Consider the following 81,861-nt stretch of genomic DNA (forward strand, 5'->3'; position numbering starts at 1 on the left):
CGGACTGGCCGAAGCGGACGACCGGGATCAGGTGGTCGGCGGAGTAGAGCACCGGGTTGAAGGTCGAGGTGTTGTCGGGGCTGACCCGCTGCGGGTGCACCCGGCTGAAGTACCCGCTGCTCACCACCAGCAGGGCGATCGCCCAGCCGAACGCGCGCAGCGGTCGGTAGCCGTAGCCGACCAGCAGGTCGAGCAGGTGGCCGGGGACGCGGCGCAGCCGGGGGAGTTCGGCACGCAGGGCGCGCTGCCTGGCCAGCAGGACGGTCCTGGCCTCGCCGTCGTTGCCGAGCGAGCGGTAGTAGGCGGCCAGCTGCTCGTACGGCTGGGCGCGGAAGCCGCCGGTCCGGCTCTGGTCGGACCGGCGGACCTGGCGCCGGATCATGTCCAGACGGACGGTGGCGTCGGCGTACTCGCTGAACGGGCCGTAGCTGAAGCCGTCCAGGTTCAACCGGCCGGGCCAGGCTTCGGGCCGGTCGTTGACGCCACCGGCGGCCGTCGCCGCGTAGAGGGCGAGCAGGGCACCGGGGCTCGCCATCCCGACCAGGTCGAGGTGGCCGCTGATGCGGGCGCCCGTCAACCGGATCTCGCCGTCGGTGTGGAAGCCCTTGCCCAGGTGGAGGCTGCCCGCGACCTGCAACCACTTGGCCTGCAGGGCCGGTTCGCCGGCGGTCGCGGTGAGCCTGGCGCCGTTGAAGGTCAGTCCGCTGCCGAACTTCGCGCCCGGCAGGCGCACCGTGCCGGCGGCCGTGAAGGGCTGGTCACCCTGTTCGGTCCGGTGCGGCCCGAAGAAGGAGTAGCTGGCCACGGTGAGCGAGTCGCCGTGCAGTGCGGAGCGGCCGCAGCCGTCCAGCCGGGCGCCGGTCAGGTACAGCGAACTGCCGATCTGCGCACCGGGCAGCCGCAGCGACCCCTGTGTCCTCAGCCGCTGGGCGAGCAGACTGCGCCCGATCCGCATACCGCCGGCGTTGAGTGACTCGGCTCCGCCCCCCGGGTTGAGCAGTTGCGCGTCGATGAGGTTCACCCGGCCCTCGATCTGGGCGTTGATCAGGCTGAACGAGCCCTTCACCTCGGCCCTCTCGGCGAGCAGGCTGCCTTCGATGCGGATGCCGTCGGCGAGGACGGTGCGCTCGTCCTCCCCGTCCGCCTGCCCGGTGCCGCCCGCCTCCCCGTCCTCGCCCGCGCCGCTGCTGCCGACCGGGCCGGTGATGACGGTGTTGCTGAGATCCAGGGTCCCGCGCACTTGTGCGCCGCGCGCACTGAGCGTGGTGAGCCGGGAGCCGCTCAGGTCGATCGACTCGGTGACCGCACCGTCGAGGACCACCGGCCCGTCGAACCGGCAGCCCCGGAGCAGGAGCAGCGGAGCGACCTGCCCGTGGTCGAAGAACAGCCCGCCGGTGATCCGTGCCCCCACGAGCCGCACCGCCGCCACCGCGCCGGCCGCCGACGGGCAGGCGCCCAGCAGCAGCGCGGCGATCACCGCACCGCGGACCGCCCGGTCGGCCGGCCAGTGCTCCGCGCCCGCCGGGAGGTCGGCGTCGGCGTCGCCGCTGCGCAGATCGACCAGCTCGCCGTGCGGGAAGGCCTGCCAGAGCCGGCGTTCGGTCGCGGTGAGCCTGCCGAGCCGGCCGGGTATCGGGGAACTTTCGAGAACAGGCGTACGGCGCATGGCGGTCATCCTGCCGCACGCCGGGTGCCGGTGGGGCGCCTTCGCCTGATGGCGGGCGGCCGGGTCAGTGCGGGGCGGTGAGCCGGAAGGCCGTCAGCTCGGTGCCGTACCAGCGGTCGGTGCGGCCCAGCGCGGTCATGCCGAGGCGGCGGCAGACCGCCTGGGAGGGACGGTTGTCCGGATGGGTCACCGCGTGGACCTCGGACAGCCCGTCGGCGAAGCCCTTCGCCACCGCCGCGCCGGCCGCCTCGGTGGCGAAGCCGTGGCCCCAGGAGTCCGGGTGGAAGTGCCAGCCGACCTCCACCTCGCCGGCCCCGTCCGGGATCGGTACGAGCAGGACCGAACCCGCCACCACGCCGGTGTCCCGCCGCTCGACCGCCCAGACCCCGTACCGGGGACCGGCCGAGCGGCTCCGGAACCGCTCGATCAGGGCGTCCGCCTCCGCGAGCTGCTCCAGCGTGCGGCTGCGGCCGAGCCAACGGGTCACCTCGGTACGGGAGTACAGGTCGAAGGCGCGTTCCCGGTCCCCGGCCCGCCACCGGCGTACGACCAGGCGGTCGGTGGTGAGCACGGTGGTGAGGTCGGTGGACATCGGCGGAGCCTCCCGGGCTTCCCGGAGCGGAAGTGACGGATCCTCAGCCTAGCCAGCCGCGCCCGCCGGCCGCCCGCCGGCCTGCGGCTCCCCGGTCGACAGGTCGAGCACCACGCGGGTGCCCAGCGGGCGGCCGAGGCGGAACGTCTCGGTGCCGGCCGTCGCCGACGCCGGGCACACGGCGGCGGGTTCCGCACCGCTGTCACGGCGGGCGATCAGTACGACGGCCCGGTCGGTCTCGTACACCTCGCCCGGGAGCGGCCGGTCGCAGCCCCCGAGGGTCACGGTGCCGGTCAGCGTCAGCCCGTCCGGCGAGGTGCCGCTCCAGCTCGCGGACTGCTCCGCGAACGGCCGCGGCCGCGGTTCGCCCCAGGCGGTGAGCGGCGGCCGGGGGAGCACCGCCGGATAGCTGAACGGGTCGGTGTAGCCGGCCACGCCGAACTCCCAGACGGGGATGGTCGCCGGGCCCCGGCTGGTGTCCACCTGCCGGGTACCCGCCCTGACGGCCGTCACCGACAGCGGGGTGCAGTGGTCCTGGCACGGCGGCCTGCCCTCGGTCAGACCGGCCAGGACCCGGCCGGCGGGCAGCAGCGGCAGGGTCAGGCGCGCGCCGTCCCGCCACACCACCTCGGCGTCCGGGCCGGAGGCCGGCAACGGCGTCCGGAGCTCCAGCCGGCCGCTCCAGTAGGCGAACTTGTCGTCGCCGCTGTGGAAGGCGTCCTCCGGCAGCCACTCCGGCGGGACGGCCAGCGGGTAGTACCCGTCGCGCCAGGCCCGTTCGAGGGCCGATCCCGGCCAGGCGCGGGCCACCTCGGCGGCCCGCAGCCGCGCCGGGCCGAGCGCCGCCGGGGCCGGGACCGGCGCGGTGGCGCCGCAGCCGGCCGGCAGGACGAGGGCGGCGAGCAGCAGGACGGTGCGGATGGATCTCCTGGACACGGGTGTGCTCCCGGGCGTGGACGGCAGGTCGGCGGCCCTGGGACGCCCCGGGCGGCCGGCCGGTTCCGCCGACGGCGCCCGGACCCACCGTCACGTGGGTCCGGACGCCGCCGACGGGCCCGGGAAGGTGCGACCTCAGAACAGCGGGACGCCCGCGCGCACCAGACGCCAGTCCACCGCCGCGAACTCCGCCGGGTCGATCACACCCTTCGCCTTCACCCACGAGATCATCGTGTTGCGGATCTCGTCCGAGCTCGTCCAGACCTGCTTGGCCGCGGCGACGTGCGGGAAGTTGCCGCCGCCGTTCGCCCGGTAGTTGTTCACCGCCAGCACGAACTGCGCCGCCGGGTCGACCGGCTTGCCGCCGTACGAGAGGTTCACGATCCGCGAGCCGACCGGCTTGCTGATGTCGATGTCGTACGAGACGCCGTACACCGAGTCGTAGTTGTAGTCCGGCGTGTTCTGCTGGTTGGTGAGGGTGTCCAGGTTGACCGGGTCACCGGGGGCCAGCTGGGCGAAGTACCGCGCCGAGAACTCCAGGTAGTCCTTGATCTGGGCACCCGTCAGGATCCGGGCCTCCAGGGTGTTCTCGTAGATGTACAGACCCGCCGCGTCGCGCAGCTTGACCGTGCCCGCCGGGATGTGCGCGGTCCGGTTGAACGGCGCGGCCTGGGCCAGCACCGGCAGGGCGGCGTACGAGGTCTTGGCCAGCGCCGCCTTCACGGTGTCCGCCTGCACCCGGCCGATCAGGTCGATGATCGGCACGTCCTTGAACCGGGCCTCGGCGATGGACAGGTCGGTCTTGCAGGTGCCGATCGTCTGGTTGACGTACGCCACCACCTTCTTGTGCTGGGTGTTGATCAGCTTGACGATCTTCGGGTCCTCCGGCACCGTGTTCGAGTTCAGCACCCGCGAGCTCACCGAAGTGACGTGCCACTGGCCGTTGCTGAACTCCACCTCGAAGTCGAAGCAGGACAGCCGCTGTGCCCAGCAGAGCGGCTCGGAGAGCACCACCGTCTTCCCGGTCTTCTTGTTGACGATCAGCCGCTGCGCCACCTCCTTGTGGGTGTGGCCCACCAGCACCGCGTCGATCCCCGGCACGGTCTCGGCCATCTCCCCGGAGGCGTCCTCCGGCCAGGGCAGCTGGTCGCCGTAGGTGGTCGGCTCGTCGATGCCGGAGTGCGCGGCGACGACCACCACGTCGGCGCCCGCCGCCTTCATCCGCGGCACGTACTTCTTCGCCATCTCCACGATCCCCGGGAAGACCATCTGCCCCGAGACGTTGGCCTTGTCCCAGATCGCGATGCCGGGGTTGGTCAGGCCCAGGATGCCGACCTTCAGCGGGCGGCCACGGCCCAGGTACAGCTCCCGGATGACGTACGGCGGGAAGGCGGGCTTCTCGTTCTTGGCGTGCAGGGCGTTCGCGCCGAGCAGCGGGAACTCCAGCTGCTCCTCGAAGGCCCGGACGGTGGGGATGCCGTAGTTGAACTCGTGGTTGCCGAGCGCGGCGGCGTCGTAGCCGATCGCGTTCATCGCCTCGGCCATCGGGTGCTTCGGCGGGTTCTTGCCGGTGATCGGCTCGACCCGGGCGTAGTAGTAGGAGAGCTGGGTGCCCTGGATGATGTCGCCCGCGTCGATCAGCAGGGTCCGGTGGTGGCCCTTCTGCTCCCGGATCTTCCGGACCAGGGTGGAGATCTTGGCCAGGCCGACGTCGTTGTGCGCCGCGTCGTCGTACTCGGCGTCGGTGAAGTAGTCCCAGTTGAGCACCCGGCCGTGCATGTCGCTGGTGCCCATCACGGTGAAGCTCTCCTTGACCGGAGACCGCTTGAGATCCGCCGCCTCCGACGTCTCGCTCGCCGCGGCCGGGGTGGCGGCGGCGACCGGGACTCCGCCGACGAGAGCTGCTCCGGCGGCGGTTGCGGCCGAGCGGGTGACGAAGTCACGACGATTCAGGGGCATGGACGACTCCAACGTGGGGCGGACGGACCGTCAACTACGGTGTGACGCGCGTAGTGGAACGCGCGTAGAGAAACGCGCGTAGAAGTCTGCCGGGTGGACACCCCCCTCGAACAGACCTCTGACATGTCCAGCACGTGAGAAATGGCACACTCCCAGGTGAAGCGGGGTGGACGCCACCCGGGCGGCCTGCCCTGCCCCCTGCCCCGGTGGCTGCTGTTCCTGCTCCCGCTCCCGGGCTGGTGCGGGGTCGGCAGCGCCTCCGCCCGTACCGCCCGGACGCCGTCGGCGGCCACCACGGCCCGGACGGATCCGCGAAGTGCAGTCCGAGCCCCACCGCCCCCGCCGCACCCGGGCGGTGGCGGTGTTCCCGGATCCCGTTCGGCCTCCAGTGCGTGCGGCTTCCCGTCGTCCCGCAGCAGCCGGGTGAGCCGGTCCCCGTCCGGGGGGCGGACCGACGGGCCGTCCGGTCACTCGAAACGGTGGTGTCCCGATGGGGCACCACCGGCTCCCCCGTCGTCCGTCGGCCGCCGCTCGGTGGTCGCAGGAGTCCAGCTCCTTCGAGCCGATCGGACCACCGACCGTCACCGTCCGCTCCGCACCGGGCTGTTCACGGAGCAGCGCGGAGGCCATCCCAGCCGGCAGCAGCGCCGTCGGCACGCCCCCGGCACGTCCCGTCGCCAACTCCTCCTCGGGTCCGGGCCGTTCCGGATCCCGGGGCCCCACGAGGGTGCCGCCGCGACCGGAGCACGGCCGGGCCGACCGGTGAACCGGGGGTGGACCGGCGTTCACGGAGCAGCACCGATGGGCGGCCCGAGCGGATTCCGGCGGTTTTCGCCGACTCCAACTTCCGCCTGACGGAGTCGAAGTCACGTTCCGTCAGATGGCTGCAAGAGTTAACCGAATCGTTCGCCAACGGCCATGGCCCAGTCCACCGGAACGTCGTTGTTACGCGCCGGTAATGCCTACGCTCTTAACTCATGCGCCGAGCAAAAATCGTCTGTACCCTCGGGCCCGCCGCCGACTCGTACGACCAGATCAAGGCCTTGGTCGAAGCCGGCATGGACATCGCCCGTCTCAATCTCAGCCACGGCACCCAGCTGGAGCACGAAGAGCGCTACCGCCGGGTCCGCAAAGCCTCCGACGAATCGGGACGCAGCATCGGCGTCCTGGTCGACCTCCAAGGCCCGAAGATTCGACTCGACACCTTCGCCGACGGACCCGTACTCCTCGAACGCGGCGACGAGTTCACCATCTCCGTCGAGGACGGGGTGATCGGTGACCGCGAGATCTGCGGCACCACCTACAAGGGCCTCGCCGCCGACGTCTCCCGCGGCGAACGCATCCTGGTCGACGACGGCCGGGTCTGCCTGGAGGTCACCCACGTGGACGGCCCGCGCGTCCACTGCATCGTCATCGAAGGCGGCCTGGTCTCCGACCACAAGGGCCTCAACCTGCCCGGAGTCGCCGTCTCCGTGCCCGCACTCAGCGACAAGGACGTCGCCGACCTGCGCTGGGCCCTGCGGACCGGCGCCGACCTGATCGCCCTCTCCTTCGTCCGCACCGGCCGCGACATCGAGGACGTGCACCGGGTGATGGCGGAGGAGGGCCGCTACCTCCCCGTCGTCGCCAAGATCGAGAAGCCGCAGGCCGTCGAGGACCTCGACGCCATCGTCGACGCCTTCGACGCCATCATGGTCGCCCGCGGCGACCTCGGCGTCGAAATGCCGCTGGAGCAGGTGCCGATCGTCCAGAAGCGCGCCATCAAGCTCGCCAAGCGCAACGCCAAGCCGGTCATCGTCGCCACCCAGATGCTCGACTCGATGATCCACGCCTCCCGGCCCACCCGCGCCGAAGCCTCCGACGTCGCCAACGCGGTCCTCGACGGCACGGACGCGGTGATGCTCTCCGGCGAGACCTCGGTCGGCAAGTACCCCGTCGAGACCGTCAAGACCATGGGCCGGATCATCGAAGCCGTCGAGGACGAGATCCTCGCCGCCGGGCTCCCGCCCCTCACCGAACGCAGCAAGCCCCGCACCCAGGGCGGCGCCGTCGCCCGCGCCGCCGCCGAGATCGGCGACTTCCTCGGCGCCAAGTACCTCATCGCCTTCACCCAGAGCGGCGACACCGCCCGGCGCCTCACCCGCTACCGCTCGCCCATCCCCGTCCTCGCCTTCACCTACGAACCGGCCGTCCGCAGCCAACTCGCCCTCACCTGGGGCGTGGAGACCTTCCTCGGCCCCTTCGTCCAGACCACCGACGAGATGGTCGCCCAGGTCGACGCCCAACTGCTCAGCCTCGGCCGCTGCCAGCGCGGCGACATCGTCGTCATCACCGCCGGCTCACCCCCCGGCCTCGCCGGCTCCACCAACCTCGTCCGCGTCCACCACGTCGGCGAACTCGACAACTGACACGGGCCGCCGCCACCACGGCGCAGCCGCCCCGGAAGGGGGCGGGCTGCGCCGTCGTCAGTACTTGGCGCCGATGTGGGCGTCCATGAGGGCGACGCAGGCGCGGCGGGCGACCGACACGTCGACGGCTCCGCTCGGGCGCCTGACCGCCTTCCACCGCACGTCGACGGCGTCGAGGGTGTCGGTGAAGATGCGGACGATGTCGCTGGAGGTGTTGGTGAAGAAGTACCTCGGGTACTCGTAGCGTCTGGTCCCGTCCCCGACCACCCTGGTGGTCCAGTTGGTGATCCGGCAGCCGTCGGAGTGGACCAGACCGCGCAGCAGTTCCCACGGATGCGTGTCCACGGTGCGCTGCTGCCACGGTGCCAGCGCGATGCGGCGCAGGTGTTTGGGTCCGGCACCGTGCTGCGGGAACAGGCAGGGCCAGTGCTTGCTGGTGCTGACGACGCTGGTGCAGCCCGGTGACCGGACCCGGTTCACGCTGTTGTGCGGCATGACCGCCGCCATGGCCCGTGCACACTCATCGATCAGGCCGGGCCAGGCGTCGCCGCAGGCTATGCGGAGTGCGTGGACGCCTCGACGGCCCGCACTGATGCACCCGTCTCCCAGATACAGGCCGAGCAGGTAGGCGTAGTCGGCCTGCGGGACGGCACTGCCGGTTCCGTCGTCGCCGAGCGGACACTCGGCGGACATCCCGGGGCTCGGGGTGATCCGGACGGTCCACTCGCGGATCGCGAAACGGGAGATACCCGTCGAGCGGCTGATCTCACTGAAGGTCAGACCGGATCGATGCAGTGCTACCGCGCGCTCGCGTGTCGCCTGGTCGTACATATCGGCGAGATTCGGCGCTCAAGCGGCCAGGTATGCCAAAAACGCCGGGATCTTCACCTGAAGTAATGAAGATCGCCAGCGTAGGTATCCTCGACCTGAACCTTCGATTCGAAGATAATGTGCCCTGGGTGGGATTCGAACCCACGCTGTCGGTGGTTTGAGCACCGTGCCTCTCCCGCTGGGCTACCAGGGCGCCCACTGAATCGAAGGTTGCCCCCGACCCTGCGAGACTCAAACATACCGTGTCTAGGTAGGCTCGTGCATGCAGTACCCCGCCCGAACGAGGAGCCACGTGAGCACCGCCGACGAGCAGCCCCAGGCGCTTGAGACCGACTCGCCCCAGATCACCCGGATTGTGATCGCCGAGGACGAGACGTTGATCCGTCTCGACCTCAAGGAGATGTTGGAGGAGGAGGGCTACACCGTCGTCGGCGAGGCCGGGGACGGGGAGACCGCGGTGCGGCTGGTCGAGGAGCTGAAGCCGGACCTGGCGATCCTCGACGTGAAGATGCCGATCCTGGACGGGCTTTCGGCGGCCGAGCGGATCCACGAGGCGCACCTGGCGCCGGTGCTGATGCTGACCGCGTTCTCGCAGCGCGAGCTGGTCGACCGGGCCCGGGACGCGGGTGCGATGGCGTACATCGTGAAGCCGTTCAGCAAGAGCGACCTGGTCCCCGCGATCGAGATGGCGGTGTCCCGGTACACCGAGATGCGGGCGCTGGAGGGGGAGATCGCGGATCTGACCCAGCGGCTGGAGACCCGCAAGCTGGTGGACCGGGCGAAGAGCGTGCTGCAGACGAAGTTCGGGCTGACCGAGCCGGCCGCGTTCCGGTGGATCCAGAAGACCTCGATGGACCGCCGGATGACGATGGCCGCGGTGGCCGAGGCCGTGATCGAGGAGGGCGAGGCCCAGGACCGCAAGAAGGCCGAGGAGGCCCGGTCCGAGGGCTGACGAACGCGTGCAGAAGGCCCGGCCTCCTGGAAACCGCCAGGGGGCCGGGCCTTCCGCGTACGGTCAGTCCTCGCCGAGGTACGCCTTGCGGACGGACTCGTCGTGGAGCAGGTCGGCGCCGGTTCCGGTGAGGACGATCCGGCCGGTCTCCATCACGTAGCCGTGGTCGGAGAGCGAGAGCGCGGCCTGGGCGTTCTGCTCGACCAGCAGGATGGTGGTCCCGGCGGCCTTGAGCTCGACGATGGTGGCCATGATCTTCTGCATCATCAGCGGGGACAGCCCCATCGAGGGCTCGTCCAGCATCAGCAGTTTGGGTCGGGACATCAGCGCGCGGCCCATCGCGAGCATCTGCTGCTCGCCGCCCGAGAGGGTCCCGGCGGCCTGGCGGCGCCGTTCCCCGAGGATCGGGAAGAGGGTGTAGGCGCGTTCGACGTCCTCGGTGATGCCGGCCGGGTCGCGGCGCAGGAAGGCGCCGAGGAGGAGGTTCTCCTCGATGGTCATCCGGGGGAAGATGTGGCGTCCCTCGGGGGAGTGGGCGAGGCCGAGCGAAACGATTCTGTGGGCGGGGACGGTGTGCAGGGCCTGGCCGTCGAAGGTGATCCTTCCGCCGGTCGGTCTGAGCAGGCCGGAGACGGTGCGCAGGGTGGTGGTCTTGCCGGCGCCGTTGGTGCCGATCAGGGTGGTGACCTCGCCCTGGTTGACGGTGAAGCTGATGCCCTTGACGGCCTCGATCTTCCCGTAGGCGACGCGGAGGTCCTCGACCTCCAGAAGGGCTGTCACTGTTCTGCCTCCGTGGTGGTACCGGTCTCCTCCAGCGGTGCGCCGAGGTAGGCGGTGATGACGCGCTCGTCGTTCTGGACCGTTTCGCGGTCGCCTTCGACGATCTTCTGGCCCTGGACCAGGACGGCGGTGCGGTCGCAGAGGTTGAAGATGAACCGCATGTCGTGCTCGATGACCAGGACGGCGACGCCCTTGTCCCGGATGGCGAAGACCAACTCCTCCGCGGCGCGGGTCTCCTGGGGGTTCATCCCGGCGGTGGGCTCGTCCAGCAGCAGCAGTCCGGGGTCGCTGGCCAGGGCCCGGGCGATCTCCAGTTTGCGCTGCTCGCCGTAGGGGAGGTTGCGGGAGAGGTGGTCGGCCTTGGCGGCGAGTCCGGTGAACTCCAGGAGTTCCATGGCCCGCTCCCGGCTCTCGGCCTCGGCGCGGCGGTAGCCGGGACCGCGCAGGACGGCGGAGAAGAGCCCCTCCCTGGTGCGGGTGTGCCGGCCGACCAGGACGTTCTCCAGCACTGTCATGTTGGCGAACAGCCGGATGTTCTGGAAGGTGCGGGCGATCCCGGCCTGGGTGACCAGGTGGGGCTTGGGCGGCAGGACGGTGCCCTTGAAGCTGACGGTCCCCTCGGTCGGGACGTACAGGCCGGTGAGGCAGTTGAAGAAGGTGGTCTTGCCGGCTCCGTTGGGGCCGATCAGGCCGATGATCTCGCCTTGGCCGACGGTGAGGTCGACGTTGTTGACGGCGGTGAGGCCGCCGAAGCGCATGGTCACGCCCCGGACGTCCAGCAGCGGGGTGTTCTGCGGCGGGGTGTCCTGCGGCGGCACGGCGGTGGTGCTGGTCATCTGGCGGTTCACGCCCCTGCCTTGGTGAGGAGGGCTCCGGGGGAGGTCTGGGCGGGGATGTCCGCTTCGTGGAATTCGAGCTGTCGGCGCCGGTTGGCGATCATGCCCTCGGGACGGACCCGCATCAGGACGATCAGCGCGATGCCGAAGGCAAGCAGCTGGTAGTCGGAGAGGAACTCCAGCTTCTTCGGGATGAGGAAGAGCAGGGTGGCGCCGAGCAGGGGCCCGCTGATGGTGCCCATGCCGCCGAGGATGACGGCGGCCAGCAGGAACGCGGAGTTGGGCGGCAGCGCCTCGGCGAAGGTGTACTGGTCGGGGGTGACGGTGTAGCTGACGTGGGCCTGGACGGTTCCGGCGAGTCCGGCGAGGCAGGCGCCGAGGGCGAAGGCGAGCAGCTTGAGCCGGAAGCCGTTGATGCCCATGGCTTCGGCGGCGGTCTCGTCCTCGCGGATGGCGACCCAGGCACGGCCGATCCGGGAGTTGCCGACCCGGGCGAAGACCAGCACGACGAAGGCGGTGACCAGCAGCATCAGCAGGTAGTAGTTGGAGAAGCGGCCGAGTTCGATCCCGCCGACGGAGTGCTTCTCGCCGAGGTTGAAGCCGAGGATCTCCAGGTCGGGGATGCGCGGGATGCCGTTGGAGCCGTTGGTGACCTTGGGACCGGTGGTGCCGTTGAGGTTGTTCATGGTGATGCGGAAGATCTCGCCGAAGCCCAGGGTGACGATGGCGAGGTAGTCGCCGCGCAGTCGCAGGGTGGGTGCGCCGATCAGTACGCCGAACACGATGGACACCGCCGCGCCGGTCAGCATCGCTGCCCAGAACGGGAACTGGACGTGGATCGGGGAGGCGGGCGAGCCGGAGACCAGGGCGGCGGCGTAGGCGCCGACGCCGAGGAAGGCGACGTAGCCGAGGTCGAGCAGTCCGGCGAGGCCGACCACGATGTTCAGGCCGAGGGCGACGGTGGCGAAGATCAGGATGTTGGTGGCGACCGAGGTGTACTGGTCGCTGGTCTGGGTGAACGGGAAGCCGGCGGCTGCGGCGAAGGCGGCGCCGGTGGTGACCGCGCGGTGTTTGACGGTCAGTGCGCGCAGCCGGGCGATCAGGCCGGACCTGGTGAGTGCGGCGACGGTGAAGCCGGCCAGCAGCAGGTAGCCGGTGAAGAGTTCGCCGTAGTCGGTGTCGATGCCGTAGGTGATCGCGTAGAGGCCGACGGCGAAGGCGGCGACGATGAGCAGGACCTCGACCCAGGAGGGGAGTTCGCGTACGGCCGGGAGCGGACGGTCGACCTTGGCGAGGCGCAGCCCGAGGTACCGGGTGGCGCCCTGGCCGGTGCCGCGCGGGTGGCGGTCCAGGGGGAGGCCGAGGGCGCCGGCCACGGCGAGCAGGCTGGTGGCTCCGGCGATCCAGCCGCCGGGTTCGAGGTTGGCGAGGCCGCCGAGTTCGGCGGAGATCGCGATCAGGGTGAACCAGGTGGTGACGGCGGTGCCGAGGGCGGCGTGCAGGACGCCGTTGTTGCTGCCGCTGGGGCTGGTCCAGCGCAGTCCGGGGACGCCGTGCGAGGCGAGCGCGAGGACGAGGGTGACCAGGGCGCCGGTGAGGGTGAGCCACTGGAGGCCGCCGGGGTAGCCGGTGACGGTGAGGTCACCGGGGAAGTCGGCGGTCCAGGTCCAGGAGAGGAAGCCGGAGGCGAAGGCGCCGACGGCGCCGGCCAGGACGAGGGCGCGGGCGGCGGTGAGCGGGACGGGGAGGACCGGGGTGGTCTCGGTGCCCCCGGTGGTGGTGCTGCTCATGGTGGTCACGCCCTGTCCGCGCCGCGCTCGCCGAGCAGCCCCTGGGGCCGGGCGAGCAGCACGACGATGAGGAGTACGAAGGCCCAGACGTCCTTCCAGGCACCGCCGCCGAACAGGTGCATGCCGGGCAGGTGCTGGATGTAGGCGGTGGCGAGTCCTTCGGCGAGGCCGAGGACGATGCCGCCGACCATGGCTCCGTAGATGTTGCCGATGCCGCCGAGGACTGCGGCGGTGAAGGCCTTGAGGCCGAGGATGAAGCCCATCCTGAAGTCGACCTGGCCGGTGCGCAGTCCGTAGGCGACGGCGGCGACGGCGGCGAAGGCGGCGCCGATGGCGAAGGCCATGACGATGATCCGGTCGGTGTCGATGCCCATCAGCTTCGCGGTGTCCGGGTCCTGGCTGGTGGCCTGCATGGCGCGGCCGGAGCGGGTGCGGGTGACGAACCAGCCGAGGATGAGCATGCAGACGGGTGCGGCGGCGATCAGGAAGAGGTCGCTGCGCTGGATGGTCATGCCGAGGACCTGGAAGGGGTCGCCGGGGATCCGGGGGAAGATCCGGGCCTTCTTGGCGTCGGGGTAGAAGGAGAAGACGAGTTGCTGGAGCACGATCGACAGGCCGATGGCGGTGATCAGCGGGGCGAGCCGCGGGGCGCCGCGCAGGGGCCGGTAGGCGAAGCGTTCGGCGCCGATGGCGACCAGGGTGGAGACGAGGATCCCGGCGAGGAGCATGAGCGGGACGGCGAGCCAGAGGGTGGTGCCGCCGGGCAGGGCGAGGTAGGCGGTGAGGGCGCCGAAACCGCCGACCATGAAGATCTCGCCGTGGGCGAAGTTGATGAGCTGGACGATGCCGTAGACCATCGTGTAGCCGATCGCGATGAGTCCGTAGAGGGCTCCGAGGATCAGGCCGTTGGCCAGCTGTTGCGGTAGTTCGTGCACCGCTCGGCCTCCGTTGTGCGTTGTGCGCGGGGTGGGTTTGGTTGCGCGGGGGCGGATCGCGCCCCCGCGCCGGCGGTCAGGGCCCGATCGGTGGTCAGCCGGTGAAGGTGCCGGAGGATTCCACCGCCCACTTGCCGTCCTGGACTTTGTAGACGGTGAGCTGCTTGTTGGTGGTGTCGCCGAACTCGTCGAAGGAGACCTTGCCGGTGACCCCGTCGAAGCTGACCTTCTGGACGGCGTCGACGACCTTGCTGCGGGCGTCGCCCGGGAGCTTGCCGTTGTTGGCGGCGACGACGGCCTTGACGCCCTGGATGATGGCCCAGGCACTGTCGTAGGAGTAGCCGCCGTAGGTCTCGTACGGGTCCTTGAAGCCGGCGGCGGCGTAGTCGGAGATGAACTTGGACGCGGAGGGCAGCTTCTCGACCGAGAGGCCGACGGCGGTGGCCAGGTCGCCCTGGCTCTTGGGGTTGAGCTTGATGAACTCGGCGCTCTGGACGCCGTCGCCGCCCATCAGGGGGATGTCGACGCCGGCGTTCTTGAGCTGGAGCGAGAGCGGGCCCGCGGCCGGGTACTCGCCGCCGTAGTAGACGGCGTCGGCGCCGGAGCTCTTGACCTTGGTGACGATGGCGCTGAAGTCGCGGTCGTCGGGGTTGACGTGCTCCTCGCCGACGATGTTGCCGCCGAGCTTGGTGTACTCGCCCTTGAAGGTGGCGGCGAGGCCGGCGCCGTAGGTCTTCTGGTCGTCGATCAGGAAGACCTTGGCCTTCTTGGCGTCGTTGTACAGGTAGCGGGCGGCGAACGGGCCCTGGACGGCGTCGGTGGTGGCGGTGCGGAAGTAGGTCTTGAACGGGCGGACCTTGGTGCCGCTCGCCCACTTCTCGCCCTGGCTGAGGGCGACGCCGGTGTTGGCGGGGGAGACCTCGACCAGGTTGGCGTCGTTGAAGATCTGCTGCATCGACTGGGCCACGCTGGAGTTGAGCGGTCCGACCACGCCCAGGACGTTCTTGTCGGCGACCAGCTGGGTGGCGTTCTGCTGGCCGGGGGCGGGTTTGGCGGTGTCGTCCAGGGCCTTGATCTCGAACTTGACGCCGGGCACCTCGTTGGCGGTGTTGGCGTTCCTGACCGCGAGGTCGACGGAGTTCTTGATGCCGAGGCCGAGGGCGGACAGGTCGCCGGTGAGCGGGGCGTCGACGCCGATGACGACGGTGGTGCCGCTGCCGGCGTTGTCGGAGCCGCCCTTCTTGTCGTCACGTGAGCCGCACGCCGAGACGGTGAGCGCTCCGATGACTGCGATGCTCACGACAAGCAATGAACGATGACGCACGAGGGTTCCCTTTCTGCGGAGGGCACCCGGCCGGGCGTGGCGGGGCGCCAGAACGCGCACTGAGGCCAGGGCCCGATCCGTCGGCGCGGTGACTGGGCGTGACTCTAGAGCGCCTTCGGCGGCTCGGGCAGGGGGCCGGACAGGCTGTGATTCTCTTGTTATCCGATTTTGTCCGCGCGGTATCGCATGTCGATCTCTCCGCCCGGCCGGATTTCGCCGGTCGGCGGGCGGCGTGCGGCCCTCACCGGGCCCGGAGCTCGAAACTTCGCCGACCGTAGGGGAGTTCGGAATCCGGACGCCGGCGTCCGGTCCGCTCTGGTCGGGCACCGGTGTCCGGATATCGGAGTACGGGCAGGCCGGACGGCGGAATCCGGGAGCATTTCCGATGGAGTCCTCTTCGGAAAGCCGACGGAAAGTCCGGATTTCACGACCATTACGCAGTGTTACATCGCTTCGGCGTCGGGCGGGATCGACAGGATCGGCCGACGGTGCGTCAAGTCGGTTGAACGACCAGGTGGAAGCCCCCCTCGCACCCCTCGGTTCCGGCGAGGCTGCCCACCTGGTGCGCGTCTCAAACAGAGAGACGGCCGGTGGCCCGCGGGGCTCGGGTGACTCACGAGGCGGGCGGGGCTGGGGAGTTGACTTCCGGCTGCGGGTCCTAGCCCCGGCGGCCGGTGGGGCGGGGCGGGCGGCCCGCACCGGGTCGACGGTCGAAAGTCCGGCGCGGCGCGGGAGTTGGGGCGGGCGGGGGCCGGTGGGCCGCGGCGAACCGGTCGGTGCGCCGACGCGGTGAGGGTGGCGGCCCCGTCCGTCCGGTGGGTGAGGGCGGCGGGGGGACTGTGCGGAGCGGCCGGCGGTCTCCGCAGGGCCGGGCCCGCAGGGCCGGGCGCACCGTCTCGCGAGCTCCCCCGCGCCCCGGGCCGGGGGCGCGGGGCGCGGGCTGCAGGTCCCGGGCTACAGGTCCCGGAGCATGCAGGTGAGCCGGCAGCTGGTGACCCGCTTGCCGGTGTCGTCGGTGATGGCGATCTCGTACGTCGCGGCGGTGCGGCCCTTGAAGACGGCCGTGGCCACGCCGGTCACCAGGCCCGAGGTGGCCGAGCGGTGGTGGGTGGCGTTGAGGTCCACGCCGACCGCGTAGCGGCCGGGGCCGGCGTGCAGCATGGCGCCGACCGAGCCGAGCGTCTCCGCCAGCGCCGCCGAGGCGCCGCCGTGGAGCAGTCCGTACGGCTGCTGGTTGCCCTCGACCGGCATCGTGCCGACCACCCGGTCCCCGGACGCCTCCACGATCCGGATGCCGAGCCGGTCGCCGAGGTGGCCGCCGGTGAAGGTGGACGCGTCGACGCCCAGTTTCGCGAAGTGGTCGAGAACGTCCTGCGGGACTTTCAGAACCGGTGCCGCGTCGGTCATGGTGCTCCTGCCGTTCGAGGGTCACGTCGTCGTGCGTCTTGAGCGTGCTGCCTGTGATCGTACGACCGGTCCGCCGCCCGGGGAGGGGCGCCCGTGCGCGTGCTCGCGGGCGTTGTCGGCGCCGGGCCATAGGATCGGTGGCGAGAAGTGGAATCGGCAGGAACGGACGTTGACGTGGCTACGCAGAGTGCAGGCAAGAGTGCGCCGGGTGGCGCTGCGGGGCAGCGGCCCCGGCTGATGCTGCTCGACGGGCATTCGATGGCGTACCGGGCGTGGTTCGCGCTGCCCGTGGAGAACTTCAGCACCTCCACCGGCCAGTCCACCAATGCGGTGTACGGCTTCGCCTCGATGCTCGCCAACACCGTGCGGGACGAGCAGCCGACCCACCTCGCGGTCGCCTTCGACCTCTCCCGGAAGACGTTCCGCTCCGAGGAGTTCCCCGACTACAAGGCCAACCGGGCCAAGACGCCGGACGAGTTCAAGAGCCAGATCGGCCTGATCCACGAGCTGCTCGACGCGATGAGGATCTCCCGGATGTCGGTGGAGAACTTCGAGGCGGACGACATCATCGCCACCCTCGCCACCGCCGCCGCGGCCGAGGGCTTCGAGGTGCTGATCGTCACCGGTGACCGCGACTCGCTGCAACTCGTCAGCGAGCACGTCACCGTGCTCTACCCGACCAAGGGCGTCTCCGAGCTCACCCGCTACACCCCGGAGAAGGTCGCCGAGAAGTACGGCGTCACGCCCAGCCAGTACCCCGACCTGGCCGCGCTGCGCGGCGACCCGTCCGACAACCTGCCCGGTATCCCCGGGGTCGGGGAGAAGACCGCCGCGAAGTGGGTCAACCAGTTCGGCTCCTTCGACGAGTTGGTCGCCCGCGCCGACGAGGTCAAGGGCAAGATCGGTGAGAAGCTGCGCGAGCACCTCGACTCGGTCAAGCGCAACCGGGTCCTCACCGAGCTGGTCCGGGACGTCGAACTCCCGCTCGGGGTCACCGACTTGGAGCGCACGCCGTTCGACAAGGGCGCCGTCGGCGAGATCCTGGAGGCGCTGGAGTTCCGCAACCCCAACTTCCGCGACCGCGTCTACGGCGTCGACCCGGGCGGCGCCGAGGAGGCCGCCGAGCTCGCGGCCGCCCCGGGTGTCGCGGTCGAGGGCGAACTGCTCACCGAGCCCGGCGCCCTCGCCGGCTGGCTGGCCACCCACGGCAAGGGCCTGATCGCCGTCGCCGCCGTCTACGAGTGGGCGCTGGGCACCGGCGCCGTCCAGGAGGTCGCCCTCGCCACCGGGGAGGAGGCCGCCTGGTTCGACCCGGCGCAGCTCACCGAGGCCGACGAGCGCGCCTTCGCCGGCTGGCTCGCCGACGCCGAGCGCCCCAAGGCCCTGCACATCGCCAAGCAGGTGATGCGCGCCTTCGCCGAACAGGGCTGGCAGATCGCCGGTGTCACCGCCGACACCGCGCTCGCCGCCTACCTCGACAAGCCGGGCCGCCGCACCTTCACCCTCGACGTGCTGGCCGAGGAGTACCTGGCCCGTTCGCTCGCGCCGGCCGCCGCCGTCGAGAGCGGCCAGCTCTCCTTCGACGCCCCCGAGCACGATCCGACCGCCGGCGCCCAGGCCCTGATGACCCAGGCCCGCGCCGTGCTCGACCTCGCGGCGTACTTCGAGGCCAGGCTCGCCCAGGTCGGCGCCGACAGGCTGATGCACGACATGGAGCTGCCGATCGCCGAGCTGCTGGCCCGGATCGAGCGCACCGGTATCGCCGCCGACCGCGAGTGGCTGACCACCATCGAGTCGCAGTTCGCAGCCGAGATCCAGCGCTGCGTGGAGGAGGCGCACGCCGCCGCCGGGCACCCGTTCAACCTCGGCTCGCCCAAGCAGCTCCAGGAGATCCTCTTCGGGGAGCTGGGCCTGCCCAAGACCAAGAAGATCAAGACCGGCTACACCACCGACGCCGACGCGCTGACCTGGCTCGCCACCCAGACCACCAACGAGCTGCCGGTCATCCTGCTGCGCCACCGCGACCAGGCCAAGCTGCGCACCACCGTGGAGGGCCTGCTCAAGACGGTCTCGCCGCAGGGCCGGATCCACACCACCTTCAACCAGATGGTCGCCGCCACCGGCCGGCTCTCCTCGCAGGACCCGAACCTGCAGAACATCCCCGTCCGCACCGAGGAGGGCCGGATGATCCGCCGCGCCTTCGTGGTCGGCGAGGGCTACGAGGCGCTGCTCACGGCCGACTACTCGCAGATCGAGCTGCGCATCATGGCGCACCTCTCCGAGGACGAGGCCCTGATCGAGGCCTTCGCCAGCGGCGAGGACCTGCACACCACGGTTGCCTCCCAGGTCTTCGAGGTCGCCCCCGAGGCGGTCGACGCCGAGATGCGCCGCAAGATCAAGGCGATGTCCTACGGCCTCGCGTACGGGCTCTCCGCGTACGGGCTGTCCCAGCAGCTCGGCATCAAGCCGGCCGAGGCCCAGGGCCTGATGGACACCTACTTCGAGCGCTTCGGCGGCGTCCGCGACTACCTGCGCCGGGTGGTGGAGGAGGCCCGCGCCACCGGTTACACCGAGACCCTGCTGGGCCGCCGCCGGTACCTGCCCGACCTCACCAGCGACAACCGCCAGCGGCGTGAGATGGCCGAGCGGATGGCGCTCAACGCCCCCATCCAGGGCTCGGCCGCCGACATCGTCAAGATCGCGATGCTCCGGGTCGACGAGCAGCTGCGCCGGGCCGGGCTCCGGACGCGGATGCTGCTCCAGGTGCACGACGAAATCGTCCTCGAGCTGGCGCCCGGCGAGCGCGAGCAGGTCGAGAAGATCGTCCGCGAGCAGATGGCCGGGGCGTACCCGCTGCGCGCGCCGCTCGACGTCTCGGTCGGCATCGGCGCCAACTGGGAGACGGCGGCGCACTGACGCGCGTCGGACGGCGGGTGGCCGGGGGTGGCCGCCCGCCGTCCGACGGCGTGTCAGCAATCCCCTTGCGGGCGGGTTCCGGGCCGGGGACGCTGGGGGCATGGGTGCTGACACCGTGGTGGAGCGCGGGCCGGACTCGACCGCCCTGGTCTTCCGCCGGGGCGGCGGCACGCGGGGTTTCGCGCGCCGCCAGGTACTGCGCAGCGGTGGGCCGGCGCTGCTGACCCTGTTGCTGCTGGTCCCGGCCGCCGTACCGGTGGTGGCGGCGCTCCTGGCGCTCGGGTCCGGTGCCGCCGTGGCGCTGTCGGTCGCCGCCGTCCTGGTGGTCGCCGGGGTGGCCGTCAGCTGGGTGCGGCAGGCCCGGGAGGCACTGGGGCAGATCCGCCGGGTGGAGTTCACCCCGGCTCAGGCCCCCACGGCACTGCGGTTCGTCCGGGCGGGCGAGCCCGGCGCCTGGCTGCCGATCACCGAGCTGGAGCGGATCGTCCTGGTCCAGTGGACCATCCGGCCCGCTCCGGGCGACCTGCGCTCCGCCGTCGGCTTCTTCACCGTCCGGCTGGTCATGCGGTACGGGGTGGAGAACCCGCGCCTGGTCCGGCACCGGTCGGATGCGCGCCGCCTGGCCAGGGCCCTGCAGGCGCTGCTCGCCGTGCGCGGTGTCCCCGTGGAGCTGGAGACCCGGCGGCTGGTGCGCCGACGGCCGCGGGCGGGCGGCTGGGCCGGTGGCGGTTCGGCGGTGGCCGGTCCTCGGTGACCCCGGAGCCGTGACGTTTCGCCAGGTGGCCAACATCCGGTGAATGTTCACCGCAGAAAATGGTCTTGATGGGTCATCAGCTATTCACTGCACGGGATCTACTCGCATAGATCCGGTTCTGCTGTCATGGATGGAGCTCTCGAACTCCGACGAGCCCACAACGCCGCCTCCCCCCACAGGAGCCCTCATGTCCAGCACCCGGAGACTCGCCGCGCTCGCCCTGGCCCTCACCACCACCGGCCTGGCGTTCGGCGCCGGTTCGGCGAACGCCGCGACCCGGCCCGTCACCCCCACGTGCAGCCAGGCCCAACTGCCGCTCCCGGACTCGAAGTGCCAGCCCGGAGCGCTCAACCCGGCCGTCACCCAGGCCACCGTCGACTCCACCATCTGCGTCCCCGGTTACACCGCCACGATCCGCCCCTCGACCTCCTACACCAACGCGCTGAAGGTCAAGCAGATCACCCAGTACGGCTTCCAGGACACCAGCACGGCGGACTACGAGGAGGACCACCTGATAGCGCTGGAGATCGGCGGCAACCCCACCAGCCCGCAGAACCTGTGGCCCGAGCCCCGGTACGCGGTCAACGGGAAGACGGCGGGCAACAAGGACACCGTGGAGAACAAGCTCCACACGGCGGTCTGCGCTCACAAGGTCGGCCTGGCGGCCGCCCAGAACGCGATCGCGACCGACTGGACCACCGCGCTGTCCGTTCTCGGCCTGGGCTGACCGGCCCGGTCCGGACCGCCGGAACGGGGCCAGGTCGCCGGGTACGGCCGGACCGGCCGGCCGGTCCGGCCGTACCCGGGTCAGCACGGGGTGCCTCGGGGCCAGGTGTAGCGCGCGTCGATCCGGTAGTTCCCCGGGGCGGGGGCGTCCAGCATGGTCCAGTCCCCGTCCCGGGCGAGGCAGGCGCCGCCCGGCCCGTGCACGGAGAGCCAGGGCGACCAGGCGATCCTGACCCGGACCGGGCCGGGGGCGGAGACCGCGAGCACGACCCGGGCGGCGTCGGCCCGCTCGACCGTCGCGTCCGGCGCGGCCAGCGGGACGGCGTCGGTGAAGCGGTACAGCCGCCAGTCCCGGTCGTGCCACACCTCCTCCAGCCAGGCCGGACCACTACGGATCAGGGCCGCCTCGGCCCTCCCGCCGTCGTCGGTCGCACCCTCGGGCAGGGCGACGTAGTGCACGGCCCAGCGCCGCAGCCACTCGTGGTAGCCCGCCGCGTCGAGGGTGCCGTCGTAGAAGAGCGGGTTGCGTTCGACGTCGACCTGGCGGTTCCAGCCCCGGGCCAGCAGGGCCGTGTCGACCAGTCCCCACGACTCCCAGTGGTTGAGCATCGGCACCGCTTCGAGGCGGCCCTGGCCGGCGGGCAGCCGGTGCAGTTCGGCCACCAGCCCGGTGGCCCGCCCGGACGGTGTCGGCGCGGGCAGGCCGACGATGTTCCCGCTGACCGTCCAGCACCCGGTCGCCGCGAACGCGGCCAGCAGGGCCGCGAGCCGCAGCCGGGACCGGGCCGGACCGGCGCACAGCGCGGCAAGGGCCACCACGCTGCCGAAGAGCAGTCCGAGCCGCTGGACGTTGGCGCCGATGGGCGTGTCGAACGCCCAGGTCAGGACGGTGCCCAGGGCATAGAGCACGGCGCCGGCCCGGATCCTGCGCCAGGACGTCGGGCTGACCACGAGCACGGCGGCCGAGCAGGCGACGCAGGCCGCGACGGTGGGCGCCGAGATCGGATCGATCCCGGTGAAGGGGAACAGCAGGGCCGTGGCCAGCACCACCAGCGGCGGCGGCACGGCCAGCGCCCATCCGGTCCGGCGCCGCCCGGTGAGCAGCAGCGCCGCCGCCGCGACCTCGACGAACAGCCCCGCCACCGGACTGCCCAGGGTGGCGAGCAGCGCGAACACGGCGGCCCCCGCCACCCGCCGCCACCCGGTGGCGCGGTCCCCGCCGGCCGCCACCAGCGCGGCCAGCGCGAACCCGGTGCCGAGGGCGAAGGTCACCCGGCCGGCGGCCACGTTGCAGGACAGCGCGAAGGCCCCCCACAGGACCACCGGGAGGGGTCGCCGGACGGGTGAGCGCAGCACGAGCACGGCGAGCAGGGCGGCCGAGGCGGTGGCGGAGGCCACCGCGACCGTGCGCACCCCGAGGAGCGCCATCAGGCCGGGTGCCAGCAGGCTGTACGAGGCGGGGTGCATCCCGCCGTACCACGCCAGGTCGTACGCCGATCCCGGGTGCCGCGCCGCGAAGTCCGCCCACGCCCACTGGGCGGCGAGGTCCCCGCTGACCGAGGCCAGACAACGGGCCCACAGCAGGTTCAGCAGCAGTGCGGTCGCTCCGGCGGCCCACACCGGCCGGTACGAGCGGGGCCTCCCGGTCGGCGCCGCTGTCCGTGGGGGGCGTACGGGCGCCGGGGGCGCGGGAGCGTACGCCGGTTGCAGAAGGGCCACTGTGCTCGGTTCTCTCGTGGTGGAAGGGGATGCCGGCGCCGCCCGGCTGCCCCTGACGGCGGGCGGCGTGCGAGGGGCGGCTTCGTCGGCCGTGCGGCCGCAGCGGTGGCGACTGGCGGTCAGAGGCCGGCGGAGTGGTGGCGGCTGGTGGTCAGGTGTCGGCGCAGCGGTGGTGACGGGTGACCAGGAGCTGGTGCAGCGGTGGTGACGGGTGGTCAGGCGTCGGCGGAGCCTGAGCGCCGGGACCCGCCCCCGGGCTCGCGGTGGTGCGGCGGTTCCTGCTCGGCGCGGGCAGGCGGCTGGTCGGGGGAGAGGAGTTCGGCCAGCCGGCGGGCGGAGGCGTCCCAGGACCAGGTGTCCCGGACCCAGCGGCGGCCTGCGGCGCCCATCGCGGCGCGCTCGGGGTCGAGGAGCAGCCCGGTCAGCGCGCTGGCGACGGCCGCCGGGTCACCGCCGTCCACCACCCGGCCGGTGCGGCCGTCGAGCACGGTGTCGGGGGCACCGCCGGAGTCGCCGACGAGGACCGGCAGTTCACTCGCCGCGGCCTCCAGGAAGACGATCCCCAGGCCCTCGGCCTCCAGCCCCCCTCTGCGGGTTCGGCAGGGCATCGCGAAGACATCCGCGGCGGCGTAGTAGCGCGGTGTCTCGGTGTGCGACCTGCCGCCCGCGAAGTGCACCGCGTCAGGGGCGTGGCGCCGGGCCAGCCTGCGCAGCCGGGCCTCGTCGGGGCCCTGGCCGACCACGAGCAGGACGGCGTCCGGAACGGCCTGCCGGACCATCGGCAGGGCCCGGATCAGCATGTCCTGGCCCTTGCGGGGCACCAGCCGGGCCACGCAGAGGATCACCTGCCTGCCGTGCAGGCCGAGTTCGGTGCGCAGCGCCAGGGCGGCGTCGGGGTCGGGCCGGTAGCTGTCGGCGTCGACGCCGGGGACCAGGCGGCTGAGGTGCGCGCGGGGACCGAGGGCGGGTTCGATGCGGCTTCGGGTGTACTGGCCGAGGTAGGTGACGACGTCGACGCCCTCGCCGATCCGCCGCATCAGCCGTCGGGCGCCGGGGGTTCTGGCCCACCAGATCTCGTGGCCGTGGGTGGTGGCCACGGTGCGGCGGATGCCGTTGCGGCGCAGTGTCGGGGCCATCAGCGCGAGCGGTGCGGCGGCGCCGAACCAGACCCGGTCGCAGCCGTGGGCCCTGGCGATCTCCACCGCCCGCCCGGTGGCCCGCGCGGTGGGCAGGAGCATCCGGGCGGTGTCGCGGACGACCGGGAACGGGAGGGTCGCGTCGAAGGCGGTGTCGCCCGGTTCGTGCGAGGTGTAGACGACGACCTCGTCGGCCGGCATGCGGGTGGCCATGGCGTGTACGAAGGTCTCGATCCCGCCCTGCCGGGGCGGGAAGTCGTTGGTGATGACGAGGGTGGAACCCATGGCGGTGCGTCAGTTCCTTCGGATCGGGGGACGTGGGATCGGGGGAGGCGGGATCGAGGGGAGGGGCCGGGCACTGAAGAGGTAGTTGCGGCGGTCCTCGGTGACCTCGGCCACCGGCTGCCAACTCCGCTGCGACCAGCGGTGCATGCCGTAGCCCAGCTCGGCGAGGTGGCGGACGATCGCGCCGGACTCGGTGCCGTACTTGGCGAGATGGCGGTCCTCGATCTCCAGCAGGAGCGGGGGCCGGTCGCGCAGCAGGGTTTCGCCGGCGCCGGAGAGCACCGCGGATTCGGCCCCCTCGACGTCGGCCTTGATGAAGTCGACCCGCGTCAGCCGCAGTTGCCGGCACAGGCCGTCCACGGTCTGCACCGGGGTGGGGACCGGCCTGGAGCTGCGGAACTCGGTGTTGGGGCCGGGGTCCGAGGCGCCTTCGGTGAGGTAGGCGCGTCCGTGGACGGGCAGCAGGCGGCGCCGGGGCAGGCTCATGACGCCGGTCCTGGGCTGCTCGCCGAGCGCCGTGCGGTGGACGGTGACGTTGTCGCAGCCGAGCAGGGTGGCCGCGGTGGTCAGCCACCGGGCCGGGCCCGGCAGCGGCTCGATGCCGTGCACCTGGCCGGTCGGCCCGGCGAGCGCGGACAGGCTCCAGGTGTAGAGCCCGTACTCGGCGCCGATGTCCAGGCAGACGGCCCCCGGGCGGACCAGCGGGCGCAGACCTGCCACCTCGTCCTCCACGAACGGCCAGCGTGCGGCCGCCCAGCGCAGTCCGCGTGCCACGGAGGTGACCCGGATCCCGGGGTACCGGCGGTGGTCCGGCGCGGGGCGGGCCTGCGGGCGGGTCGGTATCGAGCTGTCGTCCAACGGTGGCCTTCCGGGTGTGCGTCCTACGGGGATGGCCCTTGTCGGCACCGGGAGTTGACGCTATGCGGGGTGGAGTTCCGGGCGCGTCAGCCCCTGAAGTGACATCGGGTCAATCGCTGGAACGACCCGGCCGGCACGTCATCCCGGCGATGTACGCCCGGGAGGGCGCGCGCGTACGGCCGGAGGGCGGCGGGCCGGGCCCGCGGGGCATCGGGGCGGGAGGTGTCGGGGGTGGGAGCACTTTGGGTCCGCGGGCGGCGGCGATGGCGGTGCCGGGCTGCCGTGCCGGGCGCTCGACTCCGGCTGTCGGCGGGTGCGGAAAGGCCGATGGCCCGTGGGCTCACCCCGCGGGCCATCGGTGGATCATGGTCTGACGACCGGTCGTATCGGCTGCTGCGGCGTTGTGCCCTCGGGCCGCCGGCCCGCCGTCGCGGCTACTCGGCGCCGGGGTTCTCCGGCCAGGCGTGGCGCGGGTAGCGGCCGCGCAGTTCGGCGCGGACGGCGCGGTAGCCCTCGCGCCAGAACGAGGCCAGGTCGCCGGTGACGGCGGCCGGACGCCCGGCGGGCGAGAGCAGGTGGACCGTCAGCGGTACCCGGCCGTCCACCAGCGCGGGCGCGGCCTGCCAGCCGAACAGTTCCTGCAACTTCGCGGCCAGCACCGGGCGTTCGCCCGAGTAGTCCACCCTGATCCGGGCGCCGCTCGGCACGGCGATCCGCTCGGGCGCCAGCTCGTCCAGCCGTCCGGCCTCGCCGGTGGCCCAGGGCAGCAGCCGCTGGAGTGCGGCAGCGGTGTCGAGGCGCTCCAGATCGGACCGGCGGCGGGCGCGGGACAGCTCGGGCTCCAGCCAGTCCTCGGCGACCGCCGTCAGCGCCTCGTCGTCGACGTCCGGCCAGGGCGGGCCGAGTACCCGGTGCAGCAGGGCGAGCCGCTGCCGGAGCAGCACCGCCCTGGCCGACCAGTTCAGCAGCGGGCCGACCCCCTCGCGGGCCAGCCCCTCCAGCAGGGCCGCCCGCAGCAGCCCGGGGTCCGGGTCGGCCAGCGGTGCGGCGGTGAGCTCGATCGCTCCCAGCTCCTCGACCCGGCGCGCGGCGACGTCTCCGCGCCGTCCACCCGGCGGCACCACCCAGCGCACCTCCGTACGCTCCGTCAGCAGCGAGGCCCCGGCCAGCCGGGCGGTCTGCTCGTCCAGTGCCACCGCCCGCTGGATCCGTGCCGAGGGCGAGCCCGCCGGCCGGTCCGCGACCGCCACCGCCAGCCAGCCCGCCCCGGCGAGCGCCGAACCGCCGCCGGTCTCGGCGGCCGTCCCGGAGGCCATCAGGTACGGGCCGTCCGCCGTGCGTGCCCGCGCGATCCGCTCCGGGTACGCCAGCGCGACCACGAGCCCGGCGGCGACGGCATCGGACGGGGCGGCCGTCCCGGCCGTCGGGCCGCCGCCACCGCCCGGCCCGTCGGGCCGGGCCGTGGGCGAAGCGGCGTTCCGCAGGCGGCGGACCTCCTGCTGCCAGCGGGAGGCGTACGGGTCGCGGGCGCCGCGTACCGTGCGCCAGACGGTCAGCAGGTCGTCGCCCAGGGCCCGCGGTGGCTCCTCGGAGAGCAGCGCCACCAGTTCGGCCGCGCGGTGCGCGCCGACCGCACCGGTACCGTCCAGCAGCGCGCGCCCGAGGCGGGGGTGCAGGCCGGTACGGGCGATCCGGAGGCCGCGTTCGGTGGCGCGCCCGGCCGCGTCCACCGCGCCGAGCGCGGTCAGCGTCTGCCGGGCCGCGGCCATCGCGCCGCCCGGCGGCCGGTCGGGCAGGGCCAGGCCGCGGGCGTCCGGATCGCCCCAGCAGGCGGCCTGCAGGGCGAACCCGGTGAGGTCGGCCAGTGCGATCTCCGGGGTGGGGAAGCGCGCCGCCCGCGCGTCCTCGACCTCGGCCCAGCAGCGGTACACCGCCCCGGGCGCCTCGCGCCCGGCCCGCCCCGCGCGCTGGCGGCCGGCCGCCAGCGAGGCCCGTACGGTGACCAGCCCGGACAGTCCGCGGGCGTGGTCGGTGCGCGGTTCCCTGGCCAGCCCGCAGTCCACCACGGTCCGGACCCCGGGAACGGTCAGCGAGGACTCGGCGACCGAGGTGGCCAGGATGACCCGGCGCCGTTCGCCGACCGCCAGCGCCGCGTCCTGGACCGACTGCGGCGCCTGACCGTGCAGTTGCAGCACCTCGGCGTCGACCGTACCGGCCAGCAGCCCGGTGACCCGGGCGATCTCGCCGACGCCGGGCAGGAAGCAGAGCAGGTCGCCGCCGCGTTCGCCGAGTGCCCGGCGGACGGTCGCGGCGACGTGGTCGAGCAGGGCCGGGTCGATCCGGGTCCCGTGCGGGGGGCGCACGGCGCGCGGCGGGGGCGCCCAGACCACCTCGACGGGGTACGAGACCCCGTGCGCCTCGACCACCGGGGCCGGCCCGTCCTCGCCGCCGAGCAGCCCGGCCCAGGCGGCGGTGTCCGAGGTCGCCGAGGCGCACAGCAGCTGCAACTCGGGGCGCAGCGCCGCCCGCACGTCCAGCAGGAAGGCGAGGGCGGTGTCCGCGTCCAGGTGCCGTTCGTGGCACTCGTCCAGGACGACCGCGTCCACGCCGCCCAACTCGGCCTCGCGCTGGAGCCGTTGCAGCAGCACGCCGGTGGTGACCACCTCGACGACGGTGTCCGGGCCGACCTTCCGCTCACCCCGGACCGTGTACCCGACGCGACGTCCCACCGGCTCACCCAGCAGCCAGGCCATCCGGCGGGCCGCCGCCCGTACGGCCAGCCGGCGCGGCTCGGCCACCAGCACCCGCCGCACCGGCCCGGGGGCGTCGTCCACCAGCCCGGCCAGCGCGAGCGGTACCAGCGTGGTCTTCCCGGTGCCGGGCGGTGCGGCCAGTACGGCGACACCGCGCGCCTGAAGGGCCTGCCGCAGTGGGGCGACGGCGTCGCGGACGGGGAGTTCGAGCCAAGCGGGATTCACGACAAGCAGTATCCGTCCCCGCCGCACCCGGTCCGCCGGGCGGCCCCCGAACCGCACGGGAACGGCGCGGACCGGGCCCCGTGCAGGTTCAGGACCCGGTCCGCGCCGTTCCCGCGCCCCCGGCGGTCGGGAGTGCGGCTCCTCTTCTTCCCTAACGGGTGGGGTGGCAGCTGTAGAGCTGCTGGGGGGCGTCCGCGGCGCCGCCGTACTCGGTGGCGGGTACCTGGGTGCAGTCGGTGCGCACCCAGGACTGGATCCGGTCGGTCGTCGGGTTGCCCGAGCCGTTGCCGCCGATCAGGACGTACCGCAGTTCGCCGGTGCCGACCAGTTGCTGGAACTCCGCGGGGCCGGGCGACGGTGCCGAGCCGGTGAAGCCGCCCATGGGCAGCACCTCGGCGCCGGTGGCGAGGATGAAGGGCGAGGCACCGCTCCAGCTGGAGGTGGCGAACAGGTACCGGGCGCCGTTCTGATGGGCCTTGAGGTAGTCGAAGAGTGCCTGCTGCGAAGCCGACAGCTGCTGCGAGGAGTCACCGGACCGGCCGCCGCCGAAGCCACCGCCGAAGCCACCGCCGAAACCGCCGCTGAAACCACCGCCCTGGGCGCCGCCGGCCTCCATGAGGCGGGCGAACTGCGCTCCCGCTCCCGGGTGACGGCCGCCGCCGTGGCCGCCGCCGCTGCCGCCGCCGGCGGGGCCGACCGTGCCCATGCCCGAGTTGCCGTACTTCGAGTCCAGCACCGAGGACGCCCAGGCGCCGGGCGCGACCAGTACGGCCGCGATGCCCGTCAGCACACCGGCCAGCGCGAGCCGCCGTCCGGAGAACCGGGGAAGCCGCCCGGTCGCGGCCGCACCGTCCGTCCCGGCCGCACCGCCTGCCCCGGCCGCGCCTCCCCGCTTCGCCGCACCGAGCAGGAGCAGCGCCAGCAGGCCCAGGACGATCGCGGTCGGCGCCAGCCACGGCAGGAAGGTGGGGAACAGCCGGGCCAGGTAGGCGGACCAGGCGACCGTGCCGGCGATCGCCACCGGCAGCGCCCAGGCCCGTGCGCCGCCCTTGCGGAACGCCCGCCACATCAGCACCGTCCCGGTGCCGCTCAGCGCCGCCAGCGGGGTTGCGATCACACCCATGTAGTAGCTGTGGCCGCCCACGCTGCCCGCGCTGAAGACCAGGAAGAAGACGGCCAACCAGGTTCCCCAGAGGACGAATCCGGCCCGCCGCACATCGGTGCGCGGCGCCCGCCGCCGCCAGGCCAGCCCGCAGACCAGCGAGACCAGCGCCAGCGGGTAGAGCCAGCCGGTCTGCGGGGCGAACTGCGAGTTGAACATCTTGGTCCAACCACCGTCGCTCATACCGCCACCGCCACCGCCACCGCCACCGCCGGCCCCGGCTGTCGCCCAGGGGGCTCCCGGCGCCCCGGCCGTGCCGTCACCCTGGGCCTGCGTCCGCCAGCCGCCGTGGCCGGCCTGACCCGTCGCACCCGCAGCACCCGCAGCACCCGCAGCACCCGCAGCACCCGCAGTGCCCGCCGGGCCGGCAGTGCTTGCGGCACCCGAGTTGCCCCTTCCGGTGCCCGCACCGGACGGACCACCGGCATCGGCACCGCTCCGACCACCGCTGTGGCCCCCGAAACGACCGCCACCGCCGTTGCCACCGGTGCCGTGGCCACCTCCGCCGCCACCACCACGGACCGCCTGGACACTGCCGGTCTCCGCCGCGGTCAGGCCCAGCGACGAGAAGCGGTTCAGGAAGTTGTAACCGACCACCATGCTGAACGCGGAGTTGTCCGTGGTGCCGTCGACGTAGGGACGGTCCTGGGCCGGGGTGAGGGTGACGGCCAGCATCCAGGAGGCCGACACGGCGAGCGTCACCAGACCCGCCAGCGCCACGTGCCCGAACCGCCGCCGCAGGGTGATCGGCGCCGACAGCAGGTACACCGCCGCGAGCGCGGGCAGGACCGCCCAGGCCTCCAGCATCTTGGTCTGGAACGCGAGCCCGACCCAGACCCCGGCCAGCAGCAGCGGGCGCAGCCGCCCCGCCTGCGCGGCTCGCTGGGCCGCGTCCGCCGCCAGCAGGAGCAGCAGGGTGAACGCCGCGTCCTCGACCGCGGTACGGAACAGCCCGGCGGCCACCGGCGTCAGGGTGAACGCTGCCGCAGCGACCAGTGCGGCGTTGGCGCCGGCCCACCGCCGCACCACCCGGTACAGCACCAGGACCGCCAGGACGCCCTCGACCACCTGCGGCAGGGTGAGCGCCCAAGGGTGGAAGCCGAACACCCGTGCCGACAGCGCCTGCGGCCACAGGAAGCCGGGCAGCTTGTCGAGGGTGATGGTGTTCGCCGGGTCGAACGAGCCGAAGAAGAACGCCTTCCAGTTCTCGGTCATGCTGCGCACGGCGTCGGCGTAGAAGCTGTGGTACTGGCTGTGGTTGATGTTCCACGCGTACAGCACCGCGGCGACGGCCGCGATCCCCAGCAGCGCGGGTCGGGCGTAGCCGGGCTGGCCCTCGGGGGACTTCCAGGGGACCCTGCGGCCGCTGGGCGAGGCGGCCGCAGTCCGGGCGGGTGCGGTCAGCAGATCGGTAGCCATGTGCGGCACGATCTGCTGCTCTCATGAGAGTTCTCTTGGAGAGTTCCCCAGGTTTGGTCATCTTTGTCCCCAGAGAACCCCTCCGCCTCCGAAGCATCCCCCCGCCCCCGGAACGCCCCGGACGGCCCCGGAGCGGCCCCGGAACGCCCCTTCGTCCCCGGAGCGGCCCCGGAACGCCCCGGCCCTGGAACAACCCTGGAGCGTCCCGGAAGGCCCCGAGCGCCCGCCTGCCCCGGGGCCGTCCGCCGGGGGAGCGCTCAGTCCCGCTCGGCTACGAAGATCGCCGTCCCCGGGATCAGCCGGCCGCGCAGCGGGCTCCAGCCGCCCCACTCCTGCTCGTGCCCGTCCGGCCACTCCGGCTCGACCAGGTCGAGCAGCCGGAAGCCCGCGGCGGTCAGCTCGCGGACCCGGTCGCCGACCGTGCGGTGGTGCTCGACGTACGTGGCGCGGCCCTGCTCGTCCTGCTCGACGTACGGCGTGCGGTCGAAGTAGGAGGAGGTGGCGGTCAGGCCCTCCGCGCCGGGTTCGTCGGGGAAGGCCCAGCGGATCGGGTGGGTGACCGAGAAGACCCAGCGCGCGCCGGGGCGCAGGACCCGGCGCACCTCGCGCATCAGCGCGGCGGTGTCGGCGCTGAAGGGCACCGCCCCGTACGCCGAGCAGGCCAGGTCGAACGCGCCGTCGGCGAACGGGAGTACGGCCGCGTCGGCCTGCACCACGGCGACCGGTTCGGCGCCGCGCTCCAGGTCGATCCGGCGGGAGTGCTGGAGCTGCCGGTAGGAGATGTCGAGGGCCACCGGGGCCGCCCCCTGGGCGGCGAGCCAGCGCGAGCACTGGGCCGCGCCCGCGCCGATCTCCAGCACCTTCGCGCCCCTGAGCGAGTCGGGGGAGCCGAGCAGCCGGGCGTCGGCCTCGTCCAGTCCTTCGGGGCACCAGGTGAACCGGGCGTCGCCGAGGAAGGCGCCGTGCTCGTCCTGGTACTCGTCCGCGTTGCGGTCCCACCAGTGGCGGCTGGCCCGGCTGCTCTCGGCCGGTGCGGCCTGGCGGCGAACGGCCTCGCCGTCGTCGTCCTCGGACAGCTGGTCCCGCAGGGCTGCGAGGGCTGCGAGGTCGGTCGGGTCCGGAAGGGCGGGGGTGGTGGCCAAAGTGTGAAACCCGTCGCGTAGGGTGGTGGCTGCGGAAGCGCTGCTGCCAGGAACGGCCCGGTCGAACGGGGCGGATCGGGCGGTGGCATCCGGGGACCGGACGAGCCCCTGCGGCTGCGGTCCCGCGTTGATGATCACACCAAAGTACTACGGTTGATCATGGGCGCGGGGTGCGCAGACGGAGGATATGGCCTGATCCGTCCCGGCCTCTACCGTCTCGCCTCCTCTGGCGTTGACCGTGCTCGGCTGTCCCCGTATGCTACAAGTTGCGCTGCGGGCCTGCGCGCCTCGGACGGAGCAGGTCGCGCTCGCATCTGTCGAAGACCCCACGGTCGCAAGACGGACATCACCTGAAGAGTTATCGGGAGATGAGCCGTGTTCTTGGCTGTCCGGCTTTCGGTGGGAGCGATACGGGCCCTCCGCGTGGCATTACCTACGACTTCATGTCCGTACCGGAGCCCTTTTCCTAATGACGAGCCCCACCGACACTCTCAGCACCACCCCGCAGGTTGCGGTCAACGACATCGGCGACGCTGAGGCCTTCCTCGCGGCGATCGACGAGACCATCAAGTACTTCAACGATGGCGACATCGTCGAGGGCGTCATCGTGAAGGTCGACCGTGACGAGGTGCTCCTCGACATCGGTTACAAGACCGAGGGCGTCATCCCCTCCCGTGAGCTCTCGATCAAGCACGACGTTGACCCGCACGAGGTCGTCTCCGTCGGTGACAACATCGAGGCCCTGGTTCTCCAGAAGGAGGACAAGGAGGGTCGTCTCATCCTGTCCAAGAAGCGCGCTCAGTACGAGCGTGCCTGGGGCACGATCGAGAAGATCAAGGAAGAGGACGGCATCGTCACCGGTACCGTCATCGAGGTCGTCAAGGGTGGTCTCATCCTCGACATCGGCCTCCGTGGCTTCCTCCCGGCCTCGCTGGTCGAGATGCGCCGCGTCCGCGACCTCCAGCCCTACGTGGGCAAGGAGCTCGAGGCCAAGATCATCGAGCTGGACAAGAACCGCAACAACGTGGTCCTGTCCCGCCGTGCCTGGCTGGAGCAGACCCAGAGCGAGGTCCGCCAGACCTTCCTCACCACCCTGCAGAAGGGTCAGGTGCGCTCCGGCGTCGTCTCCTCGATCGTCAACTTCGGTGCCTTCGTGGACCTGGGTGGCGTCGACGGTCTCGTTCACGTCTCCGAGCTGTCCTGGAAGCACATCGACCACCCGTCCGAGGTTGTCGAGGTCGGCCAGGAGGTCACCGTCGAGGTTCTCGACGTCGACATGGACCGTGAGCGCGTCTCCCTGTCGCTGAAGGCGACCCAGGAGGACCCGTGGCAGCAGTTCGCCCGGACCCACCAGATCGGCCAGGTCGTCCCGGGTAAGGTCACCAAGCTGGTTCCGTTCGGTGCGTTCGTCCGCGTGGACGAGGGCATCGAGGGTCTGGTCCACATCTCCGAGCTGGCCGAGCGCCACGTGGAGATCCCGGAGCAGGTCGTCCAGGTCGGCGACGAGATCTTCGTCAAGGTCATCGACATCGACCTCGAGCGTCGTCGCATCAGCCTCTCGCTGAAGCAGGCCAACGAGTCCTTCGGTGCCGACCCGGCCTCGGTCGAGTTCGACCCGACCCTGTACGGCATGGCTGCCTCGTACGACGACCAGGGCAACTACATCTACCCGGAGGGCTTCGACCCCGAGGCGAACGACTGGCTGCCCGGCTACGAGAAGCAGCGTGAGGAGTGGGAGCGCCAGTACGCCGAGGCGCAGTCCCGCTTCGAGCAGCACCAGGCCCAGGTCATCAAGAGCCGTGAGGCGGACGCCGAGGCTGCTGCGGAGGCCGGCGAGGCCGTCGCCGCCGCGGCCGGTGGCTCGTACTCCTCCTCCAGCGACGAGGGCTCCGGCGCGCTCGCCTCGGACGAGGCGCTCGCCGCTCTGCGCGAGAAGCTGGCCGGCGGCCAGAGCTGAGCTCACGCTCGGCGCTGACCGGCGCTGGTAACTGACAGACCCCCCATTCGGCCCCCATACGGGGTGCCGGGTGGGGGGTCTGCCGTTGTCCGGCGGCTTCCGGGTGGGGCGGGGCTGCTCCGGGCGGGCCGGGGACTGCTTCGTACCCGTCTTTCGTGTGAGATGAAGCTCATCATCCGGCTATAGGCCGTTTGGCCCTTTCGGCTTAGTTTTGGGTGAACTGCCCGAAAGGCTCTCGCACATGCGCCATCCGATCGCTGTAGCCGATGAACCTGCGGCCGCCACTCCCGTCCAGGTCGACGGGCGGCTGGCCGCTCTCGGCCGGTTCTGCCACCGGCGGCGGCGCTGGGTGCTCGGCTTCTGGCTCCTGGTACTCGCCCTCGGCGTGCTGATCGGCGGGCGGGTCTTCGAAGGCTCGGTCACCGGCACCTCGGCAGGGGGATCGGAGTCCGCCAGGGGCGAGAGCGTGGCCGCCGCCTCGGACTCCGCCAGGGGCACCGTCGTCGCGGTGGTGGACGGCGCACCCGTGGGCGACCCCGCCGTACGCGCCGCGGTCACCGCCGCCACCGGACGGATCGGCAAGCTGCCCGGGGTCGCCTCCGTCACCGACACCTACGCTGCGGGTCCCGCGCTCACCGCCACCGACGGCCGGGCGAGCCTGGTCTCCGTCCGGATGGCCGACGGCTCCACCGACGCCCAGCTCAAGGCCGTGACCCGGGAGCTGGACTCGATCCGGGCGGGCGGCGTGCGCACCACGGTCGGCGGGGACCTGGTGCTGGAGCGGGAGGTCAAGGACCAGACCGCCGGCGACACCCGGTTCGGTGAACTCGTCACCCTGCCGTTGACGCTGATCGTGATGGTCCTGGTCTTCGGCGGACTGGCCGCGGCCGGGCTGCCGGTGATCGGCGCGGTGGCCTCGGTGGGCGGGGCACTGCTGGCCATGTTCGGCTTCAGCAAGGTCATGGACATCGACACCAGCGTGCTGCCGATCGCCACCGTGCTCGGCCTCGGGCTGTCGATCGACTACGCGCTGCTGATGGTCAACCGCTTCCGCGAGGAGCGTGGCCGGGGCGCGGGAACCGCACAGGCGGTCGAGCGCACCGCCGCCACCGCCGGCCGTACGGTCGGCTTCTCCGGGCTGACCGTGGCCGTGGCGCTGGCCGGGCTCTTCGTCTTCACCAGCCCGGTCTTCCGCGCCGTCGCGGCGGCCGGGGTGAGCGTGGTGGTGATCTCCGTGGCCGCCGCGCTCACCCTCGTGCCCGCGCTGCTCGGTTTCGTGGGCCACCGGGTCAAGGCGCCCACCGCGCCCGTCCCGGACGAGGGCTTCTTCACCCGGACGGTGCGCCGGGTGCAACGGCGGCCGGTGCCCGTGGTGCTCGGGTGCATCGCGCTGCTGCTGGCGGCCGGCGCTCCCTTCCTGGGGTCGCAGTGGCGCAACTCGGGTGCGGCCGTGCTGCCGACCTCCTCCGCCGGACGCCAGGTGACCGAGGCCGTCGGGCAGCGCTTCCCGCAGCAGGCACCCGCCCCGGTCACCGTCGTGGTCGGGGCGGACCGCAACACCGCGCAGGCGTACGCCGAGGACGTGGTGGCCAAGCTGCCCGGTGTCAGCGGGATCCGCTCGGTCACCCCGGTCACCGACCGGGTGAGCACCGTCGAGGTCCTGGTGCACGGCGACCCGCAGGGCGGACCGGCGAAGAGCGTGGTCGGCGAACTACGGGCCGACCGGGGTGGCCTCACCACCTACGTCACCGGCGACGCCGCCTCGGTGGTCGACTTCCAGCATGAGATCGCCACCCGGGGTCCCTGGGCGCTCGGGCTGGTCGCGGCCGGAACGCTGCTGCTGCTCTTCCTGATGACCGGCTCGGTGGTGGTGCCGGTCAAGGCACTGCTGATGAACGTGCTCTCGCTGGGTGCCTCGCTCGGCGCGCTGACCCTGGTCTTCCAGCACGGCTACCTCAGCGGGCTGCTGGGATTCAGCCCGACGGGTGGCCTGGAGACCTTCATACCGGTCCTGGTCTTCGCCTTCGCCTTCGGCCTCTCGATGGACTACGAGGTCTTCCTGCTGGCCCGGATCAAGGAACTCCGGGACCAGGGCCACACCTGCTCGCGTGCGGTGGAGCTCGGACTCCAGCGCAGCGGTCGGATCATCACCTCGGCGGCGCTGCTGATGGTGATCGTCTTCGCCGGGTTCGCAGCCGGGCAGATGCTCATGGTCAAGGAGATGGGCATCGCGCTGGCGGTGGCCGTCGCGGTGGACGCCACGCTGGTCCGGTGTCTGTTGGTGCCGGCCGCGATGACGCTGTTCGGCGAGTTCAACTGGTGGGCCCCGGCCCCGCTGCGGCGGCTGCACCAGAGGATCGGGCTCAAGGAGCACATGGTGCTGCCGCCGATCCCCGCCGCTCTTCCCGCGCATCTTCCCGCGCAGCGGACGGAGTGGGAGACCGAGTCGGAGGTGGGGCAGGGGGCGGAGCGGGCCGGGGCCGTCGGGTGAAGGTCAGCGGCTGACGCAGGAGTTGCCGAAGCCCGGGGCGAGTCCGCCGACGGCGTCCAACGCGCTGCACGCGGCGGCGCTGCCCGCGGAGGCGAACATCAGGCCGCACAGGGCGGCGGCGACGAGCAGGGCGTTCCGGGCGGTCAGGGTCTTGCGGGCGGCGCTCACGGCTGGGTTCCCTTCGGGGCGGTACGGATCGTCCTGCTCAACGCCGTGGAGCCCGGGAAGGCATGGCCACTCACCCGCGCGGTGGTAGCGCGGACCTCGGCCGGGGGCGCGCGGCTCGGCGTACGGCTCGGCGCGCGGCCCGGCATACGGTTCGGTTGCCGGTTCGGTTGCCGGGGCGCGGGGATCCGTCCGTGAACCAGGCTGCCACGATGGGGCCCTGGAGTTCCGTGCGTCTGCTCGGAGAGCCGATGGCGCACCTCGGCGGGCCCGTGGGCCCGGGGTTCAGGCCAGTCGGTGGAGCAGGGCGACGCTCTCGCGGAGGCGGCGCTGCTCGTCCGGGGTGAGGCGCTCGCTGATGGCTGCGGCGATCTGCCCCTCGCGGCGGGCGCGTTGGGCGTACAGTGCGGCCGTGCCCGCCTCGGTGGCGGCGATCAGGACCTTGCGGCCGTCGGTGGCGTGCGGCTGCTGCTCGACCAGCCCCGCCTCGGTGAGCAGCGCGACGGTACGGGCCATCGACTGGTGGCGGACCCGCTGGAGTCCGGCGAGCTGGCTGGTGGTGCGCGGCCCCTCGCGGACCAGCCAGCCGAGCACCGCCGCCTGGTTCTGCGGGAGTTCGTCGTCCACCCGGAGCCGACGGACCATGGCGCCGATGGCCAGACGCAGTTCGGCGGCGATCTCGAACGGATCCGTGAGGTCTGCGAGGGCTGCGGGATCCGCGGGGTCCAGGGGCTCCATGGGTTCAGCTTATCGGGTCACCCGGATTTATGCAGCACATCTGTACAGCCTTGCTGTATGGTTTCGAGGCATGCGACTCACCAAGTTCGGACATGCCTGCGTACGGATCGAGCACGCGGACGCCACTGTGGTCATCGACCCCGGGGTGTTCACCGCGCCGGAGGCCCTCGACGGCGCGGACGCCGTACTGATCACCCATGAGCACTTCGACCACTTCGTGGAGGACCGGCTGCGGGCCGCCGCCGAAGCCGACCCGGGCCTGCGGATCTGGACCAACCGCTCGGTCGCCGACCAGCTCTCGGGGCTGGGCACCCGGGTCACGGTGGTGGGCGAGGGCGACGCCTTCGACGTCAACGGTCTCGGGGTGAGCGTGCACGGCGAGTGGCACGCCGTGATCCACCCCGACATCCCGCGGGTGCACAACATCGGCTTCCTGCTGGACGGCCGGGTCTTCCATCCGGGAGACGCCCTCACCGTGCTCGACCGGTCGGTGGAGACGCTGCTGCTGCCGATCGCGGCCCCGTGGTCCAAGGCCGGGGAGCTGATCGACTACGTCCGCGAGTTCAAGCCCCGGCGCGCGCTGGCCGTGCACGAGGCCGTGCTCAGCGAGCCGGGCCAGATGGTGTACGGCCGGTTGCTGGGCGAGGGCGGTCCGGGTACCGGTGCGGAGCTGCGGCAGCTCGCGGCTGGCGAGCAGGTCGACCTCGGCTGAGCCGGAGTCGGAACCCCTTCAGGGCAGGAGCCGCTCCAGGCCCGATCCGCTCGGTAGCCGGTCTGCTCCGCGTCCGACCCCATCGGCAACCGAGCTGTTCCGCAGGCGAGCAGTGTGCGGCGCGAGCAGTGCGGCATCCGAGCCGTGCGGCCCCTGAGGTGTACCGAAAGAGATCTGCTCTGCACCGGACCGGGTCCGGTGCAGAGCAGGTCCGCCTGGTGCCGGTGCGGCCCGGCGTCAGCGTCGCGCGCCGCAGCTCGGACAGAAGGCGGCGCCGTCCGGGAGCGGGTTGTGGCAGGCGCCGCAGTCGGTCTGGAGGGCCAGCCGGTTGCCGCAGCCGGGGCAGAACGGAGTCCCGTGGGTCTCCGCCCGGCAGTGCGGGCAGACCAGCTGGCGCGGCGTGGTGACGTCGTAGGACTGGCCGGCCTGCTGGCCCTGGGCGTAAGCCTGCTGGGAGACCATGTCGTTGAGCCCGCGCTGCTGGGCGGCCACCGCCTCGGCGGCGGTGTCGGGGGCACAGTGCAGACAGAGGCCCTGGGCGGGGCTCCAGCATCGGCCGCAGACGTAACTGGTGCACCGGGCACAGCGGTTGAAGTGCTGCTGGGCGTTGCCTATCGCGCGTTCGAAGGCGCTGTCCCGCGAGCTGCCCCAGGTCGCCCCGGCCAGTCCGTCGGCGGCGTTGCTGATCCCGTTGGTGGCGTTCCCGCCGATCAGGTTGTAGACCGCGCCGATGCCCTTGTTGACCCAGCCGGCGACCTGGCCGCTCTTGAACGCCTCGAACGGCGAGCGCCAGGTGTCGTGGCAGCGCGAGCACGAGAACTCGAACTGGAAGCCCGCTCCGGTCCCGTGCTGCTCGCACAGATCACGGTAGTTGTTGCTGAAGTAGATCTCGTTGCTCACCCTGTTCCCACCCTTGTAGGTCCCTGCTCTCACGAAGTCGGAGCACAGCGTGGCACATGCGTGCCGGTCGGCGGCTAGTGCCCCCGGCCCTGCGGCTGCGCGGGGGCGTTCGGGTTCCCCGGAACGGTGGGGCTGTCGCCCGTACCGCCCGTACCGCCCGTACCGGTCGGGTCGGTCGGGTCGGTCGGGTCGGTGGGGCTGCCGGGGTCGTTGCCCGACGAGGGCAGCTGGACCGAGGTGAAGCTGCTGGGCGGGACGTCGGCGAGGGCGTCCTCCATCGCGGCGCGCCAGATCGGGCCCGCCACCGTGCCACCGAAGGCGTTCTCGATGGTGTCGCCGCCCATCCGCTGGCCCTCCAGCGGGCGCGGGGTGACGGTGTCGCCGACCACGGTGGCCCCGGCCAGCTCGGGGGTGTAGCCGACGAACCAGACCTGCTTGCTGTCGTTGGTGGTACCGGTCTTGCCCGCGTTGTCCCGGTCCTTGAGGCCCGCCTGGGTGCCGGTGCCGTCCTGGACGACGCCCGTGAGCATGGCGGTGATGGTGTCGGCGGTGGTCGCGGACATCGCCTGGCTGCAGGCGGCCTGCGGCACGCTCAGGCTCTTGCCGCCGGGCGCGGTGACCGAGGTGATCACGGTCGGCGTGCAGTAGGTGCCGTGCGCGGCGAAGGTGGCGTACACCTCGGCCATCTCCAGCGGGGTCAGGTCGTTGCTGCCGAGCGTCATCGAGGGCACCACGGCGAGCTTCTCGCCGCCGGCCTGCTGGGTGATGCCGAGCTTGTCGGCCATCCGGGCGACGTTGCACAGCCCGGCGTCGGCCTCCAGGCTGGCGAAGTAGGTGTTGACCGACTGGGCCATCGCCTGCGGCATCGCGAAGCTGCCGGTCAGGCTGGGGCTGTCGTTGTGCACGTCGCCGGTGTTCTTGTAGCGCTTGCCCTCGCAGTCCGTCATGGTCGGCCACGGCATGCTGTAGGGGGTGTTGTAGGACTGGCTGGGCTGGAGCCCGGCCTCCAGCGCGGCCGCCGCGACGATCGGCTTGAAGGTGGAGCCGGTCGGGTAACCGAGGCCGCCGCCCATCTTCTTGGGCACGTTCAGGTCGATCTGGGTCTGGTCGGTGTCGAGCCCGTACGGGCGGCTCTGTCCCATGGCGAGGATCTTGCCCGTGCCCGGCTGGACCAGGGTCATCACGGCGGCCGGCTTGTCGGAGGCGTCCGCGTGGCTGGTGACCGCGTCCTGCACGGCCTTCTGGTCCTTCGGGACGAGCGTGGTGTGGATCTGCAGGCCACCGCGGTTCCACAGGGCCTGGCGGTCGTCCGCGGTCCGCCCGAACGCGGGGTCGGAGAGCACCGTCCGGTGCACGTAGTCGCAGAAGAAGCCCTCGCCCGACTGCGCGGTTATACAGCCCTGGTGGGGGCGGGTGACGGTCAGGTCGAGCGGGGTGGCGATGGCGTCCTCGGCCTGCTTCTGGGTGATGTGCCCCAGCTCGGCCATCTTCCGCAGCACGGTGTCGCGGCGCTGCTTGGCCTGGGTCGGGTGGGCGATCGGGTCGTCCCCGGAGGGCGACTGGACCAGGCCGGCCAGCAGGGCGGCCTGCGGCAGGGTCAGGTCCTTGGCGTGGACGCTGAAGTAGCGCTCGGAGGCGGCCTCGATGCCGTAGGCCCGCTCGCCGAAGAAGGTGATGTTCAGGTAGTTGGTGAGGATCTGGTCCTTGGTGAGCGTCTCCTCGACCTTGATCGCGTACTTGAGCTCCTTGATCTTGCGGTCGAGGGTGGCCCGCTGCGCCTCCAGCACCTTCGCCTGGTCGTCCCCGGCCTCCTCGACGAAGACGTTCTTCACGTACTGCTGGGTGAGGGTGGAGCCGCCCTGCGCGGTGCCCCCGGCGTTGGCGTTGGTGTTGAGGGCGCGCAGTACGCCCTTCAGGTCGATCGCTCCGTGCTGGTAGAAGCGGTTGTCCTCGATGTCGACCAGGGCCGTCTTCACCAGTGGGGACATCTGGTCGCCCGGCACCACGGTGCGGTCGCGGTCGTAGACGGTGGCGATCACACCGCCGTCGGCGTCGTAGATGGTGGACGCCTGGGAGAGCGGTGGTGTCTTGAAGTCGTCCGGCAGGCTGTCGAAGTTCTGCACCGCCGACTGCGCGCCGAGACCGGCGGCGCCCACCGCAGGGAGAACGAGTCCTGCGGCGAGGACGCCGCCCACCACGCACGCGCCGATGAAACTGGCGCTGAGGCTGATGTTCTTGCGGAGCCCGTTCGGCTTTCTGCGTGGCATGGGCCGACCATACGTCTGCCCCGGTAAAGGCAGTACCCGATTTTCGGCACACCTTCGTCACAGGATTGTGACGAGGAGTCAGATGAGTGAAAGCTGGGTGTCAGCTGACCATAGCCGGTGTCCTGACCTGTGTGAAGGGGCGGCCGTCCAGGGTCCAGTGCGGGTCGGGGACGATCTCCAGCGCGGCGTAGACGTGGGCGGCGACATCGGTGTGGTGCAGGTCGGCGACCGGCGCGCCCGGGACGATGCCGGGGCCGCGGGCGGCGATCCACGCGGTGCGCTCCAGCTCGGTCCGGCCGCCGTGGCCGCCCTGGTCGACATGGCCGTGGTCGGTCACCACGATGACCGTCCACTCCTCCTCGGCACGGTCCTCGACCGCCGCCAGCAGCCGGCCGAGCCGGGCGTCGGCGGTCTCGACCGAGCGGCGGTACTCCTCGCCGCAGCCGAGGAAGTGCGCGGTCTCGTCCACCGCGCCGAGGTAGACGAAGGACGCCTGCGGCCGGTCCTCGCCGCTCAGCACGTGCACCGCCTCCGCGGTGACCCGCTCGTCGCACACCTCCCACGCCTCCGGCGTGTCCTCCAGCGGCGCTATGTACGACAGCCGGCTCGGCGCGGCGAACAGCGGGCCGCCGCTGCGGGACAGGAACAGCGGCTCCCAGCCGCCCGCGGCGAAGGTCCGGCGGCGGTGCACGGCGGCCAGCCGGGTGGTGAAGTCCGGGAAGACGTCCAGCCGGTTGCCGCCGAGGTGGTTGCCGAGCACGCCGTGCTTGGCGGCCCCGACCCCGGTGACGATGGTCGCCCAGCACGGCCCCGACATGGTCGGGGTGGCGTCGTCCACCAGTACGGGGGCGAGGAAACCGGCGGCGGCGACCGAGTCCAGGTGCGGGGTGTGCAGCTCCGGCAGCAGGTCGAGGCGGACGCCGTCGATACCGACGACCAGGACGCGGCGGGAGCCGGCGGGCCAGGGGCTGGACACGGGGAACTCCAGGGGACGGGGAGGTGCGGGGATCTGTCCGGCACCCTAGCCGGGCCGAACGGCCCTCGGCAGCAGCCGGGTTGCGCCCTTCCCGGGAATCCCGGGGCGGCGGTCCGCACTGTTCCCCGGCCGGGCGTGCGATGTTCATCTTCCGTTGGCCCGGGGGCGGGATCAGGTCCGGGACCGGGTCCGGGACCGGAGCGAAGTCGGGGTCAGATCCGGCCGGGAGGGGCGGGGAGGCGGGGGACGCGGGCGGGGCAGGGCGGGTGGCAGGGGTCTTCGGACGGTGTCCGGGCGGCGGCGGTAGCCTGGCGGCATGCTGAGGATCGGACTGACGGGCGGGATCGGCGCGGGCAAGAGCGAGGTCTCGCGGCAACTCGCCGCACTGGGCGCGGTGATCGTGGACTCGGACCTGATCGCCCGCGAGGTGGTGGCGCCCGGCACCGACGGGCTCGCGGCCGTGGCCGCCGAGTTCGGGCCCGAGGTCCTCCGCGCGGACGGTTCGCTCGACCGTCCCGCGCTCGGTGCGGTGGTCTTCGCCGACCCGGCGCGGCTGGCGGCGCTCAACGCGATCGTCCACCCGCTGGTCCGGGCCCGCTCCGCCGAACTGGAGGACGCCGCAGGGGCCGAGGACGTCGTCGTGCACGACGTACCGCTACTCGCCGAGAACGGGCTGGCGCCGCTGTACGACCTGGTGATCGTGATCGACGTCGACGACGAGGTCCGGCTCGACCGGCTGGTCCGGCTGCGCGGCATGACCGAGGCGGAGGCCAGGGCCCGGATGGCGGCCCAGGCCTCCCGCGAGGACCGGCTCGCCGTCGCCGATCTGGTGATCGACAACAGCGGACCGCTGGCGGAGCTGGCGCCCCGGGTGCACGAGGTCTGGGACCGGCTCAAGGCGCGCCAGGGGCGGTAGGGGAGCCGGGGCCGTCCGGGGAGCCCCAGGGCTCGACCGAGGGTGAGGACGGCTGCAGCGCCTCCTGGGTCCACCGGCTGCCGACCTGCAGTACTCCGGCGCACGGTACGGCACAGCACAGCACGGCCCAGCCTGCGGTGCGTCAACCGGCTTGCTGTGAAAGCCCGTTGCATCGCGCCCCCGTCCGGAACCCGGTTGTTGCACTCTGCGCCGGCGCCGGCGCCGTGTCAGGGGGTCTGCCCGGCCCGGGTCTCCCCGGCGGCGGGCCTGCGGCGGGGCGCCGCTCCCCCGCGGGTGCCGAACCGCGGGGCCGGCCGGCCCTGGTGGGCGCCGGGCGCGGCGGAGGGGTCCGGCACTTTGCGGTGCCCGGTTGCGCGCGGCTGTCTCCGGCGGGTCCGCCCGACCGGACGGGGGCTTTTGGGGCGGGGGCTTCCGGTCGGGCTGCCCCGGGAGCCGGAGGCGGCTACCTGGGCTGGAGGAGGTCCCAGCGGTTGCCGTACAGGTCCTCGAAGACGGCCACCGTGCCGTAGGGCTCGTGGCGGGGTTCCTGCAGGAAGGTGACCCCGGCGGCGGTCATCCGGCGGTGGTCGGCCGCGAAGTCCTCGGTGTACAGGAAGAGGCCGACCCGGCCGCCGGTCTGGTCGCCGATCCGGGCCTGCTGCTCGGGCTTGCCCGGGCGGGCGAGCAGCAGCCCGGTCTCGCGGGAGCCGCGCGGGGCGACCACCACCCAGCGCCCGCCGTCCGCCCGGGGCTCATCCTCCCGCAGTTCGAAGCCGAGGGCGTCCACGAAGAAGGCGATGGCCTCGTCGTAGTCGCGGACGAGCAGGGTGGTGAGTCCGAGGTGCGCCATGCGGCCATGCTGCCACGGCCCCGGCACCGTGGACTACGGCTTGCGGGCGACCCCGGCCCAGATCCCGGTGGTGGCGTCGGTGTTCCTGGGCTCCTGGTCCGGGCGCCAGAGCGGGGCGGTGACCAGGCCGGGCTCCAGCAGCTCCAGGCCGTCGAAGAAGCGCAGCACCTGCTCCCGGGTGCGGGTGGTCAGCTGGGCGGTGGCGCTGCGGTAGACGGCCGCGCCCTTGCCCTGGTCGGCGGGCGGGATGAAGTCCGAGGTGCCGTGCGAGAGGGCGAGGTAGCTGCCGGAGGGCAGCGCGTCGACCAGCCGCCGGACGATCGCGTACGGGTCGTCCGCCTCGTCGACGAAGTGCAGGATCGCGAAGAGCAGCAGGGCCACCGGCTGCCCGAGGTCGATGAGCCGGCGCACCTCGGGGTCGTCCAGGATGGCGGCGGGATCGCGCAGGTCGGCGTGGACGACGGTGGCGGTGCCGTGGCTGGCCGCGAGCAGGGCGCGGCTGTGCACCAGCACGATCGGGTCGTTGTCCAGGTAGGCGACCCGGGCGTCGGGGTGCACCTGCTGGGCGATCTCGTGGGTGTTGCCCGCCGTCGGGATGCCGGTGCCGATGTCCAGGAACTGCTTCACGCCCTGCTCGGCGAGGTGCCGGACGGCCCGCTGCAGGAAGGCCCGGTTGGCGAGTGCGCTGATCTTCACCATCGGGCCGAGTGCCATCACGCGCTCGGCGGCTTCCCGGTCGGCGGGGAAGTTGTCCTTCCCGCCCAGGTAGTAGTCGTACATCCTGGCCGGATGGGGTATCTCGGGGCGCAGGTCGGCCGGCGGGCGCAGGCCCGCTCCGTCGGGCGACATCCAGTCCAGTGAGATGTCCTGATGGTCGGTCATACCGGTGAACCCCGTTCCCCCGTGACGCCTAGGTGTCTTCGCACGCAGCATAGAGGGACGCGTCGGTGGGCGGGTGCGGTTCCGGCCCGGCGGACGGATCCCGGGTGAGCAGGTAGCGCGCTCCGGGTCCGGTGGCGGCGGCGCGGTCCTCGGCGTTGTAGAGGGCGCAGCGTGCGAGGGAGAGGCAGCCGCAGCCGATACAGCCGGTCAACTTGACCTTGAGCTTCTCCAGTTCGGCGATCTGCCGGTCGATCCGGGACTGCCAGGACTGGGCGACCCCGTTCCACTCGGAGGTGCTGGGCGCCCGGTCCTCGGGCAGCCGGTCGAGTGCGGTGCGGGCCTCCTCCAGGGAGAGGCCGACCCGTTGGGCGGCCCGTACGAAGGCGACCCGGCGCAGGGTGGAGCGGGCGTAGCGGCGCTGGTTGCCGGTGGTGCGTTCGGAGTTGATCAGACCGAGCTGCTCGTAGTAGCGCAGCGCGGAGGTGGCCAGCCCGCTGCGTTCGGCGAGCTGGCCGATGGTCAGCAGGTCGTGCCTGGAGAGTCCCATGACCGGGAGAATAGCGCGGTTGACTTGAAGCCGACTTCAACTTGCAAGCTCTATCCATGACCACCGCAGAGATCACTCCGCAGAGCTCCGGGCACCGGTACGGCTTCGGCGACCTCCCCGGCCTGATGGCCCGGATGACCGGCGACGAGAAGCACGGCCCGGCCGCCACCTCCACCCTCGACGCCCTCTGGGTGCTCTACGACCGGGTGCTCCGGGTCTCCCCGGCCACCGCGACCCGGATCGACCGCGACCGCTTCCTGCTCTCCAAGGGCCACGGACCGATGGCGTACTACGCGGTGCTGGCCGCGAAGGGATTCCTGGACCCGGGGATCCTCGCCAGCTTCGGCGCGTACGACTCCCCGCTCGGCCACCACCCGGACCGGCTGCTCGTCCCCGGCGCGGAGATCTCCTCCGGATCACTGGGCCACGGCCTGCCGCTGGCGGTCGGCACCGCGCTCGGCCTGCGCGCCCAGGGGCTGGCGGACCCGGCGGTGTGGGTGCTGATCGGGGACGCCGAGTTCGACGAGGGCAGCAACCACGAGGCACTCGCCTTCGCCGGCTCCGCCGGGTTGGAGCGGCTGCACGTGATCGCCGTCGACAACTCCTCGGCCACGCACGGCTGGCGCGGCGGAATCGCCTCCCGCTTCGAGGCCGAGGGCTGGTCCGCCGTCACGGTGGACGGGCGCGACCACCAGGCCCTGTACGAGGCGTACACCACGCCGCACCCGGGCCGCCCGCACGCCGTCGTCGCCCGGGTCGAGCCCAAGAACTCCTGAGCTCCGCCCTCCACGAGCCCCGAGCCCCGAGCTCCGCCCTCCCCGAGCCCCGAGCCCCGGGCTCCGCCCTCCCCGAGCCCCGAGCCCCGGGCTCCGCCCTCCCCGAGCCGAAAGAGACCACCGATGGAAACCATGCGCGAGCGCTTCTTCGACGTCACCGGCGACCTGCTCGACCACGACCCCCGGATCGCCCTGCTGCTCGCCGACATCAGCGCGGACCCCTTCGCCGAGGCCGCCCGCCGCCATCCCGACCGGGTGGTGAACGTGGGCATCCGGGAGCAGCTGCTGATCGGTGCCGCCGGCGGCATGGCGCTGACCGGGATGCGGCCGATCGCCCACACCTTCGCCAGCTTCCTGGTCGAGCGCCCCTTCGAGCAGGTGAAGCTGGACCTTGAGCACCAGGGCGTCGGCGCGGTCCTGGTCAGCGCTGCGGGTTCGTACGACTGGCCGGCCGGCGGCCGTACCCACATGGCACCCGGCGACATCGCACTGCTCGACACCCTGCCCGACTGGACGGTCCACGTGCCCGGTCACCCGGACGAGGCGGAGACCCTGCTGCGGCACGCGGCGGCGGACGGCGACCGGAAGGTGTACGTCCGGCTCTCCAACCACCGCAACGCCACCGCCCGTCCGGTCACGCCGGGCAGGTTCCTCACCGTGCGCGAGGGGAGGGGCGGCGTGGTGCTGGCGGTCGGGCCGATGCTGGACGCGGTGCTCGACGCCACCGAGGGGCTGGACGTCACCGTGCTCTACGCCGCCACGGTCCGCCCCTTCGACGCGGCCGGACTGCGCGCCGCCCTCGGGGAGCGGCCCGACGTGGTCCTGGTCGAGCCCTACCTGGCGGGTACCTCCGCCAACGAGGCGCACGAGGCGCTGGCCGACCGCGCGCACCGCGTCCTCGGCCTCGGCGTGCCGCGCGAGGAGCACCGCCACTACGGTTCCGTCCCCGAGCATCTGGCCGCCTACGGTCTGGACGCCGGCGGTCTGCGCGAGCGCATCACCGCCTACCTCCGGTGAGCGGGCCATCGCGCCGCTCCGCCGCCCGGCCGGCCACGTACGGCCGGTGGCGCGGGAGCCGGGGCGCACCCCTGCACCCCCGCGCCGCCGTGGCCGCTCGCCCGCGCAGTACCCGGCGCCCCCGAGGAGCGCGTGCCGAAGCGCGCGGAGCGCCCCCGGCGTCAGCCGACCCGGACCACTGCCACCGAGTCGGGCGCCAGGAAGAGCGAGTTCTCCGCATCGCCCGGCCAGCAGTCCCCGAACAGTGCGAGCGTCCCCGCGTACGGCAGGTCCAGCGGCACCGAACGCGGCGTCTCGCCACCGAGGTTGACCACCACCCGGTACGGACCCCGGTGCACCACCAGCCAGCCCTTCTCCTCGTCGTACCCGACCCTGACGGCCGACAGGTCGGGGTCGGTCAGCTCGGGACAGGTCCGCCGCAGCCGGATCAACCGCCGGTACCAGTCGAGCAGTTCCAGGTGCGGTTCGCACCGGAGCTCGGTCCAGTCCAGCGTCGAGGCGAGCACGGTGGCCGCCGCCTGCGGATCGGGTACGTCCTCCGCCGCCCAGCCGAACTCGGTGAACTCCCTCCGCCTGCCCGCCCGGACGGCCTCGGCGAGTGCCGGGTCGGTGTGGTCGGTGAAGTACTGCCAGGGGGTGGATGCTCCCCACTCCTCGCCCATGAAGAGCATCGGGGTGAACGGCGAGGTGAGCACCAGCGCCGCCCCGGCGGCGAGCCGTCCGGGGGAGAGGGAGGCGGAGAGCCGGTCGCCGGTGGCCCGGTTGCCGATCTGGTCGTGGGTCTGGAGGTAGCCGAGCAGCCGGTGCCCGTACGGCTTGGGGAAGGGGCGGCCGTGGCTGCGGCCCCGGAACGAGGACCAGCCGCCGTCGTGGAAGTAGCCGCCGGTCAGGGTCCTGGCGATGGCGGCGAGCGGGCGGCGGGCGAAGTCGCCGTAGTAGCCCTGGCCCTCGCCGGTCAGGGCGGCGTGCAGCGCGTGGTGGAAGTCGTCGCTCCACTGCGCGGTCAGGCCGAAACCGCCCGACTGGCGCGGATCGGTCACCCTGGGGTCGTTCTGGTCGGACTCGGCGACCAGGAACAGCGGCCGTCCGGTGGCCTCACCCAACTCGGTCACCGCTCGGGCGAGTTCCTCCAGGAAGTGCAGCGCCCGGCCGTCCACCAGTGCGTGCACCGCGTCCAGCCGCAGCCCGTCCACCCGGTAGTCCCGCAGCCAGGCCAGCGCACTGCCGATCAGGAAGTCCCGCACCTCGTCCGAACCCGGCGCGTCCAGGTTGACCGCCGCTCCCCACGGGGTGTGGTGCCGCTCGGTGAAGTACGGGCCGAAGGCGGGCAGGTGGTTCCCGGACGGGCCGAGGTGGTTGTGCACCACGTCCAGGACGACGCCGAGCCCCTTGCGGTGGGCCGTGTCCACGAAGCGCTTCAGGCCGTCCGGACCGCCGTAGGGTTCGTGCACCGCCCAGGGCGCGACCCCGTCGTACCCCCAGCCGTGCCGTCCGGGGAACGGGCAGACGGGCATCAACTCCACGAAGTCCACGCCGAGTTCGACCAGGTGGTCGAGCCGTTCGGCGGCCGCGTCGAACGTCCCGGCCGAGGTGAAGGTGCCGATGTGCAGCTCGTACACCACGCAGCCGGGCAGCGTCCGGCCGTGCCACGGGACGTCGGACCAGCGGAAGTCGCCGTGCGCCACCGGGCGGCTGGGCCCGTCCGGCCCGTACGGCTGGCGCGGCGAACGCGGATCCGGCAGCGGCGGGCCCCCGTCCAGCCGGAACCCGTAGTCGCCGGACGGCGCCTCGGCCCGCCACCAGCCCAGCCGCTCGGCGGCCCGCTCCATCGGATGCGGGACGCCGTCCACCTCGACCTCCACCAGGGTGGCCTCCGGCGCCCAGACCCGGTACGTCGTCACCGAACTCAGCTCCTCCCAGCGGCCGGTCGGGGCCGGCTCAGCAGCGCGACCGGATGCTGCTCGAACAGCGAAGCCACCGGCACCGCGCCGGAGTCGAACGGGCGCTGCGTCAGTTCGTCCACCCACGGGCCTGCGGGCAGGTCCAGCACGGTGTCCCGCCAGCCCCCCTGCCGGGCGAGCCCGTACGGCAGCCGGGTCACGGCGGTGATCACCCCCGACCCGCGCCCGAAGGCCAGCAGGTGGGCGGCGGCCTGCCCCTGCGCGGCCAGCGGGCGGTACGGCCCGAGCGGGTTGTCCCGGCGCAGGTGCAGGGCGGTGGTGGTCAGGTGCAGCTTCTCCCTGGCCAGGTCGCGGGGCCGGCCGGCGGCCGAGTCGGTGAGCCGCGCCGCCAGCCCGGAGAGGTCGACCGGGCCCCGGTTGTCCGGGTCCACCAGGGTGTACAGCGGCTCCTCGCTGCCCTGGTACAGGTCGGGCACGCCCGGCACGGTCAGGTGCAGCAGGGCCGCCGCCAGGGTGTTGCTGCGCGCGTACGGGGCGATCAGCTCGACGAACCCGGCGATCCGCGGGCAGAGACCGGGATGGGCGAGCACACCGTGCGCGTAGTCGGTCAGCGCCTGCTCGAAACGGGTGTCGGGCGCTGTCCAGGAGGTGTGCAGCTTCGCCTCCCGGGCCGACTTCAGCAGGACGGACACCAGCCGGTCGGCGGAGAGCGGCCAGGCGGCGACCAGGGTCTGCCAGAGCAGCCAGGCAGTGCTGCGGTCCGGGCAGTGGCCGGCCGTGTCCGTCCAGGCCAGGCACTCGTCGGCCCAGTGCCCGGGCAGCTCGGCCAGCACCGCGAGCCGCGCGCGGGCGTCGGCGCTGCGCTTGGTGTCATGGGTGGACAGCACCGTCATCGACTGCGGCCAGTGCTGCTCCTGCTCCGCGCACCAGCGGTGGAACTCGGCACTCGGCAGACCCGGACGCGCAGGCTCGCCGCCCACCTCGTTCAGGCTCAGCAGCGCGTTCCAGCGGTAGAAGGCGGTGTCCTCCACGCCCTTGGCGGCGACGGCCGAGGCGGTCTGTGCGAAGCGGGTGCAGAACTCGTCCTTCGCGGCGCTGCGCCCCAGCCGCCCGAGCACCAGGTCGCGGATCAGCCCGGTGGTCGCCCCGGCCCCCGGCAGGTCGGCCCGGCCGTCCGCGAGAGCCGCCTCGACCTGCGCCACCGAGGCCGCGGGTGCGCTCTCGCCCGGCCGTACGTAGGGGCGGTAGCCGGGGTAGGCGGTCAGCAGCCCGCGCAGTGTCTCGCGGACCGTCCAGGCCGCGTGGTCGGCGAGTGCGGGCTCGGCGGCGCAGATCCGCTGCACCAGCCGCACCAGGCGGTCCAGCTCGGCGGCCAGCTCGCCGTCGGGGGCGGTGAGTTCGGCCCGGCCCCGGGCGGCGGCGGCCGCGGCGGTACCGGCGCCGACGTCCCGCCGGTAGGCAGTGATCAGCTGCTCGGCGCCCGCGTGGTCGGTGAGCACGCCGTCGATCCGGCGCAGCGCGTCGTAGCCGGTGGTGCCCGCGCACGGCCAGTCGGCGGGCAGCCGCTCCCGGCCGGTGAGGACCTTCTCGACCACCGTGTACGCCCCGCCGGTGGCCTCGGCGAGCCGTTCCAGGTAGCCGCGCGGGTCGGCCAGGCCGTCGGGATGGTCGATCCGGAAGCCGTCCAGGACGCCGTCGGCGTGCAGCCGCAGCAGGGTGCGGTGGGTGGCCTCGAAGACCTCGGGGACCTCGACCCGGACCGCGATCAGCTCGTTGACGGTGAAGAACCGCCGGTAGTTCAGCTCGGTACTGGCCAGTTGCCACCAGGCGAGCCGGTACCACTGGTGCCGGAGCAGCTCCGGCAGCGGCAGCCGGGCGGTGCCGGGGCGCAGCGGGAAGGCGTGCTCGTGGTAGCGCAGCACGTCCCCGTCGACCTCGAACTGGTCCAGTACGTCGCCGAGTCTCCCGCCGAGCAGCGGCAGCAGCAGCCGGCCGCGCTCGGGGGCGTCGGCGGGCCCCGGCTGAGCGGTCCAGTCGATGTCGAACCAGTGCGCGTAGCGGGAGTCGGGGCCGTCCCCGAGCACCTGCCAGAGCGGCTGGTTGAGCTGTTCGGGCACCGGGAGCGCCATGTGGTTGGGCACCACGTCGGCGATCAGGCGCAGGCCGTGCCGGTGTGCCTCGGCGGCCAGCGAGCGCAGGGCGCTCTCGCCGCCGAGCTGTTCGCTGATCCGGCCGTGGTCGACGGTGTCGTAGCCGTGGGTGGAGCCGGGTACGGCTTCCAGCAGCGGTGACAGGTGCAGGTGGGAGACGCCGAGCGCGGCGAGGTAGGCCACCGCGCGCCCGGCGTCGTGCAGGGTGAAATCCGGCTGGAGCTGGAGCCGGTAACTGGCCGTCGGGTGGGGTGCGGCGGCGGATGTCATGGGGTGATGCCTACCCGGGCTTCGGGGCCGCTATGGCCGCCTTGGTGCGAATGGGCCAACGGCCTTCGGGGGGTGCTCATGCGGGCCGTTGCAGCACCAGCAGCGAGCGGTCGGTGAGCCAGACGCTGTCACCCGCCTTGATCCTGCTGCCGGTGCCCGGCGCGGGCAGGACGGGCAGGGCGGTGTCCACCACGACCTGCCAGGCTTCGCCGTGGTCGGCGGGCACGGTGAACTCCAGTGGTTCGAAGTGGGCGTTGAACATCAGCAGGAAGGAGTCGTCCACGATCTTCCCGCCGCGCCGGTCCGGCTCCGAGATGGCGTTGCCGTTCAGGAAGACCGTCAGTGACTTGGCGTGGCTGGTGTCCCAGTCCCGCCTGGTCATCTCCTCGCCGCCGGGGGTGAACCAGGCGATGTCGGTGAGGTCGTTGTGCGTTCCGGAGACCGGGCGGCCGTGGAAGAACCGGCGGCGCCGGAAGACCGGGTGGTCGCGGCGGAGCCAGATCATGCCCTGGGTGAACTCCAGCAGCCGGGCCGCCGGGCCCCCGTCCTCGGGCCAGTGCACCCAGGTGAGTTCGTTGTCCTGGCAGTACGCGTTGTTGTTGCCGCCCTGGCTGCGGCCGAGTTCGTCGCCGTGGGCCAGCATCGGCACGCCCTGGGAGAGCATCAGGGTGGCGATCAGGTTGCGCTGCTGGCGTGCTCTGAGCTCCAGCACACCGGTGTCCTGGGTCTCGCCCTCCGCGCCGCAGTTCCAGGAGCGGTTGAAGGACTCGCCGTCCCGGTTCTCCTCGTGGTTGGCCTCGTTGTGCTTCTCGTTGTAGGAGACCAGGTCGCGCAGGGTGAAACCGTCGTGGCAGGTGACGAAGTTGATCGAGGCGATGGGCCGCCGGCCGTCGTCCTGGTAGAGGTCGGAGGAGCCGGTCAGCCGGGAGCCGAACTCGGCCAGCGTGGCCGCCTCGCCGCGCCACAGGTCGCGGACGGTGTCCCGGTACATGCCGTTCCACTCGGTCCACAGCGGCGGGAAGTTGCCGACCTGGTAGCCGCCCTCGCCGAGGTCCCAGGGCTCGGCGATCAGCTTGGCCTGGGAGACGATCGGGTCCTGCTGGACCAGGTCGAAGAACGAGGAGAGCCGGTCGACCTCGTGGAACTGCCGTGCCAGCGTGGCCGCGAGGTCGAAACGGAAGCCGTCCACGTGCATCTCGGTGACCCAGTAGCGCAGCGAGTCCATGATCATCTGGAGGACGTGCGGGCTGCGCATCAGCAGGCTGTTGCCGGTGCCGGTGGTGTCCTCGTAGAAGCGGCGGTCCTTGGCGAGGCGGTAGTAGGAGGCGTTGTCCAGGCCGCGGAAGGAGAGGGTGGGGCCCAGGTGGTTGCCCTCGGCGGTGTGGTTGTAGACGACGTCCAGGATCACCTCGATCCCGGCCGCGTGCAGCGCCTTGACCATCGACTTGAACTCCTGCACCTGCTGGCCCCGGTCGCCGCCGGAGGAGTAGGAGGAGTGCGGGGCGAAGTAGCCGATGGTGTTGTAGCCCCAGTAGTTGGACAGGCCCAGGTCGCGCAGCCGGTGGTCGCGGACGAACTGGTGCACCGGCATCAACTCGATCGCGGTGATGCCCAGTTTGGCCAGGTGCTCGATGACCGCCGGGTGGGCCAGACCCGCGTAGGTGCCCCTGATCTCCTCGGGGATGCCCGGGTGGAGCCTGGTCAGCCCCTTCACGTGGGCCTCGTAGAGCACCGTGCGGTGGTAGTCGGTGCGCGGCGGCCGGTCGGTGCCCCAGTCGAAGTACGGATTGATCACCACCGAGTGCATGGTGTGCGGGGCGGAGTCCAGGTCGTTGCGGCGCTCGGGGGCGCCGAAGTGGTAGCCGTAGACGGACTCGTCCCAGTCGATGTGACCGCTCATCGCTTTGGCGTAGGGATCCAGCAGCAGCTTGGCACTGTTGTGCCGCTGGCCCAGACCGGGATTGTGCGGGCCGTGCACGCGGAAGCCGTACCGCTGCCCGGGCTGGACGCCCGGCAGGTAGGCGTGCCGGACGAAGGCGTCCGTCTCGCGCAGCTCGACGGCGGTCTCGGAGCCGTCCTCGCCGAGCAGGCAGAGCTCGATCCGATCGGCGCTCTCGGAGAAGACCGCGAAGTTGGTGCCGGCGCCGTCGTACGTTGCGCCGAGCGGGTACGGCTGCCCTGGCCAGACCTGCATATGCCTCAACTCACCTCTAAACGACGGCAATTGGTGCTCGTACGGACCACACCCGGCGGAATGCTCCACCATCTGCGGCCCGGCTGCACCGTGATGTACGGCACATGGGGCATCCTCTCCAACGGCTGCCCCCCAACCGTGCTCATTCGCTCGTTGTTCGCCCGAACGGGTGTCCGTGGCCGGTTGCAGTGCGCTCGCGGTGCGTCACGGTCCGCTGCCGGCCGCGCCGTTGTCCGACCAACGGGCTGCGTCCCGCGGCGCGTGCGCAGTACCCTTGATCGTCCGGCGCGCTCCGGACCCCATGCGGAGACAGGCCCTGCCAGGACCGCCAGGGTTGAGACTGTGTCAGCGGACGGTCCGTCATTCCACTGGGACGCGGACCGAGAGGTGAGGTAGCGCATGGTGGTCCCCGCAGACGGCCGGGGCGGCCCCGAGGGCCCCGGGCGGAGCGAGGCGCCGACGGTGGTCATGCACACGTCCCCGCCCGGCCGGATCGCCATCCCCGCCCAGTCGGGGCCGCCCGAGGGTCCGACCCTCGCCTGGTCCGCCGACCAGTGGGAGCTGGCCCACCAGCGCGTCCGGCTGGCCGGGCGCGCGTACGTCTGGCTGAACCTGGTCGAGCAGCGGCTGCGCGCCCTGGTCGGCGAGGTGCTGCGGCCCGTCTACGCCCCCGCCCACGGCGAGGACTGGGTGACCGCCGCCGCCGGACCGGCCGGCGAGGAGTGGGTCTACCGGGCCGGCGCCGTCCGCGAGGTCAGCCGCCGCAAGGGCTACCTGCTCGACCCGGCCGACGACGACCCGCTGGTCTTCCTGACCCTGCCCCAGCTGCGCGAGCTGATGGTGCAGCACTGGCCCTGCTTCGAGCCGTACGTACTGGACCGCCGCGAGGTCGAGCTGGCGCTGGACGAGCTGGAGGTCGCCCGGCACGTCGTCTCGCGCAACCGCAGCCTCTCGCAGACCGTCCTGGCCCAGGCCGAACGGGCTGCCGCCAGGCTGCTCACGCTGCTGGACGGCGGCACGGGCGGAGTGCCCGCCGACGTGGTCGAGCAGTTGATCGCCGGCCGCTACGCGGACGTGGTCGCGGTGCACGCGGACCGGGTCAGGCTCCAGCGCGACCTGCCGGTGGAGGACCTGCTGGACGGCGCCCGGCGGCTGGACGCGGTCGGCATCGGGCTCGGCATGCTCTGCCAGAACTACACCGGCAAACGGCTGATCCGGCTCGCCACCGACGGCTGCCGGGTGCGGCTGCTCTTCCTCAACCCGGCCAGTAGCGCGGTGCGCCGCCGCGAGCGCGAACTCGGCCTCGGCCGCGGCGAACTGGCCCGCTCGATCGAGATGAACATCATGCACGTCCGCCGGGTCCGGGCCAGGCTGCGCGACCAGGGCGGTTTCGAGATCCGGGTGTTCGACGAGACCCCCCGGTTCACCGCCTACCTGGTGGAGGGCCCCCGGTCGGTGGCGTCGGCCGGCGGGCGGCGGCGCTCGGAGGGCCTCGGCGTGGTCCAGCCCTACCTGCGCCGCTCCCGGGGCATCGAGTCCCCGGCCCTGGTGCTGCGCGGCGGCGCCGGACAGCTGCCGGGCGGTCAGGAGGCCGGGTTGCTGGAGATCTACCGCGAGGAGTTCGAGGGGGTCTGGGCGGACTCGCGTCCCGTTTCGTGACGGCGCTCCGCCGGGGGTGCCGTCGGCTGCTCCGGCGGCCCGCCGTGGGGGCTGTTCGCGCGGTTTTCCGCGCCCCGGAAGGGCCTCCCGGCCGCTCTGGGGGGCTGCTCCGCGCGCCCCGGCCGTCCCGGGGCCGCCGCCCGCGGCGTGCGCACCGTTCCCCGACTTCGCGATGGAGTCCCGGCCTCGGCCCCTTCGCCGTGGGCCGGGCCCGCCCGTAACGCGGCCACTCCGTGGACGGAGTCTTCCGGGGTCTCCAATGACATGTGCCGAACATCTCCCACATCGCCGACCGGTGGATCGCGACGTGTCGGCAGGCAGTCCATTCGGAGATGATCGCCGTAAACTAGCCGAAATATTCAAGACGCCGCGAAAGTGCCGAATATGGACATCTCGTGGCGCGAGTTCGATTCCAGGCAATGCTGAAATCGGCCATGTTGGTGGCCGTATCGGCTGCACCGGTGGCCGTGTCGGCCGCGCTGGTGCGGAGCTGGCCTGCATCGTTCCGTCCACTATGGGCTGGGTCACATTGCTGATGGCTGGAATCGATCGGTAAAATCGATCACCACTTTCGAACGGCGTGTTAGAAATCCTCTACAGCCGCTTCCACGCACGGAATTCAGTGGGACCCGGCCGGGGGAGCGGGAAATGTGAATTCATGGTGGAGGTAAAAATGGAGCAGGATTTTGATCTCGACGTCCGAGTAGCCGTTGCGCCGAAGCACGCCACGCCGGAGGGCTTCGCGAGCGTCGGCACCACCTGCTGGTCCTGCGGAGACTCGTGCAACTGCCCGCTCACGACGCTTCCGTGGAACTCCTGCGGAAACTGACGGGCGCTCGTCCTGAAGTAGAAGGCTCCCGGCGCCGTCTCGCGCCGGGAGCCTTCCCGGGAAGCCGGGAGCTTCCCGGAAAACGGCCGGCGGCCGCGCTCGGCACGCCGTCCGAGGAATTAGCCAGGTGTTGATGTGAGTCTGGGGGCCGCGGTGCCGGTGCTGGAATTCGATGCGAGGACCGCCGAGGTGGCCCGGGCCGTGGCCGACCGGCTGGCGGTGTTCGCCGGCGCGGCGGGGGAGCGGGTTGGGCGCGAGTCGGTGCCGGAGGGGTCCGGCCTGGCCGACGGATACCCGGGGATCGCGCTGTCGCTCCTGCACGCCGGAAGGGCGCTGGATGAGCCGGAGCTGATCGACGCGGGGCAGGCCCTGCTCCGCCGTTCCGCTCAGGCCACCGCCGAAAGCCCGCTGTCCGGTGCCGGTCTCTTCACCGGCACCGCGGGTTTCGCGAGCGTCCTGCTCGACTTCTCGGCGCACGACCGCCGCTACCTGTCGTCCCTGCGCCGGATCGCCGACCGGCTCGGCGAGCAGATCGCGGCCACACCGCGCCGGGAACCCGGGGCGGGCCTGCCGTCCTCCGATTTCGACGTCATCGCGGGCGCGGCCGGCCAGCTGGCCGCCGCGGCCCGGCTCTGCACGGTCCTGGAGTCCGCGCCCGGCGACCCGATCCGCACCGCGGCCGAGCAGCTGACGGCGTATCTCCTGCGGGTGACGGAGCTGGACAGTCGGCAGCGGTTCGGCTGGCTGACGACGCCGGACTACTACCCGCCCTATCCCGGGTACGAGGAGCAGGGCCCGCACGGGCTGTACAACCTGGGCTTCGCGCACGGCCTGCCGGGCGTCGTCTCGGCGCTGTGCGCCGCGGCCGCCGCCGGGATCGGAGGCTCCGGTCCGGCCGAACGTCTCGCGCAGACCACGGCCTGGCTGGTCCGGAACCGGCTCATGGACGACGTGCCCGGCGCCGCGTGGCCGAACTCCCTCCGGGCCGAGGAGGGGACCGGGCTGCCCGTCGCCCCGCTCGGCCGGCGGTCCGCGCGCGCGGCCTGGTGCTACGGCGCTCCGGGCATCGGCATCTCCCTGCTGAGCGCGGCCAAGGTGCTCGGCGACACCGGTCTGGAGGAGACCGCGGTCGGGGCTCTGCAGCGGGTGGTGGACTGGGCGCCGGCCGAGCGGAACGTCTTCGCACCCAATCTCTGCCATGGCCACGCCGGACTGCTGGCGGTCTATCGGCGGGCCTATGCGGCCACGGGTTCGGCGTCCTTCCGCGCGATGGCCGAGGACTCGCTGTCGACCCTGCTGTCGATGGCGGACGAGGCCCGTCCCTACCTGGTGGCGGACGAGCCCAAGCGGGGCGACCTCGTTGACGCCCCGGGGTTCCTCAACGGCGCGGCGGGCGTGCTTCTCGCGCTCTGCGGGGCGCTCTCGCCGCAGGCGGCCGGGTGGGACGAGATCTTCTTCCTCACCCCGGCCTGACCGGGGTCCGGGGCCGCGGCGATCCAGAAGCGGCTCCCGAACTGCCGTATCCGATAACAGCGTTGCCCGAGCACAGGTAAGGAATGAGCGTGACCCGTCGGAACGCCGAGCTCAGCGACCGGAAGTCCGGGAGAAGCCGCAACTACGCCGCACGGGACTTCTTCCTGCTGCGCGCACCGGCCCTGCCGAGCCGGGGGCTGACGGACCTGCTGGCCTCCGGGGTGGAGCAGGTCGGCACGGATCCGGCCGGGCAGGACCCGGCGGGGTGGGAGGACGGCTATCTGCGAGGCCTGCTGGACCTGTGGGCGAGGCCCGGGGTCCGCTCGGCGATCTCGCTGACGGCACCGGATCTGGCCCGGGCCGTGGCGGGCATCGACACGCTCTCGGTCCGGGACCGGCGGCGCGCGATGATGAGCCTGGGCCGGTACCTGAACCGGATGAGCATTCGACCGACCCCGCTCAGTACGGTGGCGGGCGTCGCGGTGGGCACGTTCTCCGGACCGGCTCCGGCGGCCCCGCCCGGACAGGCCTCGGGGCCCCGGCTCGGCGTGCCGGCGATCGGCGGTGCCGTGGCCAGGCTGGACATGGGCTGGGTGCTGCACCTGTTCAAAGCGGGCACCGATTCCCGGCAGATCCGGCCTGAACTGGAACTGCGTACCAACGACTTGATCCACCGCGGTCGAGGCCGGGCCTGGCTGTCCACGGCCGACGCCTACGGCGAAGGCTCGCGGCGCTCGGCTTCCGTCCGCTGGTCCCCGGCCGTCCAGCTCGTCCTGGAGGCGGCCCGGACGCCGAAGACCTTCGGCGAGCTGCGGGACGGGCTGACGCGGCAATACCCGGCGGTTTCGCTGGAGAAGGTCACCGCACTGGTCGACCAGCTGGTCGAGTTGGACTTCCTGATCACCTCGCACCGGCCGGCCCTGCTGGAGACGTCCGAACAGCTCCCGCTGTCAGCCCAGTTGGCGACCGCCTACGACAGCGACGCGATTGCCGCGCTGACGTCCATCGAGGCGGCGGTGGCCGCGTTCAACGCCGTCGGCGACGTGGCCGAGCTGGAGGAGCTCCAGGAGAGGATCGCCCCGCTGGCCCGGCGGGTGAGCGAGGACTACAGCGGTCCCCTGCTGCGGGTCGATGCCCGGTTGAACGTCCCCGCAACGCCCGTCCTGCCGGCCGAGGTCCAGACGCTGGCGGAGGATGCCGCCGAGATCCTGGCCACCGTGGGCAACATCCACCGGTACCCGTGGCGGCTGCGCGAGTACGCGACGGCGTTCACCGAGCGCTACGGCGCGCACGCCGAGGTCCCGGTCCTTCAGGTGCTCTCCGAGGAGACGGGACTCGGCGCGCCGGCGGGCTATCAGAGTCCGCCGCGGTCCTTCGAGCTGTCCACGACGCTCACCCGTGACCGAGGCAGCGAGGAACGGGACGCGGTCCTGCACCGGCTCGCCGCCGACGCACTCAGCCGCGGCAGTCTCGACGTGGTCCTCGACGAGCGGTGGATCGCTGAGCTGAGGCGGTTCGTCGACGACCGGCCGCTGAGGCCCGCGATCGACGTGCACCTGCAGGTGATGCCGCCGACCGCTTCGGGGTCAAGCTGGCGCGGGGTGGTCACGGACACCGGAGCGGCGTACGGCGGCCGTACCTTCGCCCGGTTCCACGACCTGCTGGGTGCCGAGGGGCGCCGGAGCCTGGAGGAGCTGGCCGACGCGGAGGCGGCGCTGCTGCCCGGGGTCGCGGTGGTGGAGCTGACCTACCTGCCGGAGAAGGCCCGAGCCGCGAACGTCTCGGTCCGCCCGGCGGTACGAACGCTGGAGCTGCCGCTCAACGTGGCACCGGGGCGGTCCGCCCACGAGGTGATCTCGCTCGAGGACGTGGTCGTGGGCGTGCGCGACGGGCGGCTGTACCTGCACAGCCCGGTCCTCGGGTGCGATCTGCACGTCACCCAGCACACCATGCTCAACCCGCTGATGGCGCCGAACGTCGGGCGCTTCATGCTCGAGGTCTCCTCGGCGGCCTTCCGGGGTGTCTCGTCGTTCGACTGGGGCGCCCTGGCAACCGGCATGCCGTTCCTGCCCCGGGTCGTCTGGCGCGACCTGGTGCTGAAGCGCGCGCGCTGGCTGCTTCGCGCCTCCGAGCTGCCGGCCGGCTGTACCGGCTCGTCGACGGCCTTCACCGCGGCCGTCGCGGCCTGGCGCGAGCAGTGGAACGTGCCGCGCCTCGCCTTCCTGACACACGGCGACAACACGATTCTGCTCGATCTGGAGAGCGCCCCCTCACTGGAGGAACTGCGGCTGGCCGCGGCCCGGGACACGGCGGGCTTCCAGCTGCAGATCGATGAGGCGCTGCCGGGCCCCGAGGAGGGCTTCCTGCGGGATGCGGCCGATGCGCCCTTCGTCGCGGAGGTCGTGGTCCCCGTGGTGCGCGGGCAGCACGTGCCGGCGCCCCGGGCAGCGGCCGTCGCACGCAGGCGGATCACCGAAGCCGAGCGGTTGCGGCCGGTCGGCGGGCCGTGGGTCTACGCCAAGCTGTATGTGGAGCACGACGCGCAGGACGCCCTCCTGCTCGAGGAGGTGACGGCGCTGACGCGCTCGCTGGCCGACCGCCGCCTCGCGGGTCACCCGTTCTTCCTCCGGTACGGCGATCCCGCCCCGCACCTGCGGTTGCGTTTTTGGGCCGCGGAACCGGCCCGGGCCGGCGAACTGCTGGGAGAGGTCGCGCAGTGGGCCCACGGCCTGGCGGTCGAGGGCCGGATCACGGACGTCGCTTTCGAGACCTACCGCCGCGAGATCGAGCGTTACGGCGGCCCCGACCTGATCGACGCGGCCGAGGAGCTGTTCTGCCGGGACAGCGCCGCGACCCTGGCCCTGCTGCGGCACCTCGCCTCGCCGACGCCGGCGGGCGAGACCGCGTTGGACCGGACCGCACTCACCGCGCTCAGCCTCGAGACCGTCGGCCGGGTGCTGGTACCCGACTTCGCCGAGCGGCACGCCCTGGTGCGGTCGATGGCCGGTTCGCAGGCGGGTGGCGTGGAGTACCGGGCCGTCGCGCGTCGCCTCTGGCAGGGGCACACCGCGCCCGGCGGCGAGGCCGCGGCGCTCGGGCAGGTGAGGGCCGCCTGGCAGCCCGGGGGAGCCGGGTACGCCGCCCAGGTGGTCAAGCTCGCCGAGGCCGGCGGACTCTGGTCGGACCGGACGTCCATCCTGCGCAGCCTGTTCCATATGCACTGCAACCGGATGGGCCTGCGGCGCGAGCGGGAGGACGCCGCCTACGGCATGTGGCGGCGGCTGCTCGACCGGATCGCCACGGCCGAGGGCGCGTCAGCGGTGGAGCGGACCCGGTGAACTCGCGCTTGTGGCTCCGGCGGTTGGCGCAAGCGCCGCGACCGGGTCTGGCCATGCTGGGCCGGACCTGGCGCGGCGACCGCGCCGGGACCACGCAGCTGGCCCTGATCTCGCTGGTCATCGGTGTCCTGCCGGCCGGTCAGGTCAAACTCACGGCGGCCCTCGCGACGGCTCTGCTGAGCGCGGCCGGCGGCTCGCACACGCAGGTCCGCGGCATCCTGGTCTGCCTGGCCCTGCTGTCCCTGCTGGGCCTCGGCTCGCAGGTGCTGTCCCTGCTGCAGAGCCGGGCCGTGCAGCGCTGTCAGAGCAGGCTCTCGGCCCACATGTCCGACGAGATCATCAGCCGTGCGACTCTCTTCACCCTCTCCCAGGTGGAGGACCCGAGCGTGCAGGACTCGCTGCAACGAGCCGTCCGGGAGGTGGCGTTCCGGCCGGGGATGATGCTCGCCCAGCTGGTGCAGGCGGGCACCCAGGTGGTCACCTTCGGCTCGGTCGGTGTGATCCTGTGGACCCTGGACTTCCGGGTCGCGCTGCTGGCCATGCTCGCCCCGTTCCCCACCGTGCTCGCGCAGATCCTGCAGGGCCGCCGGACCCACGCGTTGGAGCACGGCCGGTCCGAGGAACGGCGCAGGCTCAACTACTGGCAGCACCTGGCCTCCCAGCCGAACCCGATGAAGGAGGTACTGGCCTTCCGGCTCGCCCCGGTGGTCCTCGCCAACCACCGGCGACTGCTGGCCAAGATCGTCGGCGCGGACCTGCGGCTGACGAACCGGAACTTCCGCTTCGCCGTCCCGATGGTGATCGCGACCGCGGTGCTGACGGTCTCCGCGCAGGCCACGGCGGTCCTGATCGGCAGCGACGCCCGGCACGTGGCGGGGCTGCTGGCGGTGATCCAGGCGATCGGCATGCTGCAGAGCAGCATGCAGCAGCTCTTCGGCGCGATGTCCGGGATGTATGTGAACCAGCTCTACCTGCGCAACGTGAACGAGTTCCTCGCGCTCGAGCACACGCCGCCCCCGCAGGGCGAGCTGGCGTTCCCTCGGGACATCGTCACCGGTGTCGAGTTCCGCGAGGTGTCGTTCAGCTACCCCGGCAGCGGGCGGCGCGCGCTGGAGAACGTCTCGTTCACGCTGAAGCCGGGTCAGGTGACGGCGATCGTCGGCCTGAACGGCGCGGGCAAGTCGACCCTGGGCAAGCTCCTCGGCCGCCTCTACGAGCCGACCGAGGGCTCGATCCTCGTCGACGGCGTTCCGCTCACCGACTTCCGGCTGGACAGCCTGCGCGACCACGTCTCCTACGTCTTCCAGAACTACGTCGAGTACCAGCTCTCGGTGGGCGAGAACATTTCGCTCGGCCTGGTGCACGAGGCCGACCGGGGAGCGGAGCAAGTCGAGGCCGCGGCCCGCGAGGTGGGGATGCACGAGCACATCGCCTCCCTCCCGCAGGGCTACCAGACGCAGGCGGGGAAGCTGTTCACGGGCGGCGTCGAGTTCTCCGGGGGCCAGTGGCAGCGACTGGCCATCGCGCGGGGCATGGTGCGCTCGGCCAGCGTCCGGGTCATGGACGAGCCGACCGCCGCGCTCGACACCATCACCGAGGCCGAGTTGCTCGACACCATCACCGCGGCCTCGGCCGGCCGGGTCTCGCTGCTGATCGCCCACCGCTTCTCGTCCGTGCTGCGCGCGGACCGGGTGCTGGTCTTCGACCGCGGCCGGCTGGTCGAGGACGGCGATCACCAGGAACTGATGAGCCTCGGCGGCCTGTACGCGCAGATGTACGAGGCGCAGACCGCCGGGTACCAACCCGCGGCGGGAGCCGGGACGGGAGTCCGATGATGAAACTCACCGCATTCGACCAGGTGCCGGTCTTCGGCGCCACCGGCCCGGCCGGCGCCGCCCGGGAGTCGGTCCGACTCGCCGTGGCCGCCGAGCGCCTGGGGTACGACCGGTTCTGGATCGCCGAGCACCACGGGGCGACCGGCGGCTGCGGCTCGCCCGAGGTGCTGGTCACCGCCGCCGCCGCCGCGACCAGCACCATCCGGGTGGGCGCCGCCTCGGTACTGCTGCCCCACTATGCGCCGTTGAAGGTGGCGACCACCTTCAACCTGCTGGAACGGCTCTATCCCGGGCGGATCGACCTCGGCATCGGCCGCGGCCCAGGCGCGGTCGAGACGGTCACCCGGCTGCTCGCGCGAGAGGGCGAGGCGCCGTACCACGAGAAGATCGAACACCTGCTGGCCTATGTCACCGCAGGGACGGACCTGCTGCCCGACTCCTCCCCGCCGCAGCTGTGGCTGACCGGCGCCGGCCTGGGCGGGGCGCACCTCGCCGCCCGTTACGGACTGCCGTTCTGCCTCGCGCAGTTCGCCCACGGCACCCTGCGGCCGGAGATCGTCGAGCTGTACCGCGAGAGCTTCCGCCCGGGCCCGCTCGGGGCGACCCCGCGCGTCAGCATCGCCGTCCGGGTGGCCTGCGCGGACGACCCGCAGGATGTCCGGCTGCTGCGCTCCGTCCTCGCCTGGGCCGCCGCCCCGGCGGACCGCCGGACTCTCCCGTCCTGGAAGGAACTCCGCGCCCTCGGGCCCGCCGCGTCCTCGCCGGGCCCGGACGGTATGTCGCTGCTCGCCGGAGTCCCCGCGGAGGTGGCCGAGCAGCTCGGTGTCCTGATCGCCGCCTACGCCCCCGACGAACTCGCCGTCACCACCGTCTGCCCCGACTTCGGCCTCCGGGTGCGGACCCTCGAGCTGGTCCGCACCATGGTCCCGGCTGCGCAGGACTCAGGGTGCTGAGGGAGCTGCCTGGCTGACGCTCCGTCCAGGAGTCGAACACACCACAGGTTTTGCCTCCCCTTGGGAATCACTCGGCTCATCCATTACTGAGGTACGCCTAAGCTAAGTTGCGGCGCCCTGGACAGTCCCTGTCCGGGGCGTCGTTTCTGAGAACAGGCACCGCCGGGGCCGGCACCCGGGGAGGAGAACCCTCGACATGTGGGACGACGCGTTTCCCAGCTTCCTGATAGGCCTACGGGAGGGTTTGGAAGCCGGGTTGATCGTTTCCATCCTGGTCGCCACCCTGGTGCGATCCGGCCAGAAGGCCCGACTGCCGCAGGTGTGGACCGGAGTGGCGGGGGCCGTGGCGCTCGCCCTCAGCTTCGGCTCGGTGCTCACCTTCACCGCCGCCAAGCTCTCCGGCGGCGCCCAGGAGGCCTTCGGCGGCACGCTCAGCCTGATCGCCGTCTGCTTCGTCACGGCGATGGTCTTCTGGATGCGCAAGTCCGCGCGCAACCTCTCCTCGGACATCCGTGAGAAGGTCACCGCCGCGCTGGCCATGGGCGCCGGGACGCTGGTCCTCACCAGCTTCCTGGCCGTCGGCCGGGAGGGCCTGGAGACCTCCCTGTTCCTGTGGAGCACCATCCAGACCGCCGACGAGTCCACCGGCCCGCTGGCCGGTGCGGCGGTCGGCCTGGTCCTCGCCGCCGGGCTCTGCTGGGCGCTGTACCGCCGGGTGCTGAAGATCAACCTCACCAGGTTCTTCACCTGGACCGGCGCCGTACTGATCGTCATCGCGGCCGGCGTGCTCAGCTACGGCCTGCGCGACCTCCAGGAGTCGGGCGTGCTGCCGGGCGGCACCGCGTACGCCTTCGACCTGAGCAGGCACGTCGACGCCTCGTCCTGGTACGCCACCCTGGTCCAGGGCGTGCTCAACCTGACCGTCACCATGACCGTCATTCAGGTGCTGGCCTACGTGGCGTACCTGTCGATCGTGATGACGCTCTTCGTCCAGGGCGTCCGGATGACCGCCCCCGCCAAGCCGGCCCCCGCCGAGACCGTGGCCCCCGCCGAGACCGTGGCGGACGCCGGGACGGAGCCGGCCGGGGCCGGGACCGCCGCGGCGGCGCAGGAGGCCCCGGCCGCCGCCGAGGAGGCCCCCGCCAAGGGCGGCCGGCCGCGCTGGCTGGTCCCGGCGGCGCTGGTCGCCGTCCCCGTCGTGGTCGCGGGCGCCGTGATCGCGGTCAGCGACGGCAAGCCCGCCGGCAGCTCCACCGTCTCGGTCTCCGAGCAGGACTGCGGCAGGGGCTTCGCCGCCCCGCAGCCCGGCCAGCAGGTCTTCCAGATGCACAACACCGGCACCAAGACCTCCGAGGTCTACCTGGTCAACCCGGGCAGCAACGCCGTCTACGGCGAGATAGAGGGCCTGGCCCCCGGCACCACCCGCGCATTGACCGCCACCATAGGCTCCGGCGACTACGCCTGGCGCTGCGTCCCGACCGGCGGACGGACCGTCACCTCCGCGAGCGTGCACGTCTCCGGCGGCGCTGCGGTCAAGGCCGTCGTCCCGGTCGCCGAGGGCGACCTCGACGCCCCGCTCGCCGCGTACAAGGCCTTCGTCGGAACGGGCCTGGCCACCCTGCTGACCCAGACCCAGCAGCTCCAGTCCGACATCCACGCGGGCAACCTGGACGCCGCCCGCACCGACTGGCTCACCGCACACACCCAGTACGCCTCGCTGGGCGCCGCCTACGGCACCTTCGCCGACTTCGACGGCAAGATCGACGGCCGCCCCGACGGTCTGGCCGACAAGGCGCAGGACAAGGACTTCAGCGGCTTCCTCCGCCTGGAGTACGGCCTGTGGCACAACCAGAGCGCCGACGACCTCACCCCGGTGGCCGACCAGCTGGTCAGCGACGTGGACGGGCTCGGCAAGGCGTTCCCCACGCAGAAGTTCGACCCCACCGACCTTCCGCTGCGTGCCCACGAGATCCTTGAGAACGCGCTCCAGTTCGAGCTCACCGGAGACACCGACCAGGGCAGCGGCACCAATCTGGCGACCGTGCAGGCCAATGTCGCGGGCACCAAGGAACTGCTGACCGTCCTTCAGCCGCTGCTCCGGTCGCGCGCACCCGAGCTGCTGACCGAGGTGGACGCTGGCATGATCCGGATCAACGGGCTGCTCGACGCCGCCCACCGCCCGGACGGCAGTTGGACCCCCGTGGCCCAGCTCGCCCCCACGGCCCGCCGCCAGCTGGACGGCGCCGCGGGCCAGCTGCTCGAAGACCTCGCCAACGTCCCCACCCTGCTCGAAATCCGGAAGGCCGCCTGATGACCGACCAGCCTGCCGTCACCGGCTCGTGCCCCTTCGCCCACCTTTCCGAGGGACGCGGCGGCTCGGACCGCCGTAGCTTCGTCAAGGCCGCGCTCGGCGCGGGCGCCGGAGCCGCCGCCGTCGCAGGAGGTGTGCTGGCCCTCGGCGCCGCCCCGGCCACCGCCGACAGCCCGAGCCGCTCCAAGACCGGGTTGGTCCCCTTCCAGGGCGCCCACCAGGCCGGCATCACCACGCCCGCACCCGGCTACGCCCTCTTCGTCTCGTGCGACGTGGTCGCCCCGGACCGCAAGGCGCTGGAGAACCTCTTCCGCACGCTGACCGACCGGATCCGCTTCCTGACCGGCGGCGGCACCCCGCCGAACCTCGGCGTCGGCGCACCGCCGTCCGACAGCGGGATCCTCGGCCCGGTGCTGCCGGCCGACAACCTGACCGTCACGGTCGGCGTCGGCGCCTCGCTCTTCGACGACCGCTACGGTCTGGCCAAGGCGAAGCCGGTCAAGCTCAACCCGATGAAGACCTTCCCCAACGACAACCTGAACGCCGCCGAGCTGCACGGCGACCTCTCGCTGCAGATCTGTGCGGACAGCCAGGACACCGTGCTGCACGCACTGCGTGACATCGCCCGGCACACCCGCGGCGCGATGCAGATCAAGTGGCGGATCGACGGCTTCCAGAACCCCGGCCGCCCGGACGGCGCCCAGCGCAACCTGCTCGGCTTCAAGGACGGCATCGCCAACCCGGACACCACCTCCTCCCGGGTGATGGACCGGCTGGTCTGGGTCACCCCCGGCATGGGCGAACCCGACTGGGCCGTCGGCGGCAGCTACCAGGTCATCAGGATCATCCGGATGCTGGTCGAGTTCTGGGACCGGGTCTCGCTCGCCGAGCAGGAGAAGATGTTCGGCCGCCGCAAGGACACCGGCGCTCCGCTGGACGGTGCCAAGGAGACCGACGCACCCGACTACGCCAAGGACCCGGACGGCAACGCCATCCCGCTGGACGCGCACATCCGGCTCGCCAACCCGCGCACCGACAAGACCGCCGACTCGCGGATACTGCGCCGGGGCTTCAACTACGACCGGGGCATCGACAGCGTCGGCAACCTCGACATGGGCCTGGCCTTCTGCTGCTACCAGCAGGACGTGGTCCGGCAGTTCGAGGCCACTCAGACCCGCCTGATCGACGAGCCGCTGGTCGACTACATCTCGCCCACCGGCGGCGGCTACTTCTTCGCCCTGCCCGGGGTCAAGGACAACGCCGACTGGCTCGGACGCGGACTCCTCGCCTCCGCCTGACGGACGGCGCCGGCCCCTGCCGCAGCCCCGGTACGAACCGTGCCGGGGCTGCCGCGCGTCCTGGCTGTCACAGGCACCCGCGATGATGAGGCCAGACCACGGCGGACGCACGGAAGGACACCCCAGATGAGCTGGTGGAAGGAGCCACTGGTCGGCTTCGACCTGGAGACCACGGGCACCGACCCGGCGCACTCGCGGATCGTCACCGCCGCCCTGGTGGACACCCGCGGCGGCCGGGTCGAACGGATCTCGGGCTGGCTGGTCGACCCCGGTGTGCCGATCCCGGCCGAGGCCGCCGCGATCCACGGCATCACCGACGAACAGGCCCGCACCCACGGCAGACCGGCGGCCGAGGCGGTCGAGGAGATAGCCGCCGCGCTCTGCGAACGGCTGGCCCTCGGGCACCCGGTGGTCGCCTTCAACGCGCCGTTCGACCTCTCGCTGCTCGACGCCGAACTGCGCCGCCACGGCCGTCCCCCGCTCGCCGAGCGGCTCGGCGGCACCGTCGGCCCGGTGGTGGACGCCCTGGTGATCGACCGTTCGGTGGACCGCTACCGCAAGGGCTCCCGCACGCTCCAGCACGTCTGCGAGGTGTACGGGGTCGAGCTCGCCGACGCCCACGAGGCGGGCAGCGACGCCCTGGCCGCCGTGCGGGTCGCCGTCGCCCTGGGAGAGCGCTACCCCGCCCAGGTCGGCGACCTGACACCCGAGCAGCTGCACGCGCTCCAGATCGACTGGCACCGGTCCTGGGCCGAGGGGCTCCAGGCCTGGCTGCGCAAGGGCAAGGACGCCGAGGCCGTCATCGACCCGCGCTGGCCGCTGCGCTGAGCCCCGGTCCGACCGGTACGGGTGGCGGCGTCGCGGGCCGACGGCACCGCCCGGTCTCGGGCCTCGCCCCGCTCCTTCATCCACCCCCCGTGGGCCGGTCGGTCCCGAGGCGTGCGGGACCGTACGGCCGGCCTGCTGCCGCCGCTCTCTGCCGCTCCCGGCCCCTCCGGGACGTCAGACGGCGGGGAAGTCGAAGGTGTAGCCGTGCGCGACGAGCCAGGGGAGCAGCTGGCCGAGGGCCGCGACGGTCTGGCTGCGGTCGCCGCCGCCGTCGTGCATCAGCACCACCCCGCCGGGCCTGAGGTTGTGCTGCACATCGGCCACGATCGAGGCGACCCCGGGCCGGGACCAGTCGCGGGTGTCCACCGACCAGCCGAGCGGGCGCATGCCGTTCTGAACGGCGATCAGCCTGTTCTCGGCACCGAAGTCCCCGCCGGGCGCGCGGAACCACGGGACCGCCGTGCCCGGGCCACCGGCCTTGGCGATCATGTCCTTCGCCGCGGTGATCTCGTACACCTGCCGGTCGTGGGAGAGCGTGTGCATCGGCTGCGGGTGGTGGACGGTGTGGTCGCAGAGCCGGTGCCCCTCGGCCAGGACGCGCTTGACGGCGGCCGGCCGGGCGGTCGCCTGCGGACCGATCTGGCAGAACGTGGCGTGCGCGCCGTACCGGGCGAGCAGGTCGAGCACCTGGCCGGTGTACTGGCTCGGTCCGTCGTCGAAGGTGAGTGCGACCGTACGGCCGCCTGACGCGGTGCGGTAGACGATCGAGGTCGGGCCGCCGGCGGGCGGCGGTGCCGGCGCGGGCGTCGAACTCCCGGTCGGGGCCGCGGTCGGCGTGGAGCTCACTCCCGGGGTCGGCGTCGAGGAGGTCCGGTCGGGCGAGGGCGGGGAGGGCAGGGAGGGCGAGGAGCCGGCCGGCCCCGGGGCCGTGCTGCCGGACCAGGGGGCGGAGGACGCGGAGGACCGGGACGGCGAGGACGACGAGGACGAAACGGTGGGGGTGCCGGGCGCCGCCGAGCCGGCGGCGCCGGGTTCGGCGGGTCCGCAACCTGCGATCAGGGCGGGCGCGAGCAGCGCGGCCAGACCGTACCCGAGGGTGCGGGCGAGGCCTGACCGGGGGCTGGGTATCCGCATGGCTACGGCTCCTGACGTCGTACCGGCGGCCCGGGAGAGTGCGGGCCGCACCCGGTACGACGTCCGCCGTCAGGGCGTGGTTCCGTAGGTGCGTATGGAGACGACCCTTGGGTCAGAAGGGATGGGAGGGGAACCAGGGGTATATCGAAGGGCCGTCGAAGGGCTGCCGGCGCAGGATCACCGGCGGCGGCGGGGGTCAGAAGGGGTACCAGCGCACTGCGGTCGCGCCCTCGCGGAGCGAGTCGACCCGGCGGCGGAACTCGGCGAGCGCGGCTGGGTTGCCGGGGACCTGCTGGGCGACCCAGGACGCGCTGGCGGTCTCCCGGGCGCCGCGCAGCACGGCGAACCCCGGCCAGTCGCGGACGTCCCAGCCGTAGGCGGTGGTGAAGGCGAGGTAGTCCTCGGCGGGGACGCCGTAGCGGTCGTGGCTGAGCGCGAGGACCACCAGGTCGTGTTCGCGCAGGTCGTGGGAGACGTTCTCCAGGTCGAGGAGGACCGGTCCGTCGGCGGTGAGGTGGACGTTGCGCGGCAGGGCGTCGCCGTGGATCACACCGGGCGGCAGCTGCGGGGTGAGGCCCCCGATCGCGGCGGCGAAGTCGGCCTTGCGCCGGCGCAGGAAGTCGGCGTCCGCCGGGTCGATGTGACCCTCGGCGCTCGCCAGCCAGCGCTCGACGGGGGCGAGCAGATCGCGGCGGCCGAGCGCGAACGGCGGTGCCGGTAGCCGGTGCAGGGTGCGCAGCAGTGGCGCGAGGTCGGCGGGCGCCGCCGTCCCGACGGCGGGGCTGAGCCGGTGCCAGAAGGTGACGGGGTGTCCGTCTGCGACCAAGGGCTCGGCCAGGTAGGGGCGGACCACGGGCACGTCGTGTCCGGCGAGCCAGTCGGCGACGGCCAGTTCGCGGCGGGCGCGCCCGGTGAGCTCGGGGCCGCGTCCGACCTTGGCGACCACGGCCGGATCGCCGAGGTCGAAGACGGCGTTCTCGCCGAGGGCCAGCAGCCGGGCGTCCACCGGAGCGGGCAGTCCGGCGGCGGCGCAGGCGGTGGTGAGCAGGGCCTGGGCGCGCGGCCCGTCGAAGGCGGTCATGGAGTGAATCATGGCGTACAGGGGTTGAGGGTCCGTCTCGGGGCTCCCCGGCCCAGGTCAGGGGTGGATTCAAGCGGTGGGGCAGGGGAGATGCGGGGTTCCCCCTACTCCTCAGGGGCGGGTTCTCCTTCTTGGGGTAGAGGGTGAATCCATCCTGAGGGGGAGGGATCTCCACCCCGAGCACGAGGCGTCGGGGCTGGTCAAGAGGCGAGGATGGACCGGGGCCGGATTCCGGGCCCCGAGGGGGGCACGATCCAGCGGGGGCCACTTGCCGGGCGGCAAGTAAGAACCCGTAGGATGCACTCAGTCACTTACTTGCCGACCGGCTAGAGCTCTGCTCTGCCCAGGTCCTGCCGTCGCCCGATGTCCAGTCCCCCCAGGGCTGCGGTGAACCATGCCCAGGAGGCATTACGAGCATGTTCCACCGAATAGGACAATTCGTCGCCAGGCGGGCGTGGTGGGTGATCGCAGTCTGGGTCGTCGGTGCGATCGCGGTCGCGGTGACCGCGCCGACCATCGCGGCACAGAACGACGAGAGCGCCTTCCTGCCCAAGAGCTACGAGTCCATCCAGGCCGCCCAGCTGCAGGCGAAGGCCTTCCCTGCCAACTTCTCGCCCGGCGCCCTGCTGCTGTTCGAGCGCGCTGACGGCGGCAAGCTGGATGCGGCCGACCAGGCCACCATGAAGAAGGTGGTCCAGGGCCTGACCGACGAGCACATCAAGAACGTCGACCAGATCCTCCCGGTCGGCCCGCAGGGCATGTCCAAGGACGGCAAGTACGCGCTGTCCATGGTCGCGATCGGCAAGACCGCGCAGGGGCAGGACTACCTCGACGTCGCCAAGGACCTGCGCACGGACGGCGGCAAGCTTGCGGACGGTTCGGCGCTGAAGTTCCGGGTCGGTGGCCCGGCGGCGTCCGCGCTCGACATGCAGGACTCCTCAGGGCTCGCCAATGCCCTGATCGGGATGGGCTCCTTCGTGCTGATCCTGCTGATCCTCGCGATCATCTTCCGCAGCGTCCTGATCGCGCTGGCGCCGCTGCTGATGATCATGGCGGTGGTCAAGCCGGCCGCCGAGGGTCTGATCAACTACGCCACCAAGCTCTTCGACCTGAAGGCCGACAACACCATGTCGGCGATGCTGCTCGTGGTGCTGCTCGGTGTCGGTACCGACTACTTCCTCTTCCTGATGTTCCGCTACCGCGAGCGGCTGCGGGCCGGTGAGGACCGCAAGACGGCCGTGGCCAACGCGGTCGGCCGGGTCGGCGAGGCGATCACCTCCGCCGCCGGTGCCGTCGCCGCCGCCTTCGCGGTGCTGGTGCTCTCCAGCCTCGGCATGTTCAAGGCGATCGGCCCGGCGCTCGCCATCGCCGTCGTCACCACCGCCATTGCCTCGGTCACCTTGGTGCCCGCCGTGCTCTCGGTGCTCCCCGCCAAGGCCCTGTTCTGGCCCGGCAAGAAGTGGATGGAGGAGCGCGAGGGCGCCCGCTTCGCCGCTCTGGGCCGGATGGTGCAGCGCCGTCCCGCCATGGTCGCCCTGGCCTCCGGTGGTGTGCTGATCGCCCTCACCCTGGCCGCGCTCGGCTACAAGGGCACCTTCGACCTCAGCGGCGGCTCGATGCCGAAGAGCAAGGAGTCCATGGTCGTCCAGACCAAGATGATGGACGCCTTCTCGGCGGGCGCGGCCGACCCGAGCCACGTCCTCGTGACCAGCGCCACCGACGGCGCCAAGCTCGACCAGGGGGCGCTGAAGACCTATGCGGGCAAGCTCGCCGAGGTCCCGGGCGTCGCCCAGGTGCTGCCCGAGCCGCAGCTCAGCAAGGACGGCGCCACGGCGGACTTCACCGTCATGCTCAAGGACGCCCCTGCCAGCAACGCGGCCATCGACACCGTGACCAAGCTCCGGAACACCGCCCACGCGGACGCCCCGGACGGGACCAAGGCCTTTGTCTCCGGTAGCACCTCGGTGAACAAGGACATCAACACGGCGATGGCGCACGACTACAAGCTGGTCTTCCCGATCGCCGGCCTGCTGATCATGCTGATCCTGGGCCTGCTGCTGCGCAGCGTCGTCGCCCCCTGGTACCTGATGGCCTCGGTGGGTCTCGGCTTCGGCGCCACGCTCGGTGCCACCAGCCTGATCTTCCAGCACGTCGCGAACCAGCCGGGCCTGATGTTCATGCTGCCGATCTTCATCTACCTCTTCGTGGTGGCGATCGGCACCGACTACAACATCCTGATGGTCGCCCGACTGCGCGAGGAGGCCGCCGAGGGGCGCTCGCCGCGTGAGGCGGCGGCCGAGGCGGTCCGCCACGCCGGTCCGACCGTCGGTGCGGCCGGCTCCATCCTGGCCGCGTCCTTCGCGACCTTCATGCTGGCGGGCAACGTCCTGTTCAGCGAGATCGGCTTCTCGATCGCCTTCGGCATCATCGTGGCGGCGTTCGTGATGGCGCTCTTCTTCACCCCGGCCATCACCGCGCTGCTCGGCCGGGCCGCCTGGTGGCCCGGCCACGGCGAGCTGGCCGGGCACGGGGCTCCGGCCCCGCTGGCCGCCGTCCCCTACGAGGACGACCGGGAGCCCGCCGGCCGTGTGTGACGGTGAGCGGTAGCCCGTAGTCACAGGGCGGGGGGCATGCGGTGAGCACACCGCATGCCCCCTCATCCGTGCAGGTAAACCCGGTGACGACGCACTGTGGCGAGGGAAACTTTTCCGATCATTTGACCGCCCTCCCGTGCTACAGTCGAGGCAGTTGCAGTTTTGGTTCCCATGAACGTATGTGTGCGCCTGCTGGTTACCAACCCAACAGGCGCATTTGTTTTGTCCGGTGTTTTGTCTCCGGATGGGGATCGCGGCTACTTGGGGCCTACGAGGTGTAGGTCCTGATGCCCCAGAAAGAGGAGACGGTTATGGCTACCGGCACCGTGAAGTGGTTCAACAGCGAGAAGGGCTTCGGCTTCATCGAGCAGGAGGGTGGCGGCCCGGACGTCTTCGCCCACTACTCGAACATCGCCGCCCAGGGCTTCCGTGAGCTGCTCGAGGGTCAGCACGTCGAGTTCGACGTCACCCAGGGCCAGAAGGGCCCGCAGGCCGAGAACATCCGCGTCATCGGCTGACCATCGGCTCACGCCGACAGCTTGTCGCGAAGCGAGGGCCCGCACCGCACGGTGCGGGCCCTCGCCCATGCCGCCGAACGGCCGGGGCGGCGCACTTCACCCCTGACGGCCGACCTTCCCCCAGCCTCCGGCTGGGGGCACCCATGGACCATTGCCACGGCACCCGCGATCCTCTGCGATCATCACGCGGTAGCCGCGGCCATCGGCCGACCCAGGACTGGAGAGCCCATGACCACCCCTGCCCGCCCGCCGCGCAACCGCACCACGGACCGCCCGCGCGCCACCGACCGCGCCCGTACGGCGGACCGCACCCGCGGCGCCGACCGCGCCCGCACCTCCGCCGCGCCGCGCCGCGCCCCGCGCTCCCGCGCGGCTGCCGCGCCCCAGGTGGCCGAGGACTTCACCGTGGTCGAGGGCACCCCCGCCCGTCCGGCCGCGCAGAGCTTCGCCGAGCTGGAGATGCCCAAGGCACTGTTCTCCGCGCTCGCCAAGGAGGGCGTCACCGAGCCCTTCCCGATCCAGGCCGCCACGCTGCCCGACTCGATCGCCGGTCGTGACGTGCTCGGCCGGGGCCGTACCGGCTCCGGCAAGACCCTCGCCTTCGGCCTGCCGCTGCTGGCCCGCACCGCCGGACAGCGCGCCTCGGCCCGCCGCCCGCTGGCCCTCGTGCTGGTGCCCACCCGCGAGCTGGCCCAGCAGGTCACCGACGCCCTCACCCCGTACGCGAGCGCCGTCAACCTGCGGATCACCACCGTGGTCGGCGGCATGTCGATCAACAAGCAGTCCAACGCGGTCCGGCGCGGCACCGAGGTCCTGGTCGCCACCCCCGGCCGACTGGACGACCTGATCAACCGGCAGGACGTCCAGCTCGACGAGGTGCGGATCACCGTCCTCGACGAGGCCGACCAGATGGCCGACATGGGCTTCCTGCCGCAGGTCACCAAGCTCCTGGAGCAGGTCGCCGAGGGAGGACAGCGGATGCTGTTCTCGGCAACCCTGGACCGCAACGTCGACCGCCTGGTGCGCCGCTTCCTGACCGACCCGGTCACCCATTCGGTGGATCCCTCGGCCGGCGCGGTGACCACCATGGACCACCACCTGCTCCAGCTGGAGGCGGCGGACAAGGCCGAGGCCACCGCGCGGATCGCCGCCCGTGAGGGCCGCGTGATCATGTTCGTGCACACCAAGCACGGCGCCGACCGGCTGGCCAAGCAGCTGCGGGCCAGCGGTGTGCAGGCCGCCGCGCTGCACGGCGGGAAGTCCCAGCCGCAGCGCAACCGCACCCTGGACCAGTTCCGCGACGGCCAGGTCAGCGCGCTGATCGCCACCAACGTCGCCGCCCGCGGCATCCACATCGACGGCCTGGACCTGGTCGTCAACGTCGACCCGCCGATCGACCACAAGGACTACCTGCACCGCGGCGGCCGCACCGCACGGGCCGGCGAGTCCGGCACCGTGGTCACCCTGGTGCTGCCCGAGCAGCGCCGCGAGGTCAACCGGCTGATGTCCACCGCCGGCATCCGGCCCACCGTCACCAAGGTCCGCCCCACCGACTCCGAGCTGGCCCGGATCACCGGCGCGCGCACGCCCAGCGGCGTCGCCGTCCTCCCGATCGCGGCCCCGGCCCAGCCCGCGCCCGCCGCCCCGGCCGCCGGTACGGCCCCGGCCCGTCGCCGGGCGCCCAAGCGCTCCGGCCTGCCCGCCGACGTGGACATCAACGGCAACGCCAAGCGGCCGCGTCCCAAGCAGCGCTTCGGTGCCGCCGGTACCGCCGGCTCGGCCGCGGGCTCGGGTTCGGGCGAGGGCGGCGGCCGCCGGATGGCAGCCGGCTTCATCGGCAAGACCTCCGGCCGCACCAAGCCCGGCTCCGGTTCCAAGAGCGGCTCCAACTACGGCACCGGCCGTCAGCGCCGCAAGTCCGACTGACCGTCCGCCGGTCTCCGGCTGCTCTCCTCCGGCCCGCCAGGCACGCCCTGGCGGGCCGGGGTGCTGTCGCGGCCGGGCCGCGCCCGCGCCCGCCGGAGTCCGGAACCGGTTCGGAATCCCCTCGGGTGCGCTGGAACCGGTTGCGCAGATGGCTAGTTGACGGTGCGTCAGGTTTCCGTGGCGGGCCGGACGGGAGCCCAGTCGGTTCGTGGAGTGCTGCGCCCCGGGTCGCCGCGGCGCTGCCGGCCGGTGGTGGTCCTCCCGTCCCACGGTCGGGGCCGGGCCGTCCCTTCGAGGGCCCGGCCTGCCGCTCTTTGTCCGGTTCCACGGCGGTCCGGAGCTGATCGTCCGGGGCCGGCCGGGCGGCACCATCGGGCTGCGTAAGGTGGAGCCCGGAACTTCGGCGGACGGGGACGGATGGACATCGGCGCACGGCTGGCTCGGCAGGAGGGCTGCCTGGACGAGCTCCTGGAGGCGCTCGGTGTGGTCTGGACCGACCCGGCGGACCCACGCGTCGCCGCGTTCGCCGAGCGGGAGCCGCACTATCCGCAGTACCACCGGGTGGGCCACAAGCGGCAGTCGGCCGTACAGGCGCTGACCGGGAACCGGCCGCTGGTCGAGCGGCACTACACGTCGGTGCTCCGGGCGCTGGTGAGCGACGACGATCCGAGTTCGCCGCGCTGGCTCGCCGCCGTCCTGGTGGCGGCCGTCGGGCGGCGGCGGGTGCAGGAGAGCCTGGTGCAGGCGGTCGAGGCGGGCGACCCGTACCAGCAGGTCTGTGCGGCGGGAGCCTGGACGTGGGTGCAGGCGCCGCTTGCCCACGCGAGCGAGCAGGACCTGCGGGCCGGACGGCCGACGCCCGCCGGCCTCGCGGCACGGGAGGCGCTGGCGGACGTCCGGGAGCGCTACCTGAGCGCGCTGCGGGCGGCGCGGGCGGCCTGCCGGGACGGCTGGGCGCGCGGGCAACTGGCCGGACGCGCGGCCGGCTGAGCCGGGTGGACGGGGCCGTGGGGCCGCCCCGGACTTCCCGCTCCGGACGGTCCCGCGGGGTGGATCGACGCGTGCAGAAGGCGTACCGCAGCAGGGGCGCCGTACGGGCTCAGGCCGTCAGGCTGGTGATCCGGGCGGTGCGGCCGGCCAGGTCGTAGCGGCGTAGCAGGAGCCGGGCGATCTCCGGAGCGGCGCCGAGGACCGGGGAGATCAGATCGGCGGCGGCGTCGGTGGCGGCGGAGGCGATCCGGTCGGGGAGCAGTCCCGGCGCCAACAGGTAGGGTGCGACGGCCACTTGGCGGACCCCGGTGGCGCGCAGCGCGGCGACGGCGTCCGGGACGCGCGGTCCGGTGGCCGAGGCGTAGGCGACCTCGACGCCGGCCCAGCCCCGGGTGCGCTGCCAGTCGGCGGCGAGTGCCCGGGTGGCGGCGTCGGCGGCCGGGTCCGAGGAGCCGGCGGCGGTCAGGACCACGCCGGTGCCGGCGCGGACGGCGGCGGAGCCCAGGTCGAGGCCGGACTCGGCCAGGCGGCGGTCCAGGGCGTCGAGGAGCAGCGGGGACGGGCCGAGGACGTCCGCGACCGGTAGGTCGGCTCCGGCCTCGCGGAGTGCGGCCGGGACGTCGCTCTTGGCGTGGAAGGCCCGGTTGAGGAGCAGCGGGACGGCCACCGCAGGGGCGCCGTCGAGGCGGCCGAGGACCTGGGGGATGCGCGGGGCGCAGTGGTCCAGGTAGGCGGTGGCGACCTCCAGGGCGGGACGCAGCGAGCGGAGTCGCCGGACCAGGGCGTCCACGGTGGCGGCGTGCCGGGGGTCGCGGCTGCCGTGGGCGATCAGCAGCAGTGCCGGAGCGCCGGCCGACGGGCCGGGGCGGGGGCCCGGTGCCCCGGCGGGCTCGGGACGGACCGGCGGCCGGGTCCGGGGCCTGGCCGGGGGCAGGGCCCGGTCCGCGAAGGGGAGGGCGGGCTCCGCGGTGGTGCCGGCCGTGCGCGTGGCCGGGGCTCCGGCGGGTGCGGTGGGCCGGGCGGTGAGCGGGTGCGGGCCGTCGGGGCGCCGGGGCGTGTCCGGGCAGGCTGCCGCCGCCGCTCCGGGGCCTGTGGCGAGGCGGTTCGGGGCGGCGGCGGACAGTCTGCTCGTGGACATGGGCGGCCCTTCGGAGCGGTGGGGTGTCAGCGGTTGGCGACCAGCAGGCCCCGGCTGCGCAGCACGCGGCGCTCCAACGGGGAGAAGATCAGCAGGTCGATGGCGATGCCGACGAAGAGGATCAGGACGATGCCGAGCAGCACACCGGACATGTCGGAGGCCTCGCGGCTGTTCTCCAGGTAGCGGCCGAGGCCGAGGCCGAGGTCGGGGGAGGACGCGATGAGCTCGGCGGCCATCAGGGAGCGCCAGGAGAAGGCCCAGCCCTGCTTGAGTCCGGCCAGGTAGCCGGGGAGGGCGGCGGGCAGCAGGACGTGGCGAGCGCCGGCGAGGCCGGTGGCGCCCATCGTCCGGCCGGCCCGCAGGAACAGCGGCGGGACCTGGTCGACGCCGGAGACCAGGCCGTTGGCGATGGACGGGACGGCGCCGAGCAGGATGACGGCGTACATCGCGGAGTCGTTGATGCCGAGCCAGATGACGGCGGCGGGCACCCAGGCGACCGAGGGCAGCGACTGCAGGCCGGAGAGGATCGGCCCGATCGCGGCCCGGACGGGCTTGACCCGGGCGACCAGCAGCCCGATCGGCGTGCCGATGACGACGGCCGCGAGGAAGCCGGAGACGCCGCGCCAGATGCTGGTCCAGATGATGGAGAACAGCGTGCCCTGGGTCCACAGGTCGGCCAGGCTCTGCCAGACCATGGCGGGGCTGGGCAGCTTGTAGGTGTCGGTGAGTTCGAGGATGAAGGCCAGCTGCCAGAGGCCGAGCACCAGCACGACGGCGAGTGCCGGGGGGAGGACCTTCTCCCGCAGGGTCCGGGTGAGCGGGGTGCGCTGGACGACGACGCTGTCCAGCGCGTCCAGGCCCGCGCCGAGGTCCTCGGTGCTGACCGGGGCGTCCTCGGCAGGCCGGGTGCCGACCGGGGTGTCCTCGGTGGGCGCCTTCCGGACCGGCACGGGTGCGGTGTCAGTGCTTGCCATGGCGGCGGATCTCCCCACGCAGTTCTTCGGTGATCTCGATGGACAGGTCCGCGACGCCGGTGTCCTCGATGCGGCGCGGCTGGGGCAGGTCGATCCGCCACTCCCGGGCGACCCGGCCGGGGCGGGAGGAGAGCAGGACGACGCGCTGGGCGAGCCGGACGGCCTCGCGGACGTTGTGGGTGACGAACAGCACGGCGAGCTGCCGCTCGGCCCAGATCCGGGTGATCTCGTCGTGCAGCACGTCCCTGGTGATGGCGTCCAGGGCCGCGAACGGCTCGTCCATCAGCAGGACCCGGCTGCCCTGGGCGAGTGCCCTGGCCATCGCGACGCGCTGGCGCATGCCGCCGGACAGTTCGTGCACCCGCTTGCCGTAGGAGCCGCCGAGCCGGACCAGGTCGAGCAGGCGCTCGGCCTCCGGGCGGCGTTCGGCGCGCGGGACGTCGGCCAGCCGGAGGGCGAGTTCGATGTTGCGGCCCGCCGTGAGCCAGGGGAAGAGCGCGTGCTCCTGGAACATCAGCGCGGGGCGGCCGCCGGGGACCTCGATGCTGCCGGCGGTGGGCTTGTCGAGTCCGGCGACCAGGTTGAGCAGGGTGGACTTGCCGCAGCCCGAGGCGCCGAGCAGGGTGACGAACTCGCCGGGGGCGACGTCGAGCGAGATGTCGTCCAGCACCGGGGTGGCCGCGCCGGGGCGGCCGAAGCTCTTGTGGACGTGCGAGAGCCGGACGGCGGGGGCGCCGCCTGCGGCCTCGCTGCCGGGGGCGGTCTCCGAGGTGGTCAGTGCCGGGGTCATCCGGGCACCTCCTGCGTGAGTGGTCTGGCGTCTGGCGGGAAGCTGGAGCCGGGGCCCGGCCCCGCGCCGTCCCGTGCTGGGCATCGACCGGGACGGAGTGGGGACGGGCCCCGGAGCTGTGCGGGGCGGCCTACTTGGTGCCGAGCCCGGCGTCCGCCACGGCGGGGCGGCCCTGCTGTCCCAGCACCTTGTCGAGCAGGGTCAGGTCGTAGATCCCGTTCAGGCCGGGCTTCTTGAGCAGCCCGGCGGTGACCGCGTGGTCGGCCTCGGCCTGCAGGGTGCCGGCCAGCGGGTCGTCGAGGAACTCGATGTCCTGCCAGGCCGGGTCGAGGACCGCCGGATCCAGCGAGCTGCCCGCGTCGATCTTGAGCTGGGCGTTGGCGTCGGCCTTGGCCCGCGCCGGGTCGGCCTTGATGAAGGCGTTGGTGTTCACCGAGCCGCGCAGCACGGCCTCGACCACGTCCGGGTGCTCCTTGAGGAACTTCTGCGAGACGATGATGTTGGTGATCACGAACTTGCCGTCGGGCCACAGGGACTTCTCGTTGAGGAGTTCCTTGGCGCCGAGGGTGACCAGCTTGGAGGCGGTCGGCTCGGGCACCCAGGCGCCGTCGATGGAGCCGGACTTGTAGGCGTCGGGGGTGACCTTGTTGTCGGTGCGGACCACGCTCACGTCGCCCGCACCGGACTGGGCGTCGACCTTGTAGCCCTTGCCCGCCAGGTAGTTGAGCAGCGCGACGTCCTGGGTGTTGCCGAGCTGCGGGGTGGCGATCTTCTTGCCCTTGAGGTCGTCCAGCGACTTGATCCGGTCGGGGTTGACCACCAGCTTGACGCCGCCGGAGGCCGAACCGCCGATGATCTTCAGGGACTGCCCGTTGGACTTGGTGTAACCGTTGATCGCCGGGGAGGGGCCGATCCAGCCGATGTCGATGGAGCCGGCGTTGAGCGCCTCGATCTCGGCCGGACCCGCGTTGAAGGTCTGGGTCTTGATCCGGGTGGCGCCCAGTTCCTTCTGGAAGATGCCGTCCTTGATCCCGACCAGGGCGGTGCCGTGGGTCAGGTTCGGGAAGTAGCCGATCTTCACGGTGTCGGCGGAGAGCTTCGTCCCCGAGGCGGTGGCGGCCGCCGGGGCGGCGTCCGTCCTGTCGCTGCTCTTGGAGCCGTAGCCGCAGGCGGAGAGCAGGCCGACGGCGGTCAGGGCGGCCGCGGCGGCTGCGGCCGACCGTCTGGTCCGGCCGAAGCCGGGCTGCTTGCGGGTATGCGGGATCGCCGGGTTCGGTGCCATGGGAGTCGTCCTGTCATGGGAGGAGGGGCGGATCGTGGTGCTGACGGCATCTCGGATGCCGGGCAGGCCGGGCGGTCAGGGGAGGGACGGCCCGGTGACAGGGGCTCAGCGCCCCTGTCCGCCTGCACATCGCGCCAGTCCGCCCTCGCCGCTGCCGAGGACGCCGCTGCCGATGCGGCCGCCTTCCTTGTCCATGCCCGAGAACGCCTCGCAGGGCATCAGACCCAGTCCTCCTCGTCCGGCTCGGCGGTGCGTACGGTGTCGAAGGCCTCGCCCGCCATGCCGGCGGTGAGGGTGGCGCCGTCGGCCGGGTCGATCAGGAGGAACGATCCGGTGCGGCGGTTGTCCGTGTAGTCGTCCAGCGCCAGCGGCTCGGCGGTGCGCAGCACCACGTGGCCGATGTCGTTGACGTTCAACTCCGTCGCCTCGCCGCGCTGTTCGAGGGTCTCGACGTCGATGCGGTAGGAGATCTCCCGGACCAGTGCGCGCACCGTGCGGGTGGTGTGCTTGAGCAGCACCTTGTCGCCGGTCCGCAGCGGGCGCTCGGCCAGGTGGCAGACGGTGGCCTCGATGTCCTTGGTGGGGACGGGCACCGCGCCGGCCGCGATCAGGTCGCCGCGGGAGACGTCGATGTCCTCGGCGAGGCGGACGGTGACGGACTGGGGGGCCCAGGCGGTGTCCGTCTCCCGGCCGAGGGCGTCGATGCCCGCGACGGTGGTGGTGTGGCCGGACGGCAGGACGGTGACCGGGTCTCCGACGCGCAGCACGCCGGAGGCCAGCTGGCCCGCGTAGCCGCGGTAGTCCGGGTGCTCCTCGGTCTGCGGGCGGATCACGTACTGGACCGGGAAGCGGGCGGGCTGCCGGCTCGGGTCGCTGCCGACCGGGACGGTCTCCAGGTGCTCCAGCAGGGTCGGGCCGCCGTACCAGTCCATGTGGGCGGAGGGCTCCACCACGTTGTCCCCGGCCAGTGCGGAGATCGGGACGGAGACGATGTCGCGGACGCCGAGCGAGGCGGCGTAGGCGGTGAACTCCTCGGCGATCCGGGCGAAGACGGGCTCGGCGTACTCGACCAGGTCCATCTTGTTGACGGCCAGCACCACGTGCGGCACCCGCAGCAGGGCCGCCACGGCGGCGTGCCGGCGGGTCTGCTCGACCACGCCGTTGCGGGCGTCGACCAGGACGACGGCCAGCTCGGCGGTGGAGGCGCCGGTGACCATGTTGCGGGTGTACTGCACGTGGCCCGGGGTGTCGGCGAGGATGAACCGCCGCCGGGGGGTGGCGAAGTAGCGGTAGGCGACGTCGATGGTGATGCCCTGCTCGCGCTCGGCGCGCAGGCCGTCGGTGAGCAGGGCGAGGTCGGGGGCCTCCTGGCCCCGGTTGCGGGAGGCGTGCTCGACGGCCTCCAGCTGGTCTGCCAGCACCGACTTGGAGTCGTGCAGCAACCGGCCGACCAGGGTCGACTTGCCGTCGTCCACGGAGCCGGCGGTGGCGAAGCGCAGCAGCGAGGTGGCGCCGAGCGCCTCGGTGGCCTGAGTGGTGGTCATGTCTAGAAGTACCCCTCGCGCTTGCGGTCTTCCATGGCGGCCTCGGAGAGCTTGTCGTCGGCCCTCGTGGCGCCGCGTTCGGTCAGGCGGCTGGCGGCGATCTCGGTGATGACGTCGGCGGTGGTGGCGGCGTCGGAGTCGACGGC

Annotated in this window: 59 protein-coding genes, 1 tRNA gene and 1 pseudogene (1 of these 61 only partly in view); 24 read left to right on the plus strand and 37 right to left on the minus strand. The window is 72.5% G+C overall.

Translation table 11 applies throughout. From position 1 onward, the window contains the following. The 4 genes from ACFC1R_RS11745 to ACFC1R_RS11760 all read right to left on the minus strand — a co-directional run. A protein-coding gene (locus ACFC1R_RS11745; protein ID WP_375936560.1) for a hypothetical protein crosses the window boundary here: on the minus strand, positions 1–1,666 show its 5' portion. 116 nt of this gene lie to the left of the window's left edge; the window shows 1,666 of its 1,782 coding nt (coding positions 1–1,666); the start codon lies at positions 1,664–1,666; its stop codon lies beyond the left edge, outside the window. Between the two features lie 64 nt (positions 1,667–1,730). Further along, on the minus strand, positions 1,731–2,258 hold the full coding sequence (locus tag ACFC1R_RS11750; protein WP_375936563.1) for a GNAT family N-acetyltransferase: 528 nt from the start codon (positions 2,256–2,258) through the stop codon (positions 1,731–1,733). A gap of 48 nt (positions 2,259–2,306) precedes the next feature. Further along, on the minus strand, positions 2,307–3,194 hold the full coding sequence (locus ACFC1R_RS11755; protein WP_375936566.1) for a hypothetical protein: 888 nt from the start codon (positions 3,192–3,194) through the stop codon (positions 2,307–2,309). Between the two features lie 135 nt (positions 3,195–3,329). After that, a complete protein-coding gene (locus ACFC1R_RS11760; protein ID WP_375936569.1) occupies positions 3,330–5,153 on the minus strand; it encodes a bifunctional metallophosphatase/5'-nucleotidase in 1,824 nt (607 codons plus the stop codon). Between the two features lie 977 nt (positions 5,154–6,130). On the opposite strand from ACFC1R_RS11760, the gene pyk reads away from it, so the two are divergent. Further along, positions 6,131–7,561, plus strand: a complete 1,431-nt coding sequence (gene pyk, locus ACFC1R_RS11765; RefSeq protein WP_375936572.1) for a pyruvate kinase — start codon at positions 6,131–6,133, stop codon at positions 7,559–7,561. Positions 7,562–7,618: 57 nt separating this feature from the next. On the opposite strand, the gene ACFC1R_RS11770 is transcribed toward pyk, so the two are convergent. Both ACFC1R_RS11770 and ACFC1R_RS11775 read right to left on the minus strand, forming a co-directional pair. After that, positions 7,619–8,392 carry a transcriptional regulator gene (locus ACFC1R_RS11770; protein ID WP_375936575.1) on the minus strand — a complete coding sequence of 258 codons (774 nt, stop codon included), beginning with the start codon at positions 8,390–8,392 and terminating at the stop codon, positions 7,619–7,621. Between the two features lie 120 nt (positions 8,393–8,512). Then, positions 8,513–8,585: transfer RNA gene (locus ACFC1R_RS11775), tRNA-Leu, on the minus strand. A gap of 99 nt (positions 8,586–8,684) precedes the next feature. Here ACFC1R_RS11775 and ACFC1R_RS11780 point away from each other — a divergent pair. After that, the gene (locus ACFC1R_RS11780) at positions 8,685–9,344 is read left to right on the plus strand and encodes an ANTAR domain-containing response regulator (protein ID WP_375936578.1); all 660 of its coding nucleotides are present in this window, start codon (positions 8,685–8,687) and stop codon (positions 9,342–9,344) included. Positions 9,345–9,407: 63 nt separating this feature from the next. On the opposite strand, the gene ACFC1R_RS11785 is transcribed toward ACFC1R_RS11780, so the two are convergent. The 6 genes from ACFC1R_RS11785 to ACFC1R_RS11810 all read right to left on the minus strand — a co-directional run bounded on the left by ACFC1R_RS11785 (position 9,408) and on the right by ACFC1R_RS11810 (position 16,416). Next, on the minus strand, positions 9,408–10,124 hold the full coding sequence (locus ACFC1R_RS11785; RefSeq protein ID WP_045299162.1) for an ABC transporter ATP-binding protein: 717 nt from the start codon (positions 10,122–10,124) through the stop codon (positions 9,408–9,410). Beyond that, a complete protein-coding gene (locus tag ACFC1R_RS11790; RefSeq protein ID WP_375936583.1) occupies positions 10,121–10,960 on the minus strand; it encodes an ABC transporter ATP-binding protein in 840 nt (279 codons plus the stop codon). The genes ACFC1R_RS11785 and ACFC1R_RS11790 overlap by 4 nt, the downstream gene beginning before the upstream one ends. A gap of 8 nt (positions 10,961–10,968) precedes the next feature. Continuing rightward, on the minus strand, positions 10,969–12,750 hold the full coding sequence (locus ACFC1R_RS11795) for a branched-chain amino acid ABC transporter permease (protein ID WP_375936586.1): 1,782 nt from the start codon (positions 12,748–12,750) through the stop codon (positions 10,969–10,971). Between the two features lie 5 nt (positions 12,751–12,755). Further along, positions 12,756–13,685, minus strand: coding sequence for a branched-chain amino acid ABC transporter permease (locus ACFC1R_RS11800; RefSeq protein WP_375936589.1), 930 nt, complete (start codon positions 13,683–13,685; stop codon positions 12,756–12,758). A gap of 94 nt (positions 13,686–13,779) precedes the next feature. Further along, complete coding sequence (locus tag ACFC1R_RS11805) at positions 13,780–15,009, minus strand: ABC transporter substrate-binding protein (protein ID WP_375936592.1); 1,230 nt, start codon at positions 15,007–15,009, stop codon at positions 13,780–13,782. Positions 15,010–15,963: 954 nt separating this feature from the next. Continuing rightward, a complete protein-coding gene (locus tag ACFC1R_RS11810; RefSeq protein WP_375936595.1) occupies positions 15,964–16,416 on the minus strand; it encodes a PaaI family thioesterase in 453 nt (150 codons plus the stop codon). 237 nt (positions 16,417–16,653) lie between these two features. Between ACFC1R_RS11810 and polA the strand changes: the two genes are divergently transcribed. The 3 genes from polA (at position 16,654) to ACFC1R_RS11825 (ending at position 20,813) form a co-directional block, all read left to right on the plus strand. Then, positions 16,654–19,332 (plus strand): DNA polymerase I, encoded by a 2,679-nt coding sequence (gene polA, locus ACFC1R_RS11815; protein ID WP_375936727.1) that lies wholly within the window; start codon positions 16,654–16,656, stop codon positions 19,330–19,332. 100 nt (positions 19,333–19,432) lie between these two features. Then, complete coding sequence (locus ACFC1R_RS11820) at positions 19,433–20,086, plus strand: hypothetical protein (RefSeq protein ID WP_375936598.1); 654 nt, start codon at positions 19,433–19,435, stop codon at positions 20,084–20,086. A 187-nt stretch (positions 20,087–20,273) separates the two neighbouring features. Beyond that, positions 20,274–20,813 carry a hypothetical protein gene (locus ACFC1R_RS11825; protein ID WP_375936601.1) on the plus strand — a complete coding sequence of 180 codons (540 nt, stop codon included), beginning with the start codon at positions 20,274–20,276 and terminating at the stop codon, positions 20,811–20,813. An 80-nt stretch (positions 20,814–20,893) separates the two neighbouring features. On the opposite strand, the gene ACFC1R_RS11830 is transcribed toward ACFC1R_RS11825, so the two are convergent. The 6 genes from ACFC1R_RS11830 to ACFC1R_RS11855 form a co-directional block, all read right to left on the minus strand. Beyond that, the gene (locus tag ACFC1R_RS11830; RefSeq protein WP_375936604.1) at positions 20,894–22,432 is read right to left on the minus strand and encodes an MFS transporter; all 1,539 of its coding nucleotides are present in this window, start codon (positions 22,430–22,432) and stop codon (positions 20,894–20,896) included. Positions 22,433–22,746: 314 nt separating this feature from the next. Next, positions 22,747–23,952: a glycosyltransferase family 4 protein gene (locus tag ACFC1R_RS11835; protein WP_375936607.1), complete on the minus strand. Its 1,206-nt coding sequence runs from the start codon at positions 23,950–23,952 to the stop codon at positions 22,747–22,749. A gap of 9 nt (positions 23,953–23,961) precedes the next feature. Then, the gene (locus tag ACFC1R_RS11840) at positions 23,962–24,810 is read right to left on the minus strand and encodes an FkbM family methyltransferase (RefSeq protein WP_375936609.1); all 849 of its coding nucleotides are present in this window, start codon (positions 24,808–24,810) and stop codon (positions 23,962–23,964) included. 434 nt (positions 24,811–25,244) lie between these two features. After that, positions 25,245–27,788, minus strand: a complete 2,544-nt coding sequence (gene hrpB, locus ACFC1R_RS11845; RefSeq protein ID WP_375936611.1) for an ATP-dependent helicase HrpB — start codon at positions 27,786–27,788, stop codon at positions 25,245–25,247. Between the two features lie 151 nt (positions 27,789–27,939). Next, a complete protein-coding gene (locus ACFC1R_RS11850; RefSeq protein WP_375936614.1) occupies positions 27,940–30,369 on the minus strand; it encodes an ArnT family glycosyltransferase in 2,430 nt (809 codons plus the stop codon). A gap of 257 nt (positions 30,370–30,626) precedes the next feature. Next, complete coding sequence (locus ACFC1R_RS11855) at positions 30,627–31,445, minus strand: class I SAM-dependent methyltransferase (RefSeq protein ID WP_375936730.1); 819 nt, start codon at positions 31,443–31,445, stop codon at positions 30,627–30,629. Positions 31,446–31,980: 535 nt separating this feature from the next. Here ACFC1R_RS11855 and rpsA point away from each other — a divergent pair. Continuing rightward, complete coding sequence (gene rpsA / locus ACFC1R_RS11860; protein WP_045299175.1) at positions 31,981–33,468, plus strand: 30S ribosomal protein S1; 1,488 nt, start codon at positions 31,981–31,983, stop codon at positions 33,466–33,468. 241 nt (positions 33,469–33,709) lie between these two features. Next, complete coding sequence (locus tag ACFC1R_RS11865) at positions 33,710–35,959, plus strand: MMPL family transporter (RefSeq protein WP_375936618.1); 2,250 nt, start codon at positions 33,710–33,712, stop codon at positions 35,957–35,959. 3 nt (positions 35,960–35,962) lie between these two features. On the opposite strand, the gene ACFC1R_RS11870 is transcribed toward ACFC1R_RS11865, so the two are convergent. Together ACFC1R_RS11870 and ACFC1R_RS11875 are read right to left on the minus strand one after the other, a co-directional pair. Continuing rightward, positions 35,963–36,127, minus strand: a complete 165-nt coding sequence (locus ACFC1R_RS11870; protein ID WP_375936621.1) for a hypothetical protein — start codon at positions 36,125–36,127, stop codon at positions 35,963–35,965. Positions 36,128–36,409: 282 nt separating this feature from the next. Continuing rightward, complete coding sequence (locus ACFC1R_RS11875) at positions 36,410–36,862, minus strand: MarR family winged helix-turn-helix transcriptional regulator (protein ID WP_375936623.1); 453 nt, start codon at positions 36,860–36,862, stop codon at positions 36,410–36,412. Between the two features lie 70 nt (positions 36,863–36,932). Between ACFC1R_RS11875 and ACFC1R_RS11880 the strand changes: the two genes are divergently transcribed. Then, positions 36,933–37,574 carry an MBL fold metallo-hydrolase gene (locus ACFC1R_RS11880; protein ID WP_375936626.1) on the plus strand — a complete coding sequence of 214 codons (642 nt, stop codon included), beginning with the start codon at positions 36,933–36,935 and terminating at the stop codon, positions 37,572–37,574. A gap of 237 nt (positions 37,575–37,811) precedes the next feature. Here the strand turns inward: ACFC1R_RS11880 and ACFC1R_RS11885 are convergent, their stop codons facing one another. The 3 genes from ACFC1R_RS11885 to ACFC1R_RS11895 form a co-directional block, all read right to left on the minus strand. Next, on the minus strand, positions 37,812–38,474 hold the full coding sequence (locus ACFC1R_RS11885) for a zinc ribbon domain-containing protein (RefSeq protein ID WP_375936629.1): 663 nt from the start codon (positions 38,472–38,474) through the stop codon (positions 37,812–37,814). Positions 38,475–38,548: 74 nt separating this feature from the next. Next, entirely contained in the window at positions 38,549–40,741 is a 2,193-nt protein-coding gene (locus ACFC1R_RS11890) for a transglycosylase domain-containing protein (protein WP_375936632.1), read from the minus strand. 100 nt (positions 40,742–40,841) lie between these two features. Next, positions 40,842–41,717 carry an alkaline phosphatase family protein gene (locus ACFC1R_RS11895; RefSeq protein WP_375936635.1) on the minus strand — a complete coding sequence of 292 codons (876 nt, stop codon included), beginning with the start codon at positions 41,715–41,717 and terminating at the stop codon, positions 40,842–40,844. Between the two features lie 316 nt (positions 41,718–42,033). Here ACFC1R_RS11895 and coaE point away from each other — a divergent pair, with 316 nt between their 5' ends. After that, positions 42,034–42,633, plus strand: coding sequence for a dephospho-CoA kinase (gene coaE, locus ACFC1R_RS11900; protein WP_375936638.1), 600 nt, complete (start codon positions 42,034–42,036; stop codon positions 42,631–42,633). Between the two features lie 463 nt (positions 42,634–43,096). On the opposite strand, the gene ACFC1R_RS11905 is transcribed toward coaE, so the two are convergent. Genes ACFC1R_RS11905 through soxR form a run of 3 tightly spaced genes read right to left on the minus strand, consistent with a single transcriptional unit; the run spans position 43,097 to position 44,912 of the window. Then, the gene (locus tag ACFC1R_RS11905) at positions 43,097–43,483 is read right to left on the minus strand and encodes a VOC family protein (protein WP_375936641.1); all 387 of its coding nucleotides are present in this window, start codon (positions 43,481–43,483) and stop codon (positions 43,097–43,099) included. Between the two features lie 33 nt (positions 43,484–43,516). Then, on the minus strand, positions 43,517–44,365 hold the full coding sequence (locus ACFC1R_RS11910; protein WP_375936644.1) for an SAM-dependent methyltransferase: 849 nt from the start codon (positions 44,363–44,365) through the stop codon (positions 43,517–43,519). A gap of 28 nt (positions 44,366–44,393) precedes the next feature. Beyond that, positions 44,394–44,912: a redox-sensitive transcriptional activator SoxR gene (gene soxR / locus ACFC1R_RS11915; protein WP_375936647.1), complete on the minus strand. Its 519-nt coding sequence runs from the start codon at positions 44,910–44,912 to the stop codon at positions 44,394–44,396. A 56-nt stretch (positions 44,913–44,968) separates the two neighbouring features. Between soxR and ACFC1R_RS11920 the strand changes: the two genes are divergently transcribed. Beyond that, a complete protein-coding gene (locus ACFC1R_RS11920) occupies positions 44,969–45,688 on the plus strand; it encodes a transketolase (RefSeq protein WP_375936650.1) in 720 nt (239 codons plus the stop codon). A 123-nt stretch (positions 45,689–45,811) separates the two neighbouring features. Next, positions 45,812–46,705 carry a transketolase family protein gene (locus ACFC1R_RS11925; protein ID WP_375936653.1) on the plus strand — a complete coding sequence of 298 codons (894 nt, stop codon included), beginning with the start codon at positions 45,812–45,814 and terminating at the stop codon, positions 46,703–46,705. Between the two features lie 161 nt (positions 46,706–46,866). On the opposite strand, the gene treZ is transcribed toward ACFC1R_RS11925, so the two are convergent. The 3 genes from treZ to glgX form a co-directional block, all read right to left on the minus strand. Beyond that, positions 46,867–48,606 (minus strand): malto-oligosyltrehalose trehalohydrolase, encoded by a 1,740-nt coding sequence (treZ, locus tag ACFC1R_RS11930; protein WP_375936656.1) that lies wholly within the window; start codon positions 48,604–48,606, stop codon positions 46,867–46,869. Positions 48,607–48,611: 5 nt separating this feature from the next. Then, positions 48,612–51,026: a malto-oligosyltrehalose synthase gene (treY, locus tag ACFC1R_RS11935; protein ID WP_375936659.1), complete on the minus strand. Its 2,415-nt coding sequence runs from the start codon at positions 51,024–51,026 to the stop codon at positions 48,612–48,614. Between the two features lie 76 nt (positions 51,027–51,102). Further along, the gene (gene glgX, locus ACFC1R_RS11940) at positions 51,103–53,220 is read right to left on the minus strand and encodes a glycogen debranching protein GlgX (protein ID WP_375936663.1); all 2,118 of its coding nucleotides are present in this window, start codon (positions 53,218–53,220) and stop codon (positions 51,103–51,105) included. A gap of 399 nt (positions 53,221–53,619) precedes the next feature. Here glgX and ACFC1R_RS11945 point away from each other — a divergent pair, with 399 nt between their 5' ends. The 9 genes from ACFC1R_RS11945 to ACFC1R_RS11985 all read left to right on the plus strand — a co-directional run bounded on the left by ACFC1R_RS11945 (position 53,620) and on the right by ACFC1R_RS11985 (position 67,744). Beyond that, positions 53,620–54,879: an SAV2148 family HEPN domain-containing protein gene (locus ACFC1R_RS11945; RefSeq protein WP_375936666.1), complete on the plus strand. Its 1,260-nt coding sequence runs from the start codon at positions 53,620–53,622 to the stop codon at positions 54,877–54,879. 673 nt (positions 54,880–55,552) lie between these two features. Then, positions 55,553–55,708, plus strand: coding sequence for an FDLD family class I lanthipeptide (locus ACFC1R_RS11950; protein WP_375936669.1), 156 nt, complete (start codon positions 55,553–55,555; stop codon positions 55,706–55,708). A 135-nt stretch (positions 55,709–55,843) separates the two neighbouring features. After that, the gene (locus tag ACFC1R_RS11955; protein ID WP_375936672.1) at positions 55,844–57,181 is read left to right on the plus strand and encodes a lanthionine synthetase C family protein; all 1,338 of its coding nucleotides are present in this window, start codon (positions 55,844–55,846) and stop codon (positions 57,179–57,181) included. Positions 57,182–57,270: 89 nt separating this feature from the next. Continuing rightward, the gene (locus tag ACFC1R_RS11960; RefSeq protein ID WP_375936675.1) at positions 57,271–60,519 is read left to right on the plus strand and encodes a lantibiotic dehydratase; all 3,249 of its coding nucleotides are present in this window, start codon (positions 57,271–57,273) and stop codon (positions 60,517–60,519) included. After that, entirely contained in the window at positions 60,516–62,354 is a 1,839-nt protein-coding gene (locus ACFC1R_RS11965; RefSeq protein WP_375936679.1) for an ABC transporter ATP-binding protein, read from the plus strand. The genes ACFC1R_RS11960 and ACFC1R_RS11965 overlap by 4 nt, the downstream gene beginning before the upstream one ends. Then, entirely contained in the window at positions 62,354–63,307 is a 954-nt protein-coding gene (locus ACFC1R_RS11970; protein WP_375936682.1) for an MsnO8 family LLM class oxidoreductase, read from the plus strand. Before ACFC1R_RS11965 ends, ACFC1R_RS11970 begins: the two co-directional genes overlap by 1 nt. A 196-nt stretch (positions 63,308–63,503) precedes the next feature. Beyond that, complete coding sequence (gene efeU, locus ACFC1R_RS11975; RefSeq protein WP_375936685.1) at positions 63,504–65,618, plus strand: iron uptake transporter permease EfeU; 2,115 nt, start codon at positions 63,504–63,506, stop codon at positions 65,616–65,618. Beyond that, a complete protein-coding gene (gene efeB, locus ACFC1R_RS11980; protein ID WP_375936733.1) occupies positions 65,615–66,916 on the plus strand; it encodes an iron uptake transporter deferrochelatase/peroxidase subunit in 1,302 nt (433 codons plus the stop codon). The genes efeU and efeB overlap by 4 nt, the downstream gene beginning before the upstream one ends. Before the next feature lie 126 nt (positions 66,917–67,042). Continuing rightward, positions 67,043–67,744: an exonuclease domain-containing protein gene (locus ACFC1R_RS11985; RefSeq protein ID WP_375936688.1), complete on the plus strand. Its 702-nt coding sequence runs from the start codon at positions 67,043–67,045 to the stop codon at positions 67,742–67,744. A 174-nt stretch (positions 67,745–67,918) separates the two neighbouring features. On the opposite strand, the gene ACFC1R_RS11990 is transcribed toward ACFC1R_RS11985, so the two are convergent. Next, positions 67,919–68,878: a polysaccharide deacetylase family protein gene (locus tag ACFC1R_RS11990; RefSeq protein WP_375936691.1), complete on the minus strand. Its 960-nt coding sequence runs from the start codon at positions 68,876–68,878 to the stop codon at positions 67,919–67,921. Positions 68,879–69,074: 196 nt separating this feature from the next. Next, positions 69,075–69,959, minus strand: a complete 885-nt coding sequence (locus ACFC1R_RS11995) for a phosphotransferase enzyme family protein (protein WP_375936693.1) — start codon at positions 69,957–69,959, stop codon at positions 69,075–69,077. Positions 69,960–70,375: 416 nt separating this feature from the next. Here ACFC1R_RS11995 and ACFC1R_RS12000 point away from each other — a divergent pair, with 416 nt between their 5' ends. The 4 genes from ACFC1R_RS12000 (at position 70,376) to ACFC1R_RS12015 (ending at position 75,987) form a co-directional block, all read left to right on the plus strand. Continuing rightward, on the plus strand, positions 70,376–72,553 hold the full coding sequence (locus ACFC1R_RS12000) for an MMPL family transporter (protein ID WP_375936696.1): 2,178 nt from the start codon (positions 70,376–70,378) through the stop codon (positions 72,551–72,553). A 311-nt stretch (positions 72,554–72,864) separates the two neighbouring features. After that, on the plus strand, positions 72,865–73,071 hold the full coding sequence (locus tag ACFC1R_RS12005; protein ID WP_045299214.1) for a cold-shock protein: 207 nt from the start codon (positions 72,865–72,867) through the stop codon (positions 73,069–73,071). A 228-nt stretch (positions 73,072–73,299) separates the two neighbouring features. Beyond that, positions 73,300–74,997 (plus strand): DEAD/DEAH box helicase, encoded by a 1,698-nt coding sequence (locus tag ACFC1R_RS12010; RefSeq protein WP_375936699.1) that lies wholly within the window; start codon positions 73,300–73,302, stop codon positions 74,995–74,997. A gap of 417 nt (positions 74,998–75,414) precedes the next feature. Next, positions 75,415–75,987, plus strand: a complete 573-nt coding sequence (locus tag ACFC1R_RS12015) for a hypothetical protein (protein ID WP_375936702.1) — start codon at positions 75,415–75,417, stop codon at positions 75,985–75,987. 109 nt (positions 75,988–76,096) lie between these two features. Here the strand turns inward: ACFC1R_RS12015 and ACFC1R_RS12020 are convergent, their stop codons facing one another. From ACFC1R_RS12020 to ACFC1R_RS12045, 6 genes and pseudogenes are all read right to left on the minus strand, one after another. After that, the gene (locus ACFC1R_RS12020; RefSeq protein ID WP_375936736.1) at positions 76,097–76,825 is read right to left on the minus strand and encodes a sirohydrochlorin chelatase; all 729 of its coding nucleotides are present in this window, start codon (positions 76,823–76,825) and stop codon (positions 76,097–76,099) included. A 326-nt stretch (positions 76,826–77,151) separates the two neighbouring features. Continuing rightward, the gene (locus tag ACFC1R_RS12025) at positions 77,152–78,099 is read right to left on the minus strand and encodes an ABC transporter permease (protein ID WP_375936705.1); all 948 of its coding nucleotides are present in this window, start codon (positions 78,097–78,099) and stop codon (positions 77,152–77,154) included. After that, positions 78,086–78,889, minus strand: a complete 804-nt coding sequence (locus ACFC1R_RS12030) for an ABC transporter ATP-binding protein (protein ID WP_375936708.1) — start codon at positions 78,887–78,889, stop codon at positions 78,086–78,088. Before ACFC1R_RS12030 ends, ACFC1R_RS12025 begins: the two co-directional genes overlap by 14 nt. A 130-nt stretch (positions 78,890–79,019) precedes the next feature. Then, complete coding sequence (locus ACFC1R_RS12035) at positions 79,020–80,171, minus strand: aliphatic sulfonate ABC transporter substrate-binding protein (protein WP_375936711.1); 1,152 nt, start codon at positions 80,169–80,171, stop codon at positions 79,020–79,022. A 218-nt stretch (positions 80,172–80,389) separates the two neighbouring features. Continuing rightward, positions 80,390–81,715, minus strand: a complete 1,326-nt coding sequence (locus ACFC1R_RS12040) for a sulfate adenylyltransferase subunit 1 (protein ID WP_375936714.1) — start codon at positions 81,713–81,715, stop codon at positions 80,390–80,392. Between the two features lie 2 nt (positions 81,716–81,717). Beyond that, positions 81,718–81,861: pseudogene (locus ACFC1R_RS12045) on the minus strand (sulfate adenylyltransferase small subunit); the annotation flags it as partial.

Source organism: Kitasatospora sp. NPDC056138 (assembly GCF_042264695.1).
Classification (GTDB): Bacteria; Actinomycetota; Actinomycetes; order Streptomycetales; family Streptomycetaceae; genus Kitasatospora.

Excerpts from the sequence above, each read along its gene's own strand:
- ACFC1R_RS11750 (WP_375936563.1), bottom strand. The coding sequence starts at position 2,258 with ATGTCCACCGACCTCACCACCGTGCTCACCACCGACCGCCTGGTCGTA.
- ACFC1R_RS11760 (WP_375936569.1), bottom strand. The coding sequence starts at position 5,153 with ATGCCCCTGAATCGTCGTGACTTCGTCACCCGCTCGGCCGCAACCGCC.
- pyk (WP_375936572.1), top strand. The coding sequence starts at position 6,131 with ATGCGCCGAGCAAAAATCGTCTGTACCCTCGGGCCCGCCGCCGACTCG.
- ACFC1R_RS11770 (WP_375936575.1), bottom strand. The coding sequence starts at position 8,392 with ATGTACGACCAGGCGACACGCGAGCGCGCGGTAGCACTGCATCGATCC.
- ACFC1R_RS11790 (WP_375936583.1), bottom strand. The coding sequence starts at position 10,960 with ATGACCAGCACCACCGCCGTGCCGCCGCAGGACACCCCGCCGCAGAAC.
- ACFC1R_RS11795 (WP_375936586.1), bottom strand. The coding sequence starts at position 12,750 with ATGAGCAGCACCACCACCGGGGGCACCGAGACCACCCCGGTCCTCCCC.
- ACFC1R_RS11810 (WP_375936595.1), bottom strand. The coding sequence starts at position 16,416 with ATGACCGACGCGGCACCGGTTCTGAAAGTCCCGCAGGACGTTCTCGAC.
- polA (WP_375936727.1), top strand. The coding sequence starts at position 16,654 with ATGCTGCTCGACGGGCATTCGATGGCGTACCGGGCGTGGTTCGCGCTG.
- ACFC1R_RS11820 (WP_375936598.1), top strand. The coding sequence starts at position 19,433 with ATGGGTGCTGACACCGTGGTGGAGCGCGGGCCGGACTCGACCGCCCTG.
- ACFC1R_RS11825 (WP_375936601.1), top strand. The coding sequence starts at position 20,274 with ATGTCCAGCACCCGGAGACTCGCCGCGCTCGCCCTGGCCCTCACCACC.
- ACFC1R_RS11835 (WP_375936607.1), bottom strand. The coding sequence starts at position 23,952 with ATGGGTTCCACCCTCGTCATCACCAACGACTTCCCGCCCCGGCAGGGC.
- ACFC1R_RS11850 (WP_375936614.1), bottom strand. The coding sequence starts at position 30,369 with ATGGCTACCGATCTGCTGACCGCACCCGCCCGGACTGCGGCCGCCTCG.
- rpsA (WP_045299175.1), top strand. The coding sequence starts at position 31,981 with ATGACGAGCCCCACCGACACTCTCAGCACCACCCCGCAGGTTGCGGTC.
- ACFC1R_RS11865 (WP_375936618.1), top strand. The coding sequence starts at position 33,710 with ATGCGCCATCCGATCGCTGTAGCCGATGAACCTGCGGCCGCCACTCCC.
- ACFC1R_RS11875 (WP_375936623.1), bottom strand. The coding sequence starts at position 36,862 with ATGGAGCCCCTGGACCCCGCGGATCCCGCAGCCCTCGCAGACCTCACG.
- ACFC1R_RS11880 (WP_375936626.1), top strand. The coding sequence starts at position 36,933 with ATGCGACTCACCAAGTTCGGACATGCCTGCGTACGGATCGAGCACGCG.
- ACFC1R_RS11890 (WP_375936632.1), bottom strand. The coding sequence starts at position 40,741 with ATGCCACGCAGAAAGCCGAACGGGCTCCGCAAGAACATCAGCCTCAGC.
- coaE (WP_375936638.1), top strand. The coding sequence starts at position 42,034 with ATGCTGAGGATCGGACTGACGGGCGGGATCGGCGCGGGCAAGAGCGAG.
- ACFC1R_RS11905 (WP_375936641.1), bottom strand. The coding sequence starts at position 43,483 with ATGGCGCACCTCGGACTCACCACCCTGCTCGTCCGCGACTACGACGAG.
- ACFC1R_RS11910 (WP_375936644.1), bottom strand. The coding sequence starts at position 44,365 with ATGACCGACCATCAGGACATCTCACTGGACTGGATGTCGCCCGACGGA.
- soxR (WP_375936647.1), bottom strand. The coding sequence starts at position 44,912 with ATGGGACTCTCCAGGCACGACCTGCTGACCATCGGCCAGCTCGCCGAA.
- ACFC1R_RS11920 (WP_375936650.1), top strand. The coding sequence starts at position 44,969 with ATGACCACCGCAGAGATCACTCCGCAGAGCTCCGGGCACCGGTACGGC.
- ACFC1R_RS11925 (WP_375936653.1), top strand. The coding sequence starts at position 45,812 with ATGGAAACCATGCGCGAGCGCTTCTTCGACGTCACCGGCGACCTGCTC.
- treY (WP_375936659.1), bottom strand. The coding sequence starts at position 51,026 with ATGACATCCGCCGCCGCACCCCACCCGACGGCCAGTTACCGGCTCCAG.
- glgX (WP_375936663.1), bottom strand. The coding sequence starts at position 53,220 with ATGCAGGTCTGGCCAGGGCAGCCGTACCCGCTCGGCGCAACGTACGAC.
- ACFC1R_RS11945 (WP_375936666.1), top strand. The coding sequence starts at position 53,620 with ATGGTGGTCCCCGCAGACGGCCGGGGCGGCCCCGAGGGCCCCGGGCGG.
- ACFC1R_RS11950 (WP_375936669.1), top strand. The coding sequence starts at position 55,553 with ATGGAGCAGGATTTTGATCTCGACGTCCGAGTAGCCGTTGCGCCGAAG.
- ACFC1R_RS11970 (WP_375936682.1), top strand. The coding sequence starts at position 62,354 with ATGAAACTCACCGCATTCGACCAGGTGCCGGTCTTCGGCGCCACCGGC.
- efeU (WP_375936685.1), top strand. The coding sequence starts at position 63,504 with ATGTGGGACGACGCGTTTCCCAGCTTCCTGATAGGCCTACGGGAGGGT.
- ACFC1R_RS11985 (WP_375936688.1), top strand. The coding sequence starts at position 67,043 with ATGAGCTGGTGGAAGGAGCCACTGGTCGGCTTCGACCTGGAGACCACG.
- ACFC1R_RS11990 (WP_375936691.1), bottom strand. The coding sequence starts at position 68,878 with ATGCGGATACCCAGCCCCCGGTCAGGCCTCGCCCGCACCCTCGGGTAC.
- ACFC1R_RS11995 (WP_375936693.1), bottom strand. The coding sequence starts at position 69,959 with ATGACCGCCTTCGACGGGCCGCGCGCCCAGGCCCTGCTCACCACCGCC.
- ACFC1R_RS12000 (WP_375936696.1), top strand. The coding sequence starts at position 70,376 with ATGTTCCACCGAATAGGACAATTCGTCGCCAGGCGGGCGTGGTGGGTG.
- ACFC1R_RS12005 (WP_045299214.1), top strand. The coding sequence starts at position 72,865 with ATGGCTACCGGCACCGTGAAGTGGTTCAACAGCGAGAAGGGCTTCGGC.
- ACFC1R_RS12010 (WP_375936699.1), top strand. The coding sequence starts at position 73,300 with ATGACCACCCCTGCCCGCCCGCCGCGCAACCGCACCACGGACCGCCCG.
- ACFC1R_RS12015 (WP_375936702.1), top strand. The coding sequence starts at position 75,415 with ATGGACATCGGCGCACGGCTGGCTCGGCAGGAGGGCTGCCTGGACGAG.
- ACFC1R_RS12025 (WP_375936705.1), bottom strand. The coding sequence starts at position 78,099 with ATGGCAAGCACTGACACCGCACCCGTGCCGGTCCGGAAGGCGCCCACC.
- ACFC1R_RS12030 (WP_375936708.1), bottom strand. The coding sequence starts at position 78,889 with ATGACCCCGGCACTGACCACCTCGGAGACCGCCCCCGGCAGCGAGGCC.
- ACFC1R_RS12035 (WP_375936711.1), bottom strand. The coding sequence starts at position 80,171 with ATGGCACCGAACCCGGCGATCCCGCATACCCGCAAGCAGCCCGGCTTC.
- ACFC1R_RS12040 (WP_375936714.1), bottom strand. The coding sequence starts at position 81,715 with ATGACCACCACTCAGGCCACCGAGGCGCTCGGCGCCACCTCGCTGCTG.